We start from the raw sequence: 115343 nt of genomic DNA, 5'->3' as shown, positions 1-115343 counted from the left end.
CTTTTGAACTCGACGGTGAGGGATTCGCGAGGTGGCAGGCGCTGTGGCATATCAGGCTTCCGTTTGTGCAGCAGCTTGCTGCATAGATTCCAGTAGCGGGGTGACACGGACGCGGCCGGATAGCAGGTCGTCCATAAGACCTACTTTGACCGCCCGTAGTACCTCTAGTCCCTGCAGCTCGCTTTGCAGTTGAGCATTAAGTGTCTTTGTGCGACAGAGGATAACTTTCTGCTCGTTAGTTTTCGGAATTGCGACTTTCAAGCTCGTCACGATAGAAGAGCTGATTTTTACCATGCTCTCAGACGTCCCAGATGCGGCTGCTTGGACTTGTCGACGCACTTTGCTTGACTGCAAGACCAACTCTAGGAACTCGGCAGTGGTCTCCTCGGAAGGCAGCAGTCGCATCATCAAGTCCGGATAAGTGCAAGGCGTACCCACATCGCGATATACCCCCACGAGACCAACCAATTGCCTTGTGTTGGCTCGGCTGACGAGAAGGTCTCCCTCGTTCAACCGCGCCCTATCTAACCCTTTATCTGCAGCAGGCGCAGGTTTGAGCTGGGTGGGTAAAAATCCTTCCTTAGTGAGGCAACCCAATCCGAGCATCTGAATTCCTGTCCACTCTCCTGCCTCCTTTGGGGAGTAACCGTTCTTGGGCTTTCCAATCAGCCAGCGCCCAAGTATGTCCCAGTTCCACTCTCTAGGAATCCATCCCAACGGCGATTCCTTGTAGAGCTCTGGAGCTTGGCTCTGTGGCGGGCGCAGTTGGCCGTTGGAGTCGATGCCACGGGTTAGTAGGTCCTGCAGTAGGCCCTGTGTAACGGCCTTGAGCTTGTCGATCAGCGCCTCGGTTTCGCGGATTGCGGTGTCGAGGGTATTGAGGATTTGGGCAATACGCTCCTGAGTGGGAAAGTCAAAAGGCGGCTCCTCTATCGCATAGATATCCTTCGTCGACAGATGCCGGACTGTCGTTTGCGGGGTTCTACGATGGATTTCCGCGATTTTTGGCTTCAGGTACCAATACAAAAAGCTTTGATGAATTTCTTTGCTAGTCGATGATATTTTGCATACACGCTGGTTGAGCAGTGCATCTTCACCTGCCCATCGATGCACCTCAAAATCGCCATCCATGCCCACCAACAGGTCGCCTTTGGATACGCGATATGCAGGGTCATACATGCCTCGGAATCGAACCTCAGTGGAGCTGCCACCAAGGTCACGAATCCGAATCAGCGGCAAACCAACAAGCTGATTGAAGCCGCTAGACGGAAAGGCAAAGCCAGATAAGACCTCAATCTTTTCTTTGAGTAATGGAGCCTTACCGAGCTCAGACATACCCCAACTCCTTCAAGAACACCTGTAACGCCCCTGCCGCCATATCGCGCTTGTGCTCGATCTCGTTTAGCGTCACCCAGTACTTGTCCCACCAGTTCTCGAAGGCGGCGACGATTTGCTTGCGCTGTGAGGTGATGTAGCGCTCGACGATGGCCTGCATATCGTCATGCAGGATGGTTAGCAGCAGTTCGGCGGCCTGTGGCTCGCTCAACACTTCAACGGCTTGATCCAGTTGCCTGGCGAAGTTTACGTGTTGGGTTTTGAGCTGCTTCTTTACCTTTGTTAGGTCGGCCTTCCAGAGTTTGATCTGGGCTTCGTCGGTGGGATTTCCCTCGTCATCGGCATCCGACTCGCTGTCAGCCTCGTCCGAACCCTCCTCCATGGTTGGGGCGACGGCCTTGAGCTTGCTGTCTAGTTCGGTCTTTTTTGCTTCCAGTTCGGCCAACTCGGCAACGAAATCACCGAGCAGAAACTTCACCAACTTGTGCTCCAGTGGGCTTTGCTTACTAGCCTTGTCTTCAAGGGCGGTGCTGATGCTGGTGCGCCAAGCATCGATCACGCCTAGGCTGCCGCGCGCCATCAGGCCGAGAAAGTCATATTTGCTCTGGTACCAGAAGCCCGCGACGATGCCCCGGACTTGGAAAGGGTCGAGCAGGCCGACGCCTTCCAGCGTCTGGCTAAAGCTGGCCAGCAGTTCGCCGCGCAATTCAACCAGCGCGGCGCTGTTCTCCTGCTTCCCTGCCAATGCGGTGATACGCGGGCTGTGTTCGTGCCACCAGCGCTCGAATGCCTTACGGAGGGCGGCTTCCTTGCCCTGCAGGCGTGCATTGCTTTCAATGGCCGGCTTGAGGTCGGTGCGGCGGGTCAGCTTGTTGTGAAAATCGAAATACTGTGCGTCGCGCGCCACGAAGAGGTCTTGTGGGTCGAGGCCGTGGGCGGCAAAAAGCTGAGCTTTCGCTTCGACTTCGGCCTTGGGCACTCCGCCCAGCAGGTGAGCACGCACATCATGCGACTCGGGCAGCGGTGCGTTATCCACATAGCGGCGGATATTGAGGTTGTAGTCGTTGTCGCGCAGTGCTGTGATATTAACCACGTCGCTGAGACCGTCGATCCGGCGAAATTCGTCGAAGGCGGTAGTGATCTTTTCGATGTGCTCGGGCAGCAGGTAGTTCTGTGCACGGCCCTCGAAGTACTCGCGGTCGGCGTTGATAAACAGCACCTTGCCCTGGCGCTCGGCAGGCTTGGCGCTGACACGGTTGGCGCCTTCCTGCTTTTGTTGGCGCAGGATAAGGATGCAGGCGGGAATACCGGTGCCATAGAACAGGTTGGCCGGCAGGCCGATCACGGCTTCGAGCAGGTCGTTCTCGATAATGCTAGCGCGGATGCTGCGTTCCTCACCGCTCCGGAAAAGCACACCATGAGGCAGTACGGTGGCAATCATGCCCTCGTCGCGGGTCACGGCGAGCATGTGCTGCAGGAACATCAGGTCGGCCTTTTTCGATCCCAGCGGCACCTCGCCGAAGCAGAAGCGTTGTTCGCGGAATGTCGGGTTCCAGGCCAGGCTGCCATCCGGGCTTTTCTCGGTATGGCCCCAGTTGATGGAGAATGGCGGATTGGTGAGTATGCGGTCGAAGCGACGTAGTTCGCCGCCCTCGATATGCCGAGGGTCAGCCAGGGTATCTTCGTTCTCCAGCCAAGCGTTGCTAATGCCGTGCAACAGCATATTCATCTGCGCGATGGACCAGACGGTGCCGTTGAATTCCTGGCCAAACAGGTTGGCCTTTCGGCCGTCCTCGCCGTGCTCGTCGATATATTCCTTGGCAGCAATCAACATGCCGCCGGAGCCGCAGCAGGGGTCGTACACATCGTGTGCCAGAGTCGGCTTGAGCAAGTGCACCATTAGCCGCACTACCGAGCGCGGAGTATAGAACTCGCCACCTTTCTTGCCGGCTGAGTCAGCGAATTCCGCGATCAGGTACTCGTAGGCTGCACCGAGCAGGTCGGGGAATTCGAAATCGCTGTTACGCAGGCGCACTTCACCGAAGTGGGTGATGAGTTGGCGCAGCTTCTGATCGGGAATCTTGCTCTGGCCGACCTTGCGAGTGAAGTCAATGTGCTCCAGCACCCCCTCCAGGGATACGTTATTTTCCTCAATGCCGCTCAGCGCCTTGTTAAGCAAGTTGCCGACATTGATGTGCGCTTCGTTGAGCAAATAGTGGAAGCGTGAATGGCTGGGCACCCAAAAATTGCCATCGCGCTTGTACCAGCGCGGATTTTCCGCCGTGACAAAGGCCTCGGCCTTGCTCTTGCCGGCGTTTATTTCATCGGCAACGACCTGCTCATAGCGCTCCTCGAATACGTCGGAGCAGCGCTTGAGGAACAGCATGCCAAAAATGTATTCCTTAAACTCCGAGGCATCCATCTTTCCGCGCAGAATATCGGCAGCCTTGAACAGATGACGTTCCAGTTGTTGCAGCGTGAGGGGCATTGCGGAATCTCTAGTGGGCACTCAGGGAGCGGAGGCCGATCCTGATGGTAATAAATGCCGGGGATTGTATCCCAATCCACGCTCGGCACTGAGCAGTCTCGGTTGCAGGGGGTCAGAGAAATACCAATCTCTCCCTCACGTCATCCCGCCAATAAGCGGTGTTGCGACACACGGCAGTGGCGATCAGCAAGTCTTGGTCCTTCCCTAATCGCTTCCAGACCAATGAAACCGTGAGTAGGTAGTAATACCGGGTGGCGTCGGAATGGTCTTTCAGATACTGGGTGAGAAACCAGCGCACATGCTTGAGTTGCCAAGTCCAAGGATTATCACGTTGCCAGCGCTCTTGAATGGCCGCTTGCATGACTCGAGCTTGCCGTAGGTGACGTTGCTTCGTGACCTTCGATCCAGTCAGTACGCCGCTCAGGAACAGCGCCATATCGAAGGGTTTGGTCACGCTCGACCTCCAATATAGGCCGAAACGACATCGATCCGGTTATGCCCGAGCTCAAGGCTGATTTGTTGGCGCGCCTGTTGATCAAGGTCGCGATCAATGCGATAGCAATGGCCACCATTCACCGGTGCGGCGTGGCCCGTGAGCTGTTCGTAACGCTCGCAGGCGTAGGCCGCGCGCAGTTCATGAAAACCCTTCAGCCCGTGTTCATGCAGCGTTTCGCGGGCGGGGAGCACGGTCCGTTGCAAGAACGCGGCGTAGCTTTCGTCTCGGGCCAGCAAGTTGCGGCTGCCGGTCAGCGACGCCTGACGAGCCAACTGCAGCGCTGCCTTCACCTCCTCGTTAGTAGCGATCCATCGTGGTGCTAAAGCCCCTGAACGACCGCCTTTGGTGCCGTCCTGAATGTTGATGCGACCGAGTCGTTCGGCTTCACGTTGCAAGCGTGGCAGGTCAGCCAGGATCGCTTCGCGCAGGCGCATGCCGGTTGTTCGGGCCAACAGAACAATCGCGGCCACCCGCTCGTGTTGCTGTTCGCCAAGCGTCTCCAGTACTCGCCGAATCTGTTGGTGGTCTTGGCCATCCGGCGCGCGGGTGCGTACGCTCGAGCGCTGCTGTCCCAACGCCTGGCTCGGGCTGGCGATCCTCACGTCTTGATCACCGCGCAGCGCAGCGAGGGTGCGGTTGACGCTGCTCAGGCGGTTCTGCGCGGTCGCGATGGCGAGTTCACCTTGCTGGATCTGCTGGCGCAGGTACGCGGCGTAGTCTTGCAGCGTCTGTCGATCGATTTGACGCGCATCGTTGTAACTGGGTCCGTCCTCTGACCGACACCAACGCACGAACGCTTGCCAGCGATCGCTATGTGCTTTGACCGTGGCGAAGTGGCCGTTGGCAAACAGATCCTTGAGCGCCTTTGGGCCGGCGTAGCTCAGTTGGCGGCCGTAGCCAAAGTTGCGACCATCACGCCGACCGACCAGAGCCATCGTCATCACCGTTTTCGTTTGTTTGCAGAAAGAGCAGCAGGGCTTTCCAGTGGGGGCTGATCTTTTCCATCTGTTGCCAATGTGTGGGGCGAATCAGCAGGGCATTTTTCTGGTGCTGCAGCAGTGCCCCGTCTTCACGCAGTTGTTGGATCAACAGGTTGATGTCGCCGGAACCTAAGGCGGGCGTGGCGACAGCGGCGACACTGGCGACAACTCGCGTTGTTGCTGGCCTAGCGTATGGCGACAGCGCGGCGACAGGCGTGGCGACACACCGCAACGCAGGTCCTGTCTGGTGCTGCGCCTGATAACGGCGCACCGCGTCATTGAGGCGGAACATGGCGCACCTTGAAGGTCTTTCCGTCATGAGAGTCCAGCCAGCTATGTGAGATCAATTCGACCAGCAGCGTAATGGTGTGATGGCTGCTTTTGCGGGCAAAACGGGGGCCATTGCGGTTGAGGTCGCGGACGGTAAATTGGGTCCAGCCTTTTTGCGTCAACCAGCGCAGCAGTCGATCCGATTCCTCGCGTAACGTGTTGACGGGCTCTTGCTCCGTCAGGCGCTGGATCTCGGCGAGGTAGTAATCCATCAGCGTCGAGGCGCGCTGGATATGGGGTTCGTCCACTGCATGCGCGTCTTCAATCACCGCCAATACCCCGGCGATACGCAGTACGTTGGCGGCTGCTTTCCCCGCGATAGATTGAATGCCGGCCAGCTCGCCAAACTCACCAGATTGGCATTCGATGGTGTCGTGAATATCGATCCAGGCAGTGCGAGCGCTGGGTGTCAGTTCCAGCCTGGCAGGGTTAAGTGAACCATCCTTGTGCAGCGACATCGGCTTATTCAACAGAGCGGTAATGCGCGCTTTATAGCGCTGGATCCTGGCATCTCGCATCAGGTCGACGGCCTTGTACAAGCGCCGCCCCACCAGGCGTTCGGGCCAACTGATCAGACAGCGGCCAAGAATGCCTTGGCCGTTGATCATTCGATCTGTGAGTAGCTGGTTGGCCAGGTAAGGTTGCAGCATCAGATGCAGACTGAGACGGCGATCATAAGCTCGCAGGCTTTCGCCAGGCATGGAGCGCGCCCGGTCGATGGGGCTGCCATCCCAGAGCGCTGACAGGGTGGTGATGGCCTTGAGTTGGTTCTCTTTACTCATGGTGCTGCTGCCCAGAAACTGGCCGCCCTCATCGTTGAATAACCCCATGCTGGGCAAGCCCTGGCATAGGTTTTTGATCAGGGCTTCAATCGTGGGTTCGGCGATGATCAACCTGGGTGGGACGGGTTCGGATAACTCACGAGCTTCGTGCTTTCCTCGAATGGCGGCGCGATTGGCTTTCAGTTGCTCCAAATACAGCATCCACTGCCGCCGCTCCCACTCACGCGCAGCCGCCAGCGCCAGATGATCCACTGCGCTTTTCCGATCACCCGACGATGCCACCGTCAGCATGTAGAGGGACAACGGATAAACACGGCCATCGAGATGCACATTGGCGTGCGACTGGGTCACCAGGGCGGCAGTGGCCAACACCGATTGCGCAGCCATGGCGCAGGGCACGCCGATCACCTCGGCCATGCGTTCGACGGCTGGCCCCAATATCTGTCCCAACGCTTCGATCGGATACGCCAGCGGCTCGGGCCGGTATTCCAGCAGCGGCTGTGGCAGGTCGAACGCTTCGCACAATTGCATCGTCATTCTCCTGGTGCTTCGAAATTTTCCCTCATTCTTCCCGCCATGTTTGCTGAGTGTTATCAGGGATCAAGGCCCCTGCAGCCTGTGAGGGTTGTCCACTAACGCGGGACGGGCGGCTCTTTACGACCGGGAGCTTGGGCATCTCATGATCTGGCCTCCTGAGCACTTCGACTGAAGTGGGCGGGTGGAGGCTGCGTTGGCTGACGAGACCAGCGCCGCGAGATCCTGAGTCTGTTGCAGGCAGTGATGCGATGACCGGGGCGTGCCTGACTGTCAGTCAGGTGCAGTCCATTCCGTGGGCTGCGGCACCATCATCTGTATCGCTGCTGCGGGTGACATCTGGGTTTGTCATGCCGATTGTCACAGGGACAAATGCGGCAATGTGTTGCCTGGTAAGGGCTGCGGCAGTGGTTTCGGCGCCCGTCTCTTTCCTGGAGAAAGAGACGGGCTTGGGCTGCCGCATGTGCACTGTGGATAAGTTGGCTTCGATCACGTTGGGCGTGACTGCGCGCCTAATTGGAAGCGAGCGCGCATGGGCTGGGACCACCACGGTGTGGCGTAGCCTTAAAGGTCCCTGGCTACCGGGCAATGCTGTCGATGACAGCACTTTACGGCTCTGGTGTAACGCGTCCTCGGAGGGTGGTCAACTGGGTGTGCGGTGGGGTTTTTAGGCGTTGGACGTGTGTGGAAGAAGGTGGCTTGGAATGGACAATGGGCCGTTCGTCGGTTTTTAAAGTGAGCCCCTGAGGACGGGAAGGCGAAGCCTTCCTGCCCTCAGGGGCTGGGCATTAAAAGCTTGTGGGCGCTGCAGATGGTGGCGACTGTCGCCACGTTGTCGCCATACGAAGGACCGCTAAATACGTGGGTTGTCGCCAGTGTCGGCGCTGTCGCCAGCAGGAACTGATTAACGAAACGGGATGACGTTCCCGTTTTTGTTTTCATGAATGGCCGTCACCGACAAATTGCCGGTGGCGGCTTTTTGAATGTACTCGCTCCACCAAATCATCATCGGACGCCGGCGCTCAATGTAGTCCGCTCGGTTGTACGCGCTTCGGACTTCGTCTTTGTCGACATGGGCGAGTGCGACTTCAATCAACTCCGGGTCCCATCCATGTTCGTTGAGGATGGTGCTGGCCATTGATCGCAGGCCGTGGCTGACCAGCCGATCCTGGAAGCCCATACGCTTTAATGCCATGTTTGCGGTCTGGCTGTTTGCGTGGGTACGCGGATTTCGGTCGGCCGGAAATACGTGTTCCCGGTGGCCGCTGTAGGGCTTGAGTGTCTCTAGCAGCGCGAGCGTCTGGTCGCTTAGGGGGATGGGGTGCACACGGCGTTTTTTCATGCGCTCCTTTGGGATGGTCCAGATGCGTTTCTTGAAATCTATTTCTGCCCAGGTCGTCCCGGCAGCCTCGGCAGGGCGGGTCATAGTGTGCAGTTGCCATTCGATCAGGCAGCGGGTGATGCGTTTGATGCTGGCGTTGGCAATCGCCAGCATAAGGTCGGGTAGTTCTTCGGGAGGAAGTGCCGGCATATTTTCTTTTTGCGGCTTTTTGAAGGCTGCCCGAATGCCGCTGAGCGGGTTCGCGAAGATCAGTCCGCAGTTGACGCCGTAGGCCATGATTTCGTTGAGACGTTGGGAAAGTCGCTTGACCGTCTCCAGGCTGCCTTTGGCCTCGATCGGGCGTAGGAGCTTGATGATCATGGGGGCGGTGATGTCTGCGAGGGGTGTGGCTTTGAGGCTGGGGAAAACATGCAGCGTGAGTGAGCGCCAGATGTCTTCGGCGTAGGCCGTTGTGACGGAGTGTTTTTTCAACTCGAACCAAGCGGTGGCCACCTTCTCGAATGTGTGCTCGGTTTTTGCCAGCTTGGCCTGCCTTAGCTCATCGCGGTGAGCTTTGGGGTCGATGCCTTGCGCCAGCAGTTCGCGTGCCTCAGCAGCTTTCTTTCTGGCATTCGCCAACGAGAGGGCTGGGTAAGGGCCGAGCGCCATGTTGAGGCGGCTTTTGGTTACCGGCTCGCGGTAGTTGAAGTTCCAGATCATCGAGCCACTGGCTCTGACCCTGAGTTGAAGGCCGTCGCCGTCAGTGAGAACGAAGTCTTTTCCTGTTGCCTTGACTGCCTTGAGTTGGCGGTCTGATAGGCGGGCTGCATTAGTAGGCATGAGAGCTACCTCTGACACCGTTTTGGTATCCCAAAAATAGCACCAGTGGCTCGGGATACCAATTGGGATACCAAAACGCCTGGAACTCAAAAAGCTTGTGTGGAAGCCAATAGCCCTGAAATCCCCGTATTTACTGAATTCCAGCCACAAAAAAAGACGTCCGTGGACGTCTTTAGATGATGAAGTGGTGGAGCCGGGGGGATTTGAACCCCCGTCCGCCAGTACTCCGCTGTCGGTACTACATGCGTAGCCGTTTCTATTAAGTTAACCCTCAGCGACCCGAAGGGCAGGGTGCTTTGGGCGAGTTGTGTAAGTTTTAGCCGCTTCGTCCACAACGTACTGCACGGCGATTCTGTTCTATATGACAATCACTTTGGGTTTACAGACATCCCCTGGTGATTGCTGGACCCGAAGGTACCAGAAGCTCAGGATCTAAAGCTGCTTACGCAGCGAGAGAGAATTCCTGGCCGTAGGTTTCGTCATTGGCAACTATAAGAAGTTGCAACAGTGGATTTACGAGTTCTGTTACCAACTCGGCATGCACCTAAAGTTTCGCGACCGGCGTCGAATCCTAAACGGCCCCGTGCCTGTTGCTCGGTGAATCAAAGTGAGCGACAGGCATGCGCAGTGTACGCCAACGCAGCTCAGAAGGCCAACCCGAAGGTTGACCTCGACAGATTATGGGTTCGGTTCGTTGGACAGTTTGTCGGCGCGCGACAGCGCCTGCGTGGCCTCGGTGACACATTTCTTGTCATCGCCGGCAGCTTGAGATGCCTGGGCACTGGCAAGCAATCTGTTGAGTTCCATCTTGGTGTTTTCGGACGTTGCCGGCAGTGAGGTCACTTTGTCTTTGAGCTCTTGTACCTTGGTGGTACACAGGTTGTTGTCCGCAGCGAATACGGGAGAGGCCAACATTGCAGCGGAAATGAACAGACCAGCGAGTGCGGTACGTTTCATGGGTATCTCCTGAACGTTTGGTCTCGATGCTGGGGCTCAATGGCCGGCACGTCGAGTCAGTGATAAGCCTTGTTCTACCGGGCTTATACAAATGACTACGACGGAGTACAGGAATTCGTTTTTTTTCAAAGAAGCTATGAAAAACCCGACGGATACGCGAATAGGCACTAAAAAGGGGCGCAATTGCCCCTTCTGCTTAGTGAAAATGCTTCACGCCGACTTGGCCTGGGTGACACGATCCACCAGATAGACCAGCCCGTGGTAGTCAATGCCGCCGTGTTGCGTCAGCCCAATCTCACACGTCCGGCTGGTGGAAATCCCCTCGCTGCAATGTTGCACCGCGTCCTTGAGCGAGCGCAGCGAATGCGCGTTCAGCTCCGGTGTGGTGAAGCCCTTGTCACCGGCAAATCCACAACAGTGAATGCCTTCCGGAATCACCACGTTGGTGCTGCATTTTCGCGCCAGATCGATCAACGCCTGGCTCTCGCCCAAATGCTGAGTGCTACAGGTAACGTGTACCGCGATGGGCGCATCCTGCGGTGTGAAATCCAGTCGATCCATCAAATGCGTGCGGATAAAGCGCACAGGGTCGTACAGGTCCAGGCGCACTTCGCCGAGGTCCTGAACCAGGCGCAAGGTGCAGGGGCTGGTGTCGCAGTAGATCGGATCGAGCCCGCCACGGCTGGCGTGCAGCAGCGCGCCGATCAGTTCCTGGCGTTTGTGCTCGGCCTGTTCCGCGTAGCCTTTGGAGGCGAACGGCTGGCCGCAGCAGAGGTTGTCCTGGTTGTCGGGAAAGACCACTTGGTAACCAGCTTTTTCCAGCAGCCCACGGGTTTTGTCGTACAGCGACATTTGCTCTTTATCCCCCGCCGCCGGGCCCATTGCCCGCGAGACGCAGGCCGCCAGGTACACCACCCGCGGGCGTTCGTCCGACACGGTCGGGCTGAAGCGAATGGCTTTTTCCGGCTGCGGCATGGCGTTGGTCCATTGTGGGACCTGGCCTTTGGACAACCGCGTCAATGTCGCCGACAGCTTGGCCAAACGTGGCGCTCCCAACAGCATCCGCGCGCCATTGGCTATGTGCAGGGTGAAGCGCGCACCTTGCAGTGCCGTGGCGAAATTTCCTTCCAGCCAATTAGCGGTTTTCGTGTGCGTCGCCTTACGGCTGCGAAGCTTTTTCACCAGGTCGCCGGTGTTGATTCCTACAGGGCAACGTTGCGCACACAGCCCGGTCGCGGCGCAGGTATCGATGCCTTGGTATTCATAAGCGGCTTCGAGTTCAGCGGTGTCGACACCGGCTCGTTTCTTCGCCTGAATGTCCCGCCAGATAACGATGCGCTGGCGCGGGCTCAGGGTCAGTCCTTTCGATGGACAGACCGGTTCGCAAAACCCGCACTCGATGCACTTATCCACAATCTCGTCGGCAGCGGGCAGCGGCTTCAGGTGTTTGAGGTGAATCTGCGGGTCGTCGCTGAGCACCACGTCGGGGTTGAGAATGCCGTTCGGGTCGAGCAGGCGTTTGAGCTGCCACATCAATTGATAGGCATCGCTGCCCCATTCCAGTTCGACGAAGGGCGCCATGTTGCGCCCGGTGCCGTGCTCAGCTTTCAGCGAGCCGCCGAATTCCACCGCCACCAGTTGCGCCACGTCGTCCATGAACGCCTGATAGCGTGCGACTTCTTCCGGGTTGTTGAAGCCTTGTGTGAAGACGAAGTGCAGATTGCCTTCCAGGGCGTGTCCGAAAAGGATCGCTTCGTCGTAGTGATGTTTGTCGAACAACTCGATCAAACGATTCACGCCGATGGCCAGTTGTTCCACTGGGAAGGTCACGTCTTCGATGATGACCGTGGTCCCGGTTTTGCGCACCGCGCCGACGGCAGGGAAGGTGTCTTTGCGGATCGCCCAGAGCCGGGCGTTTTCCAGCGGGTCTTCGGTGAAGTCGACTTGTTTTTCTACCGGGAACGAAGCCACGGACGCCATGATCTGCGCCAGTTGTTCGCGTAACAAAGTGGAGGAGGCGGCGCGAGATTCGATCAGCAAGGCGCAGGCATTGTTCGACAGTTGCTGTACGAAAGCCGGCATGCCGGGTTTGTCTTGCACCGAGCGCAAGCTGCGGCGGTCCAGCAGTTCCACAGCCGACACCGGTTGGCTTTTCAGCACGGTGACGGCGTTGCAGCAGGTTTCCACGTCCGGGAAGACGATCAGCGCCGAGGCTTTGTTCGGGTGGTCGATCACCGTGTCATAAGTCACCGCGCTGATGAAGCCGAGGGTGCCTTCGGAGCCCACCAGCAGGTGGCTCAAGATATCCACAGGCTCGTCGAAATCCACCAGGGCGTTGAGCGACAGGCCGGTGGTATTTTTCAGACGGTATTTGTGGCGAATTCTTGCAGCCAATTCGGAATTGGCGCGGGTCTCGCGGCCCAACGTTGCCAAGCGCTCCAGCAGATCGCCATGGCTCTGGCGAAACGCCGCGACACTGGCGGCATCTTCGGTATCGAGACGGCTGCCATCGGCCAGCACTAGACGGATGCCAGCCAGGGTGTGATAAGTATTTTGCGCCGTGCCGCAGCACATGCCACTGGCATTGTTGGCGACGATGCCGCCGATTTTGCAGGCATTGATCGAGGCCGGGTCCGGGCCGATCTTGCGCCCGAACGGCGCCAACCACGCGTTGGCCTGGGCGCCGATCACGCCGGGTTGCAGGCGGATTTGCGTACCTTGGCCCCGGATTTCGCGACCGTTCCAGTTATCCCCCAGCACGATCAATACCGAATCGCTGATGGCCTGTCCGGACAGGCTGGTGCCGGCCGCACGAAAGGTCACCGGGACCTGATCCCGTTGCGCCAGTTTCAGCAGGGCAACCACTTCGTCTTCGGATTCGACGCGGATCACCAGTTGCGGAATGAGCCGATAGAAACTGGCGTCGGTGCCGAAGGCCAGGGTCGACAGCGGATCGTCGAAACGTCGGTCGTGAGGAATCAGTTGCTGCGCATCACGCAGGAAATCCGCCGGTAGCGTCATTGGTCCTCCAGAATCAGAACAACCAGGTCTTTCGGACCGTGGGCGCCGTACGCCAGGACTTGTTCGATGTCGGCGGTCTTCGACGGGCCGGACACCAGCAAGGCATTGGTCGGCATGCCTTGGGCCCACTCGAACTCTTGTTGTACCTGGTAGAAGTTGTCACGAATTTCACTGGCCTTGAGCAGGGCGAAATGCACCGGCGGCACCAGGCTCATCAAGCGCGGTTCTTCCCGCGTCGGCCACAGAATAAGACTACCGGTCGCGGCGATTGCGCCGAGTGTAGTCGTGAGACTGGCCGGGGTGTCGTTAAACAGCTCGGCTTTCCAGTCTTCTACCGGGCGGTTGTAGGATTTGAGCACTGGCAGGTCGGGATTGTTCGACCAGTGCTGTGTGACACGTTGACCATGCGCTGTCGTCGGTGCGATCAACAGGCTCGGCAACTGACGATCTCGCAGCAATTGCGCCAACAACTCAGGCCAGCCTTCGGACGAGGTCAGATGGATTTCGGTGTGCACCGCTTCCATCAGTTTGCGCAGTTGCGGGATACGTTGTTCGGCTGTGTAGGTGTAAGGGGCGGTCACCAGTTCGACATCGAACTCGTCAGGCACCGGTGTCGTGCCGGTCAGACTGTTCCGTAATTTGCCGAGAATATTCTGCTTGGCGCTCATCAACGATCTCCCTGTTTGGCCAGGTGCTCGCGGGCCAGGTCATGCAGCGAGCGGGCAGCGGGTTTTGGTGCGCTGTGGTTTTGCGTCCAGGGGCCGACGTTGCTCGGCGCAAGGGCGCGCAGGCGCGTGGCGAAGAAGCCGAACAGGCGATACAGCGTTGGTGAACTGTTGAGCCGCGCCCAGGCATTCCAGATAAAGCGTTCCTTGCGCGAATACTTGCTGCCCTGGCCGCGCATGACTTGATGCGGGCTGTCCGGGGCCTTAACGTTCTCTTCCCGCAGGCGTCGCAGCAATGCCGGGATCGGAATTTTTACCGGGCAGACTTCACCGCAGGCACCGCACAACGACGACGCACTCGGATGATCCGGGACTTTCGCCAGGCCGACCATGTGCGGCGTGATGATTTTTCCGATAGGCCCAGGGTAAACCTCCCCATAGGCGTGGCCGCCGATTCGGGTGTAGACCGGGCAATGATTCATACAGGCGCCGCAGCGGATGCAGTTCAGGGTCTGGCGCAATTCGCTGTCGGCGAAGGCCTGGCTGCGACCGTTGTCGAGCAGTACCAGGTGCACTTCTTGTGGGCCGTCGAGTTCATGCTCCTTGCGCGGGCCGGAGATCATGTTGACGTAGGTGGTGATGGGTTGGCCGAGGGCCGAGCGGGTCAGCAGCGACAGCAGCGGTACCACGTCACGCAAGTTTTCAACGACTTTTTCGATGCCGGTGACGGCGATGTGTACTGGCGGCACAGTAGTCGTCATGCGCCCGTTGCCTTCGTTTTCCACCAGCAGCAGGGTGCCGGTTTCGGCCACGGCGAAGTTGACGCCGGAGACGCCGATGTCCGCTTCGAAGAATTTCTGTCGCAAGACTTTGCGACCGATCTGAATGAGTTGGTCAACGTCCTTGGTGTATTCCACGCCAAGTTTGTCGTGGAACAAGGACGCGACCTGACCGGCGTTCTTGTGGATCGCCGGCATAATGATGTGTGAAGGCTTCTCGTGGTCGAGCTGGACGATGTACTCGCCCATGTCCGATTCCAGGCATTCAATGCCTTGATCAGCGAGGAAATGATTCATCTCCATTTCTTCGCTGACCATCGATTTGCCCTTGATCACTTGCCGCCCCTCGTGAGCGCGGATGATCGATAAGACGATGCCATTGGCCTCGTCCACCGTTTCCGCCCAGTGCACTGTCACACCGTTGCGGGTCAGGTTCTGTTCAAGTTGCTCGAGCAGGTCGGGCAGCTTGGATAACGCACGGGCGCGGACAGCATTGCCCAGCACTCGCAAATGTTCTCTTTCGTGGGCATCGCTGAAGGACGCTGCCCGTTTTGTCATCAGTGAATCCATCGCGCTGCGAAAGTTATTTCGCAGTTGCGTGTCAGCCAAAGCCTCGTGAGCCCTGGTTCTGAAATCCTCTTCCACGGCAACCGTAGGAATAATCGCGGAAGCGTTCATCGAACACCCCCGGTGCGCAGCCAAAGGAAGCTGGCCAGATGTTGGCCGCGCAACGCTTCCTTCTGTTTCTCCAGCGAGCCGTTGATGTTCATCAAGCAGCCGCAATCGGCACTGAGTACCTGATGCGCGCCGGATTCCTTCAACGACCGGGTCTTATCAGCCACCATCGCGCCGGAAATGTCTGGCATACGGACGCTGAAAGTCCCACCAAAGCCACAGCATTCACTTTCGTGGCTGTGTTCGACCCGTTCCACGTTGCCTAGCTGCGCCAACAACTCGCGGCCATGCAGGTGGGTGTTCATCTCGCGGCGTGCCGAACACGAGGTGTGCAGCGCCACTTTCACCGGTGTGCCGCTGTCCTTGAGCTGCACCTTGCAGACAAACAGCAGGAACTCCGCCAGTTCATAAGTTCGAGCCGCCAGGGCCTGAACCTGTTTCAACGTCTCCGGCTCGTCCTTGAACAAGTCGGCGTAGTGTTCGCGCAACATGCCGGCGCAAGAGCCCGACGGCACCACCACCGGATAATCCCCGGCAAACAGCGCCAGTTGCGAGCGCGCCACGGTCCGGGCCTGTTCGGTGTACCCCGAGGTGTAGGCCGGTTGCCCGCAGCAACTTTGCCCTTGCGGGTATTCGACACGAATGCCTTCGCGTTCCAGCAGGTGAATCGCGTCCATCCCGGCTTCGGGGTAGAACAAATCCACCACGCAGGTCCCGAACAGATAGACCCGTGACGGTTTTTCGCTGGGGTATTGCCGAGGTTCGGGCAGTGGCGGGGCGACGCGGGTGGCGTTCGGCACGGCGTTGTAAAAAAGCTCGCTCATCAGGCGTGTCTCCGGGTGGGCCCGGTTATCCGTCCGTTGAGGCTGCTGAATATAGAGAGAGAAGCTTTCAGTAGCCTTACAGACCGGGTTGTGAATAGCTGACGCCGGAATCGTGGTCCGGCGTCGGTTTTTTCGGTGCTGCTTGTAGTCCTTAGTGCACCAGCATGCCGGTCAACCAATAGGCCTGGACGTAGGTGATCAGGCCCACGATTGTTGCGAAGAACAGGCTGTGCTTGAGGGTGAAGCGGAACAGATCCGATTCCTTGCCCACCAGCCCGGTTGCGGCGCAGGCCACGGCGATCGATTGCGGCGAGATCATTTTGCCGGTCACGCCGCCGCTGGTATTTGCCGCGACCAGCAACACGTCGCTGACGCCGATCTGGTGCGCGGTAGTCGCTTGCAACGAGCTGAACAACGCGTTGGACGAGGTATCGGAACCGGTCAGGAACACGCCCAGCCAGCCGAGGAACGGCGAGAAGAACGGGAATGCCGCGCCGGTCGCTGCCAATACCAACGCCATGGTCGAGGACATGCCCGAGTAGTTGGTGACGAAGGCAAACGCCAGCACCATGCCGATGGACAGAATCGGCCAGCGCAGTTCGTAGAAGGTCTCTTTCAAAGTGGTAAGACCAATTTTGAAATTGATCTTCAGCACCAGCATCGAGATCAGTGCCGAGAAGAAAATCGCTGTGCCGGTCGCGGAAATCGGATCGAGTTTGAATACCGCTGGAATGGCGGTCGGAACGGTCACGATCGGCGCGACCTTGATCACCATTTGGTCCAGGTGGGGGATGGCGAAGTTGAACACCCAGCTGTACATCGAACCGCCCGCGGCAAACATGGCCTTGAACGGTTTCAGGGTCCAGATGGTGACCAACACGGTGAGGATCAGGAACGGCGACCAGGCCTTGATAATTTCCAGCAGGCTGTAGGGCGAAGCCACGGTGGTGCGTTTCTGGCCGAAACCACCGACGCTGGCGGTCACCACGGAGGCCGACACGGCACCGGCGATGTGTTGGCCGGCGGCGCGTTTTGGCTGCCAGACTTTCAGGAACAGGGTCAGGGAAACCAGGCTGGCCAGCGCCGAGGTGATGTCCGGCAGTTCCGGGCCGATGAAGTTCGACGTGAAATATTGGGTGATGGCAAAGCTCAAGCCGGCCACCAATGCGGCTGGCCAGGTTTCCCGAACGCCGCGCAGGCCGTCCATCATGAACACCAGCCAGAACGGCACGAACAGCGACAGCAGCGGCAGTTGGCGGCCGGTCATGGCGCCGATCTTGAACGCGTCGATACCAGTGACTTGCCCGGCGACGATGATCGGAATCCCCAGGGCACCGAACGCGACAGGCGCGGTGTTGGCAATCAGGCACAGGCCGGCGGCGTAAAGCGGGTTGAAACCCAGTCCTACAAGCAGTGCGGCGGTAATCGCTACCGGCGCGCCGAAACCGGCGGCACCTTCAAGGAACGCGCCGAAGCAGAAACCGATCAGCAACACCTGCAGACGTTGGTCGTCGGTAATCGACAGTACCGAGCTGCGGATCACTTCGAACTGACCACTCTTGACCGTCAGTTTGTAGAGGAACACCGCCGCCACAATGATCCAGGCAATCGGCCACAGGCCGTAGGCAAAGCCATACCCGGCAGCGGCGAAGGCCATATCAACCGGCATCTGGAAGGCGAAGATCGCCACGGCAATCGACAAAGCCAGGGTAATGCTGCCGGCCACGTGGCCTTTGAGGCGGAACACGGCCAAGGCCAGGAAGAAAAATACGATGGGGATGGCGGCCGCGAGTGCGGATACGCCGAGACTGCCGAGCGGGCTGTAGAGCTGTTGCCAGGTTTGCATATGGGGTGGCCCCTAATTGTTGTTGGTCAGGCACTGTCAGCGTTCTTGGTTAATTGGTAATACCAATTTACAATCGCTGTTGGCTAGGGTAAAAGCCTTGTATGGGGTGTGTCAATTTGCCGCCCTAAAACTTTTGTCGAATAAGCGGTGCAGAGCGCATCTGATCTGTTCGTTCAAGCGCCGTCTGGTAGGTGTCGCCGCAGCGCGGATAGGCCAGAATAGAGGGCCCGGCGAGCTGCCGGGATCGTGGAGAATTGAGTTATGGGGTTTGATCAGATTCGTCAGCGCCGTTTGTCTGACGATATTGTCGAGCGGCTCGAAGGGATGATTCTCGAGGGCACGCTGAAGTCCGGCGAGCGCTTGCCGGCGGAACGCACCTTGGCCGAGCAGTTCGGCGTATCACGCCCTTCGCTGCGCGAAGCGATTCAGAAGCTGGCGGCCAAGGGCTTGCTGGTCAGTCGCCAGGGCGGCGGCAATTATGTGGTGGATTCCCTCGGCTCGACGTTCAGCGACCCGCTGCTGCATCTGCTGGAAAGTAACCCTGAGGCCCAGCGCGATCTGCTGGAGTTTCGTCATACGCTGGAAGCGTCCTGTGCTTATTACGCGGCGTTGCGCGCCACCGATGTGGATCGCGAACGGCTGACGGCGGCGTTCGACGAATTACAGGATTGCTACACCCGTCACGATGAAGTGAGCCGGGTGGAAGAGGGCGCGGCGGATGCAAAATTCCACCTGGCCATCGCCGAAGCCAGTCACAACGCGGTGTTGCTGCACACCATTCGCGGCTTGTTCGATTTGCTCAAGCGCAACGTGGTGACCAACATTGGCGGCATGTATAAACAGCGCACCGAGACGCGGGACATGCTGATCAGTCAGCACCGCGAGTTGTACCTGGCGATTATCGAAGGGCGGGCGGAGCAAGCGCGGGAAGTCTCCAGCCGACACATTTTGTATGTGCAGGAAGTGCTGGAAGAAGTGCGTCAGGAAGTGCAGCGCATGGCTCGGGCGGAGCGGCGCAAGGGGATGTAGTCATGATCGTTCCCACGCTCTGCGTGGGAGTGCCGTCACAAAGCGGACGCAGAGCGTCCATTGCTGCATTCCCACGCAGAGCGTGGGAACGATCATCAGGCCGAAAGACTAATCTTCCTTGCCCTTGTTCCGCACAGCGCGCTGCAACTCGCGACCGGCGTCGCGTTCGCGCTCGGTATCACGCTTGTCGTATTCCTTCTTGCCCTTGCCCAGAGCGATCTCGCACTTGACCATGTGCTTGCTCCAGTACCAGGACAGGCATACGCAGGCGTAACCTTTTTGCTGCACGGCGGTGGCGAGCTTTTCCAGTTCGCGCCGGTTGAGCAGCAATTTACGGGTGCGGGTCGGATCGGCGATGACGTGCGTGCTGGCGGTCATCAGCGGCGTGATGTGGCTGCCGAGCAGCCAGGCTTCGCCATCCTTGAGCAGGACATAACTGTCAACCAGTTGCAGCTTGCTTGCCCGCAGACTTTTTACTTCCCAGCCGGCCAGGACCAGACCAGCCTCGAACTTATGCTCGATGAAGTAATCGTGTCGCGCCTTTTTATTTTGCGCGATGGTCCCTGTTGGGTGTTTCTTCTGTTTAGCCATAGGGGCGGCATTATAGGGAGTTGCACGCAAGTCGGCTACGGTATCGCTACGTGCTTGAGCAGGTTGATTGAATCCCGGACAATGCGGCCTCTTTTTTGAACGCTTGGGCGTGATAACGATGTCGACAGACAAGGTTTCTGTCCACGGCAGTTGGGCTAGCCGCTGGGTCTTCATACTCGCCGCGACCGGTTCGGCCGTGGGCCTGGGTAGTATCTGGAAATTCCCGTACATGGTCGGCGTCTATGGCGGCGGTGCCTTCGTGCTCATGTTTCTGGCCTGCATCGCCCTGATCGGTGTGCCGGTCATGCTGGCTGAAACCCTGATCGGGCGCCGTGCGCGCCAGAGCCCGGCCAACGCCTTGAAGGTGTTGGCAGTGGAGGCGGGGCATTCCGGGAAATGGTCCTGGGGCGCGTTCGCCGGGATGATCACGGCGTTGCTGATCCTGTCTTTCTATAGCGTCGTTGGCGGCTGGTCGCTGGATTACATCATCGACATGGGCCGTGGCGACTTCCAGGGTGTGACGGCGGATCAGGTCGGTGCTTATTTCGGCAATGTGATCGCCGATCCATGGCGCCTGACACTTTGGCACACGATTTTTATGCTGTTGTCTGCCGTGGTGATCGCCAAAGGCGTAGTCGCCGGGCTTGAGCGCAGCCTGCGCATCATGATGCCGCTGCTGTTCGTGATGGTGATTGTGCTGCTGGGTTACAGCATGACCACCGGCCACTTCATGGAAGGCGTGCATTTCATGTTCGACTTCCACCCGGAAAAAGTCCTCGATGGTCTGCTGCCGGCAATGGGGCACGCGTTCTTTTCGCTGAGCGTGGGTGTCGGTTCGATCATGATCTACGGCGCCTATATGCCGAAGAACTCGTCGATTTCCGGCACCGTGGTCGGCGTGGCGCTGCTCGATACCTTCGTTTCGCTGGTCGCTGGTCTGGCATTGTTTCCGATTGTGTTCGCCGCGGGTCTTAACCCGAGTGAAGGCCCTGGCCTGATGTTTGTCAGCCTGCCATTTGCCTTTGGTAACGTAGCGTTCGGCCAGTTGATGGGCGTAGTGTTCTTCGTGCTGGTGGCGGTTGCCGCCTGGAGTTCTGCGATTTCATTGCTCGAACCAATGGTGGCTTACCTGGTTGAACGCACCAAAATCAGCCGTGCCTGGGTGACTTTCTGGCTGGCTTTTATCTGCTGGTTCGTCGGTCTGGGCACGGTGTTTTCCTTCAATATCTGGAAGGAAGCCAAGTTTTTCGTGAACGAAGGCGGGATGTTTCATCTCTATCAATGGGGTGCGGCCGGCGGCCTGGACTTCTTTGGTGTGATCGATTTCTTCACCTCGCGAATCATGTTGCCACTCGGCGGTTTGTGTTTCGTGGTGTTTGCAGGCTGGATCATGGGGCGTGAAGCGGTGCGCGATGAGTTGTCGATCCACAGCCCGATGCTGTTCAGCCTGTCCCTGTTCTTGATGCGCTATGTGGCGCCCATCGGCATTCTCGTAGTGTTTGCCGCCCAGCTGTGGAAGTGACGCTGACATGACGACACATATTCAACGCTCGGCCCTGTTGCCGTACCCGGCACAAGCCCTCTATGACCTGGTCAATGATGTGGCGCGTTATCCGGAGTTCCTGCCGTGGTGTTCGGCGGCGGAAGTACTGGAAAGCTCCCCTGAGCACATGCGCGCCAGCGTCGGCGTGGCCAAGGGTGGCTTGAGCCAGCATTTCGTGACGCGCAACACTTTGGTGCCCGGACATTCGATCGAGATGAACCTCGAGGAAGGTCCGTTCACCCAGTTGCATGGCGTCTGGGTGTTCAAGCCGTTGGGCGAGAAGGCCTGCAAGATCAGCCTGGACCTGTCGTTCGACTATGCCGGGCCAATCGTGCGCGCGACGCTGGGGCCGTTGTTCAATCAGGCCGCCAATACGCTGGTGGACGCATTCTGTCAGCGCGCCAAGCAGATGCATGGTTGAGTCGGTGATTGAGGTTGAGGTGGTGTATGCCGCCGTTGATCGTCAGGTGCTGCTGACTGTGGCAGTGCCTGCAGGGTCGACGGTTCGGGATGCTTTGCTCAAATCGGGGGTAGATATCGAGTTTGCTGAGTTGGATCTGGCCAGTTGTCCGGTGGGGATCTTCGGCAAGGTGATTGCTGACCCGTCCACTCATACGGTGCGGGCGGGGGATCGTATCGAGATCTACCGGCCATTATTGGCTGATCCGAAAGAGGTCCGCCGCTTGCGCGCCGCCAAGGCTGCCGAGGCGAAAGCGCGAAATCAGTGATTCGATAATCGCCAGATAATAAAAAACCCGGACATGCCGGGTTTTTTATTGCGTCGCAAATTATTGCGGCGTGGTGTCCAGCGGTTCCGGACTTGGGACTGGAACGGTTTCTACACCGTCTACGTCCTTCTGGATCTGGTCCAGCAACGAACCTGGTTTCACCGGTTTTTCCGGTTTTGGCTTCTCGGTGTTTTCCGCAGGAGCGGTCACGGTAGTGCCGGGTTCCTTGCCGAGAATGGCTTCGTCGCGGCTCACGCCAGGCATAAAATCGCCCGACAGGCTGACAAGCTGGTCATTAGGGTTGAAGATAACGCTTATGCGTTCCTGTTGGCGTTCACCACCACCCGGTTGCAGGCTATACAGGTAATCCCAGCGATCGGCATGGAACGTGTCGGTCAGCAGAGGGTTGCCCATGATAAACCGTACTTGCCGACGGGTCATTCCCGGGCGTAACTGGTCTATCATGTCCTGCGTGACGACATTGCCCTGCTGGATGTCGATTTTGTAAACCCCGGGGAATGAACAACCGGCGAGTGCGAGCAGTCCCACGAAGGTGAAACTGGTTAGCAAGAGCTTGGTGTTTTGCATCGGTGGGCGACTTCCACTATCTTGGCTGGGACAACGTAAACGCCGATCATACCCGCATTAAGAGAAGCTGCGAAGCAGCATCGCGAGAAAGCTGACCATGGTTGAAAATAGCGAACTACGAAAAGCCGGCCTCAAAGTGACCCTGCCACGGGTCAAAATTCTGCAAATGCTCGATTCCGCCGAGCAACGCCACATGAGTGCCGAGGATGTCTACAAGGCGCTGATGGAGGCTGGTGAGGACGTCGGTCTGGCCACGGTTTACCGTGTACTGACTCAGTTCGAGGCAGCTGGCCTTGTGGTGCGACACAACTTCGACGGCGGTCACGCGGTCTTCGAACTGGACGACGGCAAGCATCACGACCATATGGTCAACGTCGAAACCAGTGAAGTGATCGAATTCTTCGACGAAGAAATCGAGCGTCTTCAGAAGGCGATCGTCGATAAGTATGGTTTCGAGATGGTGGATCACAATCTCGTGCTGTACGTACGCAAGAAAAAGTAAGCATGTCGCGCGAACAGGATGTTCGCGAAACGAGCGAAGGCGACCCCAGGGTCGCCTTCGTGCTTTCTGCCGCGCTTAAATTTTCGCGGTGATGACCATTTTCTTCGCGTGAGCCAGGGATTCTTTCGTCAGATCGATACCCCCCAGCATGCGCGCGACTTCTTCGACGCGATGGGTTTTGCTCAGCTTGGACACCGCCGTATGGGTGGCATCCTCGCCGCGCACCTTGTGCACGAATAGATGCTGGTGACCCTGAGCCGCCACTTGCGGCAGGTGAGTGACCGTCAAGACTTGTCCACGCTCCCCGAGCCGGCGCAGCAACTGGCCGACGATCTCGGCTGTCGGGCCGCCGATACCCACGTCCACTTCGTCGAACACCAGGGTTGGAACCCGGGAGGTCTGTGCGGTGATGACCTGGATGGCCAGACTGATGCGTGACAGCTCGCCACCGGAAGCCACTTTCGCCAGGGCCTTCATCGGCTGCCCCGGGTTGGCACTGACCAGCAGTTCTACCTGTTCAAGCCCATTGGGCAGCAATTCGTTGCTGGTATTGGGGCGCAACTCGATGGTGAAGCGCCCGCCGGGCATGCCCAGACGCTGGATTTCCTGTTCCACGGCGCTGGCCAGGCTGCCTGAGGCTTGATGACGCAGGTCGCTCAAGTCTCGCGCCTTCTCTTGATAATGACGGGCATAGGACGCCAGTTCATCGCTCAGGCGTTCGATGGATTCGTCATTGGCATTCAGGGTTTCGATTTCATCCAGTAGCTTTTGCTGCATCTCGGCGACTTCGGTTGGCTGGATGCGATGTTTGCGCGCCAGGGTGTAGATCGCGTCGAGGCGTTCTTCCAGGTATTGCAGGCGCGCCGGGTCGGCGTCGAAGTTGTCGAGGAAGCGGTTCAGTTCACCGACGGCTTCTTCTACTTGAATCTGCGCGCTGGTCAGCAGGCTGCTGGCCTCGCCCAGGGCGCCAATCGAATTGTTCACGCTCGACAAGCGATTGAGGCTGGCGGTCAGTGCGTTCAGCACATTGCCGGAATCACTTTCGCTGCATTGCTCGACTACTTGACGGCAGATGCCCAGCAGGGTTTCGGCGTTGGTCAGGTTTTTGTGTTCCTGCTCCAGTTGCTCCAGTTCGTTTTCACCGAGGCCGAGGTTTTCCAGCTCTTCGAGTTGATAGCTGAGCAATTGATGGCGAGCGCGCTGCTCATCGCCGGAATTGGACAGGCGTTCCAGCTCCTGGCGGGTCTGGCGCCAGCGTTGGGCTGCAAGTTGAACCTGTCGGGCAAGATCGGTGGCGCCGGCGTACTCGTCGAGCAGGCGGCGGTGGGTGTCGGTCTTGAGCAGGGATTGGTGTTCATGCTGGCTGTGGATATCGATCAGCAATTCGCCCAAAGCCTTGAGATCGCCAAGCGGGCAGGGCGTGCCGTTGATGTAGCCGCGTGAACGACCTTCAGCGGTGATCACCCGGCGCAGGATGCATGGGCCGTCGCTTTCCAGGTCGCGTTCGGCGAGCCAGGTACTGGCTTCCGGGATGTCGATCAGGTCGAAAGTTGCAAGGATATCGGCCTTGTCAGCGCCGGGGCGAACCACGCCGCTGTCGGCACGATCACCCAGGGTCAGGCCCAGAGCGTCGAGCATGATCGACTTGCCGGCACCGGTTTCCCCTGTGATCACGCTCATCCCGCGATCGAGTTCGAGATCGAGATGTTCAACGATGGCGTAGTTGTGTACGGACAGATGCACCAGCATAAAGGCCGCTCCCAGGCTTTAGGTCTGGTTATTTATACAGTGTTTTATTTGCAGCTGACAATGCCCTGTCTTAGCTCGATTTGCTTGATCCGACGAAATCGTTAGCGCATCAGGGAATGACAATGCAGCGCTTTTTGTAGGGTTAATCAATGCAAACCCCTTGAAGCTGAATTTTGCGGCCCCATATAGCTGGGCAGAAGCGCGAGTTGAGCTCGCGGACGATATTGAAAGGAGAAATTCTATGGCTGACGAACAGACAGTGGATACGCAAAATCTCGACGCCGATCAGGCCGCCCAGGATTCGGGTGATGAACTGGCGGCGCGTGTACAAGTGCTCGAAGAGCAATTGGCTGGCGCTCATGATCAGGCTTTGCGTGTAGCGGCTGATCTGCAGAACGTCCGCCGTCGCGCCGAGCAGGATGTCGAAAAGGCTCACAAATTCGCGCTGGAAAAATTCGCCGGCGACCTGCTGCCGATCATCGACAGCCTGGAGCGTGGCCTGGAGTTGTCCAATCCGGATGACGAAAGCATCCGCCCAATGCGCGAAGGCATCGAACTGACCCTGAAAATGTTCCAGGACACCCTGAAGCGTTATCAGTTGGAAGCGATCGATCCGCATGGCGAACCGTTCAACGCCGTTCATCACCAGGCGATGGCCATGCAAGAAAGCGCCGATGTCGAGCCGAACAGCGTGCTCAAGGTGTTCCAGAAGGGCTACCAACTCAACGGTCGCCTGCTGCGCCCGGCCATGGTCGTGGTCAGCAAGGCACCTTCGCCGGTTTCGCCTTCGATTGATGAGCAGGCTTGAAATTAGCCGCAAGGCCCCCATTTAGAAGTCAAGCGTTTAAGTGCTACCGCAGTCAGCCACCACTGCTGCGGCAACCAAATCCAAAGTTTCGGGAGAGTTAACATGGGCAAAATTATCGGTATCGACCTGGGGACTACCAACTCCTGCGTCTCCGTGCTGGAAAACGGCGTAGCCAAAGTTATTGAAAACGCTGAAGGCGCGCGTACCACGCCGTCGATCATCGCGTATGCCAACGACGGTGAAATCCTCGTTGGCCAGTCGGCCAAGCGTCAGGCTGTGACCAATCCGCATAACACCCTTTACGCGGTGAAGCGTCTGATCGGTCGTAAGTTCGATGAAGAAGTCGTACAGAAAGACATCAAGATGGTCCCGTACAAAATCGCCAAGGCTGACAACGGCGACGCATGGGTTGAAGTGAACGGCCAGAAAATGTCGCCGCCACAGATCTCGGCTGAAATCCTGAAGAAAATGAAGAAAACCGCCGAAGACTACCTCGGCGAACCAGTGACCGAAGCGGTGATCACCGTTCCGGCCTACTTCAACGACAGCCAGCGCCAGGCGACCAAAGACGCCGGCCGCATCGCGGGTCTGGACGTTAAACGTATCATCAACGAACCAACCGCAGCCGCTCTGGCTTACGGTATGGACAAGGCGAAAGGCGATCACACCGTGATCGTTTACGACTTGGGCGGCGGTACTTTCGACGTTTCCGTGATCGAAATCGCTGAAGTCGATGGTGAGCACCAGTTCGAAGTATTGGCCACCAACGGCGATACGTTCCTGGGCGGTGAAGACTTTGACATTCGTCTGATCGACTACCTCGTCGACGAATTCAAGAAAGAAAGCGGCATGAACCTCAAAGGTGACCCGCTGGCCATGCAGCGCCTGAAAGAAGCCGCTGAAAAAGCCAAGATCGAACTGTCTTCGAGCAATTCGACCGACGTGAACCTGCCGTACATCACTGCAGACGCCACCGGCCCTAAGCACTTGAACGTGAAAATCTCCCGCGCCAAGCTCGAAGCGCTGGTAGAAGACCTGGTTCAACGCACCATCGAACCTTGCCGCATCGCTCTGAAAGACTCCGGTATCGACGTTGGCGCGATCAACGACGTGATCCTGGTCGGCGGTCAGACCCGTATGCCACTGGTTCAGAAGCTGGTCACCGAGTTCTTCGGTAAAGAAGCTCGTAAAGACGTGAACCCGGACGAAGCGGTTGCCATGGGTGCTGCCATCCAGGGCGCGGTATTGGCCGGCGACGTGAAAGACGTTCTGCTGCTGGACGTCAGCCCGCTGACGCTGGGTATCGAAACCATGGGCGGCGTGATGACCGCGCTGATCGAGAAAAACACCACGATTCCTACCAAGAAATCGCAAGTGTTCTCGACTGCCGACGACAACCAGGGCGCTGTGACTATTCACGTGCTGCAAGGTGAGCGTAAGCAAGCGGCCCAGAACAAGTCCCTGGGCAAGTTCGACCTGGCCGAGATTCCACCAGCACCACGTGGCGTGCCACAAATCGAAGTGACCTTCGACATCGACGCCAACGGCATCCTGCACGTAGGCGCCAAAGACAAGGCCACCGGCAAGACTCAGTCGATCGTGATCAAGGCCAACTCCGGTCTGTCCGAGGAAGAGATTCAGCAGATGATTCGCGATGCTGAAGCCAACGTCGACGCAGATCGCCAGTTCGAAGAACTGGCCGCTGCCCGTAACCAGGGCGATGCACTGGTTCACTCGACACGCAAAATGGTCGCTGACGCTGGCGACAAAGTGAGCGCTGAAGAGAAGACTGCAATCGAAGCGGCGGTAGTTGCCCTGGAAGCCGCCGTCAAAGGCGACGACAAGGCTGCAATCGACGCCAAGGTTGAAGAGCTGTCGAAAGTCTCCGCGCCAGTGGCTCAGAAAATGTACGCCGAACAGGCTCAGCCAGCTGAAGGCGCAGCACCGCAAGACGAAAAGGCTGAAAAGGCTGACGACGTTGTTGATGCTGAGTTCGAAGAAGTCAAAGACCACAAGTAAGTTGTTGGTCGGCCGGTTGACTGCCTTTGGGCGGTGACTGGTAGGATGTCGCCGCGCGGGAGCTTGCTCCCGCGTTGGCGTGTCTGGAGTTAGCGAATTTTTACAGCATGCGACAACGTTCGGATGCTGGTGGTATGGCCGGGAATGCTCCTGCTTTTCGCGCCGAAAGTACCGCAATGAACAAAGACCAGGATCGTTGAATTGACGTGAGTTGGGTCCGGGCCTGTATTGGGGCTCAACGAGTTTGGCGAAGCTCAGGAGGGATTTGCCGAACGTCCTTAAGAGTGCAAAGACTTATGGCAAAGCGTGACTATTACGAAGTATTGGGTGTTGAGCGCGGCTCAAGCGAAGCAGACCTGAAAAAGGCCTACCGTCGCCTGGCGATGAAGCATCACCCGGACCGTAATCCAGACAACAAAGAGTCTGAAGACCTGTTCAAAGAGGCTAACGAAGCTTACGAGTGCCTGTGCGATCCCAATAAGCGCGCGGCCTATGATCAATACGGTCATGCCGGTGTCGACCCAAGCATGGGTGGCGGCGGTGCCGGTTTTGGCGGTCAGAACTTCTCCGACATCTTTGGCGATGTCTTCAGTGACTTCTTCGGTGGTGGTCGCGGCGGTTCCCGTGGCGGCGCTCAGCGCGGCAGCGACCTGCGCTACACCCTGGAGCTGAACCTGGAAGAAGCGGTGCGCGGCACGACCGTGAATATCCGCGTTCCGACCTTGGTCAACTGCAAGCCGTGCGACGGTTCGGGTGCCAAGAAAGGTTCCTCGCCGATCACCTGCCCAACCTGCGGCGGCATCGGTCAGGTTCGCATGCAGCAAGGCTTCTTCTCGGTGCAGCAAACCTGCCCGCGTTGCCATGGCCAGGGCAAGATCATTTCCGATCCGTGCGATTCCTGCCACGGCGAAGGTCGTGTCGAAGAGTACAAAACCCTTTCCGTCAAAGTACCGGCCGGTGTCGATACCGGTGATCGCATTCGCCTGTCCGGTGAAGGCGAGGCAGGCGCCCAGGGTGGTCCGACCGGCGATCTGTATGTGGTGATCAACGTGCGCGAGCACGCGATCTTCCAGCGCGACGGCAAGCACCTGTTCTGCGAAGTGCCGATCAGCTTCGTCGATGCGGCATTGGGTGGCGAGCTGGAGATTCCGACCCTCGATGGTCGGGTCAAACTGAAAATCCCTGAAGGGACTCAGACCGGCAAGCAGTTCCGTGTTCGCGGCAAAGGCGTTGCGCCGGTGCGTGGTGGCGGTGCTGGCGACCTGATGTGCCGCGTGGCAGTGGAGACCCCGGTCAACCTGGGTCGACGTCAGCGCGAACTGCTCGAAGAGTTCCGCAGTTCCCTGGCGGACGACAACAGCCATTCGCCGAAAACCACCGGTTGGTTCGAAGGCGTGAAGCGTTTCTTCGGCGATTTGTAAGGAGTGAGCATGCGACGTATTGCGGTGATGGGCGCTGCCGGGCGCATGGGCAAGATCCTGGTCGAAGCGGTGCAGCAACGCGCGCCACTGACCGGCCTGACGGCAGCCATCGTGCGCCCTGGCAGCACGCTGATTGGCGTGGATGCGGGGGAGCTGGCCTCGTTGGGGCGGATCGGCGTGCCGCTGTCCGGTCATGTGGAGGCGGTGGCTGAAGAGTTCGATGTGTTGATCGACTTTACGCTGCCGGAAGTCATGCTGAAAAACCTGGCGTTCTGTCGTAAGGCGGGCAAAGCCATGGTCATCGGTACCACCGGGCTGGATGCGGCGCAGAAGCAGTTGTTGGCCGAGGCGGGAAAGGATATTCCGATCGTGTTCGCGGCTAACTTCAGTGTGGGGGTGAACCTGTCATTGAAGCTGCTCGATATGGCGGCTCGTGTGCTGGGCGATGAGGCGGATATCGAAATCATCGAAGCGCATCATCGCCACAAGATCGATGCGCCTTCCGGCACGGCGCTGCGCATGGGTGAAGTCATCGCCAGTGCTTTGGATCGTGATCTGCAGAAGGTTGCGGTTTACGGTCGTGAAGGCCATACCGGTGCCCGCGAGCGAGAAACCATCGGCTTCGCCACTGTCCGTGGTGGTGATGTGGTGGGTGATCATACGGTGCTGTTCGCCTGCGAAGGCGAGCGCCTGGAGATCACGCACAAGGCATCAAGTCGCATGACCTTCGCCAAGGGCGCGGTGCGAGCTGCATTGTGGCTGGATGGGCGTGAGCCTGGTCTCTACGACATGCAAGACGTGCTCGACCTGCGTTAAGATGCGCCCGAAATCGGGTTCAAACATTGCGTTTGAGCCCGGTTTTACTCCGCCAAGCGACGTCCTGTCGCATTCTCCGGCCTTTAAGGCTCATTGGCGGTAGACCAAAAAACCCTTTTTCTGTAAGCTACAGCTTTAGTGTGTCCACTAAAAGCGCGCAGAATAATTCGGTGAAGAAGCGGGGTGACGTGTCCATACGTCACTCCGCTTTTTTACAACCTGCGATCGCCCTTTCAGGCTTTATTTACGGGAGGTCTTCTTGACTAAGCCAGCCATACTCGCCCTTGCTGATGGCAGCATTTTTCGCGGCGAAGCCATTGGAGCCGACGGTCAGACCGTTGGAGAGGTGGTGTTCAACACCGCCATGACCGGCTATCAGGAAATCCTTACCGATCCTTCCTACGCCCAACAGATCGTTACCCTGACTTACCCGCACATCGGCAACACCGGCACCACGCCGGAAGATGCCGAGTCCGACCGCGTCTGGTCCGCTGGCCTGGTCATCCGTGACCTGCCACTGGTTGCGAGCAACTGGCGTAACACGATGTCCCTGTCCGATTACCTGAAAGCCAACAACGTTGTGGCAATCGCCGGTATCGACACTCGCCGCCTGACACGCATCCTGCGTGAGAAAGGCGCGCAGAACGGCTGCATCATGGCCGGCGACAACATCTCCGAAGAGGCCGCCATCGCCGCTGCCCAGGGTTTCCCTGGCCTCAAGGGCATGGACCTGGCGAAAGTCGTCAGCACCAAAGAGAAGTATGAGTGGCGCTCGACTGTCTGGGACTTGAAAACCGACAGCCACGCGACCATCGACGCCTCCGATTTGCCGTATCACGTGGTTGCCTACGACTACGGCGTCAAGCTGAACATCCTGCGCATGCTGGTCGAACGCGGTTGCCGCGTGACCGTGGTGCCAGCCCAGACCCCAGCCGCTGACGTTCTGGCGCTGAAGCCGGACGGCGTGTTCCTGTCCAACGGCCCTGGTGATCCGGAGCCTTGCGACTACGCGATCCAGGCGATCAAGGACGTGCTCGAAACCGAGATTCCGGTGTTCGGCATCTGCCTCGGTCACCAACTGCTGGCCCTGGCCTCCGGCGCCAAGACTCTGAAAATGGGTCACGGCCACCACGGCGCCAACCACCCGGTCCAGGATTTGGACACCGGTGTTGTGATGATCACCAGCCAGAACCACGGTTTTGCGGTAGACGAAACGACCCTGCCAGCCAACGTCCGGGCGATCCACAAATCGCTGTTCGACGGCACCCTGCAAGGGATCGAACGTACCGACAAGAGCGCCTTCAGCTTCCAGGGTCACCCTGAAGCCAGCCCTGGCCCGAACGACGTAGCGCCTCTGTTTGATCGCTTCATCAACGAAATGGCCAAGCGACGCTAATCGCTGGCACTGATGCAGCAAAGCTTGAGGGTGGTCCCGGCTACCGGCGACCCCCTCAAGGCTTCAAAGATTGAACTAGACGGCTTGCCGACTGACCTGCGGATTTGAGTGACAAACCCATGCCAAAACGTACAGACATAAAAAGCATCCTGATTCTCGGCGCTGGCCCGATCGTTATCGGCCAGGCTTGCGAATTCGACTACTCCGGCGCCCAGGCCTGCAAAGCCCTGCGCGAGGAGGGTTACCGCGTCATCCTGGTGAACTCCAACCCAGCGACCATCATGACCGACCCGGACATGGCCGACGCCACGTACATCGAGCCGATCAAGTGGCAGACCGTTGCCAAGATCATCGAGAAAGAGCGTCCGGACGCGCTGCTGCCGACCATGGGTGGCCAGACCGCTCTGAACTGCGCACTGGACCTGGAGCGCGAAGGCGTTCTGGAGAAGTTCGGCGTAGAGATGATCGGCGCCAACGCTGACACCATCGATAAGGCTGAAGACCGTTCGCGCTTCGACAAGGCGATGAAATCCATCGGCCTGGACTGCCCGCGCTCGGGTATCGCCCACAGCATGGAAGAGGCCAACGCGGTACTCGAGAAGCTGGGCTTCCCGTGCATCATCCGTCCGTCCTTCACCATGGGCGGCACTGGCGGCGGTATCGCTTACAACCGCGAAGAGTTCGAAGAAATCTGCGCCCGTGGTCTGGACCTGTCGCCGACCAAAGAGCTGCTGATCGACGAATCCCTGATCGGCTGGAAAGAGTACGAGATGGAGGTTGTCCGCGATAAGAAGGACAACTGCATCATCGTCTGCTCCATCGAAAACTTCGACCCGATGGGCGTGCACACCGGTGACTCGATCACTGTTGCGCCAGCACAGACCCTGACGGACAAGGAATACCAGATCATGCGTAACGCCTCCCTGGCGGTACTGCGTGAAATCGGCGTGGAAACCGGCGGCTCCAACGTCCAGTTCGGCATTTGCCCGGACACTGGCCGTATGGTCGTGATCGAGATGAACCCGCGTGTATCCCGCTCTTCGGCACTGGCCTCGAAAGCCACTGGTTTCCCGATCGCGCGTATCGCTGCCAAGCTGGCGATCGGCTACACCCTGGACGAGTTGCAGAACGAAATCACCGGCGGCGCTACGCCTGCGTCCTTTGAGCCGTCGATCGACTACGTCGTCACCAAGCTGCCACGCTTCGCCTTCGAAAAATTCCCGAAAGCCGACGCACGCCTGACCACGCAAATGAAGTCGGTCGGTGAAGTCATGGCCATCGGCCGGACGTTCCAGGAATCCCTGCAGAAAGCCCTTCGCGGCCTGGAAGTGGGCGTTTGCGGCCTGGACGAGAAGCTCGACCTGAGCAACCCGGAAAGCATGAGCGTGCTCAAGCGCGAACTGACCGTGCCGGGCGCCGAGCGTATCTGGTACGTGGCTGACGCCTTCCGTGCCGGCTTGTCGGTCGAAGACATCTTCGGCATGAACATGATCGATCCGTGGTTCCTGGTGCAGATCGAAGATCTGATCAAGGAAGAAGAGAAGGTCAAGACCCTGGGTCTGGCCAGCATCGACCGCGACATGATGTTCAAGCTCAAGCGCAAGGGCTTCTCCGACATGCGTCTGGCCAAGCTGTTGGGCGTGACCGAGAAAAACCTGCGTCGCCACCGTCACAAGCTGGAAATCTTCCCGGTCTACAAGCGCGTTGACACCTGCGCGGCCGAGTTCGCCACCGACACCGCCTACATGTACTCGACTTACGAGGAAGAGTGCGAAGCCGCCCCGTCGGGCCGCGACAAGATCATGATCCTCGGCGGCGGTCCAAACCGTATCGGCCAAGGCATCGAGTTCGACTACTGCTGCGTACACGCGGCACTGGCGCTGCGCGAAGACGGGTACGAGACCATCATGGTCAACTGCAACCCGGAAACCGTATCCACTGATTACGACACTTCCGACCGCCTGTACTTCGAACCAGTGACCTTGGAAGACGTGCTGGAAATCTGCCGCGTCGAGAAGCCAAAAGGCGTGATCGTCCAGTACGGCGGCCAGACCCCGCTGAAACTGGCGCGTGCCCTTGAAGAGGCTGGCGTACCGATCATCGGCACCAGCCCTGACGCCATCGACCGTGCCGAAGACCGTGAGCGCTTCCAGCAAATGGTTGAGCGCCTGAACCTGCGTCAGCCGCCAAACGCCACCGTGCGCAGCGAAGATGAAGCGATTCGTGCTGCAAGCAAGATCGGTTACCCGCTGGTGGTTCGTCCGTCCTACGTACTGGGCGGCCGCGCGATGGAAATCGTCTACGAAGAAGAAGAGCTGAAGCGCTATCTGCGTGACGCGGTGAAAGTGTCCAACGACAGCCCGGTGCTGCTCGACCACTTCCTCAACTGCGCCATCGAAATGGACGTGGATGCAGTTTGCGACGGTACTGACGTGGTGATCGGCGCGATCATGCAGCACATCGAGCAGGCCGGCGTTCACTCCGGTGACTCCGCGTGCTCTCTGCCGCCGTACTCGCTGCCTGGGCACATCCAGGACGAGATGCGCGAACAGGTCAAGAAAATGGCCCTGGAGCTGGGCGTTGTCGGCCTGATGAACGTGCAGTTGGCGCTGCAAGGCGAAGACATCTACGTCATCGAAGTCAACCCGCGGGCTTCCCGTACCGTGCCGTTCGTTTCCAAGTGCATCGGTGTTTCCCTGGCGATGATCGCGGCTCGCGTGATGGCTGGTAAAACCTTGAAAGAAATTGGCTTCACCAAGGAAATCATCCCGAACTTCTACAGCGTGAAAGAGGCGGTGTTCCCATTCGCCAAATTCCCTGGTGTGGACCCGATCCTGGGCCCAGAGATGAAGTCCACCGGTGAAGTGATGGGCGTGGGTGACACCTTCGGCGAAGCCTTTGCCAAGGCCCAGATGGGCGCCAGCGAAGTGCTGCCGACCGGCGGTACTGCGTTCATCAGCGTGCGTGACGACGATAAGCCACTGGTTGCAGGCGTGGCGCGTGATCTGATCAACTTGGGCTTCGAAGTGGTTGCCACTGCCGGTACTGCCAAGCTGATCGAAGCCGCAGGCCTGAAAGTGCGTCGTGTGAACAAGGTGACCGAAGGTCGTCCGCACGTGGTCGACATGATCAAGAATGACGAAGTCACCCTGATCATCAACACCACCGAAGGTCGCCAGTCGATCGCTGATTCCTACTCCATTCGTCGTAATGCCTTGCAGCATAAAATCTACTGCACCACTACCATTGCTGCTGGCGAAGCTATCTGCGAAGCGTTGAAGTTCGGTCCCGAGAAGACCGTGCGCCGCTTGCAGGACCTACACGCAGGATTGAAGGCATGATCAAATACCCAATGACCGTCCAGGGCGCCAAAGCCCTGGAAGAAGAGCACGCTCACCTGACCAAGGTCGTCCGTCCGAAGCTCAGCCAGGACATCGGCACCGCCCGTGAGTTGGGTGACCTGAAGGAAAACGCCGAATACCACGCTGCTCGCGAGCAGCAGGGCATGGTCGAGGCGCGGATCCGTGACATCGAAGGCCGCATGCAGAACGCGGTGATCATCGACGTCACGACCATTCCTCACACCGGTAAAGTGATTTTCGGCACCACCGTTGAAATCGCCAACGTCGAAACCGACGAAACCGTCACTTACCACATCGTGGGTGAGGATGAGGCTGACTTCAAACTGGGCAAGATCTCGGTGGGTTCGCCTCTGGCTCGCGCCTTGATCGCCAAGGAAGAGGGTGACGTGGTTGCCGTGAAAACGCCGAGTGGCGTTATCGAGTACGAGATTGTCGAAGTCCGCCACATCTGAAGGAAGGCGCCCGCTGCGTGCGGGCGCCATGCTTTGGCAGTTGACTCAGATGTTGTGGGTCGGCGGCTTGTGGTTGTTGCACATCGGTCTGCTGCCGGTGCTGGGCAGGATTGGCCTGGCACCGCTGCTGATCGACGAAATTACGGACATGATTGATGCGCTGATGGTGGGTTTCGCCACAGCGTGTGTGATTTTTCAGGCTTTGGTGCTGGTTCAGGCCGAGGGCCTTGCCAGTCTATGGCGGGATATTCGCGGGCAACTGCTACTGATGGCGCTGTATGCGTGTGCGATGTTCTTCATCGTTCGCTTCGGCTGGCCGGAGGCGGTGCGCTGGGAAACGTTCAGCTATCTTGTTCTGGGGTTTTCCGGGCTGGTGCTGGTGTTGCAGCCGGTGCCTGGATGGAGTGGCAGGGTGCGCGAAGCACACCCTTGACCCTTGCCATCACTTGAAGCGATGGACGTTCGACAGCTGCTTGTTGACGCTGAAGTTCTTGCGGTAAATCAGTGCCATCTTGCCGATGACCTGAACCAGGTCCGCTTTGCCGACCTTGCACAGTTCTGCAATGTTCGCCAGGCGCGACTCGCGATCGAGGATGTTGAGCTTGATTTTAATCAGCTCGTGATCCGCCAGCGCGCGTTCAAGTTCGGCTAACACACCTTCAGTCAAACCGTTGTCAGCCACAGTCAAAACTGGTTTCAAATGGTGGCCAATGGATTTGTACTGTTTCTTCTGCTCTTGAGTGAGCGGCATAATCTGACCCCTGCGTCTGATCTTGTAAAAAGCGGCGGCCAGTTTACCCGAGCGAGTCCGGGACCGCCCAGTTAATCACGACCCGTTTTATTTTCGAGGTGGCCCGTGGCCCGTTCCAAGACAAGCCTTAAGTGGCTGCAAAGACATGTCAATGATCCGTATGTGAAACAGGCGCAGAAGGATGGTTACCGCTCGCGTGCGAGTTACAAGCTTCTGGAAGTCCAGGAGAAATACAAACTGATCCGTCCAGGTATGAGTGTTGTCGACCTGGGAGCGGCGCCCGGCGGCTGGTCGCAGGTCACTAGTCGGCTGATCGGTGGTCAGGGGCGTCTGATCGCATCGGACATCCTGGAAATGGACAGCATTCCGGACGTGACTTTCATTCAGGGGGACTTCACCCGGGACGACGTGCTCGCTCAGATCCTTGAAGCCGTTGGTAATTCACAGGTGGACCTTGTGATTTCCGATATGGCCCCCAATATGAGTGGTACGCCTGAGGTGGACATGCCGAAAGCCATGTTTCTATGTGAGCTGGCTCTTGATCTGGCGGCTCGGATACTCAAGCCGGGTGGTAACTTCGTGATCAAGGTGTTTCAGGGCGAAGGGTTTGATGCTTACGTGAAGGACGCTCGTCGGAAATTCGACAAGGTCCAGATGATCAAGCCGGACTCTTCCCGTGGCAGTTCCCGCGAGCAATACATGCTGGCTTGGGGCTACCGCGGCCGTAGTGAGTAAATCGAGGTTTTTTAGCGGGTCGATAGGATTTTCGTATTTCGCCCCGTGAGCATTAGCGAATATTGTGTAGAAAGTGTTTCACAAAGGGTTACAGACGGCGCCTGCCAGAGTCGTAGGTAATGTAGTAAGTTAGGCCGGTGAATATCATGCGAAGCGCGCGCCAGTAGCGGAGCTTGCTTCAGAGGGTAGTTAATTGAACGATATGGCAAAGAATCTGATCCTGTGGTTGATCATCGCGGCTGTCCTGGTGACGGTGATGAACAACTTCTCCAGCCCTAACGAGCCGCAGACCCTCAACTATTCCGACTTCATCCAGCAGGTCAAGGATGGCAAGGTCGAGCGCGTAGCCGTTGACGGTTATGTCATTACCGGCAAGCGCAACGATGGCGACAGCTTCAAGACCATTCGTCCGGCAATCCAGGACAATGGCCTGATCGGCGATCTCGTGGACAACCACGTCGTGGTCGAAGGCAAGCAGCCTGAACAGCAAAGCATCTGGACTCAACTCCTGGTCGCAAGCTTCCCGATCCTGGTGATCATCGCCGTGTTCATGTTCTTCATGCGGCAGATGCAGGGCGGTGCGGGCGGCAAGGGCGGACCGATGAGCTTCGGCAAGAGCAAAGCGCGCCTGCTCTCCGAAGATCAGGTAAAAACCACCCTGGGTGACGTTGCCGGTTGCGACGAAGCCAAGGAAGAGGTCGGCGAGTTGGTCGAGTTCCTGCGCGATCCTGGCAAGTTCCAGCGTCTGGGCGGCCGTATTCCTCGCGGTGTGCTGATGGTCGGTCCTCCGGGTACCGGTAAAACCTTGCTGGCCAAGGCGATTGCTGGCGAAGCCAAGGTGCCGTTCTTCACCATCTCCGGTTCCGATTTCGTCGAAATGTTCGTCGGTGTCGGTGCAAGCCGTGTTCGCGACATGTTCGAACAAGCCAAGAAGCACGCGCCGTGCATCATCTTCATCGATGAAATCGACGCCGTCGGTCGCCACCGTGGCGCCGGCATGGGCGGCGGTCACGATGAGCGCGAGCAGACGCTCAACCAGTTGCTGGTTGAAATGGACGGCTTCGAAATGAATGACGGCATTATCGTCATTGCCGCCACCAACCGTCCGGACGTCCTCGACCCTGCGTTGCTGCGTCCAGGCCGTTTCGACCGTCAGGTTGTAGTCGGCTTGCCGGACATCCGTGGTCGTGAGCAGATTCTCAAGGTCCACATGCGCAAAGTGCCAATGGGCGACGACGTCGCTCCGGCCGTGATCGCTCGTGGTACTCCTGGTTTCTCCGGTGCTGACCTGGCCAACCTGGTGAACGAAGCGTCGTTGTTCGCTGCCCGTACCGGCAAGCGCATCGTCGAGATGAAAGAATTCGAACTGGCCAAAGACAAGATCATGATGGGCGCCGAGCGCAAATCGATGGTCATGTCCGAGAAAGAGAAGCAGAACACCGCTTACCACGAGGCAGGCCACGCTATCGTCGGTCGCGTCGTGCCTGAGCATGATCCGGTCTACAAGGTGTCGATCATTCCGCGCGGTCGTGCGCTGGGTGTGACCATGTTCCTGCCGGAAGAAGATCGCTACAGCCTGTCCAAGCGTGCACTGATCAGCCAGATCTGCTCGCTGTACGGCGGCCGTATTGCTGAAGAGATGACCCTGGGCTTTGACGGCGTTACTACCGGCGCCTCCAACGACATCATGCGTGCCAGCCAGATTGCACGGAATATGGTGACCAAGTGGGGTCTGTCGGAAAAACTCGGTCCGTTGATGTATGCCGAAGAAGAGGGTGAAGTGTTCCTCGGTCGCGGCGGTGGCGGTCAGAGCGCAAGCTTCTCCGGTGAGACAGCCAAGCTGATCGACTCTGAAGTGCGCAGCATCATTGACCAGTGCTACGGCACGGCCAAGCAGATCCTTACCGATAACCGTGACAAGCTCGACGCCATGGCTGATGCCTTGATGAAATACGAGACGATCGATGCCGATCAGATCGACGACATCATGGCCGGCCGTACGCCTCGCGAGCCACGCGATTGGTCGGGTGGTGGTGCTGGTACCTCCGGAACACCTCCGGTGGCGCAGGATCCGCGTCCGGAAACACCGATCGGCGGTCCGGCTGCTGACGTTTAAGGTTTGAAATGACTTCTGTTCAGTCCCTGACCCGGTTGCCTTGCGGCAACCGGGTTCTTGATTTGGCCCATACGCATGTCATGGGCATTCTCAATGTCACTCCCGATTCCTTTTCCGATGGCGGCCGATACAGCCAGCTCGATGCGGCACTGCGCCACGCCGAAGCGATGGTGCTGGCGGGCGCGACGCTGATCGATGTTGGCGGCGAGTCGACCCGGCCAGGCGCCAGGGCGGTTTCGCCGCTTGAGGAGCTTGAGCGTGTTGCGCCGATTGTCGAGCGCATCAATAACGAGCTGGATGTGATTATTTCTGTTGATACTTCTACGCCAGCAGTCATGCGCGAAACCGCGCGACTGGGGGCGGGGTTGATCAATGACGTGCGCGCCTTGCGGCGTGACGGAGCCCTGGATGCGGCGGCGGCCACCGGTCTTCCGGTGTGCCTGATGCACATGCTCGGCGAGCCGGGCGATATGCAGGACAATCCGCATTATCGGGACGTGACGAAAGAGGTTGGCGAGTTTCTCGCCGAGCGCATGGCGCAATGTGCGTCAGTAGGGATCCCGGCCGAGCAGATCATTCTTGATCCGGGTTTCGGTTTCGCGAAAAAGCTGCAGCACAATCTAAGCTTGTTCAAACATATGGAGGCCCTGCATGCCTTGGGGCGGCCCCTGCTGGTCGGGGTTTCGCGAAAGAGCATGATTGGTCTGGCGTTGAATCGTCCGGTCGGAGAGCGCCTTTATGGCGGCCTGGCACTTGCTGCCCTGGCTTCGGTCAAGGGCGCGCGTATATTGCGCGTCCATGATGTGGCCGAAACAGTCGATGTGGTGCGAATGATCGCCGCAGTAGAATCAGCCGAATAAGAATGATGGAGCACTTATGACTAGGAAATACTTTGGTACCGACGGCATTCGTGGTCGGGTCGGGCAATATCCGATTACTCCAGACTTCATGCTCAAGCTTGGCTGGGCGGCCGGCATGGCGTTTCGCAAAATGGGGGCCTGCAAGGTACTGGTAGGCAAGGACACGCGTATCTCCGGGTACATGTTCGAGTCGGCGCTGGAGGCCGGGCTGACGTCGGCCGGCGCTGACGTGATGCTGTTGGGGCCGATGCCGACGCCGGCCATCGCCTACCTGACGCGCACGTTCCATGCCGAAGCCGGCATCGTGATCAGTGCTTCGCACAATCCTCACGATGACAATGGCATCAAGTTTTTCTCCGGCCAGGGCACCAAGCTTCCCGACGAAGTCGAGCTGATGATCGAGGAATTGCTCGATACCCCGATGACCGTGGTTGAGTCGAGCAAGATCGGCAAAGTGTCGCGCATTAACGACGCCTCGGGTCGTTACATTGAATTCTGCAAAAGCAGCGTCCCTACCGGCACCAGCTTCGCGGGGCTGAAGATCGTGATCGACTGCGCCCATGGTGCGGTCTACAAAGTGGCACCTAGCGTGTTCCGTGAGCTGGGTGCCGATGTTGTCGTGCTCTCTGCTCAGCCGAACGGGCTGAACATCAACGATAATTGCGGTTCGACCCATATGGGGCAGTTACAAGCTGCCGTGTTGGCTGAGCATGCTGACCTCGGTATTGCCTTTGACGGCGATGGCGATCGGGTGCTGATGGTCGATCACACTGGCACTATCGTCGACGGTGACGAGCTGTTGTTCATCATTGCCCGTGATCTGCACGAGCGTGGCAAGTTGCAGGGCGGCGTGGTTGGCACGTTGATGAGTAACCTGGGGCTGGAGCTGGCCCTGGCAGATCTGGCGATTCCTTTCGTCCGCGCCAATGTTGGTGACCGCTATGTGATCGCAGACCTGTTGGAGCGCAACTGGCTGGTCGGTGGCGAGAACTCCGGGCATATCGTCTGCTTCAACCACACCACCACCGGTGATGCAATCATCGCTGCGTTGCAGGTGCTGATGGCGCTGAAGACTCGCTCCGAAGGGCTGGCTCAGGCCCGCCAGGCGCTGCGTAAGTGTCCGCAGGTGCTGATCAACGTGCGTTTCGGTGGTGGTGCAAGCCCTCTGGATCATCCGTCGGTTGTAGAGGCCAGTGAGCGCGTCACCCAAGCCATGGCGGGTCGAGGGCGCGTGCTGTTGCGCAAGTCCGGGACGGAGCCGCTGGTGCGGGTCATGGTCGAAGGCGAGGACGAAACACTGGTTCGGGGTTATGCCGAAGAGCTGGCAAAACTGGTTACTGAAGTTTCTGCCTGAATTCGGCTTGCCAGCCATGATTGTGTTGGGTAACATCTGCGCCCACTTTGACCGACGAGGTACAGCATGCGTCGCCCTATGGTAGCTGGTAACTGGAAGATGCACGGTACCCGCGCCAGCGTCGCTGAGCTGATCAAGGGCCTGGGTAACCTGGTCTTGCCGAGCGGTGTTGATGTAGCGGTATTCCCGTCTTTCTTGCATGTCAATCAAGTGATTGATGGTCTGGAAGGCAAGTCGATCAAGGTCGGCGCGCAGAACGCTGCGGTGGAATCCAAACAAGGTGCGTTGACCGGTGAAGTTGCGCCGAGTCAGCTGGCTGAAGAAGGTTGCTCGCTGGTGCTCGTGGGCCACTCCGAACGTCGCCAGATCATCGGCGAGAGTGATGAAATACTCATTCGCAAGTTCGCAGCAGCGCAGGCATGTGGCTTGATTCCGGTGTTGTGCATAGGGGAAACCCTTGAGCAGCGCGAAGCCGGTAAAACGCTTGAGGTTGTTGGGCATCAGCTGGGCAGCGTCATCGAGAAGCTGGGTGTCGATGTTTTTGCAAAGGCAGTAATCGCTTACGAGCCGGTCTGGGCCATTGGCACTGGGCTGACTGCTTCGCCGCAACAGGCGCAGGATGTGCATGCAGCCATTCGCGCTCAGTTGGCGGCAAAGAATTCTGAGGTCGCACAAGGTGTGCGGCTTCTATACGGCGGCAGCGTGAAGGCGGCCAATGCGGTCGAACTGTTCGGCATGCCGGATATCGATGGGGGGCTCATTGGTGGAGCTTCCCTGAATGCAGATGAGTTCGGTGCGATCTGTCGCGCCGCGGGAAACTGAAAAAATGCTGGAAACAGTCGTAGTCGTTTTTCATCTGCTGGGTGCATTGGGCGTAGTTGCTCTGGTATTGCTGCAGCAGGGTAAAGGTGCGGATGCTGGCGCGTCTTTCGGAGCAGGTGCTTCAAATACTGTGTTCGGAAGCCAAGGTTCCTCTACCTTTCTTAGTAAGTTTACTGCTATACTTGCCGCAGGTTTCTTCATAACCAGCTTAGGGTTAGGTTACTTTGCTAAAGAGAAAGCTCACCAGCTGACTCAAGTAGGTTTGCCAAACCCGGCAGTGTTGGAAGTTCCAAAGCAACAGCCGGCTTCTGATGATGTACCGGTGCTTCAAGAGCAAAAGTCGGCTACTCCAGCGACTGACGTGCCTCCAGCTCAAGAGCAAAAGTAAGAAGGGTTTCAAACGTAGTATTGCCGAGGTGGTGGAATTGGTAGACACGCAACCTTGAGGTGGTTGTGCCCATAGGGTGTAGGGGTTCGAGTCCCCTTCTCGGTACCAATTATCAGGAGAGCCCGCTGTTGCGGGCTTTCTTGTAGGTGGAAGGTTACATTGACCCTGTCAGGGATCGGTCGTATACTTCCGCCCCAGCTTTGTCGCGGGGTGGAGCAGTCTGGTAGCTCGTCGGGCTCATAACCCGAAGGTCGTCGGTTCAAATCCGGCCCCCGCAACCAGTTTAAGGAGCCCCTTTTAAGGGGCTTTTTGTTAGCTGGACACTTTCAACGCCGCTGTTCGACGGCGTTTCAAGGATGGGCGTTTCGCCCATTTTTTTATTTTGCATAGCATGCACATACATGCACGAGGGGGTTCAGGTGTCGAGCAAGCTAGAAGAGTTGCAGGCCTTGCTGGCCCCGGTGGTCGTGGCCCTAGGCTATGAATGCTGGGGTATTGAGTTTTCGGCTCAAGGTCGCCACTCAATGTTGCGCGTTTATATCGATAAAGAAGGCGGCGTGCTGGTGGACGATTGTGCCATCGTCAGCCGCCAGATCAGCGGTGTTCTGGATGTTGAAGATCCGATCACCGTTGAGTACACCCTTGAAGTTTCCTCGCCTGGCATGGAACGCCCACTGTTCACTCTTGAGCAGTTTGCAAAATTTGCCGGTGAACAAGTGAAGATCAAGCTGCGCTCGCCTTTCGAAGGCCGACGCAACTTTCAGGGCCTTCTGCGCGGTGTAGAAGAGCAGGACGTCGTGGTGCAGGTAGAAGATCATGAGTTCCTGTTGCCGATCGATATGGTCGACAAGGCCAACATTATTCCCAGTTTTGACTGAGACGCGGATCCCGCGGATCCAATGGCTTGCGAAAGGCGAGGCGTACGATGAGCAAAGAAGTACTGCTGGTTGTTGAGTCGGTATCCAATGAAAAGGGCGTACCGGCAAACGTAATTTTTGAAGCGCTGGAGCTGGCTCTGGCCACTGCTACCAAGAAACGCTTCGAGGACGAAGTCGATCTGCGTGTGGAAATCAATCGCCACACCGGTGCTTACGAGACATTCCGTCGCTGGACGGTCGTCGAAGAAGCAGACCTGGACGATCCGGCCATCGAAACCTGGCCAAGCAAGGTTGCAGAAACGCATCCTGGTGCCCAGGTTGGTGATGTAGTCGAAGAAAAGATCGAATCCATCGAGTTCGGCCGTATCGCTGCACAGACTGCCAAGCAAGTCATCGTGCAGAAAGTTCGTGAAGCCGAGCGCGCACAGGTTGTTGACGCTTATCGCGAGCGCCTGGGTGAAATCATCTCCGGCACCGTGAAGAAAGTGACTCGCGACAACGTGATCGTCGACCTGGGCAACAACGCTGAAGCGTTGCTGGCTCGTGAAGACATCATTTCTCGCGAAACCTTCCGGGTTGGCGTGCGCCTGCGTGCGCTGCTCAAGGAAATCCGCACCGAGAACCGCGGCCCGCAGCTGATCCTGTCGCGTACCGCGCCGGAAATGCTGATCGAGTTGTTCCGCATCGAAGTGCCGGAAATCGCTGAAGGCCTGATCGAAGTAATGGCTGCGTCCCGTGACCCGGGTTCGCGCGCCAAGATCGCGGTCCGCTCCAAGGACAAACGCATTGACCCGCAAGGCGCTTGCATCGGTATGCGCGGTTCGCGCGTCCAGGCAGTGTCGGGCGAGTTGGGTGGCGAGCGTGTCGACATCGTCCTGTGGGACGATAACCCGGCGCAGTTCGTGATCAATGCAATGTCGCCGGCTGAAGTGGCGGCAATTATCGTTGACGAAGATGCCCATGCAATGGACATCGCCGTTGGCGCAGACAATCTGGCTCAGGCCATCGGTCGCGGTGGTCAGAACGTGCGTCTGGCTAGCCAGTTGACTGGCTGGACCCTGAACGTGATGACCGAATCGGACATCCAGGCTAAGCAGCAAGCAGAAACCGGCGACATCCTGCGCAACTTCATCGACGAGCTGGAAGTCGACGAGGACCTGGCACAGGTGCTGGTAGATGAAGGCTTCACCAGCCTGGAAGAGATTGCCTACGTACCGTTGGAAGAAATGCTCAACATCGACGGCTTTGACGAAGAAACCGTCAACGAGCTTCGCGCTCGCGCCAAGGATCGTTTGTTGACCAAAGCCATCGCTACTGAGGAAAAGCTGGCAGACGCCCATCCGGCCGAAGACCTGCTCTCGCTTGAGGGTATGGACAAGGATTTGGCGATGGAACTGGCGGTGCGCGGCGTAATTACCCGCGAAGACCTGGCCGAGCAGTCTATTGACGACCTGCTCGACATCGACGGCATTGACGATGATCGTGCCGGCAAGTTGATCATGGCCGCCCGAGCCCACTGGTTCGAGTAATTAGGCGCGGCCTGAGGAGAGAAGTGCATGACGCAAGTCACGGTGAAACAACTGGCCGATGAGGTCAAAACACCGGTAGAGCGCCTGTTGCAGCAGATGCGTGAGGCAGGTCTGCCGCACACCGCCGCCGAAGAACATGTGACTGACAGTGAGAAGCAATCTTTGCTGACTCACTTGAAAAGCAGCCACAAGGCGAAAGTGGAAGAACCACGCAAGATCACACTGCAGCGTAAAACCACCAGCACCCTGCGTGTTGCTGGCAGCAAAAGCATCAGTGTTGAAGTCCGTAAAAAGAAAGTTTTCGTACAGCGCAGCCCGGAAGAAATCGAAGCCGAGCGCAAACGCGAACTGGAAGAACGTCGTGCAGTAGAAAATGCTGCCCGTCAGAAGGCTGAAGAAGAAGCCAAGCGTCGTGCCGAAGAAGAAGCGCGTCGCCAGCCTGCTACTGCGCAAAACGCTACTAACGATGCTGTCGCAGCGCCTGCTGCGGTTGCCGAGCCAGTTCGCGAAAGCGCACCGGTTGTGGCGGCTGCACCGGCTCCTTCTGCCGACCGTAAGCCAAACGATCAGCGTCGTCCGGACAAACCACGTGCCGACGATAACAATCGTCGCAGCGGCGGTGGCGATGGTGAGCGCAAAAACGCTCCACATCGTGCTTCGGTCAAAGAGAAAGCGCCTGCTCCACGTGTTGCGCCACGTACTACCGACGAAGAAAGCGATGGCTTCCGTCGTGGTGGTCGCGGCAAGGCCAAGCTGAAGAAGCGCAACGCCCACGGTTTCCAGAGCCCAACCGGCCCTGTCGTGCGTGATGTGCAGATCGGCGAGACCATCACTGTTGGCGATCTCGCCCAGCAGATGTCGGTCAAGGCTGCTGAAATCATCAAGTTCATGTTCAAACTGGGTACCCCAGCGACGATCAACCAGGTACTGGATCAGGAAACTGCCCAACTGGTTGCTGAAGAGCTGGGCCACAAAGTGACCCTGGTCAGCGACACCGCCCTGGAAGATTCCCTGGCCGAGTCCCTGAAGTTTGAAGGTGAGACGTTCTCCCGTGCACCGGTTGTGACCGTAATGGGCCACGTCGACCACGGTAAGACCTCGCTGCTCGACTACATCCGTCGTGCCAAGGTAGCTGCGGGCGAAGCCGGCGGTATCACCCAGCACATCGGTGCGTACCACGTTGAAACTGATCGCGGCATGGTCACTTTCCTCGATACCCCGGGTCACGCTGCGTTTACCGCAATGCGTGCTCGTGGTGCCAAGGCGACTGACATCGTGATCCTGGTCGTTGCAGCGGACGACGGCGTAATGCCGCAGACCATTGAAGCGGTCCAGCACGCCAAGGCTGCCGGTGTTCCTCTGGTTGTTGCCGTGAACAAAATCGACAAGCCGGGCGCCGATCTCGATCGCATCCGTAGCGAACTGTCGGTTCACGGCGTGACCTCGGAAGAGTGGGGCGGCGACACCCCGTTCGTATCGGTTTCGGCGAAAGTCGGTACTGGTGTGGACGAGTTGCTCGAAGCTGTTCTGCTGCAAGCCGAAGTTCTGGAACTGAAAGCAACCCCATCGGCCCCAGGTCGCGGTGTTGTGGTTGAATCGCGTCTCGACAAAGGTCGTGGCCCGGTTGCTACCGTGCTGGTTCAAGACGGTACTCTGCGCCAAGGCGACATGGTCCTGGTCGGTTCGAACTATGGCCGTGTACGTGCCATGCTCGACGAGAACGGCAAGCCAATTAAAGAAGCCGGTCCTTCCATCCCTGTCGAGATCCTCGGCCTGGACGGTACCCCGGACGCTGGCGACGAGATGAGCGTGCTGTCGGACGAGAAGAAAGCCCGTGAAGTGGCTCTGTTCCGTCAAGGCAAGTTCCGCGAAGTCAAACTGGCTCGTGCTCACGCTGGCAAGCTTGAAAACATCTTCGAAAACATGGGTCAGGCAGAGAAGAAGACGCTCAACATCGTCCTCAAATCTGACGTCCGTGGTTCGCTGGAAGCGTTGAACGGTGCCTTGAACGGCCTGGGTAACGACGAAGTGCAAGTGCGTGTTGTGGGTGGCGGCGTCGGTGGTATCACCGAGTCCGATGCTAACCTGGCACTGGCCTCCAACGCTGTACTGTTCGGCTTCAACGTGCGTGCCGATGCTGGCGCTCGCAAGATCGTCGAGCAGGAAGGCCTGGATATGCGTTACTACAACGTGATCTACGACATCATCGAAGACGTCAAGAAAGCCCTCACCGGTATGCTGGGCAGCGATGTTCGCGAGAACATCCTGGGTACTGCTGAAGTGCGTGACGTGTTCCGTTCGCCGAAGTTTGGCGCGATCGCCGGTTGCATGGTTATCGAAGGTGTTGTTCACCGTAACCGTCCAATCCGTGTACTGCGTGAAGACATCGTTATCTTCGAAGGCGAGCTGGAATCCCTGCGCCGCTTCAAGGATGACGCTTCCGAAGTACGTGCCGGCATGGAATGCGGTATTGGCGTCAAGAGCTACAACGACGTCAAAGCTGGCGACAAGATCGAAGTTTACGAGAAGGTTCAGGTTGCTCGCAGCCTCTAACTCGCGCACTTCAAGGGCCACGATGAGCCGCTGCATGCAAGTGCGCGGCACGGCGTCAGGACTCTAAACGCAACGCCCGGTCTGGCTTTTGTCAGGCCGGGCGTTTGCCGCTTTCAGACCCCACGGGTTTCACCGTGTGGCAGTAACAGGTAACAAGACATGGCAAAAGAATACAGCCGTACCCAACGTATCGGCGATCAGATGCAGCGTGAGCTGGCACAGCTGATCCGTCGTGAAGTCAAAGACCCGCGCGTCGGCCTGGTCACCATTACCGCTGTTGAAGTCAGCCGCGACGTCGGTCACGCGAAGATCTTCATCACCGTGATGGGCCAGGACAACGCCGAAGACATCGCACAAAGCATCAAGGTGCTCAACTCCGCCGCTGGCTTCCTGCGCATGCAGTTGGCTCGTGAGATGAAGTTGCGCAGCGTTCCGCAGTTGCACTTCCACTACGACGAAAGCGTCGTGCGTGGCGCGCACCTGTCGGCCCTGATCGAACGTGCGGTGGCTGAAGACAATCAGCACCCGGTTGCGGCTGAAGCCGAAGACACCAAGGAGTAATCGGTGGCTCAGGTCAAACGTATCCGTCGTAACGTCAGCGGCATCATCCTGCTCGACAAGCCGTTGGGGTTCACCTCCAACGCGGCGTTGCAGAAGGTTCGCTGGTTGCTGAACGCCGAGAAAGCCGGGCACACCGGCAGTCTCGATCCGCTGGCCACCGGCGTGTTGCCGTTGTGCTTCGGTGAAGCCACCAAGTTCTCGCAGTATCTGCTCGATTCCGACAAGGCTTATGAAACCCTGGCGCAACTCGGCAAGACCACCACCACGGCGGATGCCGAGGGTGAAGTTTTGCAGGAACGCCTGGTGACCGTTGGTCGCGCCGATGTCGAAGCTGTTTTACCCGGTTTTCGCGGGCAAATCAGTCAGATACCGCCGATGTACTCGGCGCTCAAGCGTGATGGCCAGCCGCTGTACAAGCTGGCCCGTGCAGGCGAAGTAGTGGAGCGCGAACCGCGTTCTGTTACTATTGCGCGCTTGGAATTGCTGGCCTTTGAGGGTGATACTGCGCGCCTTGCAGTGGATTGCAGCAAAGGCACCTATATCCGCACCCTGGTGGAGGATATCGGTGAGCAACTCGGTTGTGGCGCTTACGTTGCAGAATTGCGACGTACCCAGGCCGGGCCTTTCACGCTGGCGCAGACGGTCACGCTTGAAGAGTTGGAAGCGGTACATGCCGAAGGCGGCAACGAAGCGGTTGATCGCTTCCTGATGCCATCGGACAGCGGCTTGCTGGATTGGCCGCTGTTGCAGTTCTCGGAGCACAGCTCGTTCTACTGGCTCAACGGCCAGCCGGTACGAGCCCCGGATGCACCGAAGTTCGGCATGGTACGGGTACAGGATCACAACGGCCGCTTCATCGGTATCGGTGAAGTGAGCGAAGACGGGCGCATCGCGCCGCGTCGACTGATTCGGTCAGAATGACCGGACGAGGGTGGCTGTTAACAGGCACGGTCACTACTCATTTTTAGATACAGGGATTTGTCCCTGGCCTGTTGAAGCTGTTTCTCTGAAACAGTTTCCTGATAAAAGGATTGCCTCATGGCTCTCGACGTTCAAGAAAAAGCTCAAATCGTAGCTGACTACCAGCAAGCTGTTGGTGACACTGGTTCGCCAGAAGTGCAAGTTGCACTGCTGACCCACAACATCAACAAGCTGCAAGGTCACTTCAAGGCCAACGGTAAAGATCACCACTCCCGTCGTGGTCTGATCCGCATGGTAAACCAGCGTCGTAAGCTGCTGGACTACCTGAAAGGCAAGGATCTGGGTCGTTATCAGGCTCTGATCGGTCGCCTGGGTCTGCGTCGCTAATAAGCGATTGCGCTAGAGGTTGGTTGTCTGTCGTGCACCAGTGGGTTTCCCGCTGGTGCATGGCAGGCTCCCAGCCTCAAGTTTTATCTGGATACACGTTTTACCCTGGACAGGCGTTGGGCCGATTCCCGACATTGCCCAAGAATTTCGCAAGAAGACAAGTTCCCCAAGAGCCACAAAGAAGGTAGGACACCGTGAACCCGGTAATCAAAAAATTCCAGTTCGGTCAGTCGACCGTTACCCTCGAGACTGGCCGTATCGCCCGTCAGGCCTCCGGCGCAGTATTGGTCACCGTTGACGACGACGTCAGCGTGTTGGTGACTGTCGTTGGTGCCAAGCAAGCCGATCCAGGCAAGGGCTTCTTCCCTCTGTCCGTTCACTACCAGGAAAAGACTTACGCTGCCGGTAAGATCCCTGGCGGTTTCTTCAAGCGCGAAGGCCGTCCTTCCGAGAAAGAAACCCTGACTTCCCGACTGATCGACCGTCCGATCCGTCCGCTGTTCCCAGAAGGCTTCATGAACGAAGTGCAGGTTGTCTGCACCGTCGTTTCCACCAGCAAGAAGACCGATCCGGACATCGCTGCGATGATCGGTACCTCGGCTGCCCTGGCGATCTCCGGCATTCCTTTCGATGGCCCTATCGGCTGTGCACGCGTTGCGTTCCACGAAAGCACCGGCTACCTGCTGAACCCGACTTACGAACAACAGAAAGCTTCGAGCCTGGACATGGTCGTTGCCGGTACTTCGGAAGCGGTGTTGATGGTTGAATCGGAAGCCAAAGAGCTGACCGAAGACCAGATGCTGGGCGCGGTACTGTTTGCTCACGACGAGTTCCAGGTGGTGATCAACGCCGTTAAAGAACTGGCCGCTGAAGCTGCCAAGCCAACCTGGACCTGGACTCCACAGCCAGAAGCCACCGCTCTGCTGGGCGCTATCCGTGCCGAGTTCGGCGACGCGATCTCCCAGGCTTACACCATCACCATCAAGGCCGACCGTTACGCTCGCCTGGGTGAGTTGAAAGACCAGGTGGTTGCCAAGCTGTCCGGTGAAGAAGGCCAGCCTTCTTCCAGCGAAGTGAAAGCAGCGTTTGGCGAAATCGAATACCGCACCGTTCGCGAAAACATCGTAAACGGCAAGCCACGTATCGACGGCCGCGACACCAAGACCGTACGTCCTCTGAACATCGAAGTTGGTGTTCTGCCAAAGACCCACGGTTCGGCTCTGTTCACCCGTGGCGAAACCCAGGCTCTGGTAGTCGCGACTCTGGGCACCGCCCGTGACGCGCAACTGCTGGACACCCTGGAAGGCGAGAAAAAAGACCCGTTCATGCTGCACTACAACTTCCCTCCGTTCTCGGTAGGTGAGTGTGGTCGCATGGGTGGCGCTGGTCGTCGCGAAATCGGTCACGGCCGTCTGGCCCGTCGTTCGATTGCAGCCATGCTGCCGGCTGCCGACGTGTTCCCGTACACCATCCGTGTTGTGTCGGAAATCACCGAATCCAACGGTTCGAGCTCGATGGCTTCCGTTTGCGGTGCTTCCCTGGCCCTGATGGACGCTGGCGTTCCGATGAAGGCACCGGTTGCCGGTATCGCCATGGGTCTGGTTAAAGAAGGCGAGAAGTTCGCCATCCTGACCGACATCCTGGGTGACGAAGACCACCTCGGCGACATGGACTTCAAAGTAGCGGGTACCGCCAAGGGTGTTACCGCGCTGCAGATGGACATCAAGATCAAAGGCATCACCGAAGAAATCATGGAAATCGCTCTGGGCCAAGCCCTGGAAGCGCGCCTGAATATCCTCGGTCAGATGAACCAGATCATTGGTCAGTCCCGCACCGAACTGTCGGAAAATGCTCCGACGATGATCGCGATGAAAATCGACACCGACAAAATCCGTGATGTCATCGGTAAAGGCGGCGCGACCATTCGTGCGATCTGTGAAGAGACCAAGGCTTCGATCGACATCGAAGACGACGGCTCGATCAAGATCTTCGGCGAAACCAAGGAAGCGGCTGAAGCAGCACGTCAGCGCGTTCTGGGCATCACCGCAGAAGCTGAAATCGGCAAGATCTACGTCGGTAAGGTTGAGCGCATCGTCGATTTCGGCGCATTCGTCAACATCCTGCCTGGCAAGGACGGTCTGGTTCACATCTCCATGTTGAGCGACGCTCGCGTTGAGAAAGTGACCGACATCCTGAAAGAAGGCCAGGAAGTGGAAGTACTGGTACTGGACGTGGACAACCGCGGCCGTATCAAGCTGTCCATCAAAGACGTAGCAGCAGCCAAGGCGTCGGGCGTTTAATCACCCTCGCTTGATTGCTTCAACGTTATAAAAAAGGCCCCGCAGTGAAAACTGCGGGGCCTTTTTTTGTCTGCCATAAACCGGGACGGAACTGGCGGTTGCGACTCGCGAAAGCTGTGCTAGGTTTAGCTCACCGCCCGTGTAGCTCAGCCGGTAGAGCAGCGCACTCGTAACGCGAAGGTCGCAGGTTCGATTCCTGTCTCGGGCACCATTGCCACTGTTATTTCACTTTTCGGCTCAGGTCTTCGACCGTGCGTTTGAGCTGATCCAGTTGATTGTCCTGATCGCTGACTTCCCGCTTCAGGTTGGACAGGTCGCTGGAGCTTGAGCTGGAACTCGACCCGGCGCTGCGCTTGAGGTCTTCCACCTGGCTGGCGAGTTTCTTCAGGTCGTTGTCCTGATCGCTGACAGTGCGCTTGAGGTTGGACACTTCGCTCGAGCTGGAACTGGAGCTTGAGCCAGTGTTGCGCTTGAACTCTTCCATCTGCTTGGCGAGGTCTTTCAGGTCTTTGTCCTGTTCCTCGACGGTACGCTTGAGGTTGGATATTTCGTTGCTGCTCGAGCCGGTGCTGGTGCCGGTGTTGCGTCTGAGTTCTTCGATGAGGCGCGCTTGCTCGCTGACGGTTGTTTTCAGCTTATCGATTTCAGCTTTATTGGTTTTAACCGTGCCTCGTAAGTCTCCCAGCTCGCTGACTTCCAGATTGGTTTTGACCAGTACGGTCTTGCCATAGGAGGTGTGGGTGGCGGTGAGGGTATCGTTAAACGAAGGGCTGTCGGAGCTAAGCTCGATAGCCTGAGCCGTATTGGTCAGTGCCAGGTTGCCGAGCAGAAGGGCGGCCATGCCGGTTGCAAACAGGGTAGACGAAAGCTTTGGGAAATTGCGCATCACCTGAGTTCCTTGTGAAGTGCCTATATGGCACATCGCTATGACTTCGGTTTTCGAAACATGTTCCTGAGAGGGCGCAAAAATGGTGTGGCCGGGGAGGGCATCCGGTTTTTTGTAGATTTGATGTAAACATGCATATAAATCGTCAGCCAAAGGTCCTATATTCGGAGCTTGCATCAGCACCACCGAAGCTGTTTTCAGATGATCCCGAATGGTTCTGAAGGCCAGACAAACCGGGCTTTACGCGGTTTTTTGCGTCAGAGAGATCCTTGATGATCCAGATCCATCTTCCATTCCCCAGATCAGCGAGAACGACATGACTGTTAAAGAATTGACCCAAGAAGCCAGACACGAAGAAGCGCTGAAGAAGTACTTGCTGGAATCGCCCCAGCTCGCCGAAGAGATCAAGGACTTGCCCGCCGACGATCAGAAAGACCAGATCCAATGGGCGTTCGAGGATGAAGCGGAATCCCAGGGCTTGCAGCCGTGGGAACTGACGCTCAAGTACACCTCGACCCCGGAAGAGTTCGAGGCGGCGCGCCTGGTGCTGCACAAGGAGGCGGCCGAAGTGTTGGGCGTCGAGTGGGAAGAGTACTGCGAGATGAATAATCTGGTGGTCTGACCCGTAGGAGCGAAGCTTGCTCGCGAAGGCGGCTGAACAGCCAATATTGATGTTGGCTGACACACCGCTTTCGCGAGCAAGCTTCGCTCCTACATTTTCAGAGGCTGAGTCGCATCGACAGGTCGACAGCCTTCACGTCCTTGGTCATCGCACCAATCGAAATGTAATCCACACCGGTTTCGGCAATCGGCAGCAACGTGCTTTCGTTGATCCCGCCGCTGGCCTCCAATTTGGCCTTGCCGCCGTTCAGGCGCACCGCTTCGCGCATGTCATCGAGGCTCAATTCGTCGAGCATGATGATGTCGGCACCGGCCGCCAGGGCTTCTTTCAGCTCATCCAGGCTTTCCACTTCGATTTCCACCGGCTTGCCCGGGGCAATCTTGTGCGCGGCCTTGATCGCTTCAGGGATGCCGCCGCAGGCCGCGATATGGTTTTCCTTGATCAGGAAGGCGTCATACAGGCCGATGCGGTGGTTATGACAGCCGCCGCAGGTCACGGCGTACTTTTGCGCCAGACGCAGCCCCGGCAGGGTTTTGCGGGTGTCGAGCAGCTTTACCTGAGTCTCGCCGACGAAATCCGCCAGGAACTGCGCGCGAGTCGCCACGCCGGAAAGCAATTGCAGGAAATTCAGCGCACAACGTTCGCCCGTCAGCAGTGAGCGCGCCGGGCCTTCGAGGTGGAACAGCGCCTGATTGGGTTTTACCCGTTCGCCATCGCGCACCTGCCAGTGCACCGCGACCCGCGGGTCCAGTTGCCGAAAGACGGCATCGACCCAAGCGGTGCCGGCAATAACGGCCTCATCGCGGGTGATGATGGTGGCTTTGGCCAGGCGTTCAGCCGGGATCAGCTGCGCGGTGATGTCGCCGCTGCCGATGTCTTCGAGCAACGCACGGCGCACGTTGGCTTCGATTTCGGCGGTCAAATCGGCGAGACGTAGATTCGGCATAACGGGCTCCACAAACAAAGTGGCCCGATTATAGGGCCATGGCGCGAACCAACCCAAGGCATGCCGAGTACCCGGATCGCTCTGAAAACTGCATTTGGTCGATTAGCGTGAGCAATTGCCGCTAAGTGGGGGTCTGCCTTGTACGTCTATTTCGATGTGAGGCACAGAGTCTGCTGGCACAAGAGACGTGTTTTGCCGATAATCCGCCTTGCATTTGACGTCATAGCTTTGACGTCCCTTTGGGTCCCCGATTATTGAATGACAGCGGGTGGGCAGTGTTCCCCGTTGAGCGCCGGCTGTGAGGCTTGCGCAGTCGATCTTTTTTACCGAACCGAAGACTCACCGTTTCAGGAGGCTTGGATGCACAACGACGGGAATGTAGTGCCTTTGCACAAGGCGGCTACCGACCAGGCGACTCACTCGCCGCTCGCCCGCCTGCCTGTGATTCTGCTTCAGGTTCGCGACAAGGCTGCGCAACAGCTCAGGCATGGTCTGCAGGAACTGTTCGATAACGCCGACGACACCCTGTTCGAAATGGCCGACCGGGCCCGCAACGACATCGAGCAAAACATCTTTTTCGAAGCCATGCGCGACTTGCGCCTCAAGCGCAAAAGCATCGAGCGCGGGTTTCTCGAGCAATTCTTCGAGGCTTTTGCCAGCCTCACTCAGTACGACAACTCGCAGTCCGCGTTGCCCCAGGCATTGGCGTTCGATACCAGCGTATCGCTGCCCAATGACGACCTGGAACGCAATGTTGCGGTGGAGGCCATGGTCAGCAAAGTGCTGAGCCGCGAGGGGTTCGCCCTCGATCAACTGACCACCCGGCTCAGCGTTCTGTTGGGCAAGGAATTGCTCGAACAGCACAACCCGATCGGCCCGGCGATGCTCTGTGAGTATTTCCTGCAGGCCGGGCGCAATCTGGGCGTGGAAATAAAGGTCAAGCTGATCATCCTCAAACTGTTCGAGCGCTATGTGCTCAGCAGCGCCGATCAGCTCTACGCCGAAGCCAACCAGCTGCTGATCGCCACCGGCGTGTTGCCCGAGCTCAAGCCGGCCCCGGCAAGGCGTGCGACGGACCGTGCGGCGGCCAGTGCCCATGCCGAGCCTGCCGAGGCGGTTGTGCGGTCCGGCAGTACGCAGATTGATGACAGCGTGCAGGAAGTTTTCGCCGCGCTGCAGGAACTGCTGTTCCACGTGCGCGGCAGTGTTGCGCCGACCCTTGAAGCCAGCACCCCGACCCAGCCGATTTCCACCCGTGACCTGCTACGCCTGCTCTCGCATTTGCAGCAATACGTCCCGACCCTGGCGGCTCAGGACGACTTCGACCTGCGCAATCAGCTCGAACAACTGCTGACTCGGGTCAGCGTCAAAAGCGGCAAGTCGCGGGTGGTCGGGGTTGCTGATGAAGACGTGATCAACCTGATCGCCATGCTCTTCGAATGCATCCTCGATGACCGCAACCTGCCGGACTCCCTCAAGGCGTTGATCGGGCGCTTGCAGATCCCGATGCTGAAAGTCGCGGTGCTCGACAAGAGCTTTTTCAGTCGCAGCAGCCATCCGGCGCGGCGCCTGCTCAACGAAATCGCCGCCGCGGCCATGGGCTGGGGCGAGTGTGACGATCATGAGCGCGACACGCTGTACCTGCGCATCGAGCAAGTGGTGCAACGGCTGTTGAATGATTTTGTCGATGACCCGGCGATATTTTCCGAGTTGCTGGCGGACTTCTTGGCGTTTACCAGTGACGAACGTCGCCGTAGCGAGCTGCTGGAGCAGCGCACCCGCGACGCCGAAGAAGGTCGGGCCAAGACCGAACTGGCGCGCCAGCGGGTCGAGCAGGCGCTTAATGAGGCGCTGTTGGGCAAGCTGCTCCCGCAAGGGGTGGTGGCGTTCGTGCAGGACGCCTGGAGCAAAGTGCTGTTGCTGACCTGCCTCAAGCATGGCGATCAGTCCGCCGAATGGCACGCCGATGTGCAGACCATGGTGCAGTTGATCTGGAGCGTGCAGCGCCATGACGAAGCCGATGCGAGTCTGCGTCTGTTGTCGCTGGTGCCGGGATTGCTCAAGTCGCTGCGCGATGGCCTGAGCAGCTCAGCGTTCGATCCGTTCGCTACCAGCGAATTCTTCAGTGAGCTGGAAACCTTGCACGTGCAACTGTTCGAGCGGCCGGCCCAGGAGCCGGCGTCTTCGAGCGATGCGCCAGTGATGGTCGAAGTGGTCGAGGAAATCGTCTTGCGTAATGCTGATGAAGGCCCGGTCGAAACGGCTTCGGTGCGGTTGCCGGCGGACGATGCCGGCCTGCTTCAGGTCGATCAATTGCGCCTGGGCGGCTGGGTGGAATTCCAGGAAGATGAAGACAACACCCTGCGCTGCAAACTGGCGGCGATCATTGAAGCCACTGGCAAATATATTTTCGTCAACCGCACTGGCATGAAAGTGCTGGAGCGCAGCCGCACCGGGCTGGCGCTGGAATTTCGCCGTGGCGCGGTGCGTACCCTGGACGATACATTGCTGTTCGATCGGGCGCTGGAATCGGTGATTGGCAACTTGCGACGTCTCAATCACGCCAAGTGATCGCGCGCAGAGGGCCTATCGCGGCATACTGGGCGCCAACACGGTCGTCGTTGAAGGAACCTGTATGCAGTTGGACCCCGCGAGCGGTTGGTGCCAGGGCGTAAATATCTGCCCCTCGCCCAACTTCAATGCGCGCCCCTCGGATGAAATCTCCCTGCTGGTGATCCACAACATCAGCCTGCCGCCGGCGCAGTTCGCCACCGGCAAGGTGCAGCAATTTTTCCAGAATCGTCTGGATGTCACGGAGCATCCCTACTTTGAAGGGATCGCTGACCTGCGGGTGTCTGCGCATTTTCTGATCGAGCGTGACGGCACTGTCACTCAGTTTGTCTCTTGCCTTGAGCGCGCCTGGCATGCCGGCATCTCGAATTTCGAAGGGCGAGAAGTCTGTAACGATTTTTCCGTGGGCATCGAGCTTGAAGGCACGGATGATCTGCCGTTCACCGACGCGCAATATCAGGCGTTGACGGCCCTGACCCGACAGCTGCAAAGCACGTTCACCGGCATTACTGCACAGCGCATTTGCGGGCATAGCGACATCGCCCCCGGGCGCAAGACTGATCCGGGACCGGCGTTCGACTGGGCACGCTATCGCGCCGATTTGGCTAAAGAGGAACAACAATGAGTTTTCTGGTGTTGCTGTTGGCGGTCTGGATCGAGAAATTCTCGGCCTTGCGTCATCGGGTTCAACGTGACGGCGGTTGGGTGCGCGAGCTGCACAAGCTTGAAGCCAGCTCGCGTCTGAAGGACCGTCCGTGGTTGGTTTTAGTGTTGTTGGTGTTGCTGCCGGTGGCGCTGCTTGGTTTGCTGCTGGTGGTGCTGGAGCCCGTGGCCTATGGCTTGCTGGCGTTGCCGGTGCACCTGCTGGTGGTGATTTACAGTTTGGGCCGCGGTGATCTGCTGGGCGAGCTCGGGCCGTTTCGCGATGCCTGGCGCCGGGAAGACCTGCAAGCTGCCGCGCATGTGGCCAATCGCGATCTGAATATCTGCGCCGAAAGTGGCGAGCAACTGCTGGAACGGGTGCAGGCGCATCTGCTGTGGCAGGCCTATCAGAGCTTTTTCGCGGTGATTTTCTGGTACTTCCTGCTGGGCCCGGTGGCGGCGTTGAGCTATCGCTTGCTCGCGCTGGCCGAAGAGTACGGACAGAACCCGGCGGTGGTCGAGCGCGCGGCTCAATTGCGTCACGCCTTTGATTGGGTGCCGGTGCGGTTGCTGGCGGCGAGTTTTGCCCTGGTTGGCAACTTTGTCGCGGTCGGTCGGGTGATGCTGCACGAACTGCTGAACTGGAACATCACGGCCGCGCAGTTGATCGAAAAGGTCGGGCTGGTGGCGGGGGAGATTCCGGCGCCGGTGGTGGGGCCGGATGGCATCAACAGCCTGGATCGTATCTGGGAACTGCTGCTGCGGGCGGCGGTGCTTTGGTATGCCGGGTTTGCGTTGTGGACTGTCCTGCCCTGACACCGGCCCTGTAGCAGCTGGCGAAGCCTGCGTTCGGCTGCGAAGCAGTCGCAAATTCAAGCACCACGGTGTGTCAGTCCCACCGCAAACGCAGGATTTACGACTGCTGCGCAGCCGAACGCAAGCTTCGCCAGCTGCTACAAAGTCGAATGCGTGGCTACGAAGCTGCGCATCCTGCCGTTAACCTTAAGTTACAAAACCTCCCTCCGATTTGAGCTATACAGAGATAGCGCCCAATAGTGGCTATCTGCTGTATCTGTGCGCCTGCCAATAAAAATAAGAAACCCAAGGGAGACTTCACAGTGAAGAGCTTGCTCTATCCCGCTGTCGCGCTGATGAACCGCCTGAGCTTCGGCATGAAGTTCAGCCTGATCAGCGTGCTGTTCCTGGTGCCGATGCTGGTGACCAACTTCTACCTGGTGCGTGATTCCTATCGGGAATTCCAGGGCACCCGCGTCGAACTGCAAAGCCTCGACCTGCTGGGCAGCAGCCTGACCCTGCGCCGGGACCTGGAAACCCTGAACAACCTGGTGCAGATCGACGTCACCCTCGGTCAGTCCGGCAAGGCCGGTGACGTCGAGACGAAGATCAGCGCGCTGGAACAAAGCGTGCTAGCCCGTTTGCAAGGGCTGACGGCGATGAGCGCCGACCCGGAGCAGGTCACGGTCTTCGATGGCAAACGCGATGAAATGATCGCCGCGTTCAAGGCCCAGCAAGCGGAAAACTCCCTGCAAAGCAAAAGTGCGCTGATCGGCAAGTTGCTGGGCAATGCGCAGATTTTCAGCCAGATCATCACCAGTCAGGCCGGCCTGAGTCGCGACAACCAGAGCGACATGCGCCAGCTCAGCGAACTGATCACCAACGTTACCCCGCCCGTTACGCAAATTCTTGGTGAAGGCCGGGCCATGGGCTCGCTGTCGCTGGGGCAGGGCTTTCTCAACTCGGCATCGAGCACTCGCTTCGACGAGTTGCTGGCGCAGATCGAAAAGCTTCAGGCTGAATACGGTTTGAAGCTGCACGACGCGTTGGGCTCAAGCAAAGCGGCCAACGAAACCCTGGCCGCCCAGGCCGACAGCAGCAAGGCCTCGCTGAAAAAGGCCAGCGAACTGTTCGAAGAACAGGTGGTGATGGCCGACACCCTCGATGCGCCGTGGCAGGCGTTTTACGATCAGGTCACCGGCCTGATGGACCAGACCTACCAGCTCAATGAAGCGACCCTGAAGTTTCTCGGCACCCAGTTGCAGCAGCGTCTGGAGCAGAACCGCACCCATATGGTCATGCAGGCCGTGGCGCTGTCGGTGGTGTTTGTGTTGATTTTTTATCTCTACGGCGCCTTCTACGCCTCGACCCGCACCACCCTCAAGCGCCTGGGCGCGATGATGGATAGAGTGGCGGCCGGCGACATGACCGTGACCTTCAGCGCCAACAGCCGCGATGAACTGGGTGAGCTGGGCGAGGTGTTCAACGGTACCGTGAAGAAAATCCACGACTTGATCGAGCGGGTCGGCCAGACCGTCGGCGAGGTCGAGCGCCAGGCCGGACAGGTGGAAAGCGTTTCCGCCCAGAGCAATCAGGCGGTGGCCGGGCAGCGCAGTCAAATCGAACAGGTCGCCACCGCCATGAACCAGATGTCAGCCACCTCCCTGGAAGTGGCGCGCAGCGCGGCGGCAGCGGTCAGCAGCGCCCACAGCGTCAACGACGAAACCCTCAGCGGTCGCGGGTTGGTGGAGTCGCAACAGGGCAGCATTGCGGCACTGGCCACTGAGATCGATCAGTCGGTGCTGGTGATCAATCAACTGGCCAGCGACAGCCAGTCCATCAGCCGGGTGCTTGATGTGATCAAAAGCATCGCCGAGCAAACCAACCTGCTGGCGCTCAACGCTGCTATTGAAGCCGCGCGGGCGGGCGAGCAGGGCCGTGGTTTTGCGGTGGTGGCGGACGAAGTTCGAACCCTGGCCAAGCGCACCCAACAATCGACCGAAGAAATCGAACAGATGATCGCCAAGCTGCACGGCGGGGTTGGCGCAGCGGTGAAAGCCATGGGCGTCAGCCATCAAATGGCCAATGGCACGGTGGGACAGTCAGAGAAGGTCCAGCAGGCCCTGGAAAACATCCTCGGCGCTGTGGGAATGATCGTCGACCAGAACCAGCAGATTGCCGCGGCCGTGGAGCAGCAAACCGCGGTGGCCCATGACATCGACCAGAACATCGTCGAAATCAACCGCGCCGGCGAGCGCACGGCCGAAGGTGCGCATCAGACCGAGCACGCCAGCCGGGCGTTGTCGGCGCAGGTGGTGGAGTTGAAACAATTGATCAGCGCGTTCCGGGTCTGATCAACACCACTAATCCCCAGTAGGAGCGAAGCTTGCTCGCGAAGACGGCCGTACATTCAACATTGATGTTGGCTGACGCACCGCCTTCGCGAGCAAGCTTCGCTCCTACAGGGATCGGTGCGCTGCGCACAATCTGTAGTACTTGTTCCCCTTGCCAGTGCGGTGTTTCCTGATTTCCTGCGGGCTCTGGTTTTTGGTCTTCAATGAGGGAAGATCCATTTCTCTAACCTGCCCTGAGGAAGCCCGGTTATGTCTGCCGCCACGCTTGGAATCCTGGGCCGCTGCGCCCATTGCCAGCGCACCCTGTTGCTGGAGCCCTGGCAATTGAACGCCATTGCGATCAACGAAGCGTTTACCTGTTCCCACTGCGAGAAATCCGTACAACTGAGCGATCCGAAACAGATCAAGCGCTTCAAGTCGCTCGATTCCCTGGCCTGGTTGCGGGCGAGCACGCTGATCATGGTCTGCACCGCGCTGGTGGTGGCGTTGGTGATGGAGTGGGTCGGGCTGCTCAGCGTCGTGGAGCAGCTGAATTTCTCGTTGTTGGCGATTCTGGTCTACTTCGCCGTCGTCCGGTTTGCCCGGCATCGGCAACACATCACGCTGACGCTCGAGGCCGCCAAGGCCTATGGCGACTGACTACCAGTTGAACAACTCGCAGGCATTGGCCGTGCTGACGGCGGCCAGTTGTTCGGGGCTGATCGCCATGATTTGTGCCAGCGCCGTGCAGATCGCCGGCAAGTGCGCCGGGCTGTTGCGCTGGCCGGGGAACATGGAGGGCGCCATGTCCGGGGAGTCGGTTTCCAGGACCACCGACTCCAGCGGCAACTCGGCGAGCACCCGATGCATACGCAAGGCCTGAGGCCAGGTCGCGGCGCCACCCAAGCCGAGTTTGAAACCAAGTTTGATGTATTCCCGCGCTTCTTCCTTGCTGCCGGCGAAGGCGTGGATGATCCCCGCACGTTTCAGGCGAAAGCGTTTGAGCGTGGCAATCACCGCCGCATGGCTGCGTCGTACGTGGATTAGCGCCGGCAGATTGAAATCCACCGCCAGTTGCAACTGCGCATCGAACAACGCCTGCTGGCGCTCGCGATCAAGGGTTTCGATGAAGTAATCCAGACCGATCTCGCCCACTGCGCACACCTGCCGATGGCCGGCCAGCCGCGTTAGCCAATCGCCAAGAATGGTCAGATCCTCGGGGCGGTGATCGTCCAGATAAACCGGATGCAAGCCGAACGCCGCGTGCAGATCGGGATCGCTCAACACCAAATCCCAGACCCGCTGCCAATTGCCCTGATAAACCCCCAGCACCACCATCCGCCGCACCCCGAGGGCGCGGCTTTCGGCCAACAACGCCGTGCGATCGGCGTCGAAGTCCGGGAAGTCCAGGTGCGTGTGGCTGTCGATCAGCTCCACGGTTCAGTCCTGCAGAATGCGCTGCTTGAAGGTCCGCGCGATGGCCTGCACGCCGGGTTGATAATCCGACTGTTCGATGGCGGCCAGGGCCAGTTCCAGGGCTTTGTCGGCGATCAGTTGATGCTGCTGGGCCATGGCATTGACCGGCAACGGCAGGAAATCCAGCAACTGCGTGTCACCGAATGTGCCGAGGCGCAACGGGCGGGTTTTCAATGGGAAGTCATGCAAGGCATCGAACACGCCTTGCAGCAGCACGTAGGAAGTGGTCACCAGCGCATCCGGCAAATGACCCAGGCGCTGTAGTAATTCTTCCATCAACTGCTTGCCGCACTCGCGGCTGAACGACTCGCCGTGTTCGATCAGGATCTCGCCCTTGAACCCGGCCAACGCCTCTTTGAACCCGGCGGCCCGCTCCTGGCTGATGCTCAGCTCGGGACGAGCGCCGATCAGGGCGATCTGCTTGGGCAGCGGATCGAGCAGGCTGCGGGTCAGTTGCAGGCTGGCTTCGCGGTCGTCACTGATCACCGAGCAGAAATGCTCGGGCTCCATGACCCGGTCGATGGCGATGATCGGAATGCCTTTGGCCTGCAACTGGCGATAACTGTCATCGTCCGTCGGCAGGCAACTGGCGACAATCAAGGCATCGCAACGCCGCGCGCGGAACAGTTTCAGCAACTGCCGTTCGCTGTCTGGTGCATCATCGGAGCTGGCGATCAGCAACTGATAGCCGCGCGCCCGCGCACCTTGCTCCAGCAGTTTGGCAATCCGTGCGTAACTGGGGTTTTCCAGGTCCGGCAGGATGAACCCCAAGGTGCGAGTATGCCGACTGCGCAGCCCGGCGGCCTGAGGGTTGGGCGTAAAGCCATGTTGCTCGACCACGGCACGCACACGCTCGACGGTCGCGCTGCTGATGCGTTGCTGGGTGGCCTTGCCATTGATGACATAACTGGCGGTGGTCACGGACACACCGGCCAACTGTGCGATATCACTGAGTTTCAACTCGGGATTTCCTTGTTTTTTCGAGCTTGCCCCGACATTTTCGCCAATCCTACCCGATTCGGGCAGACGACTATTGTCGCAGCGCATCCGACAAGTTGGACTTCAAGGATGAGACATTATCGAGTAACGTGCCAAACATTCTAGATTAAACGTTTCAGCAAGCGTATTTTCTGCGTTATAGGGTCCTTTGGCCGGTTCTGCCGCGAAACCGCCAAAAGTCGTGATCAAGGGCCTAAGCTGAGACATTCAAAACAATACCTGGCGTCCCGAGGCGCCAAAAAGGAGAAAGCATGCTCGAGCTCACCATAGAGCAGATATCCATGGGCCAGTCGGCTGTGGATAAGTCAGCCGCATTACACCTGCTGGCCCAGCATCTGGTTGCCGATGGTCTGGTAGCAGAGGGTTATCTCGCCGGTTTGCAGGCGCGGGAAGCCCAGGGCTCGACCTTTCTCGGCCAAGGTATTGCCATCCCCCACGGTACGCCGGAAACCCGCGACCAGGTGTTTTCCACCGGCGTGCGGCTGATGCAGTTCCCCGAAGGTGTGGACTGGGGCGACGGCCACATCGTCTACCTGGCGATCGGCATCGCCGCCAAATCCGATGAACACCTGCGTTTGCTGCAATTGCTGACCCGCGCCCTCGGCGAGACCGATCTGGGCCAGGCTCTGCGCCGCGCCAGTTCTGCCGAAGCGTTGCTGAAACTGTTGCAAGGCGCGCCGCAGGAACTGGCGCTGGATGCGCAGATGATTGGCCTTGGCGTGTCCGCCGATGACTTTGAAGAACTGGTCTGGCGTGGTGCGCGTTTGCTGCGCCAGGCCGATTGTGTGAGCAACGGTTTCTCCGCCGTGTTGCAACAGGTGGAAGCGCTGCCCCTGGGCGATGGCTTGTGGTGGCTGCACAGCGAACAAACCGTCAAGCGTCCGGGGCTGGCCTTCGTCACGCCGGACAAGCCGATGCGTTACCTCGGCCAGCCGCTGAGCGGTCTGTTCTGCCTGGCCAGCCTTGGCGAAGCGCATCAAGCCTTGCTCGAACGCCTGTGTGCGTTGCTGATCGAAGGTCGCGGCCACGAATTGGGCCGCGCCACCAGCAGCCGCAAAGTCCTCGAAGTGCTCGGCGGTGAGGTGCCTGCCGACTGGCCGAGCGCGCGTATTGCCCTGGCCAACGCTCACGGTTTGCATGCGCGGCCGGCGAAGATCCTCGCGCAATTGGCGAAAAGTTTTGACGGCGAGATCCGCGTGCGCATCGTCGATGGCCAGGACAGCGCCGTTTCAGTGAAAAGCCTGAGTAAACTGCTGAGCCTCGGCGCCCGTCGCGGTCAGGTGCTGGAATTCATTGCCGAGCCGAGCATCGCCGCCGATGCCTTGCCGGCGTTGCTCGCGGCCATCGAAGAAGGCCTCGGTGAAGAAGTCGAGCCGTTGCCGGCGGTCAGTCAGCAACGCGAAGTGTTTGCCGATGTCGCCGAGGTGCTGCTCGCACCCAAGTCCGGCAGTCTGGTCCAGGCCATCGCCGCCGCCCCAGGCATCGCCATTGGCCCGGCGCATATTCAAGTGCTGCAAACCATCGATTACCCGTTGCGCGGAGAGTCCGCCACCATCGAACGCGAGCGCCTCAAGCAAGCGCTGAGCGATGTCCGTCGCGACATCGAAGGCTTGATCGAGCGCAGCAAATCCAAGGCGATTCGCGAGATCTTCATCACCCACCAGGAAATGCTCGACGACCCGGAATTGACCGATGAAGTCGACACCCGTCTCAAGCAAGGCGAAAGCGCCGAAGCGGCGTGGATGGCGGTGATCGAAGCCGCTGCCAAACAACAGGAATCCTTGCAGGACGCGTTGCTCGCCGAACGCGCCGCCGATTTGCGCGATATCGGCCGCCGGGTGCTCTCGCAGTTGTGTGGCGTCGAAACCCCGAGCGAGCCGGAGCAACCGTACATTCTGGTGATGGACGAGGTCGGTCCGTCGGACGTGGCGCGTCTCGACCCGGCGCGGGTGGCCGGTATTCTCACCGCCCGTGGCGGCGCCACCGCTCATAGCGCCATCGTCGCCCGCGCCCTGGGCATTCCGGCCTTGGTCGGCGCTGGCGCGGCCGTGTTGCTGCTGGCGCCGGGCACGCCGTTGCTGATTGATGGTCAGCGCGGTCGCCTGCATGTCGACGCCGATGCCGCGACCTTGCAGCGCGCCACCGAAGAACGCGACACCCGCGAAATACGGTTGAAAGCCGCTGCCGAACAACGCCATCAACCGGCGCTGACCACTGATGGTCACGCCGTGGAAGTGTTCGCCAACATCGGTGAAAGCGCCGGCGTCACCAGCGCGGTGGAGCAGGGCGCCGAAGGCATTGGCTTGCTGCGCACCGAACTGATTTTCATGGCGCACTCGCAGGCGCCGGACGAAGCCACCCAGGAAGTCGAATACCGTCGCGTGCTCGATGGCCTCGCCGGTCGTCCCTTGGTGGTTCGTACTCTCGATGTCGGTGGCGACAAACCGCTGCCGTATTGGCCGATCGCCAAGGAAGAAAACCCGTTCCTCGGCGTGCGCGGCATTCGCCTGACCCTGCAACGTCCGCAGATCATGGAAGCGCAATTGCGCGCCTTGCTCCGTGCCGCCGACAACCGTCCATTGCGGATCATGTTCCCGATGGTCGGCAGCGTCGATGAATGGCGCCAGGCCCGGGACATGACCGAACGCCTGCGCCTGGAAATCCCGGTGGCGGATCTGCAACTGGGGATCATGATCGAGGTTCCATCGGCAGCCTTGCTCGCGCCGGTGCTGGCCAAGGAAGTCGATTTCTTCAGCGTCGGCACCAACGACCTGACCCAATACACCCTGGCCATCGACCGCGGTCACCCGACCTTGTCGGCCCAGGCTGACGGCTTGCACCCGGCGGTGCTGCAACTGATCGACATCACCGTGCGCGCGGCCCATGCCCATGGCAAGTGGGTCGGCGTGTGCGGCGAGTTGGCGGCCGATCCGCTGGCGGTGCCGGTGCTGGTCGGCCTCGGTGTGGATGAACTCAGTGTGTCCGGCCGCAGCATCGCCGAGGTCAAGGCACGCATCCGCGAACTCAGCCTGGCCCAGACCCAAACTCTCGCCCAACAGGCCTTGGCCGTGGGCAGCGCCGATGAAGTGCGCGCATTAGTGGAGGCCCTGTAATGGCCAAGATTCTCACCCTGACCCTCAACCCGGCGCTGGACCTCACCGTCCAGTTGCCGGTGCTGACACCCGGTCAGGTCAACCGCAGCGACGAGATGCACACCCACGCCGCCGGTAAAGGCGTGAACGTGGCGCAGGTGCTGGCCGATCTCGGCCATCAACTGACCGTCAGCGGCTTTCTCGGCGAAGACAATCTGCAAGCCTTCGAAACCCTGTTCGCCAAGCGCGGCTTTGTCGACGCGTTCATTCGTGTTCCCGGCGAGACTCGCAGCAACATCAAACTGGCGGAAAGCAACGGGCGTATCACCGACATCAACGGCCCGGGCCCGCAGGTCAATGAAGCGGCGCAGCAGGCGTTGCTCGATCGCCTCGATCAGATCGCGCCGGGGCATGACGCGGTTGTCGTCGCCGGTAGCCTGCCGCGAGGCGTCAGCCCGCAGTGGTTGCAAGCGTTGATCGCACGTCTGAAAAACCTCGGTTTGAACGTGGCGCTGGACACCAGCGGCGATGCGTTGCGTGCGGGATTGGCGGCCGGTCCGTGGCTGATCAAACCCAACACCGAAGAGCTCGCCGATGCCCTCGATTGCGACGTGGTGTCGGTGACGGCCCAGGCCGAAGCCGCGAGCCGCTTGCACGCCCAAGGCATCGAACACGTGGTGATTTCCCACGGAGCCGACGGGGTGAACTGGTTCAGCGTTGGCGCGGCGATGCATGCTACGCCGCCGCGGGTCAGTGTGGTCAGCACCGTGGGTGCCGGTGATTCGCTGTTGGCGGGGATGCTCCACGGTTTGCTCAGCGCCGACACGCCTGAACAGACCCTGCGCACCGCCACGGCCATTGCCGCGCTGGCGGTCACGCAAATCGGTTTCGGTATCAGCGATGTCGCGCAGTTGACGCAGCTCGAACAGGGCGTGCGCGTGCGCCTCCTGACAGAACAATAAGAGGGGTTGTCATGAAGTTAGCCATTGTTACGGCCTGCCCGAACGGCATGGTCACCAGTGTGCTGTGCGCGCGGTTGCTCGATGCCGCGGCCCAGCGCCAGGGTTGGAGTACTTGCGTCGAAGTGAACGACGCGGCACATCCGGAACGTCAGTTGTCGTCGGCGACCATTGAGTCCGCCGAGTGGGTGTTGCTGGTGACCAGCGCGCCGGTGGACATGTCGCGATTCGTCGGCAAACGCGTATTCCGCAGCACCCCGGCCCAGGCCCTGCAAGATGTTGAAGCGGTGCTGCGGCGCGGTGCTGAAGAGGCTGAAATTTACGTCGCCGCCGAAGCGCTCGCAGAACCTGTCGTGGCCGCAAAAAGCGCCCCGTGTCTGGTCGCAATCACCGCGTGTCCGACCGGCGTCGCTCACACTTTCATGGCTGCCGAAGCGTTGCAGCAAGCGGCCAAGCGTCTGGGCTACGACCTGCAAGTGGAAACCCAGGGCTCGGTCGGCGCGCGTAATCCCCTGAGCGCAGCGGCAATTGCCGATGCCGACGTGGTGCTGCTGGCCTGCGATATCGAAGTCGCCACCGAGCGTTTCGCCGGCAAGAAAATTTACCGTTGCGGCACCGGCATCGCCTTGAAACAGGCCGAAGCCACGCTTAACAAAGCCTTGGCCGAAGGCAAGCAGGAAAGCGCTGCTACCGGTGCCAAAGGCCCGGCCAAGCAGGAGAAGACTGGCGTCTACAAACACCTGCTGACCGGTGTGTCGTTCATGCTGCCGATGGTGGTGGCGGGCGGTTTGATGATCGCATTGTCGTTCGTGTTCGGCATCACTGCGTTCAAGGAGCCGGGCACGCTGGCGGCCGCGCTGATGCAGATCGGCGGCGAGACCGCTTTCAAATTGATGGTGCCGTTGCTGGCGGGGTACATCGCCTACTCGATCGCCGATCGTCCGGGCCTGGCGCCAGGGATGATCGGTGGTTTGCTGGCGAGCACGTTGGGCGCCGGTTTTATCGGCGGGATCCTGGCCGGTTTTATCGCCGGTTACGCGGCCCAGGCGATCAATCGTTATGCGCGGTTGCCTCAAAGTCTTGAGGCACTGAAACCGATCCTGATCATCCCGTTGCTGGCGAGTCTGTTCACCGGACTGGTGATGATTTATGTGGTTGGCAAACCGGTGGCGGGGATGCTCGAAGCGCTCACGCACTTCCTCGACAGCATGGGCACCACCAACGCGATTCTGCTGGGTGTGTTGCTCGGCGGGATGATGTGCGTCGATCTTGGCGGGCCGATCAACAAGGCCGCTTATGCCTTCTCGGTGGGACTGCTGGCGTCGCAGAGTTATGCCCCGATGGCCGCGACCATGGCCGCCGGCATGGTGCCGCCGATTGGCCTCGGCATCGCGACGTTTATTGCCCGGCGCAAGTTTGCCCAGACCGAACGCGAGGCCGGTAAAGCGGCGTTGGTGTTGGGGTTGTGCTTTATCTCCGAAGGGGCGATTCCGTTTGCGGCGAAAGATCCGTTGCGGGTGATTCCGGCGAGCATTGCCGGTGGTGCGCTGACGGGGGCGTTGTCGATGTATTTCGGCTGCAAACTGATGGCGCCGCACGGTGGCTTGTTCGTGCTGATGATCCCGAATGCGATCAACCATGCGCTGCTGTATCTGCTCGCCATCGTGGCCGGGAGTTTGCTGACGGCGGTGGCGTATGCGCTGCTCAAGCGCCCGGAAGGGGTGGAGTTGGCGGTAGAACCCGTCAACGCCTGACACCCAACCCTGTAGGAGCGTGTTTCACACAGGCGTCATGCGCACATGCTTTAGTTTCCCTTTTTCAGGGAGAACACCATGAGCGAATTCAACCTCGGTCGCCGGCGTGTCATGCAAGCGGTCGGCGCCGGTTTGTTGCTGCCCAGCCTGGCCCCGGCGGTAATCGCCTCGGTCAAGGATCGGCCGCAACTCACCGACGGCGTGCAGTCCGGCGACTTGCAGGGCGACCGGGCGATGGTCTGGAGCCGCAGCGACCGTCCTGCGCGCATGGTGGTGGAATGGGACACCCGCAGCCTGTTCACCAACCCGCGTCGTTTCGTCTCGCCTTTGGCTGATGCCCGCACCGATTTCACCGCCCGGGTCGAACTCACCGGCCTGCCCGCCGACCAGGCGATTTTTTACCGCGTGCACTTTGAAGATGCCCAGAACGGCACAAGCAGCGAACCCTGGTTCGGCCACTTGCGCAGCGTGCCGACGGCCCGGCGCGACATTCGTTTTGTGTGGAGCGGCGACACCGTCGGCCAGGGCTTCGGCATCAACCCGGACATCGGCGGCATGCGCATCTACGAAGCCATGCGCCTGCGCCTGCCGGATTTCTTTATACACAGCGGCGACACCATCTACGCCGACGGCCCGGTGCCGGCACAGCTCACCACCGAGAGTGGCCGGGTGTGGCGCAACATCACCAGCGAAGCCAAGAGCAAAGTCGCGGAAACTCTGGACGAATATCGCGGCAATTATCGCTACAACCTGATGGACGAAAACATCCGCCGCTTCAACGCCGAAGTCCCACAGATCTGGCAGTGGGACGACCACGAAGTGGTGAACAACTGGTCGCCGGGCAAGCAACTTGATGAGCGCTACAAGAGCAAAGATATCCACAGCCTGGTCGGCCGCGCACGCCAGGCCTGGCTCGAATACGCGCCGATGCGTTTGCAGAGTGCCGACAATGGCGGGCGGATTTATCGCCAGCTCAGTTATGGGCCGCTGCTCGATGTGTTCGTGCTTGATATGCGCAGTTATCGCGGGGCGAATGACGACAACTTGGGCGGCGAGAAACCGTTCCTCGGTCGTGAACAACTCGACTGGCTGAAGGCTTCGTTGAAAGCCTCAAAGGCGCAATGGAAAGTCATCGCTGCCGACATGCCGATTGGTCTCGGTGTGCCCGACGGTGAAGTCAGCCCAGGTGTCGCCCGCTGGGAAGCGGTAGCCAATGGTGATCCGGGACCGGCTCAGGGCCGTGAACTGGAAATCGCTGAGTTGCTGGGCTTTCTGCGCAAGCAGCAGGTACGTAATTTCGTGTTCCTGACCGCGGATGTGCATTACTGCGCGGCGCATCATTACCACCCGGATCGCGCCGCGTTTCAGGATTTCGAACCGTTCTGGGAGTTTGTCGCCGGGCCGTTGAATGCCGGGAGCTTCGGGCCCAATCCGCTGGACAAAACCTTTGGCCCCGAGGTGGTGTTCGAGAAAGCACCGCCAGCGCAAAACACCTCGCCGTTTGCCGGATTTCAGTTTTTTGGCGAGGTGAATATCGAGGGGCTGACGGGGGAGATGAGCGTGGTGTTGCGGGATCTGGATGGGGTGAGTGTGTTTGAGCAGACGTTGCAGCCGGTTTGACGGGGAGATCGTTCCCCCGTTCTGCGTGGGAATGCCTCAACGGACGCTCTGCGTTCGGCTCTTGATGGGACGCGGAGCGTCCCGGGCTGCATTCCCACGCGGAGCGTGGGAACGATCTGGCTTGAGGTGTCAGTAGACGTCGCGGCGGTAGCGGCCTTGTTCGATCAAACGGTCGACCTCTTCGATCCCGAGTATTTCGTTCAGCGCGTGATCCACCCCCGACGCCATCCCCTGCAAGCTGCCGCAGATGTAAATCACCGCACCCTCGGCCAGCCATTTCTTCAGCTCGACGGCCGATTCACGCAGGCGGTCCTGCACATAAATCTTCTCGGCCTGATCCCGTGAAAACGCCAGGTCCAGTCGTTCCAGATCACCCTCGATCAACCAGCCTTCCAGCTCATCGCGACACAGGAAGTCATGCTGGCGATTGCGCTCGCCAAACAGCAACCAGTGCCGCTGCTGCCCGTCGGCAATCCGTGCCTTGAGCAAGCTGCGCAGCCCGGCCAGGCCCGTACCGTTGCCCAGCAGGATCATCGGCACCGGTTCGACCGGCAGATGGAAACCGCTATTGCGCCGCACGCGCAGGCTGATGCTGCCGCCCACGGGCGCGTGTTCGGTCAGCCAACCGGAGCCGATGCCGAGGCTGCCGTCGGGGTGCAGTTCCTGACGCACGATCAGTTCGAGCACGCCGTCAGCGGCGATCGAGGCGATGGAGTATTCGCGCATCGCCAACGGCACCAACGCCTGCACCAGTGCCTGGGCGTGCAGGCCGACCAAGTGCGCGCGGTTCTCGGGCAATTGGCGACTGGCGAGCGCCTGGTCCAGCGGTTGCGAGAGGCCATCGAGTTCAACACTGGCGCGACCATCAATCCCCAGGCCATCGAGGAAATGCTCGATCGCCCACGGGCAATTGCGCGGCATGACTTCCACCAGGTCACCCGCCAGCCAACTGCTGGTGCTCGGGGCCATGAGGCCGATCATGTACACCGGCGAACCGCTGCTGTCCGGGTTCAGCAGTTCGCGCCGGGACAAGGTCCAGTTGTCGTAGCTGGGCGCTTGCCAGGTGTCTACGGGCGCCTGTCCGGTCAGCAGGCCGAGTTGCTGCTGCCAGTGACGCAAGGCGTAAGGGTCGCCGCTGTCGACTTCCACCGGGGCAAACAGGGTCTTGCCGCCGTGTTCGCCGAGCCAGGTGTGCAAGCGGCGGGCGAAGCCGCAGAAGTGTTGATACTGGCGGTCACCTAGACCGAGCACCGCATAATTCAAACTTTCCAGACTCAACGCCCGGCCCAGCACTTTGCGTTCGAAACCGCGGGCGCTGTCCGGCGCTTCGCCGTCGCCGAAGGTGCTGACCACGAACAACGCGTTGTCCGAATCCTGCAAATCCTGCTCGCTGACAGTGGCCAGCGGCTGGACCTTCACCGGCAATCCGGCGGCCTGCAATTGCCCGGCGGTCTGCCAGGCCAGTTGCTCGGCAAAACCGCTCTGGCTGGCGAAACCGATCAACCACGTCGGCGCGTCGCTGCCCGGTTGCACAAGGCCTTTGCGCGCATCCTTGATCTGACGTTTCTTGCGCCGACGATCCAGGTACAGCAACCAACCCGTGATGAAAAACAGCGGCATGGTCAGCGCGGTGACGGTCAGAATGATCCGCCCGACGATGCCGAAATAACTGCCCGTGTGCAGCGCATAAATGCTGGTGAGCAGTTGCGCCTTGAAGCTCTTGTCGCTGTAGCGGTCGTGACGTTTGACGATGCCGGTGGCCGGATCGAGGCTGATCTCGTTCAGCGCGCGGTCATGGGGCGAGGTATTCAACAGGTAGAACACGGTCGCCGGTTGCCCGGCCAGTGGCGGCATGCGGATGTTGTAGGCGGACAGGTTCGGACCGGCGGCGCTGTAGATGCTGCTCCACATCGCGGCGTAATCGGCGGTCGGCGCCGGGCCACTTGGCGCCGGGCCGCGGTTGCGCACCCGCTCGTTTTGCGGCGCGTCGGACAGTAATTTTGTCAGGCCCTTGTTGTACCACTCGTAGGACCAGGACAACCCGGTCAGCGCGGCCAACAGGTAAAACAACATGCACCAGGTGCCCGCCACCGAGTGCAGGTCCCAATTAAAGCTGCGACCCTTTTTCTTCCAGTCGAGGGTCAGCCAGGCGCGCCATTTATTCCATTGGCGCGGCCAGCGCAGATAGAGGCCGGACAGGCAGAAGAACACCAGGATCAGCGTACAGGCACCCGTGATCTGCCGCCCGGTGTCGCCCATCGCGAGGAAGCGGTGCAACTGCAACATAAAGCCGAAGAAGTCCTGGCCCGTGGCGTCGCCCAGAAACTCGGCGGTGTACGGGTCGAAGTAACGCATCTCGCCGCGACGCTCGCCCGGTGGCGGAGTGAAGATCACCCGTGCGGCGTTGCCGCTGTCGGTTTCGACCCAGAGCATCGAGACTTTCTTGCCTGAGGCGGCTTCGATGTGTTCAACCAGTTCCGCTGGCGGCAGCACACCGGCGACCTGTTTCTCCACCTGCAGCACAGTAGGATTCAGCGCCCGCAGGATTTCATCCTGAAACGAATAGGCAGCACCGGTGATGCCCATCAGGGCCAGCACCAACCCGGCACTGATGCCAAAAAACCAGTGCAACTGGAACAGGGTTTTCTTCAACACGTCACTCGCCTTGTTCGTTCGAAAGTAATCATCACGGCGCGCATTATGCCGTGGGTTGTCGAGAAACATTCTTTATTACGCACAAAAGCCCCGTTCAATTCAATGAACGGGGCGTTAAGACCGAATGTTGCCTTTGTGGCGAGGGAGCTTGCTCCCGCTGGAGGCCGAAGGACTCCCCAAAAGGGCAATACGGTTTAAGGGGAAAACCGCAGTGCCTGGTTTTGGGGCGGCTTCGCCACCCAGCGGGAGCAAGCTCCCTCGCCACAGTTATGCATCCGACGACCGACTCCCTGTTAGAAGTGGAAGTTCGCGCTCAGCAGGGCAGTACGACCCGCCGCCACGTGGGCGTAGTGCGTCTGGAACACCTGGTCGAAGTAACGCTTGTCGGTCAGGTTCTGCACGTTGAGTTGCAGGTCGACGTTCTTGGTCAGCGCGTAGCTGGCCATCGCGTCGTAGCGCCAGTAGGACGGGATCTCCACCGAGTTGGCGACGTTGCCGAACTGCGAGTCGACGAAGGTCGCGCCGCCGCCAATGGTCAACTTCTCCGGGATCAGGTCGTAGGTCGACCACAGGGTGAAGTTGTTCCGTGGCGTGCTCGGCATGTGGTTGCCTTTGTCGGCGGCGAGGGTGGTCTTGACCACTTCGCTTTCCATATAGGTGTAGCCGCCGAAGACTTTCCAGTTACGGGTCAGCTTGCCGGTGTAGGTCAGTTCCAGACCGTTGACGGTTTGTTCGCCGTCCAGCACCTGGGTGGTGGCGCCGTCCGGATCGTCGATACGGGCGTTGGTTTTCTCGGTGCGGAACAGCGCAGCGGTCAGCGACAAGTCGTCACCGAAGAAATCCCACTTGGTGCCGATCTCGTAGTTGCGGTTCTTTTCCGGGTCCAGGTCGCTGTTGTTCGCCGCCAGTTCCAGGCCGCCGTTACCGCTGGTTTCGCCGGCCGGGTTGCTGGAGGTGGAGTAGGCCGCGTACACGCTGCCGTTCGGCAACGGGTTGTAGACCACGCCGATCTGGTAGTTGACCAGGTCGCTGGTGTTCTCCCGGGAGAAACTGCCCGCTGGCGAACTACGGCCAGCGTTGGCATAGCCGCTGGATTCGGTCTGGTAGTTGTCGTAGCGCAGGCCCAGGTTCAGCGACCATTGCTCGTTCAATTTCAGGGTGTCAAACACGTAAGCCGCAGCGGTCTTGGTGTCGGTGTCGGTGAAGGCATTGCTGTCTTTGATGGAACCCGACCAGTTATCCCCAGGCGTCGGCTTGTACAGATTGGTGCAGTCGCCGGCGTTGAACAGCGCGCGGTTGCAGGTGGTGCCGCTGGCGGTCGAGGTCAGGATGTACGGACGGTTGTGGGTGTCCTGATAGGAAAACTCCAGACCGGTGACCAGGCTGTGTTCGATGGCGCCGGTGTTGAACTTGGCGCTCAGGTCGGTCTGGTTGACCCAGCCGCTGGACGTCGAGTTACGGTTTTTCGAGCCACGGTACACACTGCCGTTAGCCACGTTGCCCTTGCTGTCGTCCGGGTTGGTGACGATGTAGTCGAGGGTCGAGCGGGACATGCGGAAGCTGTTGGAAACGGTCAGGTCGTCATTCAGATCGTGTTCGATCTTGATCGTGCCGCTGTCGTTTTCGGTCTGGCGATAGTCGCGACCGGTGAGGCCGTAGAAATTGTCTTTATTGACGTTGGCCGGTTTGTCGACGTGGTACTTGCTGCGGTTGGCGCTGGAGGTCAGCGGTATGCCGTAGTCCGGCATGTCATCGGTTTCGACGTGGTAGTAACCGACGGTCACGCGGGTGTCGGTGCCCAGGCCGAAGGAGAAAGTCGGCGCCACGCCCCAGCGGCTGACGTCCACGGCATCACGGCCGGCAACGTTGGCTTCGTGCTTCATCAGGTTCAGGCGGAAGGCCGAGGTGTCGTTGATCTGCTGATTCAGGTCCAGGGTGGTGCGCTTGGTCTGGTCCGAGCCCCAGGTGAAGCCGCCGTTGTAGAAGTTGCCGAGTTTGGCGGTCTTGCTCACCAGGTTCAGGCTGCCACCGGTGGAACCGGCGCCGGTGAAGGCCGAGCCAGGGCCTTTGCTGATCTCAATCGATTCAACGTTGAAAATCTCGCGGCTCTGGGACGCCGGGTCGCGCATGCCGTCGACGAAGGTGTCGCTTTCAGCGTTGAAGCCACGAATGATCGGGCGGTCGCCGGCCGGGTTGCCACCTTCGCCGGCACCGAAGGTGATGCCCGGCGTGGTGCGCAATGCGTCAACCAGGCTGGTGGCGCCGGTGTCGCGGATCACTTGTTGCGGGATCACGGTGACGCTTTTCGGCGTTTCGCGCAGTGGCGCGGTGTACTTCTTGGAGGCCGAGGTATCGGTTTTGTAGGAGGTGTCTTCCTGCTCGCCAACAACGCTGGTGGCGTCGAGGGAAATCGCATTGCCCGGTGCTTTTTCGTCGGTCTTTTCAGCGGCGAAAACCATGTGGCCCGCAGAGCCCGCAGTGATAGCCATGCCTATGGCAGACGCGAGCAAACGTGGTGAACTGACCGGCAATTGTGGTTGTTGGCGTGACATGTGAATTCCCCTCCCCAAGGATTTGAGGCCGCGGAATATAGGGTAAACAGGTATTTGTATCAATTGCGAAACGTTACTATTCGCGACGAATTTACATTCTTTACAATTTAACCTTACGGTTTTTGCTGGCTCGTTCGTCTGTGGCGTTTTACTTAGTCAATAAGAATCAATACCATTGGCGTCCCTTGGTTTTCAGGTGTCCTGCCATGTTGCTGCACATTCCCGGCGTGTTCGCGAAAGAAGAAGTGCAGCGTATCCGCGAGGCCCTGGAACAGGCTGATTGGGCGGACGGCAAGATCACCGCCGGCTTCCAGTCAGCCAAGGCCAAGCACAATCTGCAACTGCCGGAAGGTCATCCACTGGCCAAGGAAATCGGCGCGGCCATGCTTGAGCGGCTGTGGAAAAATCCGCAATTCATGTCGGCCGCGCTGCCGCACAAAGTCTTCCCGCCGTTGCTGAACTGTTACACGGCGGGCGGCAGCTTCGATTTCCACATCGACAACGCGGTGCGCCAGCCCCAGGGCAGCATCGAGCGGGTACGCACTGACCTGTCGGCCACGCTGTTCTTCAGCGAGCCGGATGACTACGACGGCGGCGAGCTGGAAATCCAGGACACCTTCGGCACCCAGCGCGTGAAGTTGCCCGCCGGCGACATGGTGCTGTATCCCGGAAGCAGCCTGCACAAGGTCAACGCCGTCACTCGTGGTACGCGTTACGCGTCGTTCTTCTGGACCCAAAGCCTGGTCCGCGAAGACAGCCAGCGCGCCTTGCTGTTCGAGATGGACGGGGCGATCCAGCAACTGACCCAAGACCTGCCCGACCACCCTTCGCTGATCCGCCTCACTGGCACCTATCACAACCTGCTGCGCCGCTGGGTCGAGGTATGAGTTATCAACTGCGCCGCGAGGAAGTCCTCGACGGTGATCGGCTCAAGGCCATGCTCGAAGAAAGTCCGGCGCGGGCGGCCCAGGCGATTCTGATCGCGGCGCGCGAAGGTGTGCTTGATGCCCAGGCGCTGCTTGGGCAGATCCTGCTGGACGGGCAGGGCATCGAACAGGATCAGCCGCTGGCTGTGCGCTGGTTCGAGATTGCGGCCAAGGGCGGGCACCTGATGGCGCGCAACATGCTCGGTCGTTGTCATGAGCATGGCTGGGGTTGTGCGGCGGATGCGGCGATTGCAGTGCGACATTATCGACTGGCGGCAGAAGCGGGACTGGATTGGGCGATGTACAACTACGCCAATCTGTTGGCCACCGGGCGCGGGGTCGCTAAGGACCAGGCGCAAGCACTGGCGATGTATCGCCGTGCCGCTGAACTGCGCCACGCCAAATCCATGAACCTGTTGGGCCGTTACCTGGAAGAAGGACACCATTGCCCGCAGGATCTTCTTGCGGCTCGGGAATGGTATCGACGCTCGGCCGAGGCCGGGGATTTTCGTGGGCAATTCAGTTATGCCACGGTACTGGCCGAGGAAGGTCAAGTCGATGAAGCGCTGGGCTGGTTGCGCATGGCGCTGGCCGGCGCAAACGTGAATTTCTTGCGGGTCAGCAGCGAGTCATTGCTCAGTGCAAATCATCCACAAATCCGTGAGATGGCTAATGCATATCGGCAACGGCTATCGCAGTTGATCGCGTTGTAACGGTTTACTTTACCGTTAACGCTGTTGGCAATTAAGTATGGTTTTTGTTCGGTGTGCCGCTGATAAAGAATGTTGATTGATGATATTGATTATCTGGTTTGCGCTGCGTTAGTTTCTGAGTGGCGCTCAAGTAGTGCGCTGGTCAATATGAAAGTTGTCTTGAATTTTAATATTTGAAAGCTTGTGAGTTATTGGGTTGGTGCTCTAAGGTTTGTTTTGCGATATCGATGATCTGGTTGTACATAGCGATTCATCAATATCGGAATAAGCTGAAATACTACTAATACCTGGAGAAGACAAGGAGTCTCTCATGGATTTCAATATGGATAATAAAATCGTCGAGGCCGCTACTAAAGCGCCTGCGATGTTTGTGGACGCATCGCTCGGCGAAGGTGATGAATATAACCGGCAGCCCGGAATACAACTGACCAAAGAGCAAATTATCAGTCTGAGAAAGTATGAAACTTTAGGGTTGTCTCTGCCCGTCAGGCTACAAGATGTCGTTGCGTATCTAAACTATGGCGCAGGTGATGACGGCGGTGTGGGGCTTAAAGCTACAGACTTTCTGGACACGTTCACAACGACGTATGATCATGCCAAGCGCTGGTCGCCATTGCGCGAAAAAATAATGCTGACAGGCAATGACCTGAAGATTTTTGGTGGCAGCATTATCAGGATTGGCAACGGAATTGTAGAGATCTATGAAGATCTCAAAGCATCGAAATACCTCGAAGAGTACGACATTACAACGCCGGAGGAGTATCAGAAACTCAGGCGTCAAATTCCGAATCTTCCCGATCTCGGTCTACCTGCGGGAGATGTACCGGAAATCAAGTCTTACCTCAATGACATGCTGGCAAAGGTCAAGCAATGCCATGATAAAGCCGAGCGGGTGAGAGTAGAGCTGGATAGCTTTGGTACCGATATGCGCGCAAAAGTGCTGCCGGGAATCACGTTGCGATTGCAATTTATCTCAAAAAATACATACCAGGCAGATATTCAGGTCCTGCAAAAGGACATTGATCAGCGCGCGGCTGATATTGACGAACTCAATAAACAGTACGATCAACTTGTCCAGGAAGCGATCAAATCGGCAGCGACGCTTAATATCGGCGGGTTGATTCTCGGGATCTATCAGGGCGTCAAGGCTGAAAAAATTCGCAAGGAACGCAATAGCCTGAAGGAAGCGCAACAAGCAGCCAATCAAAAAATGGCCGGTAAAAACCAGACATTGAGTTCGTTGAACAAGGTACGTGATGATCTTCAGAACTTGAGCTACGTTGCGATCGAAGCTGAAGTCGCGACTCAAAACCTGATGCTGGTGTGGAATTCGCTGAGTGATTACATTGTTGCATCCGTGCAAGAGGTCAATAAGCTGAACGAGGCGGTGTCCCTGAGAAAGTTTAAAAACCAGATAGTCAATATCACTGCACCTTGGGAACGTATAAAAGCAAGTTCCGATCAGCTGCTGGGTGTGTTTGCAGAAGCTGACAAAGAATACGAAAGGAATCGGTCGGGTATGGAAGTTAAAAGAGGTATGAGTTTGTTATCGGGTCAATCGGGCGATACATCGTTCAATGTGGTTAATCTGCGCGCTCATAATGGCGTGATGCAGCAGAACAACGCCAGCGCGCAAATGTTGTTCCAGCAATTTGATTACGTGTCCGGCGCGGTGGGGACAATGAATGATCTGGCAGCGACTATCAATAAGGTTACCTTCGATGTACGTAACCTCGCCCAGGCAAACCGTATCTATCTGGAAAGAGCAGCGGAAAAACTAAAGGTTTTTCAGGGTGATCTCGGGAATCCGAAGGAGGATGACGAGATTCATCAGGACATGGAAGATGAGCTCAAAGCTGTATTTTCCAAACTGTCCGATAAAACCGCAGATCTAAAAAGTATCCACAAGAGTATCAGCACCTCGTATGACAGGGGCGCGTCAATGGAGTGGGTTCAAACGCTGCAACAGGATCGGGTATCCGATGAGCAGCTCAAAAAAGTTGCCGAAGAAAAACTCGATGCATTGAAAGTGCAGATGAAGTCAGTTTCCGAAGCGATTGATCTGATCGGGAAGGCCGGCGTCGAGAAAATTGGTGAGGAGGCGAAGTTATCGCTGGAAAGCTTCAAGGCACTGGGTTTGGCACCACCGCAGGTTCAAATCGCATTGTTGGCCATTGATACGCTGAAAAAAATGATTTCCGGGATTGGCGAAGCCGTTTCTTTTCTCAATATGTTGGCGGGGTACAACCGGCTGAAAGAAAAAGCTAGCGACTTGCGAATGCAGGCTGATAGGTACACCAAAGCTATTGCCCGAATTGATGGGCGGATCGAATTGGTTAAAACACTTGACGAGTTGGACGACCAGCGTTGGGACTATGTGAGCGAATTTTCGAATCTGGTGGCCGATTTTGAAAAAATCTCCAGCGATTTCAAACAAGATAAGTCGATCGCCGTTGAGGACCGAGCGGGTGCCGCCATTGCCCGTATTGCAAATGTTATTAAATATTTGAACACCGTTCAGCGCTAACAGGGAGTCAGGGAGGTGGGCCGCGCGCCCACCTCTACCATGGATATGAATGCACTTACCTATGAATTTACCGCGACGCAGCGTCGTGTATTGGATCGCTACACCAACTTTCTTGGTTCTATGGCGCTGACATTCAATAATATTCCGGTTGTGTTTGAGCGCCGTAGAAACAGCGGCCATCAACTGGCGATCCTGTCGAAGGACTTGCGCTTTAATAATACGGCGTTTAATGAGCGATATTTGCGAGAGTTCTGGACGCGCACTGAACAAGCCCAGCGGCTGTGCAAAGGTTATATCGAAGATCTGGCGACGTTCAGCCGTGAATCCTTGGAAATAACCAAACAGACGTCGCGCCGCGAACCTATCGGCAGCGTGGACTTCAAATCGTACAGCCTGGCCAGGTCACGGACGTGGATGTTATTCCCACCACGTAATGTACGGGACTTGATTCACGAACTGTATCTTCGGTTTGGTGACCTAAGCAGTGCGATACGGCAACTCAAATACACGATCAGAGAAGTGCGTGACGAGTCGTTTGGGCTGCAGTCGGTATTCATGCGAACAATGGACCACCGAACCTGTCAATGCCATCCACAACCGACTGTTGCGCAGGAGTTATTCAGTCAGGCCGGTACGGCTCCGGTCTGGGACATTGCCTACTCCTCCACCGTCGCGTCGATCAGGGCCGTTGAATACAAGACCAATATCGCAACACTGTATACCGAGTTCGCGTTTGTCAGCGCGCAGATGGGGCTATTCATCGAAGATATACAACAACGTATCGAGGGTATGGTCATCGAACTGTTGCAAGCAAAGAATATGTCCACACTCGGAGAATTGAACTTCAAATTGGGCGGGGTGGTGGAGGGCACTGATGAGTGCATGGCGATGCTGAATCAGCTTGAGGCATGGCTACGTAAATAAAAAAGGTCCATTTTCATGGACCTTTTATGTTCACCAGATCGCTTACACGTAGAACGATTTCAGTGGCGGGAAGCCATTGAATTCAATGGCGCTGTAACTGGTGGTGTAGGCACCGGTGGACAACCAGTACAAACGATCACCAATCGCCAGGTTCAGCGGCAAACCGTACTTGTAGTTTTCATACATGATGTCGGCGCTGTCGCACGTCGGGCCGGCGATGACCACTTCTTCCATCTCGCCTTTCTTTTCGGTCCAGATCGGAAACTTGATGGCTTCGTCCATGGTTTCGATCAGGCCGGAGAACTTGCCCACATCCGTGTACACCCAGCGCTCGACGGCAGTACGGGATTTACGCGCCACCAGTACCACTTCGCTGACCAGGATGCCGGCGTTGGCGATGAGGGAACGGCCCGGTTCCAGGATGATTTCCGGCAGGTCGTCACCGAAGTCTTCCTTGAGGAAACGGATGATTTCTTCGGCGTAGGTTTCCAGGCTGTTGGTGCGGGTGATGTAGTTGGCCGGGAAGCCGCCGCCCATGTTGATCAGCTTCAGGTGAATGCCATCTTCTTCTTTCAGGCGTTCGAAGATCACTTTGACCTTGGCGATCGCCGCGTCCCAGACGCTGATGTCGCGCTGTTGCGAGCCGACGTGGAACGAGATGCCGTAAGGCACCAGGCCCAGGTCACGGGCGAGGATCAGCAGGTCCATGGCCATGTCGGTCTGGCAGCCGAATTTGCGCGACAGCGGCCAGTCGGCCGTGGTCGAGCCTTCGGTGAGGATGCGCACGTAGACTTTCGAACCCGGCGCAGCCTTGGCGATGTTGCGCAGGTCGGCTTCGGAGTCGGTGGCATACAGACGCACGCCCTTCTCGTAGAAGTAGCGGATGTCCTTGGATTTCTTGATGGTGTTGCCGTAGCTGATGCGATCCGGGCCGACGCCCTGGTTCATCACTTTGTCGAGCTCGTAGATCGAGGCGATGTCGAAGTTCGAGCCTTTCTCTTTGAGCAGGTCGATGATTTCGACGGCCGGGTTGGCCTTGACCGCGTAGTAGACCTTGGCGAAATCGAAACCGGCACGCAGGTCGTCATAGGCCTGGCTGATCATCGCGGTGTCGATGACCACGAACGGGGTTTCTTGTTTGTCGGCGAAGGCCTTCATTTTGTTGAAGGTATCGCGCGCGAAATAGTCTTCGACGTTGATCGACATGCTTGGGACTCCTACTGGCAAACTGAGTAAATAAATGGGTGCAAATGAACGTCCTCCGTATCCCCACTTTGGTTCGCCTACTTCCCAAGGCATGTCGCCGAAAGCAAAAAGGCCACGGGAGGCGGTGCTTTCCCTTGGCCTTGCTGTCTCGTCGTCAGTACTTGAGCCGGATGGATCGTTTCCAGCATGGACGTTCGGCGCGAACTTTAGGGCGTGAGGGGCTTGAGATCAACAAAAAATGTCGCGTTTTTGCACGCTTCCGTCGTGCGGTCCCGGACAGCTACTGATGTAACCGACATGCATGACAGTGTGATGTTCCCTCAAATGATCGTTCCCACGCTCTGCGTGGGAATGCATCCGGAGACGCTCCGCGTCTCAAAGGGCGGACGCAGAGCGTCCCGGGCGGCGTTCCCACGCGGAGCGTGGGAACGATCAACGTAAATCGCGTCGGCCCCATTCGCGGGCAAGCCTCGCTCCTACAGGTTTTCGGCATGCCGTGATGTGGCGTACGACACCGCACTTGTAGGAGCAAGGCTTGCCCGCGAAGGTGTCAGATCAGGCGACAGCCGTCTCGGCCGGCGAAACAATACTGGTCTTGCCGCCACGGGATTTACCGGAGCTCAGGTACTCGGCAATCGATTCCTGAGTCACCTCGCCCAGGAACACTCGATCAGCGTCCATCACCGGCAACCACGAGCGGTTGAACTCGTACATACGCGACAGCAGAATGCGCAAATGCTCGTCATACGCCGCGGTGGCGTTGAACTCGCGCAGGTACTGAGCGCAAGTCCCGGTCTGACGGTGCAGGTCGCGACGTCGTACATAACCGAGCGCCTTGTTCTCGCCATCGGTGACCACCACATAACGACGGTCCAGTTCGTCCATCAACTCCAGGGCTTCAGCTACCGGCGTTTCCGGGCTCACCGACGGCGCGTTGTCTGCCGCGTCTTCGGCTTTCACCAGCAACAGGCGCTTGAGGGTGCTGTCCTGGCCGACGAAGTTGCTGACAAAATCGTCCGCCGGGTGCGCCAACAGCGTGTCCGGGTGATCGATCTGCAGCAGCTTGCCAGCGCGGAAGATCGCAATCTTGTCGCCGAGCTTGATCGCTTCGTCGATGTCGTGGCTGACCATGATCACGGTCTTGTTCAGCGCCCGTTGCATCTCGAAGAACTCGTTCTGGATCATCTCGCGGTTGATCGGGTCGACCGCGCCGAACGGCTCATCCATCAACAGCAGCGGTGCATCCGCCGCCAGTGCACGAATAACGCCGATTCGCTGCTGCTGACCGCCGGACAATTCCCGCGGGTAGCGATTCAGGTACTGCTTGGGTTCAAGCTTGATCATGCTCATCAACTCGCGGGCGCGGTCGTGGCATTTCTGTTTGTCCCAGCCCAGCAGGCGCGGAACGATGGTGATGTTTTCCTCGATGGTCATGTTCGGGAACAGACCGATCTGCTGGATCACATAACCGATATTGCGGCGCAGGGTTACGGCGTCGAGGTCGGTGGTGTCTTCGCCGTTGATCAGGATCTTGCCCGAGGTCGGCTTGATCAGACGGTTGATCATTTTCAGCGTGGTGCTTTTGCCGCAGCCCGATGGCCCGAGGAACACACAGATTTCGCCTTCATTGACGGTCAGGCTTACCGAGTCCACGGCTTTCACATCTTTGCCGTTGCTTTGGAAGGTCTTGCTGAGGTTTTGAAGTTCGATCATTTGAGCAGTCCTTTTGGAGTCAGCGTGCGTTGCAGCCATTGCAGAAGCAGGTCGGCGAAGATGGCCAGGAGACTGACCAGCACGGCGCCGACGATCAGCATCGACATGTCGCTGCGGCTGATGGAAGCGAGAATGAGTACACCGAGGCCACCGGCACCGATGGTCGCGGCGATGGTCATGACACCAATGTTCATGACCACGGCGGTGCGCACACCGGCGAGGATCACCGGCACGGCGATCGGCAGTTCGACCATGCGCAGGCGCTGGCCGAAGGTCATGCCGATGCCACGGGCGGCTTCGCGAATGCCGGGTTCGACGCCGGTCAGCGCCAGGTAGGTGTTACGCATGATCGGCAGCAGCGAGTACAGAAACACCGCGGTGATCGCCGGCATCGGGCCCAGGCCCTGGCCGAACTTGGAGTAGAACGGCAGCAGCAGGCCGAACAGCGCGATCGACGGCACGGTCAGCAGCACCGTGGCGCTGGCTTGCAGCGGGCCGGCCAGTGACGGGAAGCGCGTCATCAGCACGCCCAGCGGCACACCAACCACGATTGCCAGCGTTACGGCAATGCCGACAAGGGTGATGTGCTGCCAGGTCAGGTGCAGGACCAGCGGCCAGTCAAGATGGGAAAAGGCGTTCAAAAATTCCATGGCTTTTCCTCCTCAGTTGATCGGGTGCTGGCGCAGGAAATCTGCGGCAACCGATGAAGGGCTTTCGTGATCGACATCAACCCGCGCGTTGAGCTGGCGCATGGTGGCGTCGTCGAACAGTTCGGCCAGTGGCTTGAGTTCTTCGGCGAGTTTCGGGTGGGCGTCGAGGTAGACCTGACGCACTACCGGGGCGGCGGTGTAGTCCGGGAAGTAATGCTTGTCGTCTTCCAGCAGTTTCAGCTTGAAGGCGTTCAAGCGACCGTCGGTGGTGTAGACCAGCCCGGCAAACACCTGGCTATTGCGCAGGGCGGTGTAGACCAGCCCGGCGTCCATCTGCCGGATGTTCTTGCGGGTCAGGTTCATGCCATAGAGGTCGACCATGCCGTCCAGACCGTCGGAGCGGTTGGCAAACTCAGTGTCCAGGGCAACGAGGTGATTGGTCTTCGCCTCCGCCTGCATCACCGTGTTCAGCTCGCTGATGGTGTTGATCTGCGGGTAGGCCTGCGCGGTTTTTTCCGGCAGGGCCAAGGCGTAGGTGTTGCTGAATTTCGACGGGGTGAGCCAGACCAGGCCTTTTTTCGCGTCGACTTCCTTCACCTTGGCGTAGGACTGAGCGCTGTCGAGTTTGTCAGTGATGTGGTTGTAAGCCACCAGCGACACGCCGGTGTATTCCCACATCAAGTCCAGCTGACCACTTTCGTGGGCACTGCGGGCCAGGTTGCTGCCCAGACCGCCGGTTACTTGGGTGTCATAACCCTTGGTGCGCAGGTATTGGGAAGTGATTTCCGCCAGCAGGGTTTGTTCGGTGAACACCCGGGCGCCGATGCGGATAACGGGTTTGTCAGCGGCTTGAGCAATTCCTGCGAACAGCAGAATGCAGCCTAAAAGCAAGCTAAGTCTTTTCATGAAAATTCCTTTGCCGAGGCTTAAGACGGGCGGAGGCCGCGTTCGAGCCAGAGGCGGCTGGCGAGTGTCACCAGGCCGTCGAGCAGCAAGGCCAGCAGCGCGGTACAAGCCGCGCCGAGCAGCAGTTGCGGCTGATTGTTCAGGGCGATGCCAGGGAAAATCAGGCTGCCCAGGCTGTTGGCGCCAATCAGGAACGCCAGCGGGGCGGTACCGACGTTGATTGCCAGTGCGACGCGCACGCCACCGATGATGATCGGCACGGCGTTCGGCAGTTCGACCCGCCACAGCACTTGCGTCGGCGTCATGCCGATGCCGACGGCGGCTTCCTTGAGCGAACCCTGGACGTTTTTCAGGCCTTCATAGGTGTTGCGCACGATCGGCAACAGCGAGGCGAGGAACAGGGCGAAGATCGCCGGGCCGCTGCCGATGCCCAGAATCCCCAGGGCGATGGCCAGTACGGCGAGAGGCGGCACAGTGTTGCCGATGTTGAAGATCTGCATGAAGCGTTCAGCGCGGCCCACCATGGTCGGGCGGCTGAGGAAGATACCGGCGGGGATGCCCACAACGAGGGCGGCCAGCATGGAAACAAGGACGAGGATCAAGTGAGCTTGCAGGTAAAACAACAAATCGTCGCGGTAATGTTCGATCGTGTTGATGCCAATCCAATGGACCAGCAGGGCCAGGAGTGCGACGACAACCGCACCTCCTATAAGCCCCTTGCCATAGCGAATAGCCACAGGCGGACTCCTTTTTTTCTTAGTCGGCGAACGCAGTCCTTTGTGGCAATGCCATCACTGGCTGCCGGGATATCGACGTTCGCGAGAAGCAGCTCTTCATGCTGGTAAAACCGCATGAGATCGAGCCATAAGCGCAGCCTCGTCAGGCTAACTTGCTGATTTATCAGCCCCTGGTACGAGTGCCGTAACAGGGGAGTGGACGTCTGCACCTTTTAAAAGGTTCCATAATTAGCAGCAATTAGCCACCCTTGATCTCCCAACGGTCCCGTTAATCGCCATGGGCGACAGGGCGAGCGGTGGTCCGTAACGCTCGGTTTGCGCTATACTCGCCGCCCTTTTTTGAATCACCTGCCAGGCGATTTCCCATGACCAAACAGGCCGCCGAAGTCGCGAAACGCCGCACTTTCGCCATTATTTCCCACCCCGATGCCGGTAAAACCACCATCACCGAGAAGCTCTTGCTGATGGGCAAGGCGATTGCGATTGCGGGCACGGTGAAGTCACGTAAATCCGACCGCCATGCGACGTCCGACTGGATGGAAATGGAAAAGCAGCGTGGTATCTCGATTACCACGTCGGTCATGCAGTTTCCGTACCGCGACCACATGATCAACCTGCTCGACACCCCGGGCCACGAAGACTTCTCCGAAGATACCTACCGCACCCTGACGGCGGTGGACTCGGCCTTGATGGTCCTCGACGGCGGTAAGGGTGTAGAGCCTCGGACCATCGCGCTGATGGACGTCTGCCGTCTGCGTGACACGCCGATCGTCAGCTTCATCAACAAACTCGACCGTGACATCCGCGACCCGATCGAACTGCTCGACGAAATCGAAGCAGTCCTGAAGATCAAGGCAGCGCCGATCACCTGGCCGATCGGTTGCTACCGCGACTTCAAGGGCGTGTATCACCTCGCTGACGACTACATCATCGTGTACACCGCCGGTCACGGCCACGAGCGCACCGATGTGAAAATCATCGAGAAGCTCGACTCCGATGAGGCACGCGCGCACCTCGGTGATGAATACGATCGCTTCGTCGATCAGCTGGAACTGGTGCAGGGCGCCTGTCACGAATTCAATCAACAGGAATTCCTCGACGGCCAACTGACCCCGGTGTTCTTCGGTACCGCACTGGGCAACTTCGGTGTCGATCACGTGCTCGACGCCGTGGTCAACTGGGCGCCGAAACCCCTGGCCCGTGTTGCCAACGAGCGCACCGTGGAACCGGTCGAAGAGAAATTCGCCGGCTTCGTGTTCAAGATCCAGGCGAACATGGACCCGAAACACCGCGACCGCATCGCCTTCATGCGTATCTGCTCCGGCAAATACGAAAAAGGCATGAAGATGCGCCACGTGCGCACCGGCAAGGACGTGCGGATCGGCGATGCGCTGACCTTCTTCTCCTCCGAGCGTGAGCAACTGGAAGAGGCCTTCGCCGGCGACATCATCGGTTTGCACAACCACGGCACCATCCAGATCGGCGACACCTTCACCGAAGGCGAAGTTCTGGGCTTCACCGGCATCCCGCACTTCGCCCCGGAACTGTTCCGCCGCGTACGCCTGCGTGATCCGCTGAAATCCAAGCAACTGCGCCAGGGCCTGCAGCAATTGGCGGAAGAGGGCGCGACCCAGGTGTTCTTCCCTGAGCGCAGCAACGACATCATCCTCGGTGCCGTTGGTGTGCTGCAGTTCGACGTGGTCGCCAGCCGCTTGAAAGAGGAATACAAGGTTGAGTGCTCCTACGAGCCGATCACCGTTTATTCCGCGCGCTGGATCGATTGCGACGATAAGAAGAAGCTTGAAGAGTTCAAGGTCAAGGCTGTGGAAAACCTGGCTATCGATGGCGGTGGTCACCTGACCTACCTGGCCCCGACCCGGGTCAACCTGGCGCTGATGGAAGAGCGCTGGCCGGACGTGAAATTCCGTGCGACCCGTGAACATCACTAAGCACTGATGGCTGTACCCGAAACCCCGTTGCGAGAGCTGCGGGGTTTTTTTATGTTCCGATTTTGGATAGTTGGATCGTTCCCACGCTCTGCGTGGGAATGCAGCCCGGGACGCTCCGCGTCCCAAGAGCGGACGCAGAGTGTCCATTGAGGCATTCCCACGCGGAGCGTAGGAACGATCAAGGTGTCGAACTCTGAAATTGCTGTTCGGCATAGTCCCTATTCCAAACCAATCTGCCCTGTAACGGCATTTCTGCCCATTCGTTAGCGTCCTATCTGGAGAACCCGGCCGATCGGAACTAGATTTCATTCAGCGCCACGGTACTCGGGTCATGCGCAGTCAGGCACTTATGCTGCATCTCAAAAAGGATGGAATCGGCTATGAGCATTTTTCAACGCATTGTGTTGTTGCTGAAGGTTTTGGTGATGCTGTCTGTGGGCATGTCGGCGGCGTGGGCCGATTGCCCGGCCCATGGTGAACAGGCTTCGAGCGGACAGGCGGTGCACACGGGAATGATGATCGCCAAGTCCGAATCGGAGGGCGGTGATAAGGGGCAGGGTGGCAGCGCCGATGATGACGACTCGACCACCGATGAGCCAGACACCGACGATGACGAAGAAGGCGACAGCCAGACCTAAACCGCAGGCAAAAGAAAACCCCTTCCACCGGACTGATGCGCAATCCAGGTAGAAGGGGTTTGGTCAACTCTTCAAACGCGCGCCCCGGTGACGGAGGCGCGTTTTTTATGCCGCGCCGTCGAGGAATTGCTCGGCGTAGTGGCAAGCCACCTGGCGGTTATCCAATGGCCGCAGCAATGGCTCTTCGGTGCTGCAACGCTCGGTCGCGTACGGGCAGCGCTTGTGGAACGCGCAGCCGGACGGCGGATTCAGCGGATTTGGCAACTCGCCGACGATCTTGATTTTCGGCTTGTTCGGGTCCGGGTGAATGGTCGGGGTGGCCGACAGCAACGCCTGGGTGTACGGGTGCAGCGGACGCTCGTAAATGTCGTTCTTCGGGCCCATTTCCACCGGGCGACCGAGGTACATCACCATCACGTCATCGGCCACATGCTGGACGACTGCCAGGTTGTGGGAGATGAACACGTAGGCGGTGTTGAACTCTTGCTGCAAATCCATGAACAGGTTCAGCACCTGCGCCTGGATCGACACGTCCAGCGCCGAGGTCGGTTCGTCCGCCACCAGCACTTTCGGTTGCAGCATCATGGCGCGAGCCAGGGCGATCCGCTGGCGCTGACCGCCGGAGAACATGTGCGGATAACGCTGGTAGTGCTCGGGACGCAAGCCCACCTGCTTCATCATTGCCTGGACTTTTTCGCGACGTTCGGCCGCCGACAGGTTGGTGTTGATCAGCAGCGGTTCGCCGAGCTGGTCACCGACTTTCTGCCGTGGGTTCAACGAGGCATAAGGGCTCTGGAACACCATCTGCACGTCTTTGCGCAGTTGCTTGCGCTGGGCCTTGTCGGCGCCGGTGACTTCCTGCCCGGCGATTTTCAAGGACCCGGAGGACGGCTCTTCGATCAGCGTCAGGGCGCGGGCCAGGGTGGATTTGCCGCAACCCGATTCGCCAACGACCGCGAGGGTCTTGCCGGCTTCCAGTTCGAACGACACACCGTTCAGGGCGCGGACGGTCGCATGGCCCTTGAACAGGCCACGGGACACCTCGTAGTGACGGGTCAGGTCGCGGGCGGTAAGTACGACGGCCATTACGCCACCTCCTGATTCAGCGGGTAGAAGCAGCGGGCGAGGCTGTTGCTTTTCGGGTCAAGGCCGGGACGTTGCTGGCGGCAGGAGTCCTGCACGTACGGGCAACGCGGCGACAGCAGGCAACCCTGCGGACGGTCATAACGACCGGGAACAATCCCCGGCAGCGTGGCCAGGCGCGTGGCGCCGAGGCTGTGCTCCGGAATCGCCTTGAGCAGCGCTTCGCTGTACGGGTGCGCCGGAATGTCGAACAGTTGCGGGACTTGACCAACTTCCACCGCTTGGCCGGCGTACATCACGCATACGCGTTGGGCGGTTTCGGCCACGACCGCGAGGTCGTGAGTGATCAGCACCAGGCCCATGTTCTGCTCTTTCTGCAGGGCCAGCAGCAGGTCCATGATCTGGGCCTGGATGGTCACGTCGAGGGCAGTGGTCGGTTCGTCGGCGATCAGCAGTTTCGGTTCGCCGGCAATCGCCATGGCGATTGCCACACGCTGGCTCATACCGCCGGACAGTTGGTGCGGGTAGGCCTCCATACGGCTGGCGGCGCCCGGGATTTCCACTTTTTCCAACAGTTCGATCGCACGCTTGCGCGCTTGCTTGCCGGACATCTTCAGGTGCAGGCGCAGCACTTCTTCGATCTGGAAACCGACGGTGTAGCTCGGGTTCAGCGCGGTCATCGGGTCCTGGAAGACCATGGCCAGGTCTTTGCCGACGATTTGCCGACGCTGACGGTTGCTGAGCTTGAGCATGTTCTTGCCGTCGAAATTCAGCGCGTCGGCGGTGACGATCCCCGGGTGTTCGATCAGGCCCATCAGCGCCATCATGGTCACGGATTTACCCGAACCCGACTCGCCAACGATGGCCAGTACTTCGCCTTTGTCCACGGAAATGTCGAGCCCGTCGACCACCGGAACGGCGTTCTTGTCGCCGAAGCGAACGTTGAGATTCTTGATTTCTAACAGTGACATTTGAATCTCCTCAGGCGGCGTTCTTGAGTTTCGGGTCCAGCGCATCGCGCAGGCCGTCGCCCATCAAGTTGATTGCCAGCACGCTGAGCAAAATGGTCAGGCCAGGCAGGCTTACCACCCACCAGGCGCGTTCGATGTAGTCGCGAGCCGAAGCCAGCATGGTGCCCCACTCAGGGGTTGGCGGTTGTACGCCAAGGCCGAGGAAGCCCAGGGCCGCGGCATCGAGAATCGCCGAGGAGAAGCTCAAGGTCGCTTGAACGATCAGTGGCGCCATGCAGTTGGGCAGCACGGTAACGAACATCAGGCGTGGCAGGCCGGCACCGGCGAGGCGCGCGGCGGTCACGTAGTCGCGGTTCAGTTCGCCCATCACCGCGGCGCGGGTCAGACGAACATAGGACGGCAACGAAACCACGGCGATGGCAATGATGGTGTTGATCAGGCCAGGGCCGAGGATGGCGACAATCGCCACGGCCAGCAGCAGGGACGGCAGGGCCAGCATGATGTCCATCAGGCGCATGATGGTCGGGCCGAGCACGCGCGGGAAGAACCCGGCGAACAGACCCAGCAGGATGCCCGGAATCAGCGACATCACCACCGACGACAAACCGATCAGCAAGGACAGGCGCGAACCGTTGATCAGCCGCGACAGCAGGTCGCGACCCAGTTCATCGGTGCCAAGCAGGAACTGGATTTGCCCACCTTCCAGCCAGGACGGCGGGGTCAGCAGGAAATCACGGTATTGCTCGCTCGGGTTATGCGGAGCAACCCACGGCGCGAAGATCGCGCAGAAAATCACCAGCAGCATGAACATCAGGCCGGCAACGGCGCCTTTGTTCTTGGAAAACGCTTGCCAGAATTCTTTGTACGGAGACGGGTACAGCAGGCTTTGATCGACTGCTACCGCTGGAATTGAAGTGGTCATGGTCATGATGATCTCAGCGCTGATGGCGAATGCGTGGGTTGGCAAAGCCGTAGAGGATGTCGACTACGAAGTTGACCAGAATCACCAGGCAGGCGATTAACAGGATGCCGTTCTGCACCACGGGATAGTCCCGTGCGCCAATGGCTTCGATCAGCCATTTGCCGATGCCGGGCCAGGAGAAGATGGTTTCGGTCAGGACCGCACCGGCCAACAGCGTGCCGACTTGCAGGCCGACCACGGTCAATACCGGAATCAGCGCGTTGCGCAGGCCGTGCACGAACACCACGCGCGCCGGCGACAGGCCTTTGGCGCGGGCGGTACGGATGTAGTCTTCACGCAGCACTTCGAGCATCGACGAACGGGTCATCCGCGCAATTACCGCCAGCGGGATGGTGCCGAGCACGATGGCCGGCAGAATCAGGTGATGCAGGGCATCGAAGAAGGCGCCCACGTCATCGGCGAGCAAGGTGTCGATGAGCATGAAGCCGGTGCGTGGCTCGATGTCATAGAGCAGGTCGATCCGCCCGGACACCGGGGTCCAGCCGAGGGACACCGAGAAGAACATGATCAGGATCAGGCCCCACCAGAAGATCGGCATCGAATATCCCGCCAGGGAGATGCCCATTACCCCATGGTCGAACAGGGATCCTCGCTTGAGTGCCGCGATCACCCCGGCCAGGAGGCCCAGGATGCCGGCGAACAACAGCGCGGCCATGGACAGTTCCAGGGTCGCAGGGAATAGAGAGCTGAACTCGGTCCAGACACTTTCACGGGTACGCAGGGATTCGCCAAGGTCGCCGTGGGCCAACTTGCCGATGTAATCCAGGTATTGGGCATACAGGGGTTTGTTCAGACCAAGGCGTTCCATTGCCTGGGCGTGCATTTCGGGGTCGACCCGACGTTCGCCCATCATTACTTCCACGGGGTCGCCCGGAATCATGCGAATCAACGCGAAAGTCAGCAGGGTGATGCCGAAAAACGTGGGGATCAACAACCCCAGTCGGCGGGCAATAAAACTAAACATCTTGTGTGCTACCTCATCAGCCGGTTAGGCGTGCCTGGCGTCCCTGGAGTCAGGGACGCCGGGAGTTTTCTTATCTACTTCACCTGGGTGGTGGCGAAGTTATTAGTGGTGAGGGGGCTAATGTGGTAGCCCTCTACGTTGTTGCGCATTGCGGTGAACATACGGGTGTGGGCCATGCTGATCCACGGTTGGTCCTGGTTAAAGACCTCCTGGGCTTGTTCGTATAGCTTGGCGCGTTCGGCCGGATCTACTTTAGCGCGGGCTTCATCGATCAGTGCCTGGAATTTCTCGCTGCACCAGCGCGCGTAGTTTTCGCCGTTTTTGGCCGCCTCGCAACTGAGCATAGGCGTCAGGAAGTTATCCGGGTCGCCGTTGTCGCCCGCCCATCCGGCGGAAACCATGTCGTGCTCGCCGTTTTTGGCGCGCTTGAGCATCTCGCCCCATTCCATGACGCGAATGTCGATCTTGATCCCGACCTTGGCCAGGTCAGCCTGCATCATCTGCGCGCCGAGCATCGGGTTCGGGTTGGTCGGACCGCCGCCGTTACGGGTGAACAGGGTGAATGAGGTACCTTCCGGTACGCCGGCTTCCTTGAGCAGGGCGCGCGCCTTGTCGAGGTCACGTGGCGGGTTCTTCAGGTCGTGGTTGTAACCCAGCAGGGTGTCCGGGTACGGGTTGACCGCCACGGTCGCATTGCCTTTGCCGAACAGCGCATTGACGTAAGCCGCCTTGTCGAAGGCGATGTCGATGGCTTTGCGCACCCGCACGTCGCTCATGTACTTGTGGGTGGTGTTCATGGCGATGTACGAAACGGTCATCGCGTTCAGTTCATCAACCTTCAGGTTGGTGTCTTTCTTGATGCTCGGGATGTCATCCGGTTTCGGATACAGCGCGATCTGGCACTCGTTGGCCTTGAGCTTTTGCAGGCGCACGTTGTTGTCGGTGGCGATGGCCAGGATCAGCGCTTCTGCCGGCGGCTTGCCACGGAAGTACTCCGGGTTGGCCTTGAAGCGGACTTGAGCGTCCTTGGCGTAACGCTGGAAGATGAACGGGCCGGTGCCGATTGGCTTGTTGTTCAGGTCGCCAGTCTTGTTGGCCTTGAGCAACTGGTCGGCGTACTCGGCGGAGTAGATCGAGGAGAAGGCCATGGCGATGTCTGCCAGGAATGGCGCTTCGCGACGGGTCAACGTGAACTTGACCGTGTTGTCGTCAACTTTCTCGACGCTTTTGAGCAGTTCCTTGAAGCCCATGCTTTCAAAGTACGGGAAGCCCACGCTCGACAGTTTGTGCCACGGGTGATTCGGGTCCAGCTGACGCTGGAAGCTCCAGACCACGTCGTCGGCGTTCATGTCGCGGGTCGGTTTGAAGTAATCGGTGGTGTGGAACTTGACGCCTTTACGCAGGTGGAACGTGTAGCTCAGACCGTCCTCGCTGATGTCCCAGGAGTCGGCCAGTGCCGGAATCACTTCGGTGGTGCCGGGCTTGAAGTCCGCCAGACGATTGAAGATGGTTTCGGCCACCGCATCGGCTGTGACTGCAGTCGTGTACTGGACCATGTCGAAGCCTTCCGGACTGGCTTCGGTGCAGACCACCAAGGGTTTGGCCGAGACGCCAACAGCGACACTCAGCAACGCGGCAGCGATGGCCGCACGTAGGGGAAGCATTTTCATCAAGAACCCTCTGCAATCGGTTGAACAGATAAAAGCCCAACGGCTGACTCGTCATGAGTCAACCGCCGGGCAGTGTTTTTACAAAATCTTGAACGGGATGGTGGTCACGAGACGGAACTCGTTGATGCTGCCATCAGCCTGGTTATCGCTGGCACGGTGAGTGGTGTAGGTCGCGCGCACGGTGGTCGCTTTAAGCGGACCGCTCTGCACGGCGTACGCCGTACCGATGCCGTATTCATAGTGGTTCTCGCCGTCCATGTTGCGAACGTCGTAGGCGGTGCCGGTGTAGTGAGTACCGTCGATGCCCCAGCCGCGAGCGCTGTAGACGTTGAACTTCAGGCCTGGCACGCCGTATTCGGCCATGTTCAGGCCGTAGGCGATCTGGAACGATTTTTCGTTCGGGCCGTTGAAGTCGGACAGCAGGGAGTTGGCCAGGTAGATGCCGTTGGTTTCGTGCAGGTAGTCGAAGTACTCGTTACCGTTCACTTCCTGGTACGAGAAGGTCAGGCTGTGGGCCTGGTGAGTCAGGCCCAGCGACAGCGAGTAGGTGTCGTTGTCGATTTCACCCATCAACTTTTTGCCTTCGTCGACGGTCTTGTAGTAGTTCAGGCCGGTGGTCAGGCTCAGGACCGAGCTGTCGCCCAGTTCATGAGTGGCGCCGAAGTAGTACTGGTTCCAGAAGTCTTCGACGTTGGTCGCGTACAGGCTGGTCTTCAGGCTTTTGAACGGCTGGTAGTTCAGGCCAGCGGTGTTCACGTGGTCGGTTTCGACGCCGGTGGCGCTGTATTCACTGCGGAATTTCGACAGGCTCTGCTCGGTACGTGGCGACACGCGATCGAAGGTGCCGAGGTCGAACGACAGGTTGTCGAACTCTTCGCTGTGAATGGTCACACCTTCAAAGCTCGAAGGCAGCGGACGGTTGCCGATGACGTCGACGATCGGGCTGCTGAAGTTCTGGCGGCCGGCGGTCAGGGTGGTGTTGGAAATACGCGCCTTGACGTTGGCCAGGCCGAGTTTGCTCCACTGATCCACGGCGTCGCCGTTGGAGTGAGCCAGGGTACGGTTGGAGCCGCCCTTGATGTCTTCACGGCTGCGATCCAGCGCCAGGGCGTTGTAGGCCGCGACTTCGGTGGCGAAACCCACGGTGCCTTGGGTGAAGCCCGAGGTGTAGTTCAGGATGGTGCCCTGAACCCAGTTGATACGACGCGAACCGGTCAAGTCTTCGCCGTGTCTTTCGTAGCCGAAAGTGCCGCCGCGACGTTTCAGTTCGTTGGCGTACCAGTTACGGGTAGTACCCGAGAGGCTCTGGCCATCGATGAAACCTTTGGCTTCCGACTGGGAGTTGGTGCTGGCCAGTTGCGTTGGAACGAATTCCTGGCTTTGGGTTTCTGCGTAAGCCGTGGCGGTTACGCTGCTGATGGCCAGGGCCAAAATCGCGGTGCTGCTCAGTTTCATGGGTGAAGCTCCTTTCTTTCTTTTTTTTAATGCCGGTCTTTTTTGGTGATCCGGCTATTTGGTTTGAACTCATTCAAGGCATCGCAAACGTTTGCTGTAGGCCTGATTGGCGAATTAAGGCAACACGCTTGCGTGAGGACGGAATCCGTCCTCAGCGTTTCTGGCTATCCGGTTATTTTTCTATGCTGACACCCGAGAACACGTTGCGACCAAAGGGGCTGACCTTGAACCCTTCGATTTTGGCGCTTAACGGCTGGTTGACCGTCGAGTGAGCGATAGGCGTGATCGGCACTTGCTGCTTGAGCAATTGCTGCGCCTGTTTGTAAAGCACGGTGCGCTGGTCACGGTCGGTGACGACTTTGGCCTGCTTGACCAGCTTGTCGTAAGCCGGGTCACACCACATGGAGTAGTTGTTGCCGCCAATGGCGTCGCAGCTGTACAGCGTGCCGAGCCAGTTGTCCGGGTCGCCGTTGTCACCGGTCCAGCCGATCAGGCTGACGTCGTGTTCGCCATTCTTGGTGCGCTTGATGTACTCGCCCCATTCGTAGCTGACGATGTTGACCTTGAGGCCGATCTTCGCCCAGTCCGCCTGGAGCATCTCGGCCATCAACTTGGCGTTGGGGTTGTACGGGCGCTGGACCGGCATGGCCCAGAGGGTGATTTCGGTGCCTTCCTTGACGCCGGCAGCCTTGAGCAATTCCTTGGCTTTTTCCGGGTTGTAGGCGGCGTCTTTGATGGTGTCATCGTAGGACCATTGGGTCGGCGGCATGGCGTTAACTGCCAACTGCCCGGCGCCCTGGTACACGGCGTTGAGAATGCTTTGCTTGTTCACCGCCATGTCCAGCGCCTGGCGCACTTCGAGCTGGTCGAACGGTTTGTGCCGCACGTTATAGGCGATGTAGCCAAGGTTGAAACCGGGCTTCTCGATCAGCTTGAGTTTCGGGTCGTTCTTCAGCGCAGTCACGTCGGCAGGGCGCGGGTGCAGGGTGATCTGGCATTCGTTGGCCTTGAGCTTCTGCACCCGCACCGAGGCGTCGGTGTTGATGGCGAAAATCAGGTTGTCGAGCTTGACCCGGCTCGGGTCCCAGTACTGCTTGTTGCCGCTGTAGCGGATGTTGGAATCTTTCTGGTAGCTCTTGAACACGAACGGCCCGGTGCCGATCGGTTTCTGGTTGATGTCGCTCGGCTTGCCGTCGGCCAACAGTTTGCCGGCGTATTCGGCCGAGAGGATGGCGGCGAAGCTCATGGCGAGGTTCTGGATGAACGCGGCGTCCACGCTGTTGAGCGTCATGACCACGGTCAGCGGCCCGGTCTTTTCGACCTTGGCGATGTTCTTGTTCAGGCTCATCCCGTTGAAATACGGAAACTCGGTCGGGTAAGCCTTACGGAAAGGTTGTTGTGGATCGAGCATGCGATTGAACGTGAACAGCACGTCATCGGCATTGAAATCACGGGTCGGCGTGAAGTAAGGCGTGGTGTGGAACTTCACCCCTTCGCGCAGGTGGAAGGTGTACACGAGGCCGTCTTCAGAAATATCCCACTGGGTGGCGAGACCCGGTACGACGTTGGTCGCGCCTTTTTCAAACTCTGCCAGTCGGTTGTACAGCGGCTCGGCGGCGTCGTTATCGGTCGCAGTGGTGTACTGCGCCGTGTCGAAACCGGCGGGGCTGCCCTCAGAGCAGAATACCAGGCTGTTGTTGGCGGCCTGGCTGATGGAAGTGCCGGCCAACAGGCCGGTGCCCAGCAATGCGGATAAAACCAAGGTATGGCGCATGACGCTCCCTCTTTTTAGTGTTTAACAATGAGCCGCCGTCCCGTCCAGGGACGTGGAGGCTTCATTGATCTCAAACCATCTGCAGCAAACCGAGGGCCCACGCATGAACTGGTCAGATCCCGACGGTATGGGCCGTGGGTCTGGCAGTAAATGCGGAAAGGCCTGAAAAACGCGTAGGAAAAGCCGACATGTCCTAAACCCCTGCTGTCATAAGCAGCGGATTTGGCTGTCAGTTAATTCCTACATTCCCGGCAGATAAAGCAACGGCGACGTTAAACACGTCGCCGTTGCCAAATCTTATTTGCTGACGCTGACGCCGTAGAAGGAGTTCAAGCCGAATGGGCTGATCTTGAAGTCCTGCACGGTGGTGCGCATGGGTTGATACACCGTCGAGTGTGCGATAGGTGTCATTGGAACTGCATCTTTGAGGACGTGTTGCGCCTGTTTGTACAGTTCGGTGCGCTTGCCCTGGTCGGTCGTGCGCTTGGCTTCTTTGACGAGGCCATCGAACTTCTTGTCGCACCACTTGGAGAAGTTGTTGCCGCTCAGCGAGTCGCAGCCGAACAGAACGTTGAGCCAGTTGTCCGGATCACCATTGTCGCCGCTCCAGCCAATGATCATGGCCTGGTTCTCGCCGCCTTTGGAACGCTTGATGTACTCGCCCCATTCGTAGCTGGTGATCTTCACGTTCAGGCCGATTTTCTTCCAGTCGGACTGCAGCATTTCAGCCATCAGCTTGGCGTTCGGGTTGTACGGACGCTGTACCGGCATCGCCCACAGGACGATCTCGGTGCCTTCCTTGACGCCAGCTTCCTTGAGCAGCGCCTTGGCTTTCTCAGGGTCGTACTTGGCGTCTTTGATGGTGGTGTCGTAGGACCACTGGGTTGGCGGCATGGCGTTGACGGCCAGTTGGCCCGCGCCCTGGTAAACCGAATCAATGATCTGTGGCTTGTTGACGGCCATGTCCAGCGCCTGACGAACGCGCAGGTCTGCCAGCGGGTTCGGCTCGTTGCTGCCCTTGACCTTGTCCATCACGTTGTAGGCGATGTAGCCCAGGTTGAAACCGGCCTGGTCAGGCATCTTCAGGGTTTTGTCTTCTTTCAGCGCTTTCAGGTCGGCTGGACGAGGGAACAGAGTGATCTGGCACTCGTTCTTCTTCAACTTCTGCATGCGCACCGACGGGTCGGTGGTAATGGCGAAGATCAGGTTGTCGATCTTGACGTCGTCAGGCTTCCAGTAGTCCTTGTTCCCGGTGTAGCGGATGTTGGAGTCTTTCTGGTAGCTCTTGAACACGAAAGGACCAGTGCCGACCGGCTTCTGGTTGATGTCGGCGGCCTTGCCTTCCTTGAGCAGCTGGGCAGCGTACTCGGCGGACTGGACCGAAGCGAAACTCATGGCCATGTTCTGGATGAACGCGGCATCGACTTCTTTCAAGGTGAACTTGACGGTGTGGTCGTCGACTTTATCGATCTTGGTGATGTTGGTGTCCATCCCCATGTCGGTGAAGTACGGGAATTCGGTCGGGTACGCTTTGCGGAACGGATCATCCTTGTTAATCATGCGATTAAAGGTGAACAGCACGTCGTCGGCGTTGAACTCACGAGTAGGCTTGAAGTACGGGGTGGTGTGGAACTTGACGCCTTCACGCAGGTGGAAGGTGTACGTCAGGCCGTCCGGGGTAATGTCCCAGCTGGTCGCCAGACCAGGAATGACAGCGGTGCCGCCCCGTTCGAACTGGGTCAAACGGTTGAACATGGTTTCTGCAGAGGCGTCGAAGTCGGTTCCGGTGGTGTACTGACCAGGATCAAAACCGGCCGGGCTCCCTTCGGAGCAAAACACCAGGTTAGTCGCCGCTTGGGCGAAAGGTGCGGCAGCTAATAAGCTGGCGCCGACTAAAAACGGAATGACCGCGTGTTTAAGCATGGTGGCCTCATGATTTGTTGTCATTTTTGGAATTAGAGGACGACCTCGTGAGTCGTGCCTGCGGATACTTATGCAGGGGCCATACCCATTGCAAGATCCAGAACGGCCACAAGTCTTAAACAGTGGCACGAACGTACCTTAATGTCGCATATGTATAAATATTGACGCATTTGACCGTTTGCGCACGTTTTTTACGGTGCAAACGGCGCCCCACGAAGGGGCGTCGGGCACGTATGGCGCACCCGCCTGGGGCGCGGTGTTACTTATTTATACCCACGCCATAGAAGGGTGTGAGGCCAAAAGGGCTGATCTTGAAGTCGGTCACTTCCTTGCGCAAAGGCTGGAACACCGTCGAATTGGCGATCGGTGTGATAGGCACTTGTTGCTTCAGGATTTTTTGCGCCTGTTGGTAGAGTTTGACCCGTTCGTCACGGTCGGTTGAAACCTTGGCTTGCTGGACCAGTTTGTCGTAGGCCGGGTCGCACCACTTGGCGTAGTTGCTACCTTTCACCGCAGCGCAGCTGTAAAGCACGCCGAGCCAGTTATCCGGGTCGCCGTTGTCGCCGGTCCAGCCGTAGATCATTGCGTCGTGTTCACCGTTCTTGGCGCGCTTGATGTACTCGCCCCACTCGTAGCTGACGATGTTGGCCTTGATCCCGACCTTTTCCCAATCCTGCTGGATCATCTGCGCCGACATCCGCGCGTTCGGGTTGGAGGCACGCTGCACGGTCATGGCCCATAAATTAATGGTCGTACCGGGTGCAACCCCTGCTTCCTTTAGTAGCGCCTTGGCCTTGGTCGGATCGTGGGGTGCGTCCTTGATGTTCGGATCAAACGACCATTGCGCTGGCGGCAGGGCGTTTTGCGCGAGTTGCCCGGCGCTCTGGTAGACGGCTTTGATGATCGCGGGCTTGTCGATGGCCATGTCCAGCGCCTGACGGACCTTGAGCTGGTCCAGCGGCGGATGGGTCACGTTGTAGGCGAGGAAACCGAGGTTGAAACCGGCCTGCTTGAGCACCGTCAGGTTCGGGTCTTTTTCCATGACTTCGATGTCGGCCGGGCGCGGGTAGCCGCTGACCTGGCATTCACCGGCCTTGAGCTTCTGCAAACGCACCGCGGCGTCCGGGGTGATCGAGAACACCAGGTTGTCGATTTTCACATCCTCGGGTTTCCAGTACGCCGTGTTACCGGCGTAGCGGATCTGCGAGTCCTTCTGATAACGCTTGAACACGAACGGGCCAGTGCCGATCGGCTTCTGGTTGATATCCGCCGCCTTGCCTTCCTTTAATAGCTGCGCGCCGTATTCCGCAGACTGCACCGAGGCAAAGCTCATGGCCAGGTTCTGGATGAACGCGGCGTCGATGTTGTTCAGGCTGAAGCGCACGGTGTGCTCGTCGATCTTGTCGACGCTCTTGATCGTCTTGTTCAGGTCCATGTCGGTGAAGTACGGCGACTCGGCGGGGTAGGCCTTGCGGAACGGATTCTCCGGGTCGAGCAAGCGCTGGAAAGTGAACAGCACGTCGTCGGCGCTGAAATCCCGGGTCGGGGTGAAGTAGTCGGTGGTGTGGAACTTCACGCCCTCGCGCAGGTGGAAGGTGTAGGCGAGTCCGTCCTTGCTCACATCCCAGCTCGACGCCAGCCCAGGCTCAACTTCGGTGCCGCCGCGCTTGAATTGGGTGAGACGGTTGAAGACTGTTTCGGCCGAGGCGTCGAAGTCGGTGCCGCTGGTGTACTGGCTGGGGTCGAAACCGGCGGGGCTGGCTTCGGAGCAGTAGACCAGGGTGGTGGCGGCTTGGGCGAATGGCGCGGTGGTGGCTAAGGCGAGGGCGAACAGAAGCGGTTTGACGGTGGTTCTTTCCATGGAGTCCCCGGGGGATTTGGGTAGCGGTATACCCCTGAGAGTAGCTGTGTTGACGGGTCGGGCGGAAATATCGTTTTTTGAGGGTGACCCCTCTATCCGGGCATAGATGGGTGAGTAGCGGGTCGGTTACGGCGATTGATCGTTCCCACGCTCTGCGTGGGAATGCCTCCCCGGACGCTCCGCGTCCGCTCTTGGGACGCAGAGCGTCCCTTGCTGCATTCCCACGCGGAGCGTGGGAACGATCAGGCGCTCTGGTGTGTACGGGCTACTGAATCAAGGCGTCATCAACACTTCAATCGAGCCATCCGCCGTCATGCTGACCTGGCTGGTACCTGCCTCGACATCCGGCGTTACCGGCGCCGAGTCCATGCCCGCCGCCGCTTTCATCATCATCGGCCCACGCATGTACGGTTGTGGATAACCGTTGCTGTTCAGGTTCAGGTTGACGATTTTGTAACCCTTGCCGCCCAGCGCATCGGTGGCCAGTTGTGCGCGAGCCTTGAACGCGGTGACGGCGTCTTTGAGCAGCGCGTCTTCGCTGGCTTTGCGGGTTGGCGTGGCGATGGCGAAGTCCATGCCGCCCATTTTCAGGTCGGTGAGCAGTTCGCCGGTCAGTTTCGACAGGACGGCGAAGTCCGAGCTTTCCAGGCGCAGCTCAGCGCGTTCACGCCAGCCGGTGATTTTCTGGCCCTTGGTGTCGTAGATCGGGTAGCTGTTGCGGCTGCCCTGGCGCAGGGTGATGTCTTTGACCTGCTTGGCCTGCCCCAGCGCCTTGTTCATGGTAGTGCTGACATCGGCGGCGAGTTTGGCCGGGTCGGCGTTTTGCTCTTCGGTATAGAGGGTCACGATCATCAGGTCGCGGGCCACTTCCTGGCTGACTTCGGCGCGCAGGGAAATCTGGTTGTAATGCAGCTCGTCGGCGGCCAGGGCCGGAAGGCTGGCGACGGTGCCCACGCTGAGGGCGAGGAGGGCGGCGCTGCGGCGCAATGTGTGCATGAAAAGCTCCTTGGGCGATGCGCAGGTGTGAGGTCCGAGCCTGCGTGAAACCATCAGACTCTAGCTTTAATGATCCGGTTCGCACAGTTACAACTTCTATACAGATAAACGCGATCCTGTGTAGCAGCTGCCGAGGTACGAGGCTGCGTTCGGCTGCGAAGCAGTCGTAAAACCAGAGCACGCAGTCTTCCTGAAACACCGCTCCGCCTGATTACACGACTGCTTCGCAGCCGAACGCAGCCTCGCAGGCTCGGCAGCTGCTACAAGTGAACGCAGCCTCGTGCCTCGGCAGCTGCTACGAGCGAGCGCAGCCTCGTGCCTCGGCAGCTGCTACAACGGTTTGCGTCGGCCATTGCCATGTGGCCGTTTGCCGCACTTTTGCCTGCCAGCCCCCGTGCTTGGTTATACTCCATGCGATCCGCCTGGAGCGCTCATCAGGAGAGCTCATGCTCGCCCCCGTTCAAATCACTTCCGCGACTCGCCAGAATCTCTGGCGGCTGACGTTCATCCGCACTTTGGTACTCGCCGCCCAGGCCGGTTCCGTGGGGCTGGCCTACTGGTTCGATCTGTTGCCATTGCCCTGGTTTCAACTGGCGATGACCCTCGCCTGTTCGATGCTGCTGTGCGCCTTCACCGCCATTCGCCTGCGCACCTCGTGGCCGGTTACCGAACTCGAGTACGCCGTGCAACTGGCCTGCGACCTGTTTATTCACAGTGCCTTGCTGTATTTCTCCGGCGGTTCGACCAACCCGTTCGTCTCTTATTACCTGGTACCGCTGACCATCGCCGCCGTGACCTTGCCGTGGCGCTTTTCGCTGATTCTGTCCGGCATCGCCCTGGCCATGTACACCTTGCTGCTGGCGCGGTTCTACCCGCTGCAAACCTTCCCGATCGCCCGGGAAAACCTGCAGGTGTACGGGATGTGGCTGAGCTTCGCGCTCGCCGCGGCAGTCATCACGTTTTTCGCTGCACGCATGGCCGAAGAGTTGCGTCGTCAGGATGAATTGCGCGCCATCCGCCGCGAAGAGGGCCTGCGCGATCAGCAATTGCTCGCCGTTGCGACGCAAGCCGCCGGTGCCGCCCATGAGCTGGGCACGCCGCTGGCGACCATGAGCGTGCTGCTCAAAGAGATGCAGCAGGATCATCCCGACCCGATGTTGCAGGATGATCTGAAGGTGCTGCAGGATCAGGTCAAACTCTGCAAAGAGACCTTGCAGCAACTGGTGCGCGCCGCCGAAGCCAATCGCCGTTTGGCGGTGGAGATGCAGGACGTCACCGACTGGCTCGACGAAGCTCTGAACCGCTGGCACCTGATGCGCCCGGAAGCCAGTTACCGCTTCCAGCGTCTCGGCCAGGGCACGGTGCCGCGCATGGCACCGCCGCCGGACCTGACCCAGGCGCTGCTGAATTTGCTGAACAACGCCGCCGATGCCTGCCCCGAAGGGCTGCAAGTGACGCTGGACTGGAACGCCGAAGACCTGACCATCAGCATTCGCGATCACGGCGCCGGTGTGCCGCTGGCCATCGCCGAGCAGATCGGCAAACCGTTTTTTACAACGAAGGGCAAAGGTTTCGGCCTGGGCCTGTTTTTGAGCAAGGCCAGCGTGACACGCGCGGGCGGCTCAGTGAAACTCTACAGTCATGAGGAAGGTGGCACGCTTACCGAGCTGCGCCTGCCCCGTGTCGCCCGAGGAGACGAACATGAGTGACGAGATCCAAGTAGAAGGCGAAGAACTGCCGCATTTGCTGCTGGTGGACGATGACGCCACCTTCACCCGCGTGATGGCCCGTGCCATGGCCCGTCGTGGTTTTCGCGTCAGCACCGCCGGTTCCGCCGAAGAAGGCCTGACCATCGCCCAGGCCGACCTGCCGGACTACGCCGCGCTCGACCTGAAAATGGACGGCGATTCCGGCTTGGTATTGCTGCCGAAACTGCTCGAACTCGACCCGGAAATGCGCGTGGTGATCCTCACCGGTTACTCGAGCATCGCCACCGCCGTCGAGGCGATCAAGCGCGGCGCCTGCAATTACCTGTGCAAACCGGCGGACGCCGATGACGTGCTGGCCGCGCTGTTGTCCGAGCACGCCGACCTCGACACTCTGGTGCCGGAAAACCCGATGTCCGTGGACCGCCTGCAGTGGGAACACATCCAGCGGGTGTTGACCGAGCACGAAGGTAACATCTCCGCCACGGCCCGCGCCCTGGGCATGCACCGCCGCACCCTGCAGCGCAAACTGCAGAAGCGTCCCGTTCGTCGCTGAACCTGTGCTGAATGAATGCAGGCCGCTCCTCGCGGGGAACCGAACCGATCATCTATGATCGGTTCGTGTGTGTTCTTTTCTCTATCGAGCCTTATCCATGAATCAGAACGCTGAATATTCCGCGGTCAATGATGCTGTGCGCGGGCAGTTTTTCCGCAAAGTCTGGGCGATGATCACGCCGTATTGGTCCAGCGAAGAGAAGGTCAAGGCCTGGACGCTATTGATCGCGGTGATTGCGTTGTCGCTGCTCAGCGTGGGGATCTCGGTGTGGTTCAACACCTGGTACAAGGATTTTTACAACGCCCTGCAAAAGAAGGATGAAGCGGCGTTCTGGCGGCTGATCCTGTATTTCTGCGGGATTGCCGCGGTGGCGATTGTCGGAGCGGTATACCGGCTGTACCTGACGCAGATGCTGACCATTCGCTGGCGGGCCTGGCTTACCGAAAAGCACTTCGCCCGTTGGCTCGGCAACAAGAATTACTACCAGCTGGAGCAGGGCGGCTACACCGACAACCCGGACCAGCGGATTTCCGAAGACCTCAACAACTTCACCTCCAATACCCTGGAACTGGGCATTGGTTTGCTGCGCAACATTGTCAGCCTGGTGTCGTTCTCGATCATCCTGTGGGGCGTGTCGGGCAGTATTGAAGTGCTCGGTTTCACCATTCCCGGCTATATGTTCTGGTGTGTGCTGGTCTACGCCGTGATTGGTAGCTGGCTGACCCATTTGATCGGTCGTCGCCTGATCGGCCTCAACAACCAACAACAACGCTTCGAGGCCGACCTGCGTTTCTCCATGGTCCGGGTTCGCGAAAACGCCGAAAGCATCGCCTTGTACAACGGCGAGCCGAATGAAAATCGGCGCTTGAGCAGCCGTTTCGGCCTGGTCTGGCACAATTTCTGGGACATCATGAAAGTGTCCAAGCGCCTGACTTTCTTTACCGCCGGTTACAGCCAGGCCGCCATCATCTTTCCGTTCATGGTCGCCGCGCCACGGTATTTCGCGGGCAAGATCGAACTCGGCGAGTTGATGCAAATCAGTTCGGCGTTCGGCAATGTGCAGGAAAGTTTCAGCTGGTTTATCAGTGCGTACCAGAACCTCGCGGCTTGGCGTGCCACCTGCGATCGTCTGCTGAGTTTCCATCAGGCCATGCGCGATAACGAAGAGCGTGCGCCGGCCATTGACGTGCAGAACCAGGGTTCGGAGCTGAAGATTCATAATCTGGGCCTCGACCTCGCCGACGGTCGTCACTTGCTGACCAACGCCGACATGACCGTGGAAGAGGGCGAGCGCGTCATGCTCAGCGGGCGTTCCGGCAGCGGTAAATCCACGTTGCTGCGGGCGATGGGGCATTTATGGCCGGCGGGGCACGGCAGTATTCGCTTGCCGGCGGCGCGTTACCTGTTCTTGCCACAGAAACCGTACCTGCCGATTGGCACCTTGCGTGAAGCGTTGAGTTATCCACAGCCTGGCGACACGTATACGCCTGAGCGTTATGCCGAGGTCCTGGAAACCTGCCGCTTGCCGCATTTGGTGGCGCGTCTGGATGAAGCCAACCACTGGCAGCGCATGTTGTCGCCAGGTGAGCAGCAACGTCTCGCTTTTGCCCGTGCGCTGCTTTACGCACCGCAATGGCTGTACATGGACGAAGCTACTTCGGCGATGGATGAAGAGGACGAGGCGTCGCTGTATCAGGCGTTGATCGATGAGATACCGGGGCTGAGCATCGTCAGCGTTGGCCATCGCAGCAGCCTGAAGCGTTTCCATCCACGGCACATTCGTATCGACAACGGGCATCTGGTGGATCAAGCCGTAACCGCCTGATCATCACAATCTTTGTAGGAGCGAGGCTTGCCCGCGAAGGCCATCACACGGTTTCCAATGAGAGACCGCGTCATCGTTCTTCGCGGGCAAGCCTCGCTCCTACAGGGGCCGTGTTCGTCAACGGTGATCGTACAACCCGCTTGCGCTATGATGCGCTTTCAGCCGAATTCTCGAGACAGACGTTCACCATGGAAAACCCGATCGACGCACCTCGCCTCCCTCGCAAGCGCCGCAGTCTCGCTCAGGAACTGGTGACCGTGCTGTCCGAGCAGATCCGCGACGGTCAGCTCAAGCGTGGCGACAAGTTGCCCACCGAGTCGGCGATCATGGACGCCCATGGCGTCAGCCGCACCGTGGTGCGTGAAGCGATTTCCCGTCTGCAGGCCGCCGGGCAAGTAGAAACCCGCCACGGCATCGGCACCTTCGTCCTCGACACGCCGAGCCCGAGCGGTTTCCGCATCGACCCGGCTACCGTGGTCACCCTGCGTGATGTGCTGGCCATTCTGGAACTGCGTATCAGCCTGGAAGTGGAGTCCGCCGGCCTCGCCGCACAACGCCGCAGTGCCGAACAGCTTGGCCTGATGCGGGCGGCACTGGATGCATTGAACGAGAGCGCTTCCCACGCCAGCGATGCCGTGGCCTCGGACTTCCAGTTCCACCTGCAAATCGCCCTGGCTACCGGCAATCGCTACTTCACCGACATCATGACTCATCTGGGCACCAGCATTATTCCGCGCACACGGCTGAACTCCGCGCGCCTGGCCCATGACGATCAACAGCACTACATGAATCGCCTGAGCCGGGAGCACGAAGAGATTTACGACGCCATCGCGCGCCAGGATTCCGATGCAGCGCGGGCGGCCATGCGGCTGCATTTGACCAACAGCCGCGAACGGCTGCGCCATGCCCATGAAGAGGCTGAGGCGCAACGCGGGTAACTGCTTAGATCGTTCCCACGCAGAGCGTGGGAACGATCGAGTGATCGGGTCAGGCCTTCAATATCGACCGATCCACCCGCACCGCCAATTCAGCCGTCCCAGGCTTTGCATCAAAAAACACCAGCCCTTGAGCATCCACCACCGCCCGCGCAATCGGCACACCCTTGGACAACAACTCCAGCGGCGCGCCCTTCAGTGATTGGCCAGAAGCCAGTTCCAGTTTCAGTCTAATCGTCATCTTCAGATCTCCTTATCAGGCCACATTGCCAGTCGGGTGGTAGTCCTTGAGCAGCAGGTACGTGCTCCAGCCCCACCAGTCATCGACGGTGGCGGTATCGTTGAGGTTGTTCACGTCCTTGCGTCGCAGCACCTTGCCGCCCTCGAGCCGGAACAGTGGCGCGAAATTGTTCGCCAGGTTCAGCACCGCTTGAAGATCCGGCAACTGTCTCAACGCCGCGAAGCTGTTGAATGGCGGAACCGTTCCGCTGAGGTAAGCCGCAAACACTTCATCCGCCGACACCTGGACCGCTTGATTAACGTGCAGGCGATTGGCGCTGTCGATGGCGTCGAAGTAGCGCTTGTCGCCATAGGCGCGCCATTGCTCGCCGTTGCCGTTACGCACATTAAGGCCGAACTTGCTGTCTTCGTCGTGCATGAAACGGGTGATCAACGATCCCAGATCACTCGGCGTCACCGCTGCCGCCATGGCTTTACGCGGCACACGCAGGTGGCCAGCGGAGAACAGGTCGGTGAGGTAATGATCGGCAAAGGCATTCATCGCATAGGCAACTTCCAGCTGTTTTTCATCACGGCTGGTGTGGGCTGCCGCGGCGTGCTGAAGCGCGGCAGTGTGACCGGCGATGTAAGCCTGCTGCGCCCACTCGCCAAAGTGGTCGGCGTTGTTCGCCGCCAGTTTCAAGTAACGGCCCAGCGGGAACAGCGCCGAGACGAAACTGCCGCCACCGGTGATCTTGTTCCACTCTTCCGACAACGTATCACCCAAGGCGTCATAGGCTTCGTGGGGTTGTTTGCCATCCTTGATCGCCTGTTTAACGGCATCGATCTCTTTCTGCATCACGGCGAGGATTTTCACCGCCTCAACTTTGGACGCGGACAACACCGCCAATGTGTCGAACGCGGCGATAAAGCGGTTCAGGCGATCCACCGGTGTGGCGCCGTCGCTCACTGGCCGATCCGGAATGCCGTAGAAATCACCGCCCAATGCCAGCACCTGGCCGTAGGTTGGCGCGAGCCCGTTAGTCAGGTGCAATTGCACGTTCCGGGCGAGGATCGGTTCGGCGTTTTCGACGAAGCGCAGCAGGGTGTTGTCGCCGATGGCGGTGTGTTCGCCGCCCTCGAACTTCAGCACCGGCTTGCCTTTCAAGGCTTTTGCGGTGACAGGTGTCGGTTGATGGCTGTGCTGCTCGGCGATGTGCAGCACCAGGTGTTCGTTATCCCCGGCAACGGCGATGCCGTGCTCGGTAAAAAGATCATCGAAGCGCGCAATGAGCGGCTTCGGTTGTTCCTTCGGTTGTGCGTGTAGACCTGACATTTCTAGCTCCTTGATATGTCGTAGGTAGATTCAGATTTAACTGTATGCATATACAGTCAAAACGATCTTAGTCGAGAATCTTCCTACGTCAAGAAATCACCTCGTCTGACTCGAATTTTGCGGTCGGCGATGAAATGCAGTTGACGGTTGTATTTTAAGTTGTACGATGACTTACAACTTCGGCCAAGGCTGAACGGTTTTCTCACACACAACGTTGCTACCCAGGGTGTTCGAATAATGAATCCACAAGAACTGAAGTCCATCCTCTCTTCCGGTCTGCTGTCCTTCCCGGTCACCGACTTCAATGCCCAGGGCGATTTCCATCGCGCTGGTTACATCAAACGTCTCGAATGGCTGGCCCCATACGGCGCCTCGGCACTGTTCGCCGCGGGCGGCACCGGTGAGTTCTTCTCTCTGGCGGCCAGCGAATATTCGGAAATCATCAAGACCGCCGTCGACACCTGCGAAACCAGCGTGCCGATCCTGGCCGGCGTTGGCGGTTCGACTCGTCAAGCCATCGAATACGCACAGGAAGCCGAGCGTCTGGGCGCCAAAGGCCTGTTGCTGCTGCCGCACTACCTGACCGAAGCCAGCCAGGACGGCGTTGCCGCCCACGTTGAAGCCGTGTGCAAATCGGTGAAAATCGGCGTGGTGGTCTACAACCGCAACGTCTGCCGCCTGACCGCGCCGCTGCTGGAACGCCTGGCCGAGCGCTGCCCGAACCTGATCGGCTACAAGGATGGCCTGGGCGATATCGAGTTGATGGTGTCGATCCGTCGCCGCCTCGGTGATCGCTTCAGCTACCTGGGTGGCTTGCCGACCGCCGAAGTCTACGCCGCTGCCTATAAGGCACTGGGCGTACCGGTTTACTCGTCGGCGGTGTTCAACTTCATCCCGAAAACCGCGATGGATTTCTACCACGCCATCGCTCGCGAAGATCACGCCACCGTCGGCAAAATCATCGACGACTTCTTCCTGCCCTACCTGGACATCCGTAACCGCAAATCCGGTTACGCGGTGAGCATCGTCAAGGCCGGGGCAAAAATTGTCGGCTACGACGCAGGTCCTGTGCGTGCACCGCTGACCGACCTGACCGGCGAAGAGTACGAAATGCTCGCCGCGCTGATCGACAAGCAAGGTGCGCAGTAACACACCCGATTAAACAAGGCCGCTGAGTGATCAGCGGCCTTTTGCGTGAGGAGAAATTCTGTGGCTGATTCAAAACGCTTTGATAACTACATCAACGGTGAATGGGTTGCCGGCAGTGAATACTGCGCCAACATCAACCCTTCCGAACTGACCGATACCATCGGTGAATACGCCAAGGCTGACCTGGCCCAAGTCCACGCCGCCATCGACGCCGCTCGCGCAGCGTTCCCGGCCTGGTCAACCTCGGGCATCCAGGCTCGCCATGATTCGCTGGATAAAGTCGGCACTGAAATCCTCGCCCGTCGCGAAGAACTCGGCACCCTGCTGGCCCGGGAAGAGGGCAAGACCCTGCCCGAAGCCATCGGCGAAGTGACCCGCGCCGGCAACATCTTCAAGTTCTTCGCCGGTGAAACCCTGCGTCTGTCCGGCGACTACCTGCCGTCGGTGCGTCCGGGCGTCAACGTTGAAGTCACTCGCGAAGCGCTGGGCGTGGTCGGCTTGATCACTCCGTGGAACTTCCCGATCGCCATCCCTGCGTGGAAAATCGCCCCGGCCCTGGCCTACGGCAACTGCGTGGTGCTGAAACCGGCGGACCTGGTGCCGGGTTGCGCCTGGGCCCTGGCAGAAATCATCTCCCGCGCAGGCTTCCCGGCCGGTGTGTTCAACCTGGTGATGGGCAGCGGTCGCGTGGTGGGCGATGCGTTGGTGCAGAGCCCTAAAGTCGACGGCATCAGCTTCACCGGCTCCGTCGGTGTCGGTCGTCAGATCGCCGTCAGCTGCGTCTCGCGCCAAGCCAAAGTGCAGCTGGAAATGGGCGGCAAGAACCCGCAGATCATTCTCGACGATGCCGACCTCAAGCAAGCGGTCGAGCTGTCGGTACAGAGCGCGTTCTACTCCACCGGCCAGCGTTGCACCGCGTCGAGCCGCTTCATCGTCACTGCCGGGATTCACGATAAATTCGTTGAAGCCGTGGCTGAGCGCATGAAGTCGATCAAGGTCGGCCACGCGTTGAAAACCGGCACCGACATTGGTCCCGTGGTGTCCCAGGCGCAGCTTGAACAGGACTTGAAGTACATCGACATCGGCCAGTCCGAAGGTGCACGTCTGGTCAGCGGCGGTGGCTTGGTGACCTGCGATACCGAAGGCTACTACCTCGCGCCAACCCTGTTTGCCGACAGTGAAGCAGCGATGCGCATCAGCCGCGAAGAGATCTTCGGCCCGGTGGCCAACGTGGTTCGCGTCGCGGATTACGAGGCAGCACTGGCCATGGCCAACGACACCGAGTTCGGTCTGTCGGCGGGCATCGCCACCACCTCGTTGAAGTACGCCAACCACTTCAAGCGCCACTCCCAGGCCGGGATGGTGATGGTCAACCTGCCGACCGCCGGCGTGGATTACCACGTTCCGTTCGGTGGGCGTAAAGGTTCATCCTATGGCTCCCGCGAGCAAGGTCGCTACGCGCAAGAGTTCTACACCGTGGTGAAGACCAGCTACATCGGCTCCTGACAGGAAACACCGCGGTATCGGCACCGATACCGCAACCCCTTTAGCAGCTGTCGAGTGAAACGAGGCTGCGAGCTTTTGATCTTTAAAAGTAAAGATCGCAGCCTCGTTTCACTCGACAGCTGCTACAGGGATAAACAGTTTCACCCGCGCATAAAAATAATCAGTGGGAGTACATCTACATGCAAGCGACCAAGCCGACCCACGTCCGCTATTTGATTTTGCTCATGCTGTTTCTGGTGACCACGATCAACTACGCCGACCGGGCCACTATCGCCATCGCCGGCTCCAGCCTGCAAAAAGACCTCGGCATCGACGCGGTCACCCTCGGCTATATCTTCTCTGCATTCGGTTGGGCCTACGTGGCCGGGCAAATTCCCGGTGGCTGGTTGCTCGACCGTTTCGGCTCGAAAAAAATCTACGCACTGAGCATCTTCACCTGGTCGCTTTTCACCGTGCTGCAGGGTTATGTCGGTGAGTTCGGCATGTCCACGGCGATTGTGGCGCTGTTCATGCTGCGCTTCCTGGTGGGCCTGGCCGAAGCGCCATCCTTCCCCGGCAACGCACGCATTGTCGCTGCCTGGTTCCCGACCGCTGAACGCGGCACCGCTTCGGCGATTTTCAACTCGGCGCAATACTTCGCCACCGTGTTGTTCGCACCGCTGATGGGCTGGATCGTCTACACCTTCGGCTGGCAGCACGTGTTCATCGTGATGGGTGCCATCGGCATCGTGTTCTCGCTGATCTGGCTGAAAGTTATCCACAGCCCGCGCCAGCATCCGATGATCAATGAGGCCGAGTTCAAGCACATCGCCGACAACGGCGGCATGGTCGACATGGACCAGGACAAGGGCAAAGGTAAAAAGGTCGACGGGCCGAAGTGGGACTACATCCGCCAGTTGCTGACCAACCGCATGATGCTCGGCGTGTACCTGGGCCAATACTGCATCAATGGCATCACCTACTTCTTCCTCACCTGGTTCCCGGTGTACCTGGTGCAAGAACGCGGCATGACCATTCTGAAGGCCGGTTTCATTGCCTCACTGCCGGCGATCTGCGGCTTTATCGGCGGGGTGCTCGGCGGGGTGATTTCCGATTACCTGCTGCGCAAGGGCCATTCCCTGACCTTCGCCCGCAAGGCGCCGATCATTGCCGGTTTGCTGGTGTCCAGCAGCATCGTGGCGTGCAATTACGTGGACATCGAATGGATGGTCGTCGGCTTCATGGCCCTGGCGTTCTTCGGTAAAGGCGTGGGTGCGCTGGGTTGGGCGGTGGTGTCCGACACCTCGCCGAAACAGATCGCCGGTTTGAGTGGCGGCCTGTTCAACATGTTCGGCAACATCGCGTCGATCACCACCCCGATCGTCATCGGTTACATCATCAGCGCCACCGGTTCGTTCAAATGGGCGCTGGTATTTGTGGGTTGCAACGCGTTGGTCGCCGTATTCAGCTACCTGGTGATCGTTGGCCCGATCAAACGCGTGGTGCTCAAAGAGCCGCCAAGCACCGGTCCTGAGCTGACCAAATTATCTGAAGCGCATTCCTGAGGAGCGGCGTCATGCAGTTGATTGAACATTCCGACTCGCCGCGCTACATCCGCCTGCACGAGCGGGACAATGTGGTGATCGTGGTCAACGACCAGGGCGTGCCGGCCGGCACCGAGTTTCCGGATGGCCTGGTGACGGTGGACTTTGTGCCGCAGAGCCATAAGGTCACCCTCGAGGACATTCCCGAGGGCGGTCAGGTAATTCGCTACGGCCAGACCATCGGCTACGCCTTGCAGCCGATCCCACGCGGCAGTTGGGTCAAGGAAGATCAACTGCGCATGCCCACCGCGCCACCGCTGGACAGCCTGCCGCTGTCCACCGATGTGCCGGCGACCCAGGCACCGCTGGAAGGCTTTACGTTCGAGGGTTATCGCAATGCCGATGGCACCGTTGGCACGCGCAATATTCTTGGCATCACCACCACCGTGCAATGCGTCACCGGCGTGCTCGACCATGCGGTCAAGCGCATCAAGGACGAGTTGCTGCCGCTCTATCCGAACGTCGATGACGTGGTCGCGCTGACCCACAGCTACGGCTGCGGCGTGGCGATTACCGCCACCGATGCGTACATCCCGATCCGCACCGTGCGCAACCTCGCGCGCAATCCGAACCTGGGTGGCGAAGCGTTGGTGATCAGCCTGGGTTGCGAGAAATTGCAGGCCGGGCAGGTGATGCATGACAACGACAGCTCGGTGGATCTGAGTGAGCCATGGCTGTATCGCTTGCAGGATTCGAGTCACGGTTTTACCGAGATGATCGAGCAGATCATGGCGTTGGCCGAAACCCGTTTGAAGAAGCTTGATCAACGCCGTCGCGAAACGGTGCCGGCATCCGAGCTGATCCTCGGCATGCAGTGCGGCGGCAGCGATGCGTTCTCCGGGATCACCGCCAACCCGGCGCTGGGCTATGCCTCGGACCTGTTGTTGCGCGCGGGCGCGACGGTGATGTTTTCCGAAGTCACCGAAGTGCGCGATGCGATTTACCTGCTGACTTCCCGGGCCGAAACCAAGGAGGTCGCCGAGGAACTGGTACGGGAAATGGACTGGTACGACCGTTACCTGGCCAAGGGCGAAGCGGATCGCAGCGCCAACACCACGCCGGGGAACAAGAAGGGCGGGTTGTCGAACATTGTCGAGAAGTCGTTGGGCTCGATAGTCAAATCCGGCAGCAGCGCGATCAATGGCGTGCTCGGCCCTGGCGAGCGCTTCAAGCGCAAAGGCCTGATCTTCTGCGCGACCCCGGCCAGTGATTTTGTCTGCGGGACGTTGCAACTGGCGGCGGGGATGAACCTGCACGTGTTCACCACCGGGCGCGGCACGCCGTATGGCTTGGCGATGGCGCCAGTGGTCAAGGTCTCGACCCGCACGGAACTGGCGCAGCGCTGGCCGGACCTGATCGACATCGATGCCGGGCGGATTGCCACCGGGCGCGCTTCGATTGAAGACCTCGGCTGGGAGTTGTTCCACTACTACCTGGACGTGGCCAGCGGCAAGAAGCAGACGTGGGCCGAGCAGCATAAGCTGCATAACGACATCACCTTGTTCAACCCGGCGCCGATCACTTAAGACCGTAACGATCGTTCCCACGCTCCGCGTGGGAATGCAGCCCGGGACGCTCCGCGTCCCAAAGCGCGACGCAGAGCGTCACAAGAGGCATTCCCACGCAGAGCGTGGGAACGATCCGGGTGAAAGTGGCATATCATTCGCCCCTAATGACGCCCACCCCAAGGTCCCCTCCGGCATGCTGGCAATCTTCCTCGAAACCCTGAACATCACCGCGCCGGTGTTTGCCATGCTTTTCCTGGGTGTGCTGCTCAAGCGCATCGACTGGATCAACGACAACTTCATCCACACCGCCTCGGCCCTGGTGTTCAACGTCACCATGCCGGCGTTGCTGTTCCTCGGCATCCTGCATGCCGACCTGCACGCCGCGCTGCAACCGGCGCTGCTGATCTACTTCTCGGTCGCGACCCTGGCGAGTTTCGCCATCGCCTGGGGCTGGTCGATCTGGAAGTGTCCGCGGGAAGACCGCGGCATCTACACCCAGGGCGCGTTTCGCGGCAACAACGGGGTGATCGGCCTGGCGCTGGCGGCGAGCATGTACGGCGACTACGGGATTTCCCTCGGGGCGATTCTCGCGGCGTTGGTGATCCTGTTCTACAACACCCTCTCGACCATCGTGCTGGCGGTGTACAGCCCGGTGATCAAGTCCGATCCGTGGAGCATCTGCAAAAGCGTGTTCAGCAACCCGCTGATCATCAGCGTGTTTGCGGCGGCACCGTTTGCCTATTTCAAAATCGGATTGCCGGGGTGGCTGGAGACGTCCGGCCAGTACCTGGCGCAAACCACCTTGCCATTGGCGTTGATCTGCATTGGCGGCACCTTGTCCCTGGCGGCGTTGCGCAAGAGCGGCAATATGGCGCTGAGTTCAAGCCTGGTGAAGATGATCGGCTTGCCGGTGCTGGCGACCGTGGGCGCGTGGTTGTGGGGTTTTCGCGGGGCGGAACTGGGGATTCTGTTTCTGTACTTCGGCAGCCCGACGGCGGCGGCGAGTTTTGTCATGGCGCGTCAGGCCAACGGCAACCATGAATTGGCGGCGGCGATTATTGTGATCACCACGTTGATGGCGGCGGTGACCACCAATATCGGGATTTTTGTGTTGCAGTGGGGTGGGTGGATTTAATCTTCAAAATTTGCGGTGATTTTGAGGGCCTCTTCGCGGGCAAGCCTCGCTCCTACAGGGGGATCACCGAACCCGTAGGAGCGAGGCTTGCCCGCGAAGGCGATGGACCTGCTTACTCCGGCTTCTGGTAACTGTCGATTACTTCCTGCGCCGCGCGAAACGCATCAATCGCCGCCGGCACACCGGCATACACCGCGCAATGCAGCAACGCCTCGCGAATCTCTTCCACGGTGCAGCCATTGTTCAGCGCGCCACGCACATGACCTTTCAACTCTTGCGGGCACTTCAACGCGGTCAGTGCGGCGAGGGTGATCAGGCTGCGGGTTTTCAGCGGCAGGCCTTCGCGGTTCCAGACGCTGCCCCAGGCGTGTTCGTTGACGAAA

General features: G+C 58.9%; 93 protein-coding genes, 3 tRNA genes, 1 other RNA gene and 1 pseudogene (2 of these 98 only partly in view). 55 read left to right on the top strand and 43 right to left on the bottom strand.

The window, feature by feature from the left end; genetic code table 11:
- The 15 genes from HKK53_RS16430 to HKK53_RS16360 form a co-directional block, all read right to left on the bottom strand.
- On the bottom strand, positions 1-50 hold the 5' portion of the coding sequence (locus HKK53_RS16430) for an ATP-binding protein (RefSeq protein WP_169371684.1). 1603 nt of this gene lie to the left of the window's left edge; only the first 50 of its 1653 coding nucleotides appear in the window; the start codon lies at positions 48-50; the stop codon falls past the left edge of the window.
- Position 51: 1 nt separating this feature from the next.
- Complete coding sequence (locus tag HKK53_RS16425) at positions 52-1335, bottom strand: restriction endonuclease subunit S (RefSeq protein WP_169371682.1); 1284 nt, start codon at positions 1333-1335, stop codon at positions 52-54.
- On the bottom strand, positions 1328-3823 hold the full coding sequence (locus HKK53_RS16420) for a type I restriction-modification system subunit M (protein ID WP_169371681.1): 2496 nt from the start codon (positions 3821-3823) through the stop codon (positions 1328-1330). Before HKK53_RS16420 ends, HKK53_RS16425 begins: the two co-directional genes overlap by 8 nt.
- A gap of 112 nt (positions 3824-3935) precedes the next feature.
- Positions 3936-4277 (bottom strand): hypothetical protein, encoded by a 342-nt coding sequence (locus HKK53_RS16415; RefSeq protein WP_169371680.1) that lies wholly within the window; start codon positions 4275-4277, stop codon positions 3936-3938.
- A complete protein-coding gene (locus HKK53_RS16410) occupies positions 4274-5254 on the bottom strand; it encodes an integrase domain-containing protein (RefSeq protein WP_169374254.1) in 981 nt (326 codons plus the stop codon). Before HKK53_RS16410 ends, HKK53_RS16415 begins: the two co-directional genes overlap by 4 nt.
- Positions 5232-5591, bottom strand: coding sequence for a hypothetical protein (locus tag HKK53_RS16405; protein ID WP_169371679.1), 360 nt, complete (start codon positions 5589-5591; stop codon positions 5232-5234). Before HKK53_RS16405 ends, HKK53_RS16410 begins: the two co-directional genes overlap by 23 nt.
- Positions 5575-6942, bottom strand: coding sequence for a YfjI family protein (locus HKK53_RS16400; RefSeq protein WP_169371677.1), 1368 nt, complete (start codon positions 6940-6942; stop codon positions 5575-5577). Before HKK53_RS16400 ends, HKK53_RS16405 begins: the two co-directional genes overlap by 17 nt.
- Positions 6943-7849: 907 nt before the next feature.
- Positions 7850-9106: an integrase domain-containing protein gene (locus tag HKK53_RS16395; protein WP_169371676.1), complete on the bottom strand. Its 1257-nt coding sequence runs from the start codon at positions 9104-9106 to the stop codon at positions 7850-7852.
- Between the two features lie 185 nt (positions 9107-9291).
- Positions 9292-9689: a transfer-messenger RNA gene (gene ssrA / locus HKK53_RS16390) on the bottom strand.
- A gap of 95 nt (positions 9690-9784) precedes the next feature.
- Positions 9785-10063, bottom strand: a complete 279-nt coding sequence (locus tag HKK53_RS16385) for a hypothetical protein (protein ID WP_169371675.1) — start codon at positions 10061-10063, stop codon at positions 9785-9787.
- Between the two features lie 210 nt (positions 10064-10273).
- Positions 10274-13084: an FAD-binding and (Fe-S)-binding domain-containing protein gene (locus tag HKK53_RS16380; RefSeq protein ID WP_169371673.1), complete on the bottom strand. Its 2811-nt coding sequence runs from the start codon at positions 13082-13084 to the stop codon at positions 10274-10276.
- Positions 13081-13752 (bottom strand): LutC/YkgG family protein, encoded by a 672-nt coding sequence (locus tag HKK53_RS16375; protein WP_169371672.1) that lies wholly within the window; start codon positions 13750-13752, stop codon positions 13081-13083. Before HKK53_RS16375 ends, HKK53_RS16380 begins: the two co-directional genes overlap by 4 nt.
- Complete coding sequence (locus tag HKK53_RS16370) at positions 13752-15206, bottom strand: LutB/LldF family L-lactate oxidation iron-sulfur protein (protein WP_169371671.1); 1455 nt, start codon at positions 15204-15206, stop codon at positions 13752-13754. Before HKK53_RS16370 ends, HKK53_RS16375 begins: the two co-directional genes overlap by 1 nt.
- Entirely contained in the window at positions 15203-16027 is an 825-nt protein-coding gene (locus tag HKK53_RS16365; protein WP_169371669.1) for a (Fe-S)-binding protein, read from the bottom strand. The genes HKK53_RS16370 and HKK53_RS16365 overlap by 4 nt, the downstream gene beginning before the upstream one ends.
- A 151-nt stretch (positions 16028-16178) precedes the next feature.
- Positions 16179-17873, bottom strand: a complete 1695-nt coding sequence (locus tag HKK53_RS16360) for a lactate permease LctP family transporter (protein WP_169371668.1) — start codon at positions 17871-17873, stop codon at positions 16179-16181.
- Between the two features lie 261 nt (positions 17874-18134).
- Here HKK53_RS16360 and HKK53_RS16355 point away from each other — a divergent pair, with 261 nt between their 5' ends.
- The gene (locus tag HKK53_RS16355) at positions 18135-18902 is read left to right on the top strand and encodes an FCD domain-containing protein (protein WP_169371667.1); all 768 of its coding nucleotides are present in this window, start codon (positions 18135-18137) and stop codon (positions 18900-18902) included.
- A 108-nt stretch (positions 18903-19010) separates the two neighbouring features.
- On the opposite strand, the gene smpB is transcribed toward HKK53_RS16355, so the two are convergent.
- Entirely contained in the window at positions 19011-19493 is a 483-nt protein-coding gene (smpB, locus tag HKK53_RS16350; protein ID WP_008149046.1) for an SsrA-binding protein SmpB, read from the bottom strand.
- Positions 19494-19611: 118 nt separating this feature from the next.
- Between smpB and HKK53_RS16345 the strand changes: the two genes are divergently transcribed.
- From HKK53_RS16345 to HKK53_RS16335, 3 genes are read left to right on the top strand one after another with little or no spacing between them, the layout of a single operon-like run.
- On the top strand, positions 19612-21015 hold the full coding sequence (locus HKK53_RS16345) for a sodium-dependent transporter (RefSeq protein WP_169371666.1): 1404 nt from the start codon (positions 19612-19614) through the stop codon (positions 21013-21015).
- A gap of 7 nt (positions 21016-21022) precedes the next feature.
- A complete protein-coding gene (locus HKK53_RS16340; protein ID WP_169371665.1) occupies positions 21023-21457 on the top strand; it encodes a type II toxin-antitoxin system RatA family toxin in 435 nt (144 codons plus the stop codon).
- Entirely contained in the window at positions 21450-21764 is a 315-nt protein-coding gene (locus HKK53_RS16335; protein ID WP_169371664.1) for an RnfH family protein, read from the top strand. Before HKK53_RS16340 ends, HKK53_RS16335 begins: the two co-directional genes overlap by 8 nt.
- Positions 21765-21824: 60 nt before the next feature.
- Here the strand turns inward: HKK53_RS16335 and HKK53_RS16330 are convergent, their stop codons facing one another.
- The gene (locus HKK53_RS16330; RefSeq protein ID WP_054050068.1) at positions 21825-22352 is read right to left on the bottom strand and encodes an outer membrane protein assembly factor BamE; all 528 of its coding nucleotides are present in this window, start codon (positions 22350-22352) and stop codon (positions 21825-21827) included.
- Positions 22353-22449: 97 nt separating this feature from the next.
- On the opposite strand from HKK53_RS16330, the gene fur reads away from it, so the two are divergent.
- Entirely contained in the window at positions 22450-22854 is a 405-nt protein-coding gene (fur, locus tag HKK53_RS16325; RefSeq protein ID WP_003197684.1) for a ferric iron uptake transcriptional regulator, read from the top strand.
- A gap of 75 nt (positions 22855-22929) precedes the next feature.
- Here fur and recN read toward each other — a convergent pair whose 3' ends face one another.
- Complete coding sequence (recN, locus tag HKK53_RS16320) at positions 22930-24603, bottom strand: DNA repair protein RecN (protein ID WP_169371663.1); 1674 nt, start codon at positions 24601-24603, stop codon at positions 22930-22932.
- Positions 24604-24844: 241 nt separating this feature from the next.
- Here recN and grpE point away from each other — a divergent pair, with 241 nt between their 5' ends.
- From grpE to HKK53_RS16280, 8 genes are all read left to right on the top strand, one after another.
- The gene (grpE, locus tag HKK53_RS16315) at positions 24845-25411 is read left to right on the top strand and encodes a nucleotide exchange factor GrpE (RefSeq protein WP_123405130.1); all 567 of its coding nucleotides are present in this window, start codon (positions 24845-24847) and stop codon (positions 25409-25411) included.
- A 102-nt stretch (positions 25412-25513) separates the two neighbouring features.
- A complete protein-coding gene (gene dnaK, locus HKK53_RS16310) occupies positions 25514-27430 on the top strand; it encodes a molecular chaperone DnaK (protein ID WP_169371662.1) in 1917 nt (638 codons plus the stop codon).
- 296 nt (positions 27431-27726) lie between these two features.
- The gene (gene dnaJ, locus HKK53_RS16305) at positions 27727-28851 is read left to right on the top strand and encodes a molecular chaperone DnaJ (protein WP_169371661.1); all 1125 of its coding nucleotides are present in this window, start codon (positions 27727-27729) and stop codon (positions 28849-28851) included.
- Positions 28852-28860: 9 nt separating this feature from the next.
- Entirely contained in the window at positions 28861-29667 is an 807-nt protein-coding gene (gene dapB, locus HKK53_RS16300; RefSeq protein ID WP_133838474.1) for a 4-hydroxy-tetrahydrodipicolinate reductase, read from the top strand.
- A gap of 259 nt (positions 29668-29926) precedes the next feature.
- On the top strand, positions 29927-31063 hold the full coding sequence (gene carA, locus HKK53_RS16295; protein WP_169371660.1) for a glutamine-hydrolyzing carbamoyl-phosphate synthase small subunit: 1137 nt from the start codon (positions 29927-29929) through the stop codon (positions 31061-31063).
- Between the two features lie 119 nt (positions 31064-31182).
- Positions 31183-34404, top strand: coding sequence for a carbamoyl-phosphate synthase large subunit (carB, locus tag HKK53_RS16290; protein ID WP_169371659.1), 3222 nt, complete (start codon positions 31183-31185; stop codon positions 34402-34404).
- Positions 34401-34877 (top strand): transcription elongation factor GreA, encoded by a 477-nt coding sequence (gene greA, locus HKK53_RS16285; RefSeq protein ID WP_054050053.1) that lies wholly within the window; start codon positions 34401-34403, stop codon positions 34875-34877. Before carB ends, greA begins: the two co-directional genes overlap by 4 nt.
- Positions 34878-34905: 28 nt before the next feature.
- Entirely contained in the window at positions 34906-35310 is a 405-nt protein-coding gene (locus HKK53_RS16280; protein ID WP_169374253.1) for an MFS transporter, read from the top strand.
- 9 nt (positions 35311-35319) lie between these two features.
- Here the strand turns inward: HKK53_RS16280 and HKK53_RS16275 are convergent, their stop codons facing one another.
- Complete coding sequence (locus HKK53_RS16275; protein WP_008005472.1) at positions 35320-35628, bottom strand: YhbY family RNA-binding protein; 309 nt, start codon at positions 35626-35628, stop codon at positions 35320-35322.
- Positions 35629-35733: 105 nt separating this feature from the next.
- Between HKK53_RS16275 and rlmE the strand changes: the two genes are divergently transcribed.
- From rlmE to HKK53_RS16195, 16 genes are all read left to right on the top strand, one after another.
- Complete coding sequence (gene rlmE, locus HKK53_RS16270) at positions 35734-36363, top strand: 23S rRNA (uridine(2552)-2'-O)-methyltransferase RlmE (protein ID WP_169371658.1); 630 nt, start codon at positions 35734-35736, stop codon at positions 36361-36363.
- Positions 36364-36565: 202 nt separating this feature from the next.
- Complete coding sequence (ftsH, locus tag HKK53_RS16265; RefSeq protein WP_054050044.1) at positions 36566-38479, top strand: ATP-dependent zinc metalloprotease FtsH; 1914 nt, start codon at positions 36566-36568, stop codon at positions 38477-38479.
- Positions 38480-38487: 8 nt separating this feature from the next.
- Positions 38488-39339 (top strand): dihydropteroate synthase, encoded by an 852-nt coding sequence (folP, locus tag HKK53_RS16260; RefSeq protein WP_169371656.1) that lies wholly within the window; start codon positions 38488-38490, stop codon positions 39337-39339.
- Between the two features lie 16 nt (positions 39340-39355).
- Positions 39356-40693, top strand: a complete 1338-nt coding sequence (gene glmM / locus HKK53_RS16255) for a phosphoglucosamine mutase (RefSeq protein WP_169371655.1) — start codon at positions 39356-39358, stop codon at positions 40691-40693.
- 66 nt (positions 40694-40759) lie between these two features.
- On the top strand, positions 40760-41515 hold the full coding sequence (tpiA, locus tag HKK53_RS16250; protein ID WP_169371654.1) for a triose-phosphate isomerase: 756 nt from the start codon (positions 40760-40762) through the stop codon (positions 41513-41515).
- Between the two features lie 4 nt (positions 41516-41519).
- Positions 41520-41903: a preprotein translocase subunit SecG gene (secG, locus tag HKK53_RS16245; RefSeq protein ID WP_017336473.1), complete on the top strand. Its 384-nt coding sequence runs from the start codon at positions 41520-41522 to the stop codon at positions 41901-41903.
- A gap of 22 nt (positions 41904-41925) precedes the next feature.
- Positions 41926-42011, top strand: a tRNA-Leu gene (locus tag HKK53_RS16240).
- A gap of 96 nt (positions 42012-42107) precedes the next feature.
- Positions 42108-42184 (top strand) — tRNA-Met (locus tag HKK53_RS16235).
- A 138-nt stretch (positions 42185-42322) separates the two neighbouring features.
- Positions 42323-42781, top strand: a complete 459-nt coding sequence (gene rimP / locus HKK53_RS16230; protein WP_166656037.1) for a ribosome maturation factor RimP — start codon at positions 42323-42325, stop codon at positions 42779-42781.
- A gap of 47 nt (positions 42782-42828) precedes the next feature.
- Positions 42829-44310: a transcription termination factor NusA gene (nusA, locus tag HKK53_RS16225; RefSeq protein ID WP_008024459.1), complete on the top strand. Its 1482-nt coding sequence runs from the start codon at positions 42829-42831 to the stop codon at positions 44308-44310.
- 27 nt (positions 44311-44337) lie between these two features.
- Entirely contained in the window at positions 44338-46863 is a 2526-nt protein-coding gene (gene infB / locus HKK53_RS16220) for a translation initiation factor IF-2 (protein WP_169371653.1), read from the top strand.
- Between the two features lie 159 nt (positions 46864-47022).
- Complete coding sequence (gene rbfA / locus HKK53_RS16215; RefSeq protein ID WP_008149016.1) at positions 47023-47424, top strand: 30S ribosome-binding factor RbfA; 402 nt, start codon at positions 47023-47025, stop codon at positions 47422-47424.
- A 3-nt stretch (positions 47425-47427) separates the two neighbouring features.
- Positions 47428-48345 carry a tRNA pseudouridine(55) synthase TruB gene (truB, locus tag HKK53_RS16210; RefSeq protein WP_169371652.1) on the top strand — a complete coding sequence of 306 codons (918 nt, stop codon included), beginning with the start codon at positions 47428-47430 and terminating at the stop codon, positions 48343-48345.
- 117 nt (positions 48346-48462) lie between these two features.
- Positions 48463-48732 carry a 30S ribosomal protein S15 gene (gene rpsO / locus HKK53_RS16205; RefSeq protein WP_003176135.1) on the top strand — a complete coding sequence of 90 codons (270 nt, stop codon included), beginning with the start codon at positions 48463-48465 and terminating at the stop codon, positions 48730-48732.
- Positions 48733-48926: 194 nt separating this feature from the next.
- Positions 48927-51032, top strand: a complete 2106-nt coding sequence (gene pnp, locus HKK53_RS16200) for a polyribonucleotide nucleotidyltransferase (protein ID WP_046045794.1) — start codon at positions 48927-48929, stop codon at positions 51030-51032.
- A 135-nt stretch (positions 51033-51167) separates the two neighbouring features.
- A tRNA-Thr gene (locus tag HKK53_RS16195) sits at positions 51168-51243 on the top strand.
- Between the two features lie 9 nt (positions 51244-51252).
- Here the strand turns inward: HKK53_RS16195 and HKK53_RS16190 are convergent.
- The gene (locus HKK53_RS16190; RefSeq protein WP_169371651.1) at positions 51253-51918 is read right to left on the bottom strand and encodes a hypothetical protein; all 666 of its coding nucleotides are present in this window, start codon (positions 51916-51918) and stop codon (positions 51253-51255) included.
- A gap of 316 nt (positions 51919-52234) precedes the next feature.
- Between HKK53_RS16190 and HKK53_RS16185 the strand changes: the two genes are divergently transcribed.
- The gene (locus HKK53_RS16185; protein WP_077747454.1) at positions 52235-52540 is read left to right on the top strand and encodes a DUF6388 family protein; all 306 of its coding nucleotides are present in this window, start codon (positions 52235-52237) and stop codon (positions 52538-52540) included.
- Between the two features lie 97 nt (positions 52541-52637).
- Here the strand turns inward: HKK53_RS16185 and nadC are convergent, their stop codons facing one another.
- Entirely contained in the window at positions 52638-53486 is an 849-nt protein-coding gene (gene nadC / locus HKK53_RS16180; RefSeq protein WP_169371650.1) for a carboxylating nicotinate-nucleotide diphosphorylase, read from the bottom strand.
- A gap of 360 nt (positions 53487-53846) precedes the next feature.
- On the opposite strand from nadC, the gene HKK53_RS16175 reads away from it, so the two are divergent.
- From HKK53_RS16175 to HKK53_RS16155, 6 genes and pseudogenes are all read left to right on the top strand, one after another.
- Positions 53847-56057, top strand: coding sequence for a DUF1631 domain-containing protein (locus tag HKK53_RS16175; RefSeq protein WP_169371649.1), 2211 nt, complete (start codon positions 53847-53849; stop codon positions 56055-56057).
- A 64-nt stretch (positions 56058-56121) separates the two neighbouring features.
- Positions 56122-56682: a 1,6-anhydro-N-acetylmuramyl-L-alanine amidase AmpD gene (gene ampD, locus HKK53_RS16170; RefSeq protein WP_169374252.1), complete on the top strand. Its 561-nt coding sequence runs from the start codon at positions 56122-56124 to the stop codon at positions 56680-56682.
- The gene (gene ampE, locus HKK53_RS16165; RefSeq protein WP_169371648.1) at positions 56679-57515 is read left to right on the top strand and encodes a regulatory signaling modulator protein AmpE; all 837 of its coding nucleotides are present in this window, start codon (positions 56679-56681) and stop codon (positions 57513-57515) included. Before ampD ends, ampE begins: the two co-directional genes overlap by 4 nt.
- A 335-nt stretch (positions 57516-57850) precedes the next feature.
- A pseudogene (locus HKK53_RS33000) lies at positions 57851-58942 on the top strand (methyl-accepting chemotaxis protein); the annotation flags it as partial.
- Positions 58919-59848: a methyl-accepting chemotaxis protein gene (locus HKK53_RS32995; protein ID WP_429528798.1), complete on the top strand. Its 930-nt coding sequence runs from the start codon at positions 58919-58921 to the stop codon at positions 59846-59848. The pseudogene HKK53_RS33000 and the gene HKK53_RS32995, both read left to right, overlap by 24 nt.
- Before the next feature lie 249 nt (positions 59849-60097).
- The gene (locus tag HKK53_RS16155) at positions 60098-60487 is read left to right on the top strand and encodes a hypothetical protein (RefSeq protein WP_169371646.1); all 390 of its coding nucleotides are present in this window, start codon (positions 60098-60100) and stop codon (positions 60485-60487) included.
- Here the strand turns inward: HKK53_RS16155 and HKK53_RS16150 are convergent, their stop codons facing one another.
- Positions 60488-61264 (bottom strand): TatD family hydrolase, encoded by a 777-nt coding sequence (locus HKK53_RS16150; RefSeq protein WP_169371645.1) that lies wholly within the window; start codon positions 61262-61264, stop codon positions 60488-60490.
- A gap of 3 nt (positions 61265-61267) precedes the next feature.
- Entirely contained in the window at positions 61268-62263 is a 996-nt protein-coding gene (gene cra / locus HKK53_RS16145) for a catabolite repressor/activator (RefSeq protein ID WP_169371644.1), read from the bottom strand.
- 290 nt (positions 62264-62553) lie between these two features.
- Between cra and ptsP the strand changes: the two genes are divergently transcribed.
- From ptsP to HKK53_RS16125, 4 genes are all read left to right on the top strand, one after another.
- Complete coding sequence (gene ptsP / locus HKK53_RS16140) at positions 62554-65415, top strand: phosphoenolpyruvate--protein phosphotransferase (protein ID WP_169371643.1); 2862 nt, start codon at positions 62554-62556, stop codon at positions 65413-65415.
- The gene (gene pfkB, locus HKK53_RS16135; protein ID WP_169371642.1) at positions 65415-66356 is read left to right on the top strand and encodes a 1-phosphofructokinase; all 942 of its coding nucleotides are present in this window, start codon (positions 65415-65417) and stop codon (positions 66354-66356) included. Before ptsP ends, pfkB begins: the two co-directional genes overlap by 1 nt.
- An 11-nt stretch (positions 66357-66367) precedes the next feature.
- Positions 66368-68107: a PTS fructose-like transporter subunit IIB gene (locus HKK53_RS16130; RefSeq protein ID WP_169371641.1), complete on the top strand. Its 1740-nt coding sequence runs from the start codon at positions 66368-66370 to the stop codon at positions 68105-68107.
- 78 nt (positions 68108-68185) lie between these two features.
- Positions 68186-69727 carry an alkaline phosphatase D family protein gene (locus HKK53_RS16125; RefSeq protein WP_169371640.1) on the top strand — a complete coding sequence of 514 codons (1542 nt, stop codon included), beginning with the start codon at positions 68186-68188 and terminating at the stop codon, positions 69725-69727.
- A 129-nt stretch (positions 69728-69856) separates the two neighbouring features.
- On the opposite strand, the gene HKK53_RS16120 is transcribed toward HKK53_RS16125, so the two are convergent.
- Together HKK53_RS16120 and HKK53_RS16115 are read right to left on the bottom strand one after the other, a co-directional pair.
- Positions 69857-72382, bottom strand: a complete 2526-nt coding sequence (locus HKK53_RS16120; protein WP_169371639.1) for a PepSY domain-containing protein — start codon at positions 72380-72382, stop codon at positions 69857-69859.
- A 293-nt stretch (positions 72383-72675) separates the two neighbouring features.
- On the bottom strand, positions 72676-74934 hold the full coding sequence (locus HKK53_RS16115) for a TonB-dependent receptor (RefSeq protein ID WP_169371638.1): 2259 nt from the start codon (positions 74932-74934) through the stop codon (positions 72676-72678).
- A gap of 206 nt (positions 74935-75140) precedes the next feature.
- On the opposite strand from HKK53_RS16115, the gene HKK53_RS16110 reads away from it, so the two are divergent.
- From HKK53_RS16110 to HKK53_RS16095, 4 genes are all read left to right on the top strand, one after another.
- A complete protein-coding gene (locus tag HKK53_RS16110; protein ID WP_169371637.1) occupies positions 75141-75821 on the top strand; it encodes a Fe2+-dependent dioxygenase in 681 nt (226 codons plus the stop codon).
- A complete protein-coding gene (locus HKK53_RS16105) occupies positions 75818-76573 on the top strand; it encodes a tetratricopeptide repeat protein (RefSeq protein WP_169371636.1) in 756 nt (251 codons plus the stop codon). The genes HKK53_RS16110 and HKK53_RS16105 overlap by 4 nt, the downstream gene beginning before the upstream one ends.
- 310 nt (positions 76574-76883) lie before the next feature.
- Positions 76884-79100, top strand: a complete 2217-nt coding sequence (locus HKK53_RS16100) for an alpha-xenorhabdolysin family binary toxin subunit A (RefSeq protein WP_169371635.1) — start codon at positions 76884-76886, stop codon at positions 79098-79100.
- Between the two features lie 15 nt (positions 79101-79115).
- Positions 79116-80024: a hypothetical protein gene (locus HKK53_RS16095; RefSeq protein WP_237150785.1), complete on the top strand. Its 909-nt coding sequence runs from the start codon at positions 79116-79118 to the stop codon at positions 80022-80024.
- A 42-nt stretch (positions 80025-80066) separates the two neighbouring features.
- Here HKK53_RS16095 and HKK53_RS16090 read toward each other — a convergent pair whose 3' ends face one another.
- The 5 genes from HKK53_RS16090 to HKK53_RS16070 form a co-directional block, all read right to left on the bottom strand.
- Complete coding sequence (locus tag HKK53_RS16090; protein ID WP_169371634.1) at positions 80067-81230, bottom strand: type III PLP-dependent enzyme; 1164 nt, start codon at positions 81228-81230, stop codon at positions 80067-80069.
- A gap of 555 nt (positions 81231-81785) precedes the next feature.
- Positions 81786-82943 carry an osmoprotectant ABC transporter ATP-binding protein OsmV gene (locus HKK53_RS16085; RefSeq protein WP_169371633.1) on the bottom strand — a complete coding sequence of 386 codons (1158 nt, stop codon included), beginning with the start codon at positions 82941-82943 and terminating at the stop codon, positions 81786-81788.
- A complete protein-coding gene (locus HKK53_RS16080; protein ID WP_169371632.1) occupies positions 82940-83593 on the bottom strand; it encodes an ABC transporter permease in 654 nt (217 codons plus the stop codon). Before HKK53_RS16080 ends, HKK53_RS16085 begins: the two co-directional genes overlap by 4 nt.
- A 12-nt stretch (positions 83594-83605) precedes the next feature.
- A complete protein-coding gene (locus tag HKK53_RS16075) occupies positions 83606-84499 on the bottom strand; it encodes a glycine betaine ABC transporter substrate-binding protein (protein WP_169371631.1) in 894 nt (297 codons plus the stop codon).
- A 20-nt stretch (positions 84500-84519) separates the two neighbouring features.
- Complete coding sequence (locus HKK53_RS16070; RefSeq protein ID WP_054049992.1) at positions 84520-85236, bottom strand: ABC transporter permease; 717 nt, start codon at positions 85234-85236, stop codon at positions 84520-84522.
- 365 nt (positions 85237-85601) lie between these two features.
- Here HKK53_RS16070 and HKK53_RS16065 point away from each other — a divergent pair, with 365 nt between their 5' ends.
- Both HKK53_RS16065 and HKK53_RS16060 read left to right on the top strand, forming a co-directional pair.
- Positions 85602-87185: a peptide chain release factor 3 gene (locus HKK53_RS16065; RefSeq protein ID WP_054049990.1), complete on the top strand. Its 1584-nt coding sequence runs from the start codon at positions 85602-85604 to the stop codon at positions 87183-87185.
- A gap of 380 nt (positions 87186-87565) precedes the next feature.
- Positions 87566-87823: a hypothetical protein gene (locus tag HKK53_RS16060; protein WP_169371630.1), complete on the top strand. Its 258-nt coding sequence runs from the start codon at positions 87566-87568 to the stop codon at positions 87821-87823.
- A 105-nt stretch (positions 87824-87928) separates the two neighbouring features.
- Here HKK53_RS16060 and HKK53_RS16055 read toward each other — a convergent pair whose 3' ends face one another.
- From HKK53_RS16055 to HKK53_RS16010, 10 genes are all read right to left on the bottom strand, one after another.
- Entirely contained in the window at positions 87929-88909 is a 981-nt protein-coding gene (locus tag HKK53_RS16055) for a peptide ABC transporter ATP-binding protein (protein ID WP_123516406.1), read from the bottom strand.
- The gene (locus HKK53_RS16050) at positions 88909-89877 is read right to left on the bottom strand and encodes an ABC transporter ATP-binding protein (protein ID WP_169371629.1); all 969 of its coding nucleotides are present in this window, start codon (positions 89875-89877) and stop codon (positions 88909-88911) included. The genes HKK53_RS16055 and HKK53_RS16050 overlap by 1 nt, the downstream gene beginning before the upstream one ends.
- A gap of 10 nt (positions 89878-89887) precedes the next feature.
- Complete coding sequence (locus tag HKK53_RS16045) at positions 89888-90799, bottom strand: ABC transporter permease subunit (RefSeq protein ID WP_169374250.1); 912 nt, start codon at positions 90797-90799, stop codon at positions 89888-89890.
- A gap of 13 nt (positions 90800-90812) precedes the next feature.
- Positions 90813-91823 carry an ABC transporter permease subunit gene (locus HKK53_RS16040; RefSeq protein WP_054049982.1) on the bottom strand — a complete coding sequence of 337 codons (1011 nt, stop codon included), beginning with the start codon at positions 91821-91823 and terminating at the stop codon, positions 90813-90815.
- Between the two features lie 74 nt (positions 91824-91897).
- Positions 91898-93493 carry an ABC transporter substrate-binding protein gene (locus HKK53_RS16035; protein WP_169371628.1) on the bottom strand — a complete coding sequence of 532 codons (1596 nt, stop codon included), beginning with the start codon at positions 93491-93493 and terminating at the stop codon, positions 91898-91900.
- Between the two features lie 78 nt (positions 93494-93571).
- Complete coding sequence (locus HKK53_RS16030; protein ID WP_169371627.1) at positions 93572-94948, bottom strand: OprD family porin; 1377 nt, start codon at positions 94946-94948, stop codon at positions 93572-93574.
- A gap of 172 nt (positions 94949-95120) precedes the next feature.
- Positions 95121-96722, bottom strand: coding sequence for an ABC transporter substrate-binding protein (locus HKK53_RS16025; RefSeq protein WP_169371626.1), 1602 nt, complete (start codon positions 96720-96722; stop codon positions 95121-95123).
- 297 nt (positions 96723-97019) lie between these two features.
- Positions 97020-98645 carry an ABC transporter substrate-binding protein gene (locus tag HKK53_RS16020; protein WP_169371625.1) on the bottom strand — a complete coding sequence of 542 codons (1626 nt, stop codon included), beginning with the start codon at positions 98643-98645 and terminating at the stop codon, positions 97020-97022.
- A 259-nt stretch (positions 98646-98904) separates the two neighbouring features.
- Positions 98905-100506 carry an ABC transporter substrate-binding protein gene (locus tag HKK53_RS16015; protein WP_169371624.1) on the bottom strand — a complete coding sequence of 534 codons (1602 nt, stop codon included), beginning with the start codon at positions 100504-100506 and terminating at the stop codon, positions 98905-98907.
- Between the two features lie 273 nt (positions 100507-100779).
- Positions 100780-101502, bottom strand: a complete 723-nt coding sequence (locus HKK53_RS16010; RefSeq protein ID WP_169371623.1) for an SIMPL domain-containing protein — start codon at positions 101500-101502, stop codon at positions 100780-100782.
- Positions 101503-101948: 446 nt separating this feature from the next.
- Here HKK53_RS16010 and HKK53_RS16005 point away from each other — a divergent pair, with 446 nt between their 5' ends.
- The 4 genes from HKK53_RS16005 (at position 101949) to HKK53_RS15990 (ending at position 106527) form a co-directional block, all read left to right on the top strand.
- Positions 101949-103211: an ATP-binding protein gene (locus HKK53_RS16005; protein WP_169371622.1), complete on the top strand. Its 1263-nt coding sequence runs from the start codon at positions 101949-101951 to the stop codon at positions 103209-103211.
- Positions 103204-103764 (top strand): response regulator transcription factor, encoded by a 561-nt coding sequence (locus HKK53_RS16000; protein WP_007942792.1) that lies wholly within the window; start codon positions 103204-103206, stop codon positions 103762-103764. Before HKK53_RS16005 ends, HKK53_RS16000 begins: the two co-directional genes overlap by 8 nt.
- 97 nt (positions 103765-103861) lie before the next feature.
- Complete coding sequence (locus HKK53_RS15995; protein ID WP_169371621.1) at positions 103862-105589, top strand: ABC transporter ATP-binding protein/permease; 1728 nt, start codon at positions 103862-103864, stop codon at positions 105587-105589.
- Positions 105590-105777: 188 nt separating this feature from the next.
- A complete protein-coding gene (locus tag HKK53_RS15990) occupies positions 105778-106527 on the top strand; it encodes a FadR/GntR family transcriptional regulator (protein WP_054616145.1) in 750 nt (249 codons plus the stop codon).
- 49 nt (positions 106528-106576) lie between these two features.
- Here HKK53_RS15990 and HKK53_RS15985 read toward each other — a convergent pair whose 3' ends face one another.
- Together HKK53_RS15985 and HKK53_RS15980 are read right to left on the bottom strand one after the other, a co-directional pair.
- On the bottom strand, positions 106577-106765 hold the full coding sequence (locus tag HKK53_RS15985; protein ID WP_169371620.1) for a hypothetical protein: 189 nt from the start codon (positions 106763-106765) through the stop codon (positions 106577-106579).
- A 15-nt stretch (positions 106766-106780) separates the two neighbouring features.
- A complete protein-coding gene (locus HKK53_RS15980; protein ID WP_169371619.1) occupies positions 106781-108079 on the bottom strand; it encodes a phospholipase in 1299 nt (432 codons plus the stop codon).
- A gap of 237 nt (positions 108080-108316) precedes the next feature.
- On the opposite strand from HKK53_RS15980, the gene kdgD reads away from it, so the two are divergent.
- The 5 genes from kdgD (at position 108317) to HKK53_RS15955 (ending at position 114960) form a co-directional block, all read left to right on the top strand.
- Positions 108317-109228 carry a 5-dehydro-4-deoxyglucarate dehydratase gene (gene kdgD, locus HKK53_RS15975; protein ID WP_169371618.1) on the top strand — a complete coding sequence of 304 codons (912 nt, stop codon included), beginning with the start codon at positions 108317-108319 and terminating at the stop codon, positions 109226-109228.
- Between the two features lie 60 nt (positions 109229-109288).
- Positions 109289-110734 carry an aldehyde dehydrogenase family protein gene (locus HKK53_RS15970; RefSeq protein ID WP_123405243.1) on the top strand — a complete coding sequence of 482 codons (1446 nt, stop codon included), beginning with the start codon at positions 109289-109291 and terminating at the stop codon, positions 110732-110734.
- Between the two features lie 179 nt (positions 110735-110913).
- The gene (locus HKK53_RS15965; RefSeq protein ID WP_169371617.1) at positions 110914-112278 is read left to right on the top strand and encodes an MFS transporter; all 1365 of its coding nucleotides are present in this window, start codon (positions 110914-110916) and stop codon (positions 112276-112278) included.
- 11 nt (positions 112279-112289) lie between these two features.
- Entirely contained in the window at positions 112290-113843 is a 1554-nt protein-coding gene (gene garD, locus HKK53_RS15960; protein ID WP_169371616.1) for a galactarate dehydratase, read from the top strand.
- 175 nt (positions 113844-114018) lie between these two features.
- Positions 114019-114960, top strand: coding sequence for an AEC family transporter (locus HKK53_RS15955; RefSeq protein ID WP_169371615.1), 942 nt, complete (start codon positions 114019-114021; stop codon positions 114958-114960).
- A gap of 112 nt (positions 114961-115072) precedes the next feature.
- Here HKK53_RS15955 and HKK53_RS15950 read toward each other — a convergent pair whose 3' ends face one another.
- On the bottom strand, positions 115073-115343 hold the 3' portion of the coding sequence (locus tag HKK53_RS15950) for a carboxymuconolactone decarboxylase family protein (protein ID WP_090175522.1). The gene runs 110 nt beyond the window's last position; the window shows 271 of its 381 coding nt (coding positions 111-381); the start codon falls outside the window, past its right edge; the stop codon is at positions 115073-115075.

The organism is Pseudomonas sp. ADAK7, assembly GCF_012935675.1.
Taxonomy (GTDB): domain Bacteria; phylum Pseudomonadota; class Gammaproteobacteria; order Pseudomonadales; family Pseudomonadaceae; genus Aquipseudomonas.
The sequence above is the reverse complement of the archived record's forward strand: the minus strand, read 5'-3'. Positions and strand labels throughout refer to the sequence as shown.

Excerpts from the sequence above, each read along its gene's own strand:
- HKK53_RS16425 (WP_169371682.1), bottom strand. The coding sequence starts at position 1,335 with ATGTCTGAGCTCGGTAAGGCTCCATTACTCAAAGAAAAGATTGAGGTC.
- HKK53_RS16420 (WP_169371681.1), bottom strand. The coding sequence starts at position 3,823 with ATGCCCCTCACGCTGCAACAACTGGAACGTCATCTGTTCAAGGCTGCC.
- HKK53_RS16410 (WP_169374254.1), bottom strand. The coding sequence starts at position 5,254 with ATGGCTCTGGTCGGTCGGCGTGATGGTCGCAACTTTGGCTACGGCCGC.
- HKK53_RS16405 (WP_169371679.1), bottom strand. The coding sequence starts at position 5,591 with ATGTTCCGCCTCAATGACGCGGTGCGCCGTTATCAGGCGCAGCACCAG.
- HKK53_RS16400 (WP_169371677.1), bottom strand. The coding sequence starts at position 6,942 with ATGCAATTGTGCGAAGCGTTCGACCTGCCACAGCCGCTGCTGGAATAC.
- HKK53_RS16395 (WP_169371676.1), bottom strand. The coding sequence starts at position 9,106 with ATGCCTACTAATGCAGCCCGCCTATCAGACCGCCAACTCAAGGCAGTC.
- HKK53_RS16385 (WP_169371675.1), bottom strand. The coding sequence starts at position 10,063 with ATGAAACGTACCGCACTCGCTGGTCTGTTCATTTCCGCTGCAATGTTG.
- HKK53_RS16380 (WP_169371673.1), bottom strand. The coding sequence starts at position 13,084 with ATGACGCTACCGGCGGATTTCCTGCGTGATGCGCAGCAACTGATTCCT.
- HKK53_RS16375 (WP_169371672.1), bottom strand. The coding sequence starts at position 13,752 with ATGAGCGCCAAGCAGAATATTCTCGGCAAATTACGGAACAGTCTGACC.
- HKK53_RS16370 (WP_169371671.1), bottom strand. The coding sequence starts at position 15,206 with ATGAACGCTTCCGCGATTATTCCTACGGTTGCCGTGGAAGAGGATTTC.
- HKK53_RS16365 (WP_169371669.1), bottom strand. The coding sequence starts at position 16,027 with ATGAGCGAGCTTTTTTACAACGCCGTGCCGAACGCCACCCGCGTCGCC.
- HKK53_RS16360 (WP_169371668.1), bottom strand. The coding sequence starts at position 17,873 with ATGCAAACCTGGCAACAGCTCTACAGCCCGCTCGGCAGTCTCGGCGTA.
- HKK53_RS16355 (WP_169371667.1), top strand. The coding sequence starts at position 18,135 with ATGGGGTTTGATCAGATTCGTCAGCGCCGTTTGTCTGACGATATTGTC.
- smpB (WP_008149046.1), bottom strand. The coding sequence starts at position 19,493 with ATGGCTAAACAGAAGAAACACCCAACAGGGACCATCGCGCAAAATAAA.
- HKK53_RS16345 (WP_169371666.1), top strand. The coding sequence starts at position 19,612 with ATGTCGACAGACAAGGTTTCTGTCCACGGCAGTTGGGCTAGCCGCTGG.
- HKK53_RS16340 (WP_169371665.1), top strand. The coding sequence starts at position 21,023 with ATGACGACACATATTCAACGCTCGGCCCTGTTGCCGTACCCGGCACAA.
- HKK53_RS16335 (WP_169371664.1), top strand. The coding sequence starts at position 21,450 with ATGGTTGAGTCGGTGATTGAGGTTGAGGTGGTGTATGCCGCCGTTGAT.
- HKK53_RS16330 (WP_054050068.1), bottom strand. The coding sequence starts at position 22,352 with ATGCAAAACACCAAGCTCTTGCTAACCAGTTTCACCTTCGTGGGACTG.
- fur (WP_003197684.1), top strand. The coding sequence starts at position 22,450 with ATGGTTGAAAATAGCGAACTACGAAAAGCCGGCCTCAAAGTGACCCTG.
- recN (WP_169371663.1), bottom strand. The coding sequence starts at position 24,603 with ATGCTGGTGCATCTGTCCGTACACAACTACGCCATCGTTGAACATCTC.
- grpE (WP_123405130.1), top strand. The coding sequence starts at position 24,845 with ATGGCTGACGAACAGACAGTGGATACGCAAAATCTCGACGCCGATCAG.
- dnaK (WP_169371662.1), top strand. The coding sequence starts at position 25,514 with ATGGGCAAAATTATCGGTATCGACCTGGGGACTACCAACTCCTGCGTC.
- dnaJ (WP_169371661.1), top strand. The coding sequence starts at position 27,727 with ATGGCAAAGCGTGACTATTACGAAGTATTGGGTGTTGAGCGCGGCTCA.
- dapB (WP_133838474.1), top strand. The coding sequence starts at position 28,861 with ATGCGACGTATTGCGGTGATGGGCGCTGCCGGGCGCATGGGCAAGATC.
- carB (WP_169371659.1), top strand. The coding sequence starts at position 31,183 with ATGCCAAAACGTACAGACATAAAAAGCATCCTGATTCTCGGCGCTGGC.
- greA (WP_054050053.1), top strand. The coding sequence starts at position 34,401 with ATGATCAAATACCCAATGACCGTCCAGGGCGCCAAAGCCCTGGAAGAA.
- HKK53_RS16280 (WP_169374253.1), top strand. The coding sequence starts at position 34,906 with ATGCTTTGGCAGTTGACTCAGATGTTGTGGGTCGGCGGCTTGTGGTTG.
- HKK53_RS16275 (WP_008005472.1), bottom strand. The coding sequence starts at position 35,628 with ATGCCGCTCACTCAAGAGCAGAAGAAACAGTACAAATCCATTGGCCAC.
- ftsH (WP_054050044.1), top strand. The coding sequence starts at position 36,566 with ATGGCAAAGAATCTGATCCTGTGGTTGATCATCGCGGCTGTCCTGGTG.
- folP (WP_169371656.1), top strand. The coding sequence starts at position 38,488 with ATGACTTCTGTTCAGTCCCTGACCCGGTTGCCTTGCGGCAACCGGGTT.
- glmM (WP_169371655.1), top strand. The coding sequence starts at position 39,356 with ATGACTAGGAAATACTTTGGTACCGACGGCATTCGTGGTCGGGTCGGG.
- tpiA (WP_169371654.1), top strand. The coding sequence starts at position 40,760 with ATGCGTCGCCCTATGGTAGCTGGTAACTGGAAGATGCACGGTACCCGC.
- secG (WP_017336473.1), top strand. The coding sequence starts at position 41,520 with ATGCTGGAAACAGTCGTAGTCGTTTTTCATCTGCTGGGTGCATTGGGC.
- nusA (WP_008024459.1), top strand. The coding sequence starts at position 42,829 with ATGAGCAAAGAAGTACTGCTGGTTGTTGAGTCGGTATCCAATGAAAAG.
- infB (WP_169371653.1), top strand. The coding sequence starts at position 44,338 with ATGACGCAAGTCACGGTGAAACAACTGGCCGATGAGGTCAAAACACCG.
- rbfA (WP_008149016.1), top strand. The coding sequence starts at position 47,023 with ATGGCAAAAGAATACAGCCGTACCCAACGTATCGGCGATCAGATGCAG.
- rpsO (WP_003176135.1), top strand. The coding sequence starts at position 48,463 with ATGGCTCTCGACGTTCAAGAAAAAGCTCAAATCGTAGCTGACTACCAG.
- HKK53_RS16190 (WP_169371651.1), bottom strand. The coding sequence starts at position 51,918 with ATGCGCAATTTCCCAAAGCTTTCGTCTACCCTGTTTGCAACCGGCATG.
- HKK53_RS16185 (WP_077747454.1), top strand. The coding sequence starts at position 52,235 with ATGACTGTTAAAGAATTGACCCAAGAAGCCAGACACGAAGAAGCGCTG.
- nadC (WP_169371650.1), bottom strand. The coding sequence starts at position 53,486 with ATGCCGAATCTACGTCTCGCCGATTTGACCGCCGAAATCGAAGCCAAC.
- HKK53_RS16175 (WP_169371649.1), top strand. The coding sequence starts at position 53,847 with ATGCACAACGACGGGAATGTAGTGCCTTTGCACAAGGCGGCTACCGAC.
- ampD (WP_169374252.1), top strand. The coding sequence starts at position 56,122 with ATGCAGTTGGACCCCGCGAGCGGTTGGTGCCAGGGCGTAAATATCTGC.
- ampE (WP_169371648.1), top strand. The coding sequence starts at position 56,679 with ATGAGTTTTCTGGTGTTGCTGTTGGCGGTCTGGATCGAGAAATTCTCG.
- HKK53_RS32995 (WP_429528798.1), top strand. The coding sequence starts at position 58,919 with ATGACCGTGACCTTCAGCGCCAACAGCCGCGATGAACTGGGTGAGCTG.
- HKK53_RS16155 (WP_169371646.1), top strand. The coding sequence starts at position 60,098 with ATGTCTGCCGCCACGCTTGGAATCCTGGGCCGCTGCGCCCATTGCCAG.
- ptsP (WP_169371643.1), top strand. The coding sequence starts at position 62,554 with ATGCTCGAGCTCACCATAGAGCAGATATCCATGGGCCAGTCGGCTGTG.
- pfkB (WP_169371642.1), top strand. The coding sequence starts at position 65,415 with ATGGCCAAGATTCTCACCCTGACCCTCAACCCGGCGCTGGACCTCACC.
- HKK53_RS16130 (WP_169371641.1), top strand. The coding sequence starts at position 66,368 with ATGAAGTTAGCCATTGTTACGGCCTGCCCGAACGGCATGGTCACCAGT.
- HKK53_RS16125 (WP_169371640.1), top strand. The coding sequence starts at position 68,186 with ATGAGCGAATTCAACCTCGGTCGCCGGCGTGTCATGCAAGCGGTCGGC.
- HKK53_RS16115 (WP_169371638.1), bottom strand. The coding sequence starts at position 74,934 with ATGTCACGCCAACAACCACAATTGCCGGTCAGTTCACCACGTTTGCTC.
- HKK53_RS16110 (WP_169371637.1), top strand. The coding sequence starts at position 75,141 with ATGTTGCTGCACATTCCCGGCGTGTTCGCGAAAGAAGAAGTGCAGCGT.
- HKK53_RS16105 (WP_169371636.1), top strand. The coding sequence starts at position 75,818 with ATGAGTTATCAACTGCGCCGCGAGGAAGTCCTCGACGGTGATCGGCTC.
- HKK53_RS16100 (WP_169371635.1), top strand. The coding sequence starts at position 76,884 with ATGGATTTCAATATGGATAATAAAATCGTCGAGGCCGCTACTAAAGCG.
- HKK53_RS16090 (WP_169371634.1), bottom strand. The coding sequence starts at position 81,230 with ATGTCGATCAACGTCGAAGACTATTTCGCGCGCGATACCTTCAACAAA.
- HKK53_RS16085 (WP_169371633.1), bottom strand. The coding sequence starts at position 82,943 with ATGATCGAACTTCAAAACCTCAGCAAGACCTTCCAAAGCAACGGCAAA.
- HKK53_RS16080 (WP_169371632.1), bottom strand. The coding sequence starts at position 83,593 with ATGGAATTTTTGAACGCCTTTTCCCATCTTGACTGGCCGCTGGTCCTG.
- HKK53_RS16075 (WP_169371631.1), bottom strand. The coding sequence starts at position 84,499 with ATGAAAAGACTTAGCTTGCTTTTAGGCTGCATTCTGCTGTTCGCAGGA.
- HKK53_RS16065 (WP_054049990.1), top strand. The coding sequence starts at position 85,602 with ATGACCAAACAGGCCGCCGAAGTCGCGAAACGCCGCACTTTCGCCATT.
- HKK53_RS16060 (WP_169371630.1), top strand. The coding sequence starts at position 87,566 with ATGAGCATTTTTCAACGCATTGTGTTGTTGCTGAAGGTTTTGGTGATG.
- HKK53_RS16055 (WP_123516406.1), bottom strand. The coding sequence starts at position 88,909 with ATGGCCGTCGTACTTACCGCCCGCGACCTGACCCGTCACTACGAGGTG.
- HKK53_RS16050 (WP_169371629.1), bottom strand. The coding sequence starts at position 89,877 with ATGTCACTGTTAGAAATCAAGAATCTCAACGTTCGCTTCGGCGACAAG.
- HKK53_RS16045 (WP_169374250.1), bottom strand. The coding sequence starts at position 90,799 with ATGACCACTTCAATTCCAGCGGTAGCAGTCGATCAAAGCCTGCTGTAC.
- HKK53_RS16040 (WP_054049982.1), bottom strand. The coding sequence starts at position 91,823 with ATGTTTAGTTTTATTGCCCGCCGACTGGGGTTGTTGATCCCCACGTTT.
- HKK53_RS16035 (WP_169371628.1), bottom strand. The coding sequence starts at position 93,493 with ATGAAAATGCTTCCCCTACGTGCGGCCATCGCTGCCGCGTTGCTGAGT.
- HKK53_RS16030 (WP_169371627.1), bottom strand. The coding sequence starts at position 94,948 with ATGAAACTGAGCAGCACCGCGATTTTGGCCCTGGCCATCAGCAGCGTA.
- HKK53_RS16025 (WP_169371626.1), bottom strand. The coding sequence starts at position 96,722 with ATGCGCCATACCTTGGTTTTATCCGCATTGCTGGGCACCGGCCTGTTG.
- HKK53_RS16020 (WP_169371625.1), bottom strand. The coding sequence starts at position 98,645 with ATGCTTAAACACGCGGTCATTCCGTTTTTAGTCGGCGCCAGCTTATTA.
- HKK53_RS16015 (WP_169371624.1), bottom strand. The coding sequence starts at position 100,506 with ATGGAAAGAACCACCGTCAAACCGCTTCTGTTCGCCCTCGCCTTAGCC.
- HKK53_RS16010 (WP_169371623.1), bottom strand. The coding sequence starts at position 101,502 with ATGCACACATTGCGCCGCAGCGCCGCCCTCCTCGCCCTCAGCGTGGGC.
- HKK53_RS16005 (WP_169371622.1), top strand. The coding sequence starts at position 101,949 with ATGCTCGCCCCCGTTCAAATCACTTCCGCGACTCGCCAGAATCTCTGG.
- HKK53_RS16000 (WP_007942792.1), top strand. The coding sequence starts at position 103,204 with ATGAGTGACGAGATCCAAGTAGAAGGCGAAGAACTGCCGCATTTGCTG.
- HKK53_RS15995 (WP_169371621.1), top strand. The coding sequence starts at position 103,862 with ATGAATCAGAACGCTGAATATTCCGCGGTCAATGATGCTGTGCGCGGG.
- HKK53_RS15990 (WP_054616145.1), top strand. The coding sequence starts at position 105,778 with ATGGAAAACCCGATCGACGCACCTCGCCTCCCTCGCAAGCGCCGCAGT.
- HKK53_RS15985 (WP_169371620.1), bottom strand. The coding sequence starts at position 106,765 with ATGACGATTAGACTGAAACTGGAACTGGCTTCTGGCCAATCACTGAAG.
- HKK53_RS15980 (WP_169371619.1), bottom strand. The coding sequence starts at position 108,079 with ATGTCAGGTCTACACGCACAACCGAAGGAACAACCGAAGCCGCTCATT.
- kdgD (WP_169371618.1), top strand. The coding sequence starts at position 108,317 with ATGAATCCACAAGAACTGAAGTCCATCCTCTCTTCCGGTCTGCTGTCC.
- HKK53_RS15965 (WP_169371617.1), top strand. The coding sequence starts at position 110,914 with ATGCAAGCGACCAAGCCGACCCACGTCCGCTATTTGATTTTGCTCATG.
- garD (WP_169371616.1), top strand. The coding sequence starts at position 112,290 with ATGCAGTTGATTGAACATTCCGACTCGCCGCGCTACATCCGCCTGCAC.
- HKK53_RS15955 (WP_169371615.1), top strand. The coding sequence starts at position 114,019 with ATGCTGGCAATCTTCCTCGAAACCCTGAACATCACCGCGCCGGTGTTT.